This is a genomic window from Cyanothece sp. BG0011, from assembly GCF_003013815.1.
In the GTDB taxonomy this organism is placed as follows: Bacteria; Cyanobacteriota; Cyanobacteriia; order Cyanobacteriales; family Microcystaceae; genus Crocosphaera.
This window is the reverse complement of record NZ_PRLH01000002.1, coordinates 1-84,246: the sequence shown is the minus strand read 5'-3', so window position 1 is coordinate 84,246 and position 84,246 is coordinate 1. Positions and strand designations below refer to the sequence as shown.

The following is an 84,246-nucleotide window of genomic DNA, read 5'->3' as shown; positions in this document are numbered from 1 at the left end:
AATTATCTTGGGGAACCATTAAATTTGGTCAACCGATTAATAACCCAGAAAATGAGAACAATCCATAATTAATTATGTCATAATAGTCAAAAATAAAAGGAGTTAAACAATGGAAATAGAACTAAAAAATGGGGAAATAGTCTAGGGTTACGAATTCCCTATAAAGTTGCTGAAAGTTTCGGTATCGAAGAAAACTCAATCATTGAGTTAACCGAATCAGAAAACGCACTCATCATTACTAAAAAAAGAAAAGTGAATAATCTTGATGAATTATTGGCCAGTATTCCCCAAGATTTTGAATATCCTGATGACATTATTGATTTTGTAGAAAGTGAATCAACTGGACGCGAATTGATTTAAAAACCATGCTTAACATTTCCAGAGGAGAAATAATTAAAATTAATCTAAACCCAACTCAAGGAAGAGAACAATCAGGCAATGCACGACCTTGTTTAGTTCTGAGTCATACTAAATATAATTTAGCACGTCAAGGAATAGTCATAGTAACTCCTATTACAAGTACCATTAAACCACAAGTTAAAATGATGATTGAGATTCCGAATGGATTCAAAATAAAAGGTTCAGTTATTGCCGAACAAATTAGAACAGTTGATTTGAATAGTCGTTGGTGGAAAACCACAGGAGAAATTCTGCCCAAAGACTTTGTTGATTATGTTACCGAAACTTTTTTAGTTATTATTAACTAATATTTTTCTTTACAAGACTGTTAAACAAGGTTTTTCATAATGAAGACAGATGACTTGTTTATAATTTAAGGTAACTAAACCATAGGTTTGTCCATTTTTATCCGAAAATTCTACTTCATAAGCTTCTCCCTTATTATAAATTTCTACCACTGTACCCACTTGTCCTTTTGGTAATAAAATAGGATTATCTGTCATAAATTGATTAGTTTTAATATCTTCTAAAAGTGCAACAGTATCATGTAGTTTAATAGTATTCATTTTTGTTACTCTCCTTATTGGATAGGATATATAGAAATTAATCTGGGATAGTTTTCGTCGAAAGCAATAATCCATGCAGTTCTAATGTTTGATTTTCCTACCTCTGTTTCCATTATAAAGTCAATCACATATTTATCTCCATATTGACTGGTGGTATGGTAAGCGACTGATTGAGTCTTGACTGCATCGAAAATTGCTTTTATTAGCTTTTCTTTATTATTCAAAGTAATGCCTAATTTAGCATTAAAAAGACGTGCCTTATCTTTACCATCAGTATGATTAAAATTAAGCGCATAAGTCGTCAATTTCTCAAGAATTTGCTCTTGTTTAATTCTATCTTGATTAGGCAATTTCATTATGCTGTTCCTGTCGAGTCATTTTTTATTAATTTTATTAATACCTTACTAATGAAACTGTGCTATATTTAATAGTATCATAAAAACAAAAGATAACTTGATTGATTTATTTATGTTATTTACTGAGTTAGTATTACAGAATTTTGGTCCTTATGCGGGTAAAAATATTATTAATCTACGCACGGAAAAAGATAACGAAACTCGCCCCATTATCCTCATTGGTGGAATGAATGGAGGGGGAAAAACCACCCTTATGGATGCCATTCGTCTCGCGTTATATGGACAAAGGGCCCAATGTTCTACTCGTAATAATCTCAGTTATAGCGACTTTTTGATTCAAGCGATTAACAACCAAACCCCTTTAGGAGAAGAAACTAGGATAGAGTTAGCGTTTGAACATTTTATTGATGACCAATGGAAAGAAATACGCATTGTTAGACGCTGGAATAAACAACCCAAAGACGGTAAAGATACTTTAGGTATTCTTGAAGAAGATTGGCCAGCTAAAGCATTAGCTGAAACTTGGGATGAATATATCGAAACTTTATTACCTTTAGGGATTTCTAATTTATTCTTATTCGATGGGGAACAGGTTAAAGAATTAGCTGAACAAGAAACCCCACCCAGTAGTGTTATTCAAGCGATACAGTCTTTATTAGGATTAGAATTAGTGGAAAGACTAGCTGTAGATTTAGAGGTTTTAGTTAACCGTAAACAGAAAAAATTAGCCACCCAAAAACAACTGAAAACTATAGAAGAAATTGAAGATAAGTTAAACCATTACAAACAAGAATTAGAGAATGCTAACCAAGATTACGCATCCATAGACAATCAACTTAAACGCGCTGATAAAAAAGTAAAAGAAGCAACTGAAAAGTTTAGAATAGAAGGAGGAAAAATAGCCGCAGAAAGTAGTACACTCAAACAAAATATTGATCAGTTAAAAGAGAAACTACAACAACAACGTAATGAGATGGTAAACCTAGCAGCCACCAGTTTACCCTTAGCTTTAATTACTCCCTTACTTACCGAAGCAAAAAAACAAGGAGAAATTGAAATTAAACAACAACAAGCTACCTTAGCTAAAACTGTCTTACAACAACGAGATCAAAAATTACTCGACTATTTAGAAACCCTCCAACTGACTCAAGAAAAATTGCAGAAAATTGAAACATTTCTACAACAAGAATACGAAACTCTTAACCAAGATGCTAATACAAATCTTTCCCATCGGTTAGGGATAACAGAAGAGGAATTAAATCAACTTACTACCTTATTAGACTATAAATTACCATCCCAACTCGACATCGCTAAACAATATTTAGAAACATTACAAACTTTAGAAGTTGACTTAGATAATACCGAAAGAAAATTACAGGTTGCTGCTTCCCCAGAAGACTATCAAAAACTCAGTGATGCACTGACGAATGCACAAAAAGAAGCAGCTAAATATCAAACGGAATATAACCAAGCAGAAAAACGTATTAGAGAAGCACAAAAAGCAGTACAAATGACCATTAAAGACTTAAGAAGTTACACCGATGAAGTCTTAGAAAAACAAAATAATGAACATATTATTAAGTCGGCTGCTAAAGTTCAAACTACGCTACAATTATTTAAGGAACGATTAACCCTCAAAAAACTCAATAAATTAGAAGGGGAAGTAACCGAATGTTTCCGTTATTTACTCCATAAATCTGATCTCGTTCATCGGGTGGCTATTGATACCCATGACTTTAGTTTATCTCTTTATGATCCTCAAGGGGAAACCGTTCCGAAACATCGTTTATCCGCAGGAGAAAAACAACTGTTATCCATCGCATTTTTGTGGGGGTTAGCAAGGGTTTCCGGACGCAACTTACCCATTGCTATTGATACTCCTTTGGGTAGACTGGACTCTTCTCATCGCAATAATTTAGTTGAACGTTATTTTCCCACTGCTTCCCATCAAGTTATCTTACTGTCTACCGACACCGAAATACGACAAGAAGAGTTACAGCAACTCACCCAACAAGATGCGATCGCTCATACCTATCTGCTAGAATATGATGCTAATAACCGTCAAACTACCGTAAATAGCGATCGCTATTTTTGGTAATTCTTTTTTCATTCAATCTTGAAAAAAATTGAAAATTCTTGCTTCAAAGCTTGCCAAGGATTTCCGTTTATGATACACTGTGTCATAATGGTAGATAGTGCCAATTTTAAATTTTTAGTTTATATTTCCATTATGAAGCTTATAATTACTATTTTCACACAAATTTCTCCCAAAAGCAACCCCCTCTTACACCCCCCACACCCCCCTTTAAAAGGGGGGCAGGGGGGGTAGAGGGCAGGGGGGGGATCGCAATAATGTTTGTTTTTGACCGTAACTACTTGAGAATTAATTTTCTCTAGTTTTTTGTTTAGTTTTTATGTATTGGTGCAAGATGTCAGTATAATGTAGGTATGAATATCCGTCGTAACCCACCATTTTACTCAGGTGGGCAAAGTAAACAAAAAATAGAAGAGTCGAATAATTATCAAGTTTGCCCACCCTACATGGAATGATTATGGAGTCACCCATCAAACAAATACGGTTATCACAAACGGCAAAAGATCAGCTAATTAAACTGAAAAGATACACCAAAATCGAACAGTGGAATATTTTATGTCGATGGGGGTTTTGTCGTTCCTTAGCCGAACCGAGTATTCCCTCTCCGGTTCCCATTATCCTCGATAGTAATGTAGAAATGACCTGGAGAGTGTTTGGAGGAGACATGGCAGATTTATTATTAATTGCTTTAAAACAACGCTGTCATCAAGACGGGTTAGGAACCGATAAAGAGACATTAATGACACAATTTAGACTCCATTTACACCGAGGAATTGGTTATTTAGCTGGTGATATGAGTATCAAAAAAATTGAGAATTTAATAGAACTAACCGTTAAAGAAAAATGAGCAATAATCAAATTATTTCCCTAGGTTGTCCTTACAATAACCCTCGATAACGAATAAAAATTAAAATCACCGCCCACGATCCCAACGCAACTTTAATGGCCACTAAAATATTGAGTAACGGTATCATACCACCACTCAATAAAGTTCCCATTTCTCCGTAAGGCAATTGTATCCCGATCAAACTAATAACCGCTAAAATAATGAAAATTAGCACAGAAATTTTTTCCCAGGTGGCTGCCTGCCAACGTTGATAAAGTTTTTGCATCCATTCCGGGGGAGAAGTGATGGCCACCAGTCCGATAGCCGTTCCCCCGGCCACCCCGGCCGCAAACCCACCCCCTGGGCTAAGATGTCCCCGAATGGCTAATTCAATGCTGACTAAAGCAGCAATAGTAGCCCCCAAGCGTGCTAAAACAATGGAAGGCTGATCATTAAATTGATAAATGTGGGTTAACGGTTGTTCATTGGACATTAGAAACCTGACACCCATCACAGCGAGGGTAAACACAACCACTTCAAAAATAGTGTCATAGAGACGGTTGCGGAAAATGATCCCAGAAACCGCATTAGGAACCCCACTATCTTGTACGATGGTTTCAACCATAGAAAGATCCACCGTTTCAGCCATAGCATTAGGCATGAGTAACATTTTCAGGTACAGTGCCACTCCTGCAATAATATAAACCCATTTCATGACTGTTTCTCCTTGATATCTGAGGGATTAAGATAAGTAATTAAAGATGAGGATAATTCTGGTTTAATAATCTCATAAAGTCGTTGAATTCTTGTCACTGTATGATAAGGGTAATCACTATCTAAACTTTCTTGACAAGTGCCATGGATTTTCTCATTTTTTAAGGCCTGCTGTAACGTGGTTTCATCTTCATAACAAACCAGTTCTAACCGTAGATGATATTGATTCAAAATCGTTCTTAAATGATTAATTAATTGTTTAAACTTCTCTTGATTTTTTGTGTCTGTTTCTACGATTCCTAAACGCATCACCATCGAAGAACGAACAGCAACCCCATAAAGGGTAATAGCCAACATAGTTCCTACTAATGCCTCCGTTAAGGCCACATCCGCAGCCCCAAACATGGCATAGACTAAGGCAGCTACCGCCCCTAAAATACCCCGAATTACTAAGGCGTGATAAGGGTTAACTTGTAAGACCGTTAAACAAGCAGAAAGGGGTAATAAAGCGCTGATAACATAAAGATAAATGTCATTCATTTTAGAACTAAAAAAATAAACAAAGTGGATTATTGTTGATTGTCTTCACTACTCGAACAGTAAGCTAAAACATAACCTAATACTGTGTTCCAAATGGCCAGAGAAAGAATCGCTAAAATTAATAACGGCCATTCACTCGGTATTTTTAAAAGGAGTCCACAAATAATACTCATTGACCCCAATGTATCCGCTACCGATAGACTATGAAGTTTATATAAGACTGAGCGATCGCCCACTAAGGGAAAAGTTCCCCAAAACCAAAAGATGAGACCAACCCCGATACAAAAATAACTTAAATAGGTAATCATAGATTTAATGAGACTAAAGTGAATGATAAACTTATCAATTGTCGATTATTTTCATACGTTTTAAAATTTGTGCCAGTAACATTAAAGAAGCGTTACCTAAGCTAAGGATCAGAACTCCGACGACTCCTATCATCCAATCATCTCTTAAGATAGAGATCACTAAAATCATAACAGATGTTTTAGTGGCAATACTAGCAAAGGCTAACATTTTTTGCCAAATATCGCTATCTTTACAAGCTTCGTAAATAGGAATAACTAAGGCTAAAATCATAATAACTAGAATCACATTCATGATGATTTTCTCCGTTTAATACGATGGACTTCATACCATCCTTCTTCATGATATTTTAAAACAATTGTTTTCGGCGTGAAGGTGATTAAAAAGATATCTAAAAAAATTAATCCAGGGGTTCTTCTCGGTTTAACCCTTTCCATTGTTATATCTTCTTCCTTATGGGGAAATAACATAATTTCTATGGCTTCAATGTAGGCTTGAGGAATAGCGATTAAAACCTCTATTAAGGCACGCAACCAGTCTTTTAGTTTTCCTGGAGAGGTAAGTTTTTTGGGTAATAAGACACAGATGGTCACGCCAATAATAATGTTAGCCAGCGTAAAATCAGATGTCAGTAAAAACCAGATCGTCAGTTTTAATAATAAATCTAAATAAGAGATCATAGGAACCGTTACCCCTCATAAGTGGTTATCAATATGAAAGCTAATTTTAACCCGTTACCCCCCGAATTCCTGGAGATAAGACCAGCCAAAATAGAAAAATTAACATCAAGCTCATCACCCCAATTAAATGGTCAAAATTCTCAGCCGTACGGGATAATTTAATAGTCGCTTTTTGAAAGAAGAAATGATAAGCTAACCATCCTAAGAAAATGGTCACCAAAGGTTTGACAATATTGTTGAAACTATAGGCTTCATAGTAAATGCCATTGGCAAGAATTAACCCCCCTAGTAATAAAACAATAGCAGCCCAAAACCCGGCTTTCACCTTAATTTCCCCTGTTTTTGCATGGGGTAAAAAGATAAATTTAGCAAAAGAGATCGCCGTTCCCAAAGCAGCCAGATTCATGGCAATTACTTGCCAGGGTAAAAGGTTTTTCATGGTTAATACTTTTGCCCCAAACCCGGATAATAAAGGAAACCCCGAAATCGAAAAACTAGCCATGACTAAAGCGATCCAAATGGGTGTATCAATGGGTAACTTTTTTAACTCTTTAAAGTTACGACTGGGTAAAATCCCAGCAATTAAAAATAAAGAAGACTTAACTAAGCCATGGGTTAAAGCATAAAACCCTCCGACTTCTGGGGCCGCTAAAATAAAGCCTAACTGAGAAACCGTGTGAAAGGCTAACATCCGTTTACTGTCTTTCTCAAACACGGCGTAACCCACCCCTAATAAGGAGGTCCCTGCGCCAAAAATGCGGACAATGGGATCGACTTCACTCACCATCAAAGCGCAACGAATGAGGGGATAAACCCCAGCTTTTACCACCACTCCCGATAACATGGCAGAAACCGGGGTTTCTGACTCAGAATGGGTTAAGGGTAGCCATAACCCTGATACGAAAATCCCTCCTTTGGCCAAAAGTCCTAAAAAGATTAAGGCGATCGCTTCTGGGGGAGATCCCTTTAATCCGGCAAAACTAAAAGAATGATGGGACTGATACACCAAGACTGCCCCCACCAAGTAAAATAACATGGCGGTGTTGCTCACAAAAAGATAACGTAGGGCCACCCAAATCGAGCGATCGCTTCTGGGATAGGCGATGAGTAAAAAGGCGGCAATACTGATCACTTCTAGGGCCACATAGATACTAATAAAGTCAGCACAAATAAAAGTAGCATTGACGCTGCCGTGGAGGATAATAATTTGAGTATAGAAAAAGGCTGTTTTGTCGCTTTGCCAACAGTAAAAAAGGACAGCCAAGGTCACTAAAGCATTGGTAAGAATAAAAAAGCCACTTAAATTATCAATTAAGAGAATAACCCCAAAACTATCCAGTAATTTAAACTCTAAAAGGGATTCAATGTTAAAAATTTTTAAAGCATAACCCAAGGAAAAAATAGCTACCCCCAAAGCAAGGTAGCGAGCCATTTTAGGCAATAAATAAATACTAAATCCAATAAATAAAGGTAAGGCTATCCAAATAATTGTTAAGGCTTTCATCAGGGATTATTATTAAGGTAGTAAGAATTTTATCATTTATTTTCACAAAATACTCACTTTTTTTTGATTATTAATTCTTAATAGGAGTATTATTTTTCTCAATTTCTTTGGTTTCTAAGGTTGGATTATTTTGGGCTAATTTCATCACCCCAACTAACATTAACGCTTGAATAGAAAAGCCAATCACAATGGCTGTTAAAATCACCGCTTGCGGGACAGGATCAGCATAATTATCCTGGGTACTTTCATTCATAATCGGCGTAAATAGACCATTTCTTGACGAAATTAAGACATAATAAGCAATCACCCCTGTACTCATCACATCCATGCCAATAATTTTCATCATTAAATTATCTTTCAAAATGATGCCAAAGAAACCGAAGAAAATTGTCGCAAAAATAAAAGCTTCTAACATAATAGTATCGTAATCTTTGAACTCCCTTAGTTTTTAATTAGTTTTTTGATTGATAAAGCGAATTATAGCATAACTCGCAGCTAAAGCCAGACAAGCAAAGGCTAAAGCAATTAAATCATTTTTAGCATATTTCGTCGGGTCAAAAATGATAATTTTTCTCGCTACTGCGATCAAGGCAGTTACCACAACTAATTCAACTTGAACAATATGTTTTCTTAAGTAAGCCGTAACATTTTCTAATAGTTCTAAAGCAATTAATACATTCAGAAATAGTCCGAAAATTTCGATCAATGTTTTATTAAAAAAACCGACAGGTTCGGCAGAAAAAAGGTCTGTGACTAAGACTAAAGATAAATCAAATAAAGAAACCCCAATGACAAGAACTAAAGCAACGGATAGAACTTTAGAAACAATATTTTCGACAAGATGAATGCCTACCATAAAATTATCATCTTTTAATAATCTAATTGCTTTAATAATGAAATTTTTCAACCTGTTTTTTGACGGGTTTCTTTTTGTCATTTTTACTGCTGTTACCATATCGGCTTATTAGTTTACCATGAAAACTGTAAAAAAGGGACAATCATCAACTCGATATTGTCCCTTCTTTTTTGCTTCAGTTCGCTGCATCAGCCTTCGATAATTTTTCCCCGGTTTCTGAAGGTTCTTTAAAAGCAAATCTTAATAAAGGAGGCGCAATAAAGGTCGTCAGAATTACCATCACAATGATAGCAGCTTCTAGAGACTGACTTAATACCCCACTAGCTGAACCAATACCAGCAAAAACTAAGCCCACTTCTCCCCTAGGAATCATACCAAAACCGATGGCTAACCGATTAACTTTTTCTTTTCCTGTCACAGTCCATCCTGTAATCAGTTTGCCGATAATGGCAACAACAATTAAAAAGGTAGCAATAATTAAACCTTCTCTATTTTCAGGCACAAAGGGGTTAAGTACACCTAAATCAACTTTTGCTCCCACACTGACAAAGAAAATGGGAACTAAAATATCAGCAATGGGAACCACTTGTTGATCCAATTCTTTGCGCTTGTCAGTTTCATCTAAAACTAGCCCGGCGGCAAATGCCCCTAAGATCGCTTCTAGTTGAATAATATTCGCTAAAAATGCCATGAAGAAAGCAAAAATTAAAGCAGGAATCACTAACTTTCCACGGGTTTGTAATAAATCAGAAACCGCCATAAAGGAGTTATTAAAGAATTTTCCTAAGAAAATCGAGCCTAATAAAAAGACGGTAGCACTAATAATCAAATAGACGACATTGACAACATCAACCGTCCCTGTTTTAGCTAAACTAGCCACAACCGCTAAAACGATAATCCCTAATACATCATCAATCACAGCAGCGCCGACGATAATCTGTCCTTCTTTGGACTTTAAATAACCTAACTCTGACAAAACTTTCGACGTAATACCAATACTGGTAGCAGTTAAGGCCGCACCGGCAAAAATAGCAGGAATGACCGAAACATTAAAGAGTAACATCAAGCCCACCGTACCAGCCGCGAATGGTGCAACCACACCAACAACCGCCACAATGGCTGCTTGATAACCCACTTCTTTTAATTCCCGAATATCCGATTCTAAGCCGATTTCAAACAAGAGAATGATCACCCCTATTTCCGCTAAAACCGAGATGACCTCGCTTTGGGTGTTAAACACTTCTGGAACTGCTTCCGGGGTTAAACCAGCGACTAATTCTAGGAAACTCATCAACACTGAGTCTGAAGCTGTGGCACCGCTTTCGGGGAACACTAACAAATGTAAGGCAGAGGCACCAACTACCACACCCCCGACTAATTCTCCTAAGACGGGAGGTAAATTAAGGGCCCTTGAGATTTCCCCCCCTAATTTACTGGCTAAATAAATAATAATCAAACTGACTAACACACCAGCTAAAATCATCGGACCGAGATTGGCTGTGCTTTCTGTGGCTAAGAGTGGAATAGGTGGATAAATGAACATGGTTTTTTAACTAAGTGGACAATTGTTTAGGAGAGAGAGAGAAACTAGGGAAGTATGAAAACTTCTGTCTCTTCTATTTAGAATGGCGATCGCTCTTTGGCCATGCCATTACTTGAGTTGGTATCATCTTCAGGAAAATGAGAACCATTGATTCCCATTTCGTTTTGAATGTCATCGATGGTATCTCCGTTGAGACTGGCAACTGCTAACTGTAGGGCAGCCACACGGGTTTTCAGACGGTTGCGATGGGGAACCCGATCCAAGATATTGAATTTTTGCAGTCTTTCTTTGACTTTTCCTTCCCCACCCACAATGAACACTTCTAACCCTTTAGCGTAAGCGTCATCGATGGTTTTCTCTAAGGCTAAGGTGGCCGTAACCCCCAGTAGGGGAACATGGGTTAAGTCGATCACCAACGTCTTATAGTTATCTAAGATGGTTTGACGTTGGGTAATGGCTTTCGCTGCACCGAAACTCATTGGACCGGCTAAGTCTAGTAACATAATGCGGCCATTGGCTTCTTTCATCAACTGCTGAGCTTCGTAGGTTGCTAAGCGATCGTCTTCAGGGTGATCGATGGCTTTAACGCGATCGGCTTGAATATCGGTTAATTTTTCAATGGTTAAGATATTAGCAACAAATACCCCTAAACCCACGGCAGTAATTAAGTCATAGAAGACAGTCAGCAACATTACCCCATACATGATGGCGGCTGCTTTCCAAGACAGTTTATGAGCGCGTTTGAGGAACTTCCAGTCAATGATATCGATACCCACCTTAAAGGCAATACCGGCTAACACCGCTAGAGGAATATTTTGAGTCAAAGGGGCAGCCCAAAGTACCACCACTAATAAGATTAACGCACGGGATAAACCTGATAAAGCAGTACGTCCCCCTGCTTGAATATTCACAACGGTTCCCATGGTTGCACCAGCACCGGGTAACCCACCGCATAAACCAGAGATTAAGTTACCAATTCCTTGACCAATTAATTCTTTATTAGAGTTGTGTTGAGTTTGGGTTAAACTGTCAGCGATCACTGCCGTTAATAAAGCATCAATACAGCCTAACATTCCTAATACTAGCCCATTGACAATCATGCTCTGAGTTTGTGCTAGGGTAAAAGTCGGCACCACTAAAGAAGGCAGTCCGGTACTAAACTCAGGTATAGTCTTAATGTTTTGTCCTGAGAAGAAAAACATCGAAACTAAGGTACAGCCCACTAACGCCACTAACTGAGGCGGTACAAATTTCTTCAATCTTGAGGGCATTAAGAATAAAACGGCCACCGCTAATACCCCTAAAATAGCTTCACCGGTATGAGCGCTTAAACTGGCCATCACGTTAGGGGCGTTTTTCAAAGCAGCAATCACCCCTCCCTTGGGGTTTTCTGATCCTAATAATGGACCAAATTGCAACACAATCAAAATCAGTCCAATCCCCGACATAAAGCCAGAAATGACCGTATAAGGCATCAGGGTAATATATTTACCCAGTTTCAGAGAACCGAGAATAATTTGAAAAATCCCTGCTAACATGACAACGGTAAAGGCCATATATAAACCCTTTTCCGGGTCAGCGGCGGTCATTTTTGTGACCACAGCTGTCATAACCACTGTCATTGGCCCCGTGGGTTCAGAGATCAGGGTGGGGGTTCCCCCAAACAAAGCAGCGAAAAACCCGATTAATACAGCACCCCATAACCCCGCAGCCGGACCTGCCCCCGATGCTACCCCAAAGGCCAAAGCCATGGGAAGGGCGATCACGGCTGCAGTTACCCCGCCAAATATATCACCCCTAATATTTCTAAAATGAATTCGATTCGTTATTTGCATGACCAATTGTTAAATTTTACTTAAGGTCTTTTCCTGTTTTGATTGTATGTGACCAATGTCGTTTAGGGAGACATTTCCGTAAATTGACTGACAACCCCTAATGGATGAGGAACAGGGAAAAAGGCCAAGACCTTTTTGAATCCTGCGCTTTGGCCCCCGATGCCCCTAGAAGTCCGTTGCTGACCGCTTTATAGACTTGATTCTATTTTTTTTTGTTAAATCATAGCCTAATTACTATAGAAGATTACAGCAAATTTTAAGACTTCGTCAAGACCCATAGTTGTAAATTTTGTTAACGATTGAAAAAAGCTTGTCTTATGGTTGCCCATTGCCTGATAACGCTTGCTTTCAAGGCAAAAAGCTTGGTAGACCCTACTCCGATTATCATAGGCTATCAATAAGAATAGACACTCGGCAATACCCAACAGACAATAGTGATATGTATTGAACCCTATAAAAGCGAATTTGGTACTGACGTTTAGTCGAAACTTTGTAAACACTAAAAACATCTCGTGCTATACTTCTAAAAGTAATCTTGACTAATCAAATTATTATCCTAAATATTAACTAATAATTTTCTTATATTATGAATACCCCTTTAGCAATTTGCGCTCCAAATCTTGGGGCAGTTTCTGAAACTTTTATTCAACGACACATGAAAGACTTATTACCTAATAAAGTTGTTATTGTTGCTAATAGTAATAAAAAACCTTATTGTGGACATTGGACTGTAGATGCTCCTTCTTTAGTAATTAATAATATCGAAGTAACAGGTCTTAAATTAGGATTAAAAAATTATTTAGGCCGAAAATTATTTAAGCAGTCAAATCAAGAATCAATTAATTTAGCCATTGAAAACTTTTTAAAACATCATCAAGTTAAAGTTATTTTAGGAGAATACTTAAATTATGCTTTTTCTTACTTTGAAATAGCTCAAAAATTAAAGATTCCTTATTTTGCTCATGCTCATGGGGCAGATGTTTCTATTTATTTACGTCAAGAAAAATGGCGAAAAAAATATAAGCAATATCAACAAGCTACCGGAATTATTACCATGAATCAAATCAGTCGAAAACGACTAATTGATCTGGGTATTGAGGAACATAAAATTCATGTTATTCCTTATGGGGTTGACACCCCAAATGAACCGATAAAAAGACAAAAAAATGAACTAATTCGTTGCCTCGCTGTAGGAAGAATGGTCGGAAAAAAAGCACCTATTTTATTATTAGAGTCTTTTCGTAGAGCTACTAAAAATTATCCTAATTTACAACTTGATTATGTAGGGACAGGAGACTTACTACCGGCAGTTAAACAATTTATTCATGCTTTTCAACTAGAGGATAAAGTCATTCTTCATGGCAAACAACCGAATGAATTTGTCTTGCAATTGATGAAAAAAGCTGATATATTTTTGCAGCATAGTATTGTTGACCCTGATAGTGGCGATGAAGAAGGATTACCTGTTGCAATCTTAGAAGCTATGGGGTATTGTTTACCTGTTATTTCTACTAGACACGCAGGGATTCCTGAGTCAGTTTTAGAAGGAGAAACAGGCTTATTAGTCGATGAAGGAAATGTTGAAGAAATGGCACAAAATATCTTAGAATTAGCTCAAGATTTTGATTTAAGACAACAGATGGGATTAGCAGGATGGCAACGAGTCAAAGAATGTTTTAGTTGGGAAAAAGAGAGAAAACAATTACTAGAAGTAATGCAACTTGCTTAATTTACTTGAACTATTTTTTAGAGTGTAAAATTAATGACAATAAAAAAATCATGAAAACACAACAAATAAACTGCTACAATTGTTCCTCCTCTGAAATTCAACTATATGATACAGAAAATGGATTTAACTTAGTAAAATGTAAAAACTGTGGACTATTATACGTTAATCCCCAACCTGATAGAAGTGAAATTGAAAAAGCTCATGAAATCGGGCAACATCGTGGAGAAAAAACTATCGATGTAACGGGTAACTTTAGTTCTCAAAAAGTTGAAACCTATCTCAAAATTATCAAGGATTTTTATGGGGAAAAATGCCAAGAGTTTTCAGGTAAAAAATGGTTAGATATAGGATGCGGTCATGGTGAATTTATTAAAGCAATTGAAATTTTTAGTGAAGGTACTTGTAATATCCAAGGGATTGAACCCAATGTTTATAAACAAAAATCAGCCCAAAACCAAGGATTAAATGTAAGTTTTTTTGACTTAGATAAATGTGAAACAAAATATGATTTTATCTCTTTATTGAATGTATATTCCCATTTACCTAACCCGATAGAAAGTTTAACCAATTGGAGTAATCTTTTAACCGAAGAAGGAGAATTATTAATTCAAACGGGAGATAGTGCTGATCTGAACAGTCAAGATCATCATAAACCTTATTATCTTCCTGATCATCTCAGTTTTGTCTCTGAAAAGATTCTGACAGATATCTTAAAAAAAATAGGGTTCAACATTTTCCAAATCAAAAAGTATCGCTTTTCAGAATTTCCAGTTCCTTCACTGACAAGCGTAACTAAAGAAACTTTAAAATTGATAGTGCCACATAAGAAATCATCCCTATTTACTGAGCTATTTCCTAAACATCCTAACCGTGATATGTGGATCAGAGCAACAAAAAAAATTGAAGTATTGTAAATATCAATCAATGAATATCCAATCAGACCTCAACTCAAATCAAAAAAGCCTTGATTTTCTACTCCTAATGGAAAATTATCAAGGTTCTTATACAAAGGCTATCAAAAGAGATCCCCAAGTTTCTTGTCTTAACTATAAAGACTGTTCTCAAGCTTTATTTGCTAAGCAGATTTACTATGGAGATACCTATCTCAAAGCATTTTCAGACCAGGGATATAACGTACAGCAAATTGTTCCCACTTGCGTACCCCTTCAATATAAATGGGCTGCAGAAAATGGCGTTTGGGTTCCTCCACAATGGTCAGATAAACCATTTTTACAATGGTACTGGCGACGTTTTTTAAAAAGTAATCCCGAACCTTGGGCTATTGATAACATTTTAACGGAACAAATTAAACAATGGCAACCAAAATTTCTCTGGATTTTTTCTGGAGTTCCTATTACAAAAAAGCAACTTCAAGAATGGCGAAATTATGTTAAACATATTATCTTATGGTGGGCTTGTCCTTTAAATCTGGGAATACCTTATAGTCATTTTGATTTAATTTTATCGGGCATTCCTAACTTAGCTAAGTATTTCCAGATTCGTGGTTTTAACGCAGCCCATATGCCCCATGCTTTTGATCCACGTATCTTAGACAAAGTATCTCTTCCGACCGAAAAAATTCCGAAAGTTGGCTTTATTGGTAGTTTATCGGAAAGTCATCTAGAAAGAATTTTATTTTTAGATCAATTATCTCGTCAGGTTGACATTGATTTCTATGGTTCAGGGGTTGATTTACTCTCAAAAGATAATCCTTTGCGTCAAAATTATTATCATTCGGTTTGGGGGGAAGAACTCTATAAAACCTACGCTTCTTATTTAATTGTGATTCATAAAAATATTGGCATTGCGGGTCGTTCTTTTTCAGCGAAAAGACTGTTTGAAGCAACAGGAATGGGGACTTGTGTCGTAACAGAAGCCAGTGACGATACTCGTGAACTTTTTAAAGCAGATGAAGAAATTGTGACCTTTTCCTGTTTAGAGGAATGTGTAGAAAAAATTAAATATCTTCTAAATCATCCTCAAAAAGCCATCGAAATTGGTAAAAAAGCTCAACAAAGAACCCTCTCTGAACACACCTATGCTAATAGAGTTCAAGAGTTAACCAGTCATCTTAAAGAGTTTGAATTATGGGACTAATTTTTAACCCGTTTTAATTTAGCGCCCAATTCCCATTTAATACGATTCAAAATAGAGGTTTTATCTAAAGAGAGTAAAATCCGTTTAACCACCGTTTTCGGTCCTTCGGGACCCCAAGCGGCTCCATTGGCTAAATAACCTTTAGTCACCTGTCCAATGGCATAGCAAGACACCCCGGCCACACCCCCTTGAGTGATGGCAATGGAAAGATAAGGAAGTAAAGACAATCCTGCGGTTGTGGGAATGACTAACCCTAATATGCCTTTGAGAGAACTCAAACCCAAAGAAGTCAGAAACTCAGTAGCACTAATACCCCCCATACTCACCCCAATTTTTTGTAAGAGTGCGATCGCTCCTTGTTGAGTCATGGGGATACCATAAAGACGAGATAGGGCTAAAATCATGGCCACATCTACCACAGCCCCGGTAAATAAATCAACCACTGTCACAGGATTTAAGGCGATGGCCATGGCCTTGGTCATGGTAGCTTTATGAATTAATTGATTGGCTGCTTTGTCTCGAATTTCTAATTTACGGGCAACAATCTGCTCATTGACTTCATCGGCGTATAACATGGTATTGAGAGCCACGAGAGATTTACCTTCCCGATGCAAGATTTCTAAAATTTTTAACTGTAATGCCTCAATGTTGGGCTTTCCTCTTTTTCTTTGTTGCTTTAATTTTCCTTGACTATCTTGGATGATTTCTGTCACCAATGGAGCTGCCGCGATCATGACAATTTCATCAGGAGATAGTAACTCTTTAACGCGATCGTCTCGTATTTTTTGATAGATGGCTAAGCGATCGGTTTCTGGATATTGATCAATTTTATTAAAAACTAAAATAATCGGTTTTCCTGCTTCTCGTAACTGGGATAAAGCCTCAAATTCTACTTGGGTCATATCCCCTGAAATAACAAAGAGAATTAAATCGACTTGTTTGGCCATTTGATGGGCTAATTTTTCTCTTGTTTCCCCATCTACTTCGTCAATGCCAGGGGTATCAATTAACTCGATTTTAGACTGTCCCCATCCTGATAAAGCGACTGTTTGCAACCCTTCTATATTATCATCTAGTTTTAATGTCCATGAAGCGGTATCAATGGCTTGAGTTACCCCGTGAAGAGGCCCTGTTTTAAAAATATCTTCCCCTAATAATCCATTTAAAACAGAAGATTTTCCCCTTCCTACCATACCAAAAGCAGCAATTTGGACCACAGAATGCTCTAATTTTTCTAGCATTGCTGTTAAATGATTTAACTCTTTTTCTAACCCTATCTGTTCTTGGTCTGTTAAATCTAAATGGTTAACTAAATTTCTTAGACTTTCTTGGGCTTGTTGATAGTTTAATTGTTCTTGAATCTCATCAAAATTGACTAAGGCTTCGTCTAAGTCTTGAAAGTTTAAGGGGTGATCATCAGTCATTTCAGACATATCAGATTACTTTAATTAGTAACAGTGAGGTCTTTTTATCCCAAAAAGACCTTCTGTCTATCATAGCAAATCTATTAATCTAACACCCATTGGAGTTGAGTGCTGGATTGATGAACAAGAAACTTTTGTTCCTCGATAAAGATTTAAAAATTGAGTGGCTTCTCTACAGTTTAAGGGTTCACTTAATAAATAGCCCTGGGCTTCTTGACAATCTAAGTTTTCTAATAAATTGAGTTGTTGATGAGTTTCAACCCCTTCTGCAATAACCCGTAAATCTAAACTATTTCCTAAAGTAATAGCTGCTGAAATAATAGCAATGATCTCTGGTTTTTCGGTGAGTTCTTGAAGGCAAGATTGAGCAATTTTTAAGGTACTAAAGGGAAATTTGGGTAAATGATTAAGGCAAGAATAACCAATTCCAAAATCATCCATTGATAAATGAACCCCTAGTTTTCTTAAGTCTTGTAACACTTGATAAGCGAGTTCTGAATTAGCAAGAATGGCTTTTTCTGTTATTTCTAATTCAAGCCAATGGGGATCAAGTTTTGTTTCTTGTAATACTTGTTTAACAGTATTAACAAAATTAGGATCTTTTAATTGCAGTGGAGACAAGTTAACGGACATAATAAAATTAGGTAAGCCCATCTCTTGCCAGGCTTTATTCTGACGGCAAGCCTCCCTTAAAATCCACTCTCCCATGATTAAAATCGAATCAGTTTGTTCAGCAACAGGAATAAATTTTTGGGGATTAATTTGACCTAATTCTGGATGATTCCATCGCACTAATGCTTCAAATCCTGAAATTTCTCCTGTCTTTATTTTAACTTGTGGTTGATAATATAGTTCTAATTGTTCCTGGTTTAATGCCTGTTGTATTGCGGTTTTTGCTTTTAATAATTTAGAAGCTTTCGGATCAATGGTTAACTTTAGTTGTTTATCCCCTGAAACCATCTTTTGTTTATGATTTAATAAAGCTATTTCTGCTTTTTGTAAAAGAGGCTGACTCTCTTCTCCGTCTTGAGGATACATTGCATAACCAAAGCTATATTCTAAATATAAGGGAGTTTCAGGCAATTCTAGGCATTGACTAATATTATTTAAAATTCTCTGAGTGATTTTTTCAATATCATCCTCCTGGCTAATTTTCGGTAATAAAAGAATAAATTCATCATCTCCCCAACGGGCAACAATATCACTACTTCTTAAACTAGATTTAAGCCGTTGAGCTACTTCTACTAATATTTGATCACCCAGAGAATAACCCCAGTTTTTATTAATGGCTTTAAAATGATTAATATCGAATAAAATAATTGCCATTGATGTTTTATACTGTTTAGCATTTTTTAAAGAATTTAATAAGTATTCTTGCCATAAAACTTTGTTGGGTAATTGGGTTAAATTATCTTGATATTCTTGAGCTTGAAGGGTATCTTTAGGATCAAAATGTTGAGAATCACAATCAAAATCGATATAAGGTTCGGATAAGGTATATTGACCATTAACTTCGGAGGAATAATGGGCTAGTTTCTGAGGTTTGCTACTAGAAATATCCGTAACTGTATTTGACCATTCATGACTTGCATAATAGGTGGCATTCACTTCACAACCAAAGTTAATTAAGTCTCCATTTCTTAACTCTTTAATTAAGCATTTTTCTCCGTTGACATAAATTCCGTTACGACTTTTATTCCCATCTAAATCTCCATCAATAATCCAGTAAGAATAGGTATTACTATCACGATTTTTCCGTTTCATTAATGTACCATGACGACGGGAAGCTTGTTGAGAATGAATAACAATAGAATTATTAGTATGTCTGCCAATAGAATAGGTTTCTTCTTCTAAGGAAATAGTTTGTCGATATTTTTGATCTTCAATAACGATCAGATGGCGGTCTTCTTGACGATAATTTATCTGGGTGTTCATAATAATTAAGGGATAAATTGGGTATAAAAAAAGTAAATTTTTTAAAAAGTTAAGCTTCTAGAAACCCTAAAAGTTTCCGTTGACTAAAATTGTTGATTTGCTCTCTATTTTTAGTTTGTTTGAGTAGAGTATTCTGTTGTCTAGAAAATTCCTCAACATTAATAATAATAGAATTGTTAGGATATCATCCGATGAAATATGGAAGTTCCTCAAGATAAAAAACTTGTTGCTCCTGAGTCTAATTACAGACTAAGATATGTTGTCTATTTTTTTCTATCAGATAGACCATGCTAACAGTAAGAAAGATGAGAGAAATGGGTTAATGACTGAAATCACTACTCAAGTTATCATTAATTATGAATGATGAATCGGTATTTTCCACTGATCAAAATCCTACTGAGATGGTGATCTTAATCACCTCAGAGGTGTTATCTTAAGTCATCATTTCAGTAAATTTACTTGAATCTTTGCTGAGTTAACTCAATGGCTAAATTAATGGCCGCTTTAAGGCTGGTGTCTCTGGCAATGCCTTTTCCAGCAATATCAAAGGCGGTTCCATGATCAGGAGAAGTCCGAATAAAAGGTAAACCAATGGTAGTATTAATCGCTTGATCAAAGGCCATTAACTTAACCGGAATTAGCCCTTGATCATGATATAAAGCTAAATAAGCATCGGCTGGATTCTTCATCGTTAATGTGGGTTGATCCCTAGAAGGATCGCCGGTTTGTCCCACTTGTAAAGGGTTGCCATACCAAGCTTTTGCCGGTTTGACCCACATCGTATCGGGAGGAACTAAGCCCTGTAATTCTACATTGGGATATTGTGTTTTAGCTGTTTCTAACCAAGACAATAACCAGTCTTTTTCTTCGGTTCCTAATTGGCCATTTTCTCCACTATGGGGGTTTAATCCTGAGATAACAATTTTAGGATTTTCAAGGCCAAAATCTTGCCGTAAACAGTTAATTAATAGGTCTAATTTCAGGGACATTAATTGAGGAGTTAACGTCTGAGAAACTTGATTTAAGGGAATGTGGGTGGTGACTAATAAGGTTCTTAAGGTCCAACCCGTATAAGGCGATCGCCCGACAAATAACATTCCAAAGCGATCAACTTGGGCTTTTTGGGCTAACACCTCCGTTTGTCCAGGATAATGATAGCCGGCGGCCTTCCAACAAGACTTGGCAATGGGGGCCGTAACAATGCCATCAAACTTGCCCTCAAGGGTATGGTCGATCGCCTTCTCTAAATAGATAAAACTGGCTTTTCCACTGGCAGCATTACCACAACCGGGGATAATCTGGCTGAGGGTGTTAGAGTCAAAGGGAATGTCTATCATTGATAAACTATCGACATCCGCTAGGGGTTTTCCCGTTGAGTGTAATTGCTGATAGGTTTGATGCAGTAGCGATCGCGTTCCGATGACGGTAAGATCACAAGTTTCGGTGAGAGTAGGATCAGCCAACGCCTTGAGAATAATTTCAGGTCCAATGCTGGCGGGATCTCCCATGGTTAGGGCTAAATGAGGCCGTTGACGCTGTAGAGAGTCAGAAGAGGACATCTTGTGATTTTACCTTGGTGTTTTACAATACTTATAGGATGATGGGTTAAATTTAGCTAAACTTGATGAGCCTTTACTGTAAGGGTAATTTCAATGATAAGCTAAAACTGTCAGGCAATTATTAATATTTATCCATTCAATTAGGAGAACAAAAATGACTGCTGAAAGCATGATGTTTAACGGGGCTGTTATCTTAATCGTTTTAGTTCTTTTCGGCTTAGCTTGGGGCTTTCTCATGCTTAAAATTCAAGGAGGCGAAGCTGAGTAAGCGATAACGGTCAGGAGGAAATTGAGTCAGATGCTTCAATTTCTTCCTTAATTTTAACCCATTTTGTCGAGAAATTATCAAAAGTCTTTATCATGAGTGATGTTACCCCTTCTATTGAATTTTTTGTTGGTATTTCTGAAGAATTAAGTAATGTTAGGTTACGACGGAGTAAACAAACTGGAATTCGTAATGTCTTGATGATTTTTGAGAATTTAAAATCCTTAGAACGATTTAGAAGTTACACAACCCAAACCTACGGAGATTTGCGCTTAATTGATTCCGAAGGAGAAATTAGTGTCACTCCCTCTTCTTTAAAAATTATTTGGGGAGGGGATGAAGGGGACGAATTAAAAGAAGTTAGATGTGGATTTGATATTGAAAAAGACGAGCATTGGGATCGATTTATGCGTTTTATGGAACGTTACGCAGAAGCCAATGGCATGGCCTATCAAGATAGTTAATCATTAATAATTGAGCAAGTTTAAATGATGAATCTTTCTGAAACAAATAACAGTGAAAACCAGCCCAATCTTCCTCCTAGTAATCCCTCAGAAATTAAACAATCATGGAGTTTTTGGACGGTTTTTAGTTCAACTTTTTTGACAATATTTTTAGCAGAAATGGGGGATAAAACCCAGTTAGCCACTCTATTAATCAGTGCAGAATCTCAGTCTCCTTGGGTGGTATTTGCCGGAGCAGCATTGGCGTTAATTGCGACTAGCTTATTAGGGGTCTTAATTGGTTATTGGTTAGCCCGTCGTTTATCGCCGAAAACCTTAGATATAGCGGTAGCTTTGTTATTATTAATTATTACAGGGTTACTGGTAGGAGATATATTAAATAGTTAAGGTAATTTTAATGATGGATTGGCAATTACTTGGATTAAGTTTTATTACTGTTTTTTTAGCCGAAATTGGCGATAAAAGTCAACTAGCAGCGATCGCGTTAGGGGGAAGTTCTAAGTCACCTCGCGCTGTATTTTTCGGGTCAATTACCGCTCTAATTTTAGCTAGTTTTTTAGGGGTAATTGCGGGAGGAACCATTGCCCAATTTTTACCCACTAAAGTCTTAAAAGCAATGGCTGCTATTGGTTTTGCAATGATGGCGTTACGGTTATTGTGGCCAGACGTTGATGAAGAGTAAACTCATATCTTGCACCTTCGCTAACACCCCCCTTTACAAGGGGGGCAGGGGGGGTAGGCAAGAGGCAAGAGCGGTGAGACCCCGCGCCTTCGCATCTGCGCAAGGGAACGCTCACCAAGACAGGCAAAAGTGTTCAATTTTGATGCTAAATTATTCACAATTGACTACCTTGTCATAATTATTAAGTTTATTTGTTTTGGTGCAAGATGTGAGTAAACCCCCTTTCTAATACTCGTCAAGATTAGCAGTCAGTAAAATGAAGAATTTATACAATAAAAAATCACCTAATTGATATAATCAAATTAGGTGGAATAAACTTATAGATTTCTCGTTGAGAGGGGAGTCAACAAGAAGAGAAATCAAGGAAAAGTTTGTGATGGACAGAATTAAATTTATCTATTGGATTTTGGTTGGTTTGCTATTGAGTTTTTCAACTATGTCCCTTGTTTTGGGAGCTTCTGAAACTAATCATAGTTGGAGTTATGAAGGAGCCAATAATCCTGAGCGATGGGGAGAAATCAGCATTGAATATGAAACCTGTTCAAGGGGATTATTTCAATCACCCATTGCTTTAGCCTCATCTAATTTAATCAGAGACAACGGAAACATTGAAACCCATTATCAAGCCACTCCTTTGGTAATTAATAATAATGGTCACACCATACAAGTTAATTATCAACCCGGAAGTTATGCCATGATTAATGGTGAAAAATATGAATTAAAACAGTTTCATTTTCATACCCCTAGTGAACACACTTTAAATGGTCAAAAAAGTGAGATGGAACTACATTTAGTTCATCAAAACGAGCAAGGAAATATTGCCGTGATTGGCCTTTTTATCAAGGAAGGAAAACCAAACCCAACCCTAGCAACAATTTGGGAAAATCTCTCGCCAAGAGAAGGGATACAAGAAGCTAAAGAACAGAGGATTGATGCCAGTCATTTTATCGACAATCATGTGACTTATTTTCATTATCAAGGCTCATTAACCACACCGCCTTGTAGCGAGAATGTGAACTGGAATGTTATCCAAGAACCCCTAGAAGCATCAAGGCAACAAATTGAGCAATTTATGAACTTATATCCCATGAATGCTAGACCGATTCAAGAACACAATGATCGTGTAGTTGAATTGATCATGATCAATCACAGTCATAAATAGTAAGGTTAAAGGGTCGGTTTAACACCCAAATGCTCCAGCATCAGTTGAAAGACATCCACTGAGTTAATCGCCTCTTGTGGTAACAAGTTTGACTGATGGGTGATGAACACGGGACAATCTTGGGGAGATTGGGGGAGATGGCCATGAGAACCTTTAACCAAATTAGCATTTAAGGGAATCATATCCATCAGATAGCGAAATCCTAATTTTTTCTGCAATAGCTTTAAGGCAATTTTCCCTTGAGGAATCGCAATTTCGGGATCAATGAATAATTCTACGGGATCATAACCCGGTTTACGATGGATATCAACGGTTCTAGCAAAATCGGGAGCGCGTTGATCATCTAACCAGTAATAATAGGTAAACCAGGCCTCCGGTTTAGCCACTGCCACCAGTTCCCCTGCACGCTCGTGATCAAGATGGTATTTTTGCTTACCCGTCTCATCCAGCACCCAATCAATGCCCTCTATCTCTTCTAACAAACCCTTTACCTTGGGTAGCAGCGTCGGTTCATTAACATAGACATGAGCGAGTTGATGATCAGCCACCGCAAACGCTTGACTCGCACCAGCATCGAGGAGTTCTAACCCCAACTCCTCACGAACCTGCAACAGTCCGGCTTCCCTCAAGATGCGATTAATGTGAATGGGTTTATTAACCGGGGTTATACCATATTCAGAGAGAATAATCACCTGAGTCCCTCTTTCTTCGTAGAAATTGATCAATTCTGCGCATAAGCTATCGATTTCTTGGAGATCCCGACTCACTTGCCCCACATCACAACCAATTTTTTGCAAACAATAATCGAGATGGGGTAAATAAATCAACGTTAAGGTAGGACTAACGCGATTTTCTACCCATTTCGCTGATTCAGCAATCCACTGACTTGACTCAATGGACGTTGCCGGTCCCCAAAATTTAAACAGGGGAAACTGTCCGAGTTCAGCCTGAAGTTGGGGGCGTAAATCCGCCGGTTGAGTGTAAATATCAGGAATTTTGCGCCCATCGGCCGGATACATGGGGCGAGGGGTTACCCCATAGTCCACCGTAGAGTACATATTGTACCACCAGAACAAATTAGCGCAGGTAAAGGAGGGATCGATTTTTCGGGCTACGTCCCAAATTTTAGGAGCCTGTACCAGTTTATTGGACTGTCGCCAAAACTTGACTTCACATTCATCCCGAAAATACCAACCGTTGCCCACAATACCGGTTTGGTTGGGCCATTGTCCCGTTAAATAGGTACTTTGGGCGGTACAAGTGACGGCCGGGAGAACCGGTTTAATGGTAGCAACTTGTCCTTGACTCATCCAGCGTTTGAGGTTAGGGGTTTGCTCACCGATTAATCGTAAACTCAAACCAACGACATTGATAACGACTGTTCTTTTCATATTGTTTAAAGTCAAATATTATGAGGATAAAGCAGACAAAATCCATTCATATTCCCGTTTGATGGAGGTCAATAGGTCCAGTTTCATTTCTGGGGGCAACACTTCCCAAGTGTAGGTTTCAATTTCGAGGTGGTTGCACTGGGGTGCTTGAGACAGTTGTTGGAGAATGTCAATAATATGATCTTGGGTGGAATTAAAGGGGGGATAGCGATCGATGAAAATGGGAACATGGAAATGGGTTCGCCATTCTGTGGCAGCGGTGTTCATTAACTCAGGGAGCGCATTTTGGAGGTCTTGATAATGGTGCACGGTCCCGGATGAGTCTTTTTCAATCACCTGATGGAGATAAGTGGACTCAGCAAATGGCTCTAGGTGTTGCCTTAACACTTGTCGCTGGGCTTGCTCCGGGGGAATAGGAATACGAATGGCTGAACTAATTTGAAACTTACCAATGGCAATACCGGCCTTATGGAACTTAGCTAAGGCCATGGCCGGATCTTCGTATTCCACGGCAAAATGACAGGTATCATAACAGATACGAATATGTCGTCGTAGCCATGTCTGGGCCAGGGTGGGTGTTACCCCATAGGTTTGCTGGAGGTATCCTTGCCCGACCGGTAAAAGCCAGTTTTGAAAAAAGGCGATCGCTTCGTCGGTGTTTTCCAGGAGCGCGTCGGGTTCGGGTTCAAGATCCAAATGTAGAAGCTTTCCTGTTTCCTCTTCTAATGTAGCCATCTGTGCAGCCATCTCAGCTAACTGAAAACTACTCCCTTCAAAAATCGTCGAGAGTTGGCCGGGGTTGGACTGCCACCAAGGTTTATAAGATAAAGGGACGGTCGAAATGCCCCCATCGATGCCTTCGGGTAGCAGGGCGGCTAATATTTTCACCAAACCCTGAGTATAGCTCAGGCGATCGCCTTGAGACCAGTCAGGACGATAAACCTCATCTTTGACCACTTGACGATGAAAGCCACCGTAAGGAAATCCGTTTATGGTAAAGACATAACAGTCTTGGGTGGTTAACCACTGTTTCAGTTGGTTTAACTTATCTGCTTGTTGCAGTTCCTCACTGGCCCTCTGGGCCAAACGCAGTCCAATGCCAAACGGGTTATGGGGAGCGAGTTCTTTTTTAAGTTTTGGGATGTAAGTTTTTAGGTTATTAAAAACAGCCCCCCAATCTTCTCCTGGGTGAATGTTCGTACAGTAGGTTAGATGGTAAGGGCGATCGCCGTTTTTAGTTGGATGGATCAACATTTTCCCTGTGGTCAACTCTAAGGCTAAATAAGTCACCCCTAGGTACATTTATCCTATGGGTTTAGGTTGATTATGATGATAATCTCTTTTAAGTTAACTCATAATTCATGGCTGCTCAAGATTCATGAACCGCAGACTCACTCGATTGGGCGAGATAAATGCCTGTTAGAATAATCAAAAAACCCAGGCCTGTGATTGAGGTTAAACCTTCTGCAAAAATGAGCCAAGCTAACATGGCACTCACAATGGGTTCTAATAAGAGAAACATGGCAATAAAACTAGAAGAAAATTGATCCAAAGAATAGGCTAATAATCGTTGTCCTAACCCTTCGGAAATAATTCCTAATCCGATGACAGCTAACCAAGTTTGCCAGGTATGGGGAAATAATTTTCCTTCAGTCAATAGCACAAAAGGCAATAATAAAAAGCTCCCAATTCCACACCGCCACAGTAAAATTGTTGTAGCAGAAAAGCGACTTCTTAACTGTTCAACGATTAAAAAATACATCCCCAAAAAAACCGCCGATAATAAGGCATAAAAATCTCCAATTAAATGACCATTTGTCCCCTGTAAATCTTCTAATCCTAGAAAAATTGCACCCGATAACGCCAAAATCATTCCGAATATAAATTTAGTATCAAACTGTTTTTTAAATAACAACCAAGCCGTAAGACTGGTAAAAATAGGAGTCATATTATTTAATAGCATACAGTTAGCCACACTAGTATACTGTAAGGAAATTGCCCAAAGTCCTAAGGAGGCAATGGACATCAGACCGACTAATAATAAAAGGAGCCAATGGGTAGGAGTTAAAGCTGATTCAATTGAAATAGTTTCAGGAGAATAAAATCGTTGTCTAATGGTTTGAGCTAAACCAAAAACCATAAAAAAGATACACAATCGATTAAAAACAGTCCCATTAGCTCCTAACTCAACTTCACTTAAGCGAATAAAAATAGGAGCAAAAGAGATAGAAATTAAAGCAATTCCTAAAGTTACAAATGGCATCAGGTTAACTCTAGTGTTAGCTTGAGACGTAAGTTTGAGTTGCATCATTTTTCTCGAAGACTCCCATTGTTAAGTATCCATAAATAAGGGGTTGAGAAACAATTTCCCTAACCCCTAAACCATCACTCCTAAATCTTTACAATTAACTAGGTGGTAGGAAACAAACTGGTTGGCTGTTGTTGCGCTAAAAATCTTTGATTAACCACTTCTTGGAAAGCATTTAAATCCTTTTGCCAATCATCAATTCCTTGCTTTAATTTAGCAATCACTTCTTGAGGATTTTCAGCCGCTAAATTATAGTTAAAATTACCAGCAAATAATAAAGCAGGAATAGCAGATTTATCCGGCATTTGAATTTTAGCTTCATTAATACTGAGGCTAAATTGACAGCGATCGAGTTGATAGAGTAAATTTAAACCAGCTTGTAAGGGTGCATTGCCATAATTTTGCCACTCACCAGGGGATAAAAGGTTTTGAGTAATGAAGTTTCTAGCACCTTGATCATTTCCTGGAAAGGGAACTAAACTTTTAGGGGTAATGGATAAGCCTTGATACTCTGCACTGGAGAGTTTGTCTACATATTGACGAGCGACATTAGGAATATTCAGTTCATCGGGTTTTTTGGTTCCGAGAGATTCCATAAAGGTAATGGTGCGAGGTTGAGCAACGATACTGACACCATTTTGAAAGGTAACTTGTGAAAGATTTTGTCCTAAAACCGGTTGTTTGCCTAATTCCCACTCATTAGGGACAATTCCTGTTTGCTTGAGAAACTCTTGAGAGAGCATGGTGGGATTAAGATTTTTGGCCGAGATAGCGATCGCTAATTCTTGAATTTCTCGAATTTCTAGGGGTTTTTTTTGCGTTTGATCCGATGGAGTTGCCATAATATTTCCCTTAATGGTTTCTAAATACGCCACCATAGTCTGGCTATTCTCAGTTTACGGGTTAAGGGGCCTCTCCATCGTTCTTCATTAAAAAATGTTAAGTTATATTTCAGCGACGGCTCTTTCTATTAAGCGTCTGGCTAAGGTTTGGGTGCCGGTATGTTCATAATAATTGGTGGTCATGTCTAAAAAGGCTGCAAAATAATCTAACTTATCTTCTGAATATTCAATAAAGTTGCTCAAGCGATCAAACAGTCCCTCTCGACTAATCTCTTTTTTATTAACAAATCCTGACATCCAACCCTTAACTGAGTCAAAACTTTCTCCGATAAAATCCAGTTGATTACTGGTTTTATTGCCGGGTAGACCTTCTTTGATATCCTTATAAGTCCCATTATTCTCTAATTCTTTGGGAGAAAGATTATTAAGGGTCGACTCCACCTTCATAATAAAATCAGGGCCCAAGGGAATTAAACCATCTAAACAGACTAAAGCCGCCATTCTCATCAAAGATTCTCCGCTATAATCTCCTAAAGAGGCGACAAAATCCCCGATACTATCCCCTGGAATGCCATTAATTTGACAAAAGGCCACTACTTCGGTCACTAATTTTAAAGATAAATCAAGGGCTTGGACTTTATCGGAGTTGGGGGTAAGGCGGTTTAAAAAGCCTAAAAAAGAAACTTTTTCGCCGATTTTATTGGCTAAGGCCGCCGCACCTAAGGCACTGTCACTCCTATCGATGGTTTGATATAACCAGAGGGCCCTTTGATAGCCTTGGGATTTATCATTAAACAGATAAACCGCGCGATCGCCGATTTGTTGGATCATCTCCTCATCGGTTTCCCCTGTGACGGTACGGATGGTATTTTCAAACCCTACCAAGTTGTTCCATTCCCCAGGAACCACATAATCAAGGGTTTTTAAGACCCTGACGGTCATGTTATTGGTGGGTAATTCGTCTACAATTTCATAAATAGGTTTACTCATAATACCTCGTGGCAATCATTAACGTATGACACAACTGTATCTTATTCGTCATGGCATTGCAGTGGAGCGAAACCCTTCACTAAAAGACGAAGCGCGTCCTTTAACGGAACGGGGAACGGAAAAAACCCAGAAAGTCGCTCAACGGTTAAAAGAGATTCAGATTAAATTTGATATTATTTTGACCAGTCCCCTGCTCAGAGCGCGTCAAACTGCTACAATCTTACAAAACGCAGGCTTAACTGATAAGTTAGAGGAATTTAGCCCCCTTTCTCCTGGCGGAAGTCCTCAGCTTTGGGTTGATTGGTGGCTAAATTCTCAGTATCATCATCATAACAGCAGCCTCGCTGTTGTGGGTCATCAGCCCGACTTAGGCAACTGGGCAGAAATCTTCCTTTGGGGTCAGGTTCAAGGCACGTTAGTGGTTAAAAAAGCAGGAATCATCGGGTTGAATCTCCCCCTATCCAGTAACCCTGTGGGAGAAAGTGAGTTATTTCTATTAACCCCCCGAAGTTTTTCCTTTAAAAAGCGGGTGACGCGATTCGAACGCGCGACATTCACCTTGGCAAGGTGACGCTCTACCACTGAGCTACACCCGCATTTTTCAATGCTAAATCTTAGTATCCCATACCATTCAAAAAATGTCAAGCTTAAATTAGAGAAGCACGACGTTGATCTAACCACTGTTGTAAAATGATGGTGGCAGCTAGGCGATCGACTAAGCCTTTATTATGGCGAGAATACTTTTTTTGCGCCTTTAAGTGAGTTTCTGCTTCAACGGAGGTCAGTCGTTCGTCGATATACTCTACGGGTAATTCTAGGGCTTTAGAGAGACGTTTGGCGAATTTTTGGACTTTTTTGGCTTGAAACCCTATGGTTCCGTCCATGGAATAGGGAAGACCAATGACTAATATTTGCACCTCTCGTTCTTTGACCAATGCTTGTAACTGTTGAACATCTTGAGGAAATGATTGACGTTCGATAGTGGTTAACCCTGTCGCTATCAACCCGGTTCCGTCACATCCTGCTACCCCGATGCGTTTTTTACCCACATCTAACCCTAATGCAGAAATTCGCTCCATGATTTCTTTATAGTAAACTGTGTGTCAAATCAGTAATCCCCAGGTAACTTTATCCTATGGGTTGCAATTTTATCAGTTATATTTGATTTTACCTTGGCTTTGTCGTTGATTGTTGACTGGAACTTGTTTTACTATGATTAAAAATTATCAAAAAATTGCTCTTTTTTTCTTATCCTTAAGTTTAACTGGATTATTAGGAAAATCTTCTTCAACGGAATCTTTTGTTAATCAATCTTTTCAAGGATGGTTTCTTAACTTGATACAAGATACCCAAAGGCAACCTCCTCAGCAAGTAATTGAAAACCCGGCTATTTATAATTTTTTTACTCAAAATACGGCTCAATTTATAGACCCTTGTCAACCCAAAACTTCAGAACCTAATTTTTTAGTCATTGGAGGTGGTGCCAGTCCTGAATCTAACGAAATTGCTTTAGAAAAAAACATTCTTTATTTTCAACGAACCCTAAAAAATATGGGATTTCAGTCTCCAGCAACTACGGTATTTTTTGCTAATGGTAATAATGGAGAAGCAAGTATTCGTTACCTTAATCCTCAAGGTAAAGAACAGTTTAAAGTTCCTAATATTCCAGGGTTAAATGGTTCAGCAAGTCTCAAAAATATTAATGGGTGGATTGATAAAATCAATCAAAATCCAGTGACTAAAAAACCTATTTTTCTCTATTTTACGGGTCATGGAATTCTCAATGAAAGAAATAGTAACAATAATGCGTTAATGCTGTGGAATAATACCCCTGTTACCGTAGAAAAGCTATCCAATACTTTAGATAAATTACCGCAAGATAGCCATATTGTTACGATGATGGCTCAATGTTTTTCGGGGTCATTTGCCAATTATATTTATCAAAATGGTAATCGAAATCAAGGATTAAGTCAACAAACAAGATGTGGCTTTTTTGCTACGATTAAAACCTTACCCTCTGTGGGGTGTACCCCTGAAGTGAATGAAGCTGATTATAAAGATTATAGTTCGAGTTTTTTTGCTGGATTAAGTGGGGTTAATCGCATTGGTAAAACCGTTGCTTCTGCGGATTATAATCAGGATGGCAGAATTAGTTATTCTGAAGCTCATGCTTTTGCTAAGGTAGATGAGAAAACCTCTGATTTACCGGTATCTACTTCTGAAGTTTGGTTACAAGAAAAAGCGAGTGAAAAAGATATTGAACAGTTATTTGATACTCCAATGACTGAATTAGAAAAAAATGCTCGTCCTCAACAAAAATATGTTATTAATTCTTTAGTTAATTTATTTGAGTTTGACCTCAATAAGTCTTATGTAGAAAATTTAGAAACCCTACAATCTTATCAAGTAGCAACTACAGTACAAAAAGCTTATAAAATTAGGCTATTAATGGAACTTTTAAATGTAAAAATGGAGCAGAAAGTTCGCCAAGGTAACAATCAAACAGATATCACTATTTTAGACCGTTTAATTGACTGTGAATCAAGTTCATGGAAATAAATATAGCAGTTCCCATACTGGTGAGTTACAAAATTTTCTAGTTTTAGGAGTCTCCGAGTCAGACATTAAATATTAGGTGTACCTCATGAGTTTGAGAAAAGCTATAGATAATTATCAACCTATTTACTAAAGTTATGAATGCTTGTTAACATTATTACCTAAATTTTCAATTCTAAACCCTGGTGCTTGATAATCTTTGGGTAAATAGTTAGAAGGAATTGTATTTTGATTACCATCTCGAAGCGCAGAATAATGAGGAGATAAAATTTCAATGTCTGACTCGTTACATTTATCCTGAATATTTTGATGAATGTCGGAATAAATCTCAAATAATCGACGGGTTTTTTCTGTATAAACATTCAATTCATAACTCACATAAAAGTCGTCTAAACTGGTTTGTAAAACGAAGGGTTTAGGTTCTTTTAATAAGGAGTCTGTAACATCAGCTGCAGCTAATAAAACTTGATGAACTTTGCGCCAAGGAACATCATAACCTAAGGTAATTGTAGTAGAAATAATTAAGGGTATTCCTGTTTCTCTTGCTGAGGCACTAAAGTTAATCACATTACTATTTAATACTGTTGCATTAGGTAAAGTAACAATGACATTTTTTGGGGTACGAATGCGAGTTACTAGCAATGTTTTATCTTCTATATCACCAATAATATCACCAATTTGTACACGGTCTCCTAATTGAAATGCACGGGTATAAATTAAGATTACACCCCCTACAGTATTCGCTACAGCAGAAGTTGAACCCAAGGAGAAAAGAACCCCTAAAAATACAGAAATCCCTCGAAAAGCAGGAGAGTCAAACCCTGGTAAATACGGAACAGCAACCACCGCAGCTAAAGCGATAATGAGGAATTGTAAAATATTATAAGTTGGGGTTGCCCAATCTTGATAAAATCCAGGTATGGTAATATTCCCTCGTTCTAATTCCTTGAAAACAAACTTACAAAAACGGATAATATAATAGGTGGAAACAGCAATTAACCCAATCATAAAAATGTTGGGAATATAGTTAAGCACCGATTCAGAAATATATAAAACTGCTTTAAAAATATAATCAAAAATTTGTTGTGATATTTTCCGAGTTAAAGGGAAAAATCTCAGAATAAAAGGAATATATAAAAAGAGTATTAAAAGAACAAGAATAACTCGAATTGTTTTGATAACTGCGATTAAAGTATTTGTTACTTGTGTTGAACTAATTAAATTGACATTTTGGATTCTCAAACTAGGAATGACTGTGTCTTTCCACCTATTTAAAAGATTAAATATTTTTGGAAAAACGAGATCCATTAGTGTAAAAATCAATAAAAGGGATAAAGTAGCAAGTAAAGTCCAAACTAAGCTAAAAATTTTCGCAATTAAGGTTCTTTCTTCTCTAAATTGAGTGATAGAAGTTTTGATAATTTCTAAATATTCTTCTGATAATTCTTGACGAGTTTTTCTAGCAGCGTTAGCATCTTCTTCTGTTAAGGTAGCTAAAATTGTATCTTCTGCGATGATACTGGTAATATTATCTTGCGTTTCTAATTCAATCGACTCAACCGATAAAGAATTATCTTCGGCGAATGTTTCTAACCTATGAGTAATCGTACTAGCTCTTTCTTCAGAGGAAAATGAGCCAGTAGGTGCTTGTATTTTAAATAAAATGTCGTCGTTTAAAATTACAGGATAACCATCAATTTTATTTGCTGTTTCTTGATTATCTTGTGCATAAACGAAAGGAGATACAACAATAGATAAGGTGATCACTAAAACAAGTAAAAAATTTTTTAATTTCTTTCTCATAGTTGTTAGAAACAATTGATTTATATTTAAGATAATTATCGATTCAACCAACTTTTTAAATCTTCGATATTAGAAAAATCAAAAATAGCTTCTCCTAACGCTTCAATTTTTTCAATTTCTAATTCTTGAATTTGGGTTTTTATTTCAGGTTCAATGGTTCCTAGTTTCCGTTCAATTAAACGGATAACTAAGTTTTTTTCTCTCATGATTCCCTGTTCAATTCCCTGTTCAATTCCCTGTTGCATCCAACTGGTAACAAGTTCCATAACATCCTCCTGTTCTTGGGGTAAAAATGTGTTTAACTCTGATCTAAAAATGCTTTCTTCTACTGGATTTAACGTCAAATACGTATCAATAAATCCTGAAATTAATTGCATTCTAGCTGGATCTAATTTCAAGGTTACTAATAACCTTAAACATTGTGCTTTAACTTTCGCACGATCTTGATCAGCTATTTTCATTTTAGCCATTAATGCTGATGCAACTGGATTAGGTTGATCGATAAAATCTCTCCAATTTAATCGGTTAAGTTGCACCACGCGATAGTTAAAGTCTAACACTTTAAAATCAGGAAATTCAATCTCGTATTTATTTTCTGCTGCTTTTTGAGGATAATCATAGGAAAAGATAACAATGGGATAAATGGGTAACACAAACTTTTCATGAAGACGAGCAAAATAGGAAAACATTCGTCTATTAAAGTTTGTTTGAGAACTCGATTGTGCTTCAATATGAATTAAGAAAAAAGGTTGAAAGGAGTTCTTTAAATAAGCGATCGTGATCAACCATTTTTTTGTTAACTTCCTGCACGATCTTGTAATTCTTGACTCATATAAGAGCGATCGCCTAATTTTTTCAACAAAGGACCATGTAACCCAAATTCAATAACACTCACCGAGGCTGCTAACATATCAATACGGTCACGATATCGACCCAAATCAATGCCTAATAAATGACACAAAATAATTCTAATTGTCGTTTTATGAGCAACGACTAACACCTTTCCATCAGGATAGTTTGCTTCAATTTCTGATATAACTAACATGGCACGACTACCCACTTCTACGGCAGTTTCTCCATCGGGGGGAGGGTTCCAAGCAGGTTCGGTCATCCAATCAATATATGCCTCTAAATCATGCTCTTTAACCCAGTCACGGGTGCGATTTTCCCATTGACCAAAATCCATTTCTTTGAGTCCATCTTTAATCTGCATTTCCATTCCGGTTGCCTCACAAAGAGGTTTTGCAGTGGCAATAGTTCGCTTCATGGGACTAACATAAATAGCAGACCAATCAAAAGATTGATAAGCATCAGCAAATGCTTTTGCCATTTCTTTTCCTTGAGGGGTTAAATCAGGATCAAGAGTGCCACAAAAACTATCTTTAAGACTACTTTCTGTTTCACCGTGACGCAAAAAATATAACGTTAAACTCATGATAATTTTCCTCTCATTTAACTATGAGTGAATGACTTGTCGTTAGTTTAAAATATAATCGTCTCAACTCTATCCATTTCAAGTTAAGACTTCGATAAACCATGATACAAGAACACTCATTGAAAAATGGATAACTTGAGAACCATCGAAAACCAACAGAAGTTATAAACTAACCAAAATAGTCAGATTAACCGCTAACCTTTATTATTGTTGAGATAGGGTTATAACCAACGATTGTAATTAATGATGACATTTCGAGAAGAATTTGAACTGCTACTACGGGCCTGTTACCCTTTAATCTATATTTCCACCAGCGAAGAAGAAAGACTAGAAAATGCGATCGCTCAATCAGGCCAAACCATGCAAAACCGCACGGTTTATACTTGGGACTTCGTAGACGGTTATCAAGATAACCCCAATAACGAAGGAGTCGGCAGACGCAACCCCCTCCAAGCATTAGAATTTGTCGAAAATTTGCCCAATAATATCGGCGGAATCTTCATTTTAAGAGACTTTCAACGCTTTTTAGAAGATGTTTCCATCTCCCGAAAACTGCGAAACCTCGCCCGTAGTTTAAAATCTCAACCCAAAAATATCATTATTATTGCCCCACAAGTCCAAATTCCCGACGAATTAACCGAAGTCCTTACCATCCTTGACTTTCCCCTTCCCACCGGCACAGAAATCAAAGACGAAATAGAACGTCTTCTAGGAGCCACAGGACAACCTTTATCGGATACTTTAATAGATGAATTAGTCAGATCGGCACAAGGACTATCCTTAGAGAGAATACGCCGTGTTTTGACCCTTTGTATCGCCAGTCATGGACGTATTGAACCCGAAGACGTAGAACTTATTTTAGAAGAAAAACGGCAATCTATCCGTCAAACCCAAATTTTAGACTTTTACCCGGCTACCGAACAAATATCCGATATAGGCGGGTTAGACAACCTCAAAGACTGGTTATTGCGTCGAGGTGGGGCATTTAGCGAAAAAGCAAGGGCTTATGGTTTACCTCACCCTAGAGGACTGTTATTAGTGGGTATTCAAGGCACCGGAAAATCCCTCACCGCGAAAGCCATTTCTCACCATTGGCATTTACCCTTATTACGGTTAGATGTGGGGCGACTGTTTGGGGGGTTAGTGGGAGAGTCCGAGTCTCGCACCCGTCAAATGGTCAATTTAGCAGAAGCGTTGGCCCCTTGTGTGTTATGGATCGATGAAATTGATAAAGCCTTTGCTGGTGTGGAAGGAAAAGGAGACGGAGGCACCACTAGCCGTGTGTTTGGGACCTTTATCACCTGGTTAGCCGAAAAAAAATCCCCCGTGTTTGTCGTCGCCACCGCCAACAATATCAAAGCTTTACCCCCAGAAATGCTACGCAAGGGCCGCTTTGACGAAATTTTCTTTGTGGGTTTGCCTACCCAGAGGGAACGAGAAGCGATTTTTAACGTCCATCTATCTAGACTGCGACCCCATAATCTGAAAACTTACGACATCAAGCGACTCGCTTATGAAACCCCAGATTTTTCGGGGGCAGAAATTGAACAAACCTTAATCGAAGCTATGCACATCGGATTTAGTCAAAACCGTGACTTTACCACCGATGATATCTTACAAGCAGCAAGTCAAATTATCCCCTTAGCCCGAACTGCCCAAGAAGAAATTGAATTTTTGCAGCAGTGGGCTGCAGCCGGAAAAGCCCGGTTAGCCTCTCGTCAAAGTAGTTTAAATTCTTTGACTCCTTAAGAAATAAATTACGTTTGAATAGTGGCTAAATAAGGGGAATTAACGTTAAGATTCAACTTTAAAAGTTATATCCTATCCTGTTATCATTATGAATCGTTTATCTGGTGTTTTTCAATTTTTATTAGGATTTTTCCTCGGTATCTTTCTATTAGTGGGGGGAACGGCTTCTTTAGCTTATGTCGTCTTTGCGCGGATGAATGCTAACCCCGAAAAACCCACCTTTGCTGAAGAGAAACCCCCAGAAACCACCGCTAAAGCTGAAACGCAACCGGTTGTTAATAAAGAAACCAAAACCCAACCCGTTGAGGAAGTCGTGGCTAAAGAACCTGTCATTGAAGAAGAAACAGAGGAAGAAACAGAAGACTTACCCGACGGGGCCTATCGGGCAAAAGTGACTTGGTCAACCGGTTTAAGTGTGCGATCGCAACCTGACTTAAATGCCGAAAGAATTGGCGGTGTTGAATACGATTCTGAGGTGATCATACTACAAACCACTGCGGATGGAGATTGGCAGCAAGTTCGTCTCCCCAACTCTCAACAAGAAGGTTGGGTGAAGGCCGGCAATGTCGAAAAAGTAGAACAATAATTAAGTAGGGTGGGCAATGCCCACCTTTTTTTTGCTGATAACGTAGTTGGTAATTTAATATTATAAGCAAACTAACAAAGTAAATTTCTGTTTTACGGGTTGTAGTACATACATTAAGGAATTATAACTTAAAATTCGTTAGCAAAAAATGCTATAAAATTAATTCGTGAAGATGGTTTTTTGTGTTAATTCAAATTATTTTTAAAATAATCTATCATGACTGCTTCAACCACAGGCACACTCACAGAATTTCCTAATTGTTTATAGGTAGCTCTATCGTCAGGATGTAATTTAAAACTATCAGGAAAACCCTGTAATCTTGCACATTCTCTAGGGGTAAGTCTTCGGGGCTTATTATTAGTAACAATCCCTAATCTATGAGCATCGGCACTGGTTAAGGTAATAGATATACTATCAGGATCTAAAAATTTAAACACTTCAAAGGATAAATTACCACAAACTGGTCCATATTTTCCAGATTCCTCTTTAAGATAACCTTTAGCCAATAAGCTAGTAATAAGTGTTTCTAAATCGTCATTAAAGTAGAATGTTTTGATTTGTTCTAAAGTTAAACTTTTACCATCTTGATGAGTTCCAAAAACTTTTTTTCTACGATTCGCAATTAATAAATTCATCAAATTTCTTTCGGCATTAGTACATTCTCCTTTAATTCCTAAATCCCAAGAATGTAAAGAGTTTCCTCCTCTAAAATCAATTAGTCTTGTTCCATGTAATTTATTAAAGTTTTCTTTTACAGCACGATTTAATAAGTTAGTAAAATCTTGAGAACAAAAGTATTTTTCTTGTACCTTATCCTCTAAAATATCTTTCACGGTTAGGGGTTTAATCGGATGATGGATGGGAGAAAACAAATTACCTTGAATAGCATTTTTTTTAAACGAATGAGAATCAATTGCACCTTTATCTGATTGAATAGTTAATTTAGGTTTACTTCCTTTTTTTCCTAAAATATAGATTCTAACTCTATTTTGAGGAACATTAAAATTACTACTATTTAATAATAAATATTCAATACCGTAATCTAAATCATTCAATTTACTGATAATAGTTTTTAAGGTTCTTCCTTTATCATGAGTAACTAAGCCTCTAACATTTTCTAACAAAAATCCGTCAGGTTGATACTTTTTTAGTATTTTTTCAACTTCAAAAAAAAGAGTTCCTCTAGTATCTCCAAATCCTTGATGTTTTCCTGCATAAGAAAAAGGTTGACAAGGAAATCCTGCCAAGAGAAAATTAAAATATTCTATTTTATCTATATTTTTAATATCTCCCTTGGGGAATTCATTAAAGTTTAAATTATAAGTTTCACAAGCTTTATGGTCAATTTCAGAACTTAAAATACAATGGGTTTTTATTTTTAGTTGTTGACAAGCTAATTCTAACCCTAATCGCATTCCCCCAATACCAGCGAAAATATCAATAAAATTAATCATATTAAACTATCTCTAATAAAGTTTCCTAATACTTTAAATTCTGTTTTTCTATAAGCAATTGTACAATCACTGTATTGACAAATTTTGGTAATAGCTGAGCTTCTTTGAAAGTTGCCTGCTCCATCAATAATATAAGCAATTTTATAACCGTTTTCGTGCATCAACCTTTGACGGTTTTTTGCTTGTGCTGCTTTTCTCTCAATTGTACTATTTGTTGTTACTTGAAAACTTACTTCAATTCCTACCATTTTATCATTTTTCTCAACAACTATATCAAAGGGCATTCCTAGATTATTTTCATAACCTTCTAAGTTGATTTTAGCATTACTGGTAATTTTATAATTTTTCCCTAAATAACTTGTAAGAAATTTTATTACTGTTTTTTGTGCAACTTGTCCTAAAGTATTCGCTGTTGCTCCTCCAGTAATTCTACTAACTGTAATATACTTTTGTTTAATATATCTATCGAGTTCTTGTTTTCTTCCTAGTAAAGCCCCAATTTCACATTTTTCTAATCCTGCTTGTTCTGATACTTCTGTGCTACTACCATAAAGCAAAATCATAATAATATCTTTTTTAAAATCATCTAAAGGTTGATAATTCATTAAAGTAGATCCATCAATACCCAGTTTTTTATTATTAAGAGTTTTTATAGGTAATTTTTTAAACTGATAAACGTAATCTTTCTCTCTCCAAGAAAATTTCATAGTAGATTTATTATCTGGTTTCTTTACAGGAAAAATAGCCTGAAAATTTTTGTTTAATCTAGATAAGGGTTCTCCCCCATAATCAGCTAAAATAACAAGATGTTTTAAAAAAAGATTGGCAGAAAATTGAGCAGCATTGATAACTTCAAAAACTTGTTCAGGACTTTGAGTACAAAGTGTCAAAATAGAGATAAATTGCTCTTGTCTTTTTAAGAGTGTTGGAATAATACTAGCGGTTGCACTTTCTGTTAATAATTCTTCTGGCCACCAAATGGCCGCAACCTCTCTAAGTTCGTTAATATTTCTCCTATATTTTTTGAGTCTTGTATTTGCCATTAACTTGATGAGTAAAGTTAGTTTATTCATTATAAACATTTGCTACTCAACTGAAAAACGCTATCATTGGCCTATCGGCTAAAATTAGTCTATAGTTAGTGATGAACTTAAATAATATGGTTTTAGTAACTTACAAATGGTCTATAGATAAATGGCATGAATTGGTGAATTCTGGAGTTCTAGAAGACCAAAAAGTGGAGTTATTAGAAGGTGATATAGTCGAGATGAGTCCAGAGGGAGTTGAGCATAGTTTTACTAACGAAAGCATTGTTATTTATCTACGAAACAAGCTATCAGAATTAGCTCATGTGAGAGAATCTCATCCTATTACATTAGACAATTCTGAACCGGAACCCGATATTGCAATTGTTAGATTGCCTTTAACTCTTTATCGTACCCATCATCCCTATGCAGAAGATATTTATTGGTTAATAGAAGTGTCTCAGCGAACCCTTAAGAAAGACTTAGAACAGAAAGTTCTGACTTATGCTCGTAATAATATCTCTGAATATTGGGTAATCGATCTCAAAAATAAAAAGTTAATTGTTCATACTCAACCTAGCAACGATCAATATTTGCAAATCGTTGAATATCAATCAGGAATAGTAACCCCTCAAGCCTTTGCTAATATCGAGATCCCCATCGAAAATTTATTGTTATATTAATTCTAAAACGAGAATCATAAGAAGCCCATTTAGGGCGATCGCTTATTTTTGCAACCCTACCCTTCTCTTCCTCTAGTGGGATGTAAGAATTGAGTTATTTTCTTACTTTAAAAATAGATGGAAGTCAAGAGATTTTTACAAAATTTATGAATAGCTTAAAAGAAAAACTGACTGTATTTACCAGTCTTCTGGGCATGAGTACCCTATTAATTACTCCTGCGGCAATGGCCAATACCCATACCTCAGACTCAATGAGGGAAAATACATCTACACAGATGACTAATCAAGATTATCAAAGTCAGATGGAAAATAATCTTGTCGGTGTAGCCACCAACAGCAATCAATTTAATACTTTAGTTAAAGCTATAGAAGCTGCCGGATTAAAAGATACATTAGCCCAGGGAGGCCCCTACACAATTTTTGCCCCTACCGACGAAGCCTTTAATGAGTTACCCGATGGTGCGTTAAACTATCTGCTTCAACCAGAAAACCAAGATGTGTTGAAGGAAGTTCTTACCTATCATGTTGTTTCAACAGAAGTGACTGCCAGTGAACTCTCAACGGGTACGGTAAATACGCTTGGTGGTGGGGTTTCTGTCTTAACCCATTCTGAGCAAGTGATCGTTAATAATGCCAGTGTGGTCAATCCTAATATTGAGGCAGATAATGGAGTCATTCACGCTATTAATCGAGTGTTAATGCCCAGGGAATTGCGAGAACGTTTAGTCTCCAAACTTCAAGCACAGCAATAAAAAAACGAGATTGGCAAATTAGTTTCATAGTATAAAACTAGAGAGAAGCCAGCTTTTAGGGACAAGTTTCTTAAAAGTCGGTTTCTCTCTCAGGATTTTTCAGGGGGTGAGGTAGCAAATCTGTTGGCAGCTATATAATTTCACGATGAAACTCATATTTATTAAAACAATATTCAGAATGAATATCCCAATTTCTGCCATTATGAATTAATAAAGTTATTTCATTAATCATAAAATTGTAGTAAATTTCTTTGTCTTTGAATTCTGACCAAGCTTGATAAAAATTCTTTTTCGTTAAATCTCGAAAAGCAACGGTTAAATGAGGCGCAAAAGGACGACTTTTAGACACCTGATGAACAATATTTAAAGAGGATTCTAAATGAGTCATTAATGATTTTTGAAGGGATAAAAGTTCAGAGGTTTTTAAGACATCGATATAAATAACACGGGGTTTAAAGGCAGAAAAACCCTTTAAAGTCATAGAAAAAGGTTGTTGAGATTGTGAGAAATTATTTAATTCTTGAGTTAATTTTGATAAGTCTTCTATCTCCCATTCAAAAGGCGGTTGTAAGGTAACATGAGGGGGAGACTTTAACGCGGCTTTACTGTTATAAACATCTTTAAAATATTCTTTGATTTTGGTGGCTTCTTCTTGTACATTCTGAGGAGGAAGCAGGGCAATAAAAAATCTTTTTTTTGAAGGCTTTTTTTCATTAGTCATTTTATTTCTAGACGGAGAAATAGGGTTTCACACCACCCCAACGAAGTCAGAAGCGATGAGATTTAAAAGAAACTAGAGATAGTACAAAAGTTCGTTCCTGTTCTTGAGGTGATACAGTTGGCTTGGTGTTGACTCATCCTCGCTCTGATCGATCTTAATTCATCACTGTCATGACCTTATCTTGACCATAATCTTTTCTTAATTTGTGTCTTCAAATCTTAATTTGATCATATTTATTTTAGATTATATTTAATATATTTTCCTTATAAAGTCAATCAAAAAATAAGTTTATTGATAAATTTTAACAAGCTCCATCCTAGAGAAAAAACTGGTTAAAATAGAGGTAAGAATTAGGGTTAAACATTTATGGTAACAACGACCAGTGAAATAACGCCAACCAGCAATAGAGAAACAGCATTTATTTTATGGTTTGAAGAAGTTGGAAGTAAAGATGTGGGTTTAGTCGGGGGAAAAAACTCATCTCTAGGAGAAATGATTCAACAATTACAACCTCAAGGGGTCAATGTTCCCACAGGGTTTGCTACCACCGCTTATGCCTATCGTCACTTTATAGAATCAGCCGGGTTAGAGTCAAGATTAAGAGATTTATTTGATGATTTAGATGTTAATGATGTTGCTAATTTACAAGAAAGAGGGCAATTAGCTCGCTCTTTAATTTTAAATACACCTTTCCCCCAAGAGTTACAAGAAGCGATCAAAAAAGCCTATAAAACTTTATGCGATCGCTACAGTCATGAATGTGGTCAACTCAGTGAAAAATACCGCGAAGAATGCGAAATAGAAACCCAAAACCTTGATGTAGCGGTTCGTTCTAGTGCCACGGCGGAAGATTTACCCGATGCTAGTTTTGCCGGACAACAAGAAACTTACTTAAATATTCATAGTGTGAAAGGAGTTCTAGAAGCCTGTCATAAATGCTTTGCTTCTCTATTCACCGATCGCGCTATTTCCTATCGTGAAAACAATGGTTTTGATCACTTTGAAGTTGCCCTTTCTGTTGGGGTACAAAAGATGGTGCGATCTGACTTAGCCTCCGCCGGTGTGATGTTTTCTATTGATACCGAAACCGGGTTTAAAAATGCGGCCTTAATTACCGCAGCCTACGGGTTAGGAGAAAATGTAGTCCAAGGTTCCGTTAACCCCGATGAATATTACGTTTTTAAACCCACTTTAAAACAAGGGTATCGACCCATTTTAGATAAAAAAGTCGGCACTAAAGCTGTCAAAATGATCTACGATACTGGCGGCTCAAAACTCACTAAAAATGTGGAAGTCTTACCAGAGGATCAAGAAAAATTTTGTCTATCCGATGAAGAAATTTTAAAACTAGGGGAATGGGCTTCTATTATTGAAGATCACTATTCCCAAGTTCGGGACACTTATACCCCCATGGATATCGAATGGGCAAAAGATGGACGTACCGGGGAACTCTACATTGTCCAGGCACGCCCCGAAACCGTACAAGGCCGTAAATCAGGAAATGTCCTCAAAACCTATCATTTAAAAGACCATAGTAACGTTGTCGCCATTGGGCGCAGTGTGGGGGCGGCCATCGGTCAAGGAAAAGCCCGTGTGATCCTCGAAGCCAGCAGAATTGACCAATTTAAAGAAGGGGAAGTTCTCATTACCAACCGCACTGATCCCGACTGGGAACCCATCATGAAAAAAGCCAGTGCGATCGTCACGAATCAAGGGGGTAGAACCTGTCACGCTGCCATTATTGCCCGTGAAATGGGTATTCCTGCCATTGTCGGTTGTGGAGATGCCACGGACAAAATTAAAACCCGTCAAGAAGTCACTATCTGTTGTTCAGAAGGAGACGAAGGCAAGGTATATGAGGGGATATTACCCTTTGAAGTTGAAGAAAACCAACTGGATAATTTACCCACCACCAAAACACAAATTTTGATGAACGTGGGCAACCCGGAAAAAGCCTTTTCTTTAGCGAGTATTCCAGCCCAAGGTGTCGGTTTAGCCCGTTTAGAATTCATTATTGCTAACCATATTAAAGCCCATCCTTTAGCCTTGATGAAGTTTGATGAATTAGAGGATGAAGCGGTTAAAGAACAAATTGCAGAATTAACCAAACGCTATGATGATAAACCACAATTTTTCGTCGACAAATTAGCGCGAGGGGTGGCAACCATCGCAGCTTCATTTTATCCGAAACCCGTTATTGTGCGGATGTCTGACTTTAAAACCAATGAATATGCCAATTTATTAGGGGGTCAACAATTTGAACCCAAAGAAGATAATCCTATGATTGGTTGGCGTGGTGCTTCTCGTTATTATGATCCCATGTATCGTGACGCATTTGCCCTAGAATGTGAGGCATTAAAAATGGTACGGGATGAAATGGGTTTGGTTAATGTTATCCCCATGATTCCCTTTTGCCGTACCCCAGAAGAAGGCAAGAAAGTGATTGCAGAAATGGCAAAACATGGACTAAAACAAGGAGAGAATGACCTGAAAATTTATGTCATGTGTGAGTTACCCAGTAACGTCATTTTAGCCGATCAATTTGCGGAAGTATTTGACGGTTTTTCTATCGGTTCTAATGATTTAACTCAGCTTACTTTAGGGTTAGATCGTGACTCTGCTTTAGTGGCTCAATTGTTCGATGAAAGGAACGAAGGGGTGAAACGAATGGTTAAATTAGCCATAGAAACCGCCAAGAAAAAAGGCCGTAAAATTGGTATTTGTGGACAAGCGCCGAGTGATTATCCAGAGTTTGCTAAATTCTTAGTTGAATTAGGAATTGATTCGATGAGTTTAAACCCTGATTCTGTCTTGAAAACCTTGTTAATGGTTGCAGAAGTTGAGAAGGGTTAACTTAACTTTGTTGGGTGGGCCATGCCCACCTTACTCAATTTAAAATATGATATTAATTGATTATCAAGGTCATCAAATTAGGTTAACCCAGGAACGACTAACACATATTTTACAGCATCCTGAAATGTTGACAATGGAAGAAGAAATCAAAACAACCTTACAATACCCAGAGGAAGTGAGACGCTCAAAAACCGATACTTGTGTTATTCTTAGTTATCGATTTTATCAAAATACTCAGGTAGGGAATAAATGGTTATGTGTGGTTACTAAATATCTGAATGATGACGCTTTTGTCATTACAGCTTATCTAACTCATCGAATTAAATCAGGAGAATTAATATGGCAACAAAAGTAAGAATTTGGTATGATAAAGAAGCTGATTTTTTAGAAATCTTATTTTCTGATAAAGCAGGTTATATGAGAGAAACGGATAACGATGCTATTATGGAAAGAGTAGATGAAGAAGGTAAGTTATTAGGGTTTTCTATTTTAGGAGTTAGTCAATTAACCCATGATAAACCTTTGATAGCTGATTTATTAGCTAATGTTAATGAATGAAATTTATAAGCTTACATATCATATAGATGATAAAGTTTTTGTGTTTTTTAAAGCTAGGGTTTAGGTATAAAATACAAAATGAATAATAATATTTAATCCTGCAAATAGCATTGATATAGCTAACAATATAATAGCTTGTCTTAAAGCTCTTGATCTTATTTCTAATAATTTGAAACTTTCCTCGATACTATGCTTCCAAATATTAGTTAGTATAGCTTCTTTGTATTGTGTAATCGTTCCTTTTTTTGCTTGCTCAAGTAAGTCAAAGATAAAAGCCATTTTGAGAAAAATCAAAGCCAGAAACTATTCTGATTTAATCGATGCTATTACCTCAGCTATATTACAAGTAACTCAAAAAGATATTCGTAACTGGTTTACCCATTGCTGTTACTGTACCTCATGACTGTGGGAAATGCTATATATAATCTCAGACATACATGGATAACTAGAATGTTAAATACTCCTATGGATAATGTCACAGTAGAACAAAAAATAAAAGATATTGCTTATTTAGCTGGTACTTCACAAGAGATGATATTTAAACATTATCAAGGTATGAGTAAGTATTTATATATTCCTGAAATTGATATTTTATTGTTGTTAAATAAAATGTTACTTTATTATTTGTATTATTGATCAATCCCTAACAATTCTTTTAGATTGATATCTATCCCACTTTTTAATGCTTCCTGTTTAATTTTTTCAATCATATTTATAATCTCTTGTTTTTTAAGGTCAACCCAGGAATTGTCTATACATTTTTTCATGTCTGTTTTGTTTGATAAGTAAGGATAAATCTCGTATTGTAATTTCATGTGTAGCCATTCATCGTCAATAATTATATTATATTTTATGTCCTCTTCTCTTGGTGTATATTCTATAGTCCCCGTTTTTAACCCATAGACAAAATTTTTAGGAGCGCGTTTAAGAATATGAGCTTTTTTAATTATGTTTTTATTTAATGCTTCTTTCCAATGAATATCTTGAACGTTATTATTATTTTTTCGATAGTGATTTTTCATTTTTATTTCTGGTTTCAAAATTGTTTAAACAGGTTAAATGAATAGATAGGATAGGGTACAACTATATTATTGTTTTTATCATAAAAACTAAAACCCGTCAATTCAGAACTTACAAATATAGTAGAGTCTAATATAGGTTTAATATATGGTGAGGAGTCCTAACCACAAATATCACTGTTAACTATCATACACCCTAGTTTTGTCGCTAGGGTGTTTTAGTCTATGGGTATTTTAAACATTGAATAGCGGTTAACAACAATCATAAATGCTTTTGAAAAATGGTTAACATAAATCAATCTACAAAATCTAAACGACGAAATTATATTGATGGGTCGCTTTTTAATAGCAGTTTCTCTGTATCAAGTACAAATACTCAAAACACCCCCAAGTGAAACCACAATGAAACTAATATGGTACTCTAAACTGTAGATGCTTCTTAGGTTAATCGCTGTAATGTAGGTGTAGTCTGTAAGCCCGTGACGAGGATTGAACTCGTGACCTCACCCTTACCAAGGGTGTGCTCTACCACTGAGCCACACGGGCGTGAGTTAGTAGGTGGTGGGCCGAGCTGGATTTGAACCAGCGTAGGCATAGCCAGCGGATTTACAGTCCGCCCCCATTAACCACTCGGGCATCGACCCATTTATCTCACAATTATTAATATTAGCATAGGGATCTGACAATTTCAACCATTTAAAAAAAATTTATTTTTTAACGACTTTTCAGTTCTATCCCTAGGCTCTTGACGAGTTAAGATAATATGGTAGGGAAGAAAATGTATGTTACAAAATCTTAATGTAAGTTAGCCTTGTTTAACCTCCTAAGCAAAATCAAAGAGATTCTCAGACGGTGGTGGTCAGAGTTTACCCTGCAAACCAAGTTGATGGCAGCAGCAACCCTGGCCGTCTCCTTATTCATGAGTGGTTTAACCTTTTGGGCGGTTAATACCATCCAAAAAGATGCACAGTTCAATGATACGCGCTTTGGTCGGGATTTGGGGTTACTATTGGCTTCTAATGTTACCCCCCTCATTGCCGAAGACAACTTAACCGATGTTGCCCGTTTTTCTAGTCGGTTTTATCAGAGTACCTCTAGTGTTCGCTACATCATTTACACTGACGAAACGGGACATATTTTCTTTGGCATTCCCTATTCATCGGCCGAGGTGCAAAACTCCTTAACCATTGAACGGCGGTTACAGTTGCCCAACTTCCCTGATGATCATGATAGTTTACCCTTGGTACGACAACATAAAAGTCCCAATGGTGAAGTGACTGATGTTTTTGTTCCCCTCAAACACGAAGGACAACACTTAGGTTATTTAGCCATCGGCATCAATCCGAATGCTACGGTGGTTAACTCCTCTAATTTAACCCGTGATGTAACTATCGCTGTGTTTGTGGCAATTTGGGCAATGGTTATTTTAGGGGCAGTTTTTAATGCTTTGACCATCACTCGGCCGATAAAAGAATTGTTAGTGGGAGTAAAAAATATTGCAGCCGGAAACTTTAAACAACGGATTAATCTCCCCTTTGGTGGAGAGTTAGGAGAATTAATTTTTAGCTTCAACGAAATGGCGAAACGTCTTGAACGTTACGAAGAACAAAATATTGAGGAATTAACCGCAGAAAAGGCTAAATTAGATACTTTAGTGTCCACCATCGTTGATGGGGCAATTTTATTAGATACTGATCTCAATTTATTATTAGTTAATCCCACAGCAAGACGGATGTTTGTTTGGGAAGGAAAAGATGTCATTGGTAAAAACATTCTCCAACTCTTACCCGAAGAGTTAACCACTCAATTACAAACCCCTCTAGAACAAATGGTACAGCAAGATGACACCGACTCTGAGGAGTCAGAATCAGAGAAAACCACAGAAACAACATCCATACAACAAAAAATAAATCCAGGAGAATATCGGATTAGTCTCAGTCAACCTACATCTAGAATTGTCCGGGTTCTTTTAACACAGGTATTTGATCAACATAGAGGAACCTTAAAAGGGATCGCCATGACGGTACAGGATATTACCCGAGAAGTAGAATTAAATGAAGCGAAAAGTCAGTTTATTAGTAATGTATCTCACGAATTAAGAACCCCTCTCTTTAATATTAAATCGTTTATTGAAACCTTATCAGAATTTGGAGAAGACTTAACAGAAACAGAACGCAAAGAATTCCTAGAAACTGCTAATCATGAAACCGATCGCCTTACTCATTTAGTCAACGATGTGTTAGATTTATCCCGTTTAGAATCTTCTAAAACCTATCATCTCGATGGGGTAGATTTATCTCAGTTAATTGAACAAACCTTAAGAACTTGCCAACTCAATGCTAGGGATAAAGAATTAGTTTTAAATAAAGAAGTTGAAGAGAATTTACCGTTAGTATTAGGACACTATGATTTGTTGTTACAAGTCATGACTAATTTAGTGGGAAATGCCCTAAAATTTACGCCTCCTGGTGGGATTATTGTTATTCGCGCGTATCATTTTAAAACTAAATCAAAACGATTTAATGATAAATCCTGCGTGAGGGTGGAAATATCTGACACAGGAATTGGTATTGCCCCTGAAGATCAAGCCGCCATTTTTGATCGCTTTTTCCGTGTGGAAAATCGCGTTCATACCCTCGAAGGAACCGGGTTAGGATTATCCATTGTCAAAAATATTATTGATAAACATCACAGTCAAATTCACCTCATTAGTGAAGTGGGAATCGGTACAACCTTTTGGTTTGATTTAGCCCTTTATCAAGATAATTGTTCTCCCTCAGAAGGGTGTACTAATGACACCATACTACCGAGAACTGTGGATGTTCATCCTAATAGTTTACTCTTTTAATTAGATAAGGCGATCGCTAAACTAATGCCAATTAATCCCACAATAAATAAAATCCCTCGGTAACGATAACACCAACGTTTAATCACCGTTACAGGGTTTCCTGGGGTTAATTTAACGATGTCTTCTGTCACTAAAGGTTCAGTTTTATCGTGGTAGAGGGTGCAAGTTTTGGCAAACGGACGTTTATCATAAGTACAACTATCATCTTCGTGATATAAACAGCGATCGCATAAAAATTCTGTTTGTGTTGCTTGATACAAGGGAATTCCAGGATGTCCAAACGCTTTGAGAGGGGTTCGACAATGGGGACAGTCGATCGCTTGACTATTAACAAGTTGTTGACATCGGGGACAAGTGGTCATTAATCTGATGGTTGCTCAAATTTTCTCTTTTATTGTAAATAGTCAAACCTCAATCAAACCGTCATTTGTTACGAAATGTTAACAAGTCTAATTTATCTTTCTCATCAACAATTACAACAAATTCAGCGCCACGCTGAAATGACCTATCCTGAAGAATGTTGTGGTTTATTGTTAGGAACCCTTGAACAGAACCATAAACGGGTGATAGAAGTTCGAGAAACGGAAAATAGTTGGACAAGTGAGATCAGTGATAATTTACCCCATATCCCCAGTTCTAAGCAGCAACCTTTAAGTAAAAAAAATCGGTTTATGATCGATCCTTATACCTTGTTACAAGTACAAAAAGAAGTCCGCGATCGCAACTTAAAGATGATCGGCATTTATCATTCTCATCCGGACCATTTTCCCATTCCCTCAGCGTTTGATCGTGAAATTGCCTGGCCAAACTATTCTTATCTGATTGCATCTTTACAAAACGGTAAATTTACTGATCTAAAAAGCTGGAAACTGGGAGATAATCAATACTTTGAGGAAGAAATCATTAAAATTGTTGCATAATTAATGTTTATTATTTAAAATGACCCGTGATTATGCTTTGGGGTAATAAAATCATGCACAAACTTGTTGCATCCTTAACCATTCTCACAGGAACAAGCGTATCCTTATTAATGGGAACCACATCTGCTTTAGCTGCTTCTTTTAATTGGTCTTATGAAACAGGAGTAGGAAACATTTTTACAGGAATGTTAGACGGAGAAGTTCAAGAAGATGGTAATACCATTAATGTAACCTCTGTTTCTATGAATCAATTAAATGGAATTAATCTACCTTCTACCCCTATTATTCGTAATAGTGAAGGGTTATTAAATTCCACAGGAATTGTTAGTTTCGATGGGACAATAATGAATCTAGGGGCCTGTGAAACCACTGATTGTTTAACTGGAATATTTATTGGTAATTTAGGAATATTTAGTAATACTGTATTGAGTACGTCTCCTGAATTTGGTGATGGTTTTGATGATCCTTTTGAACCGAGTCGTTGGAATATAGCCGAAAAACCAAAAGTACCAGAACCTTCTCTTACCTTAGCATTAGTTAGTTTAGGGTTATCAGGTATTATTAAAACTTCCCTAAAGAAGCGTTAATTTTTTTCATACCAATCAGATTAAAATTATTAATCCCGTGGTCAAATTAACCCTTATTGCTTAGTTAACCATTGGGATTATTTTGTTGATAAATTTTAGACACTATATCTTGATGAATTTCTTGAGTAATGGGATATAAATAAGCGAAAATAAAACTAATTATTAATAGGGTAATAGGGAAAGGTCCAATGATCATTCTAATCGCCCATAAAGCTGTCTCAGGTTGTTGCCCTGTACTCCCAGGAATATAACCAGCACTATCTAATATTTTACCCACCACTAATAAGGCCACAGCAATACCAACTTTTTGTAATTGAACCACCAATGCAAAAAAGATTCCTTCTCGTCTTTGTCCTGTTTTTAATTGATCTAAATCCACAACATCCGGTAACATAGACCAAGGAACAATATAAGCCGTTGCAATCCCAATTCCTGCCATAATTGCGATGATATACATTAAAGTTACTTGTCCGGGTTGTAATAAGAATAATCCTAATTCTGCTACAATGGTAAAAGGAATTCCCATTAAATAAATAATCTTTTTTCCTAAACGATGACTGAGATGACTCCATACCATCATCATAATTAAAGCAGTCCCTTGAACCATAATGGCCATACGGGTAAAATGTTCTTCTGTTAACTCCATACAATTGATAACAAAATAGGGTAAAATGGCTGCTATTGTTTGGACACTCAACCAAGAACAAAGATAAATGATCATCACACAAATAAACGGAAAATTAGTAAAAATTAAACGTAATTTTTCTTGAAAAGATAAAGAAGATGAAGGATGAGAATTACGATAACCATCTTGAACTTGATGATACCGTTGATAGGTTCCCACAATACTCATAAAAATAGCTAAAATAGCGATTAAACCTGCTATTAATCCTAAAATTAAATATTGTTTTTGTTGATTATTAACCCAACTAAAAATAAGTTCAGCTAAAATAAGAGAGAAAATACTTCCCCCAATACTAAAAGCAGAACGAAAACTAATGAGATTCGTTCGATCATTATAATCTTGGGTTAACTCAGCCGATAAAGCACTATAGGGAAGCAAAACGGCAGTAAAAGCTGTGTAAAAAACTAAAGCAATTAAAGTATAATAAATAATCATAAAAGTTTGATGATTATTAGGGGGAATTGTCCACAACAAAACACAACTTAACCCCAAAGGAATTGACCCTAATATCATCCAAGGATAGCGACGGCCAAAACGGGAACGAGTGCGATCGCTTAACCAACCAATCAAGGGATCATTAATCGCGTCCCAAATTTTCCCAATCATGACAATAATACCAGCAAGTCCCGGTTTTAGGCCAGCAATATCTGTCAAGAAAAAGAGAAAAAAGAAAACTAAAATATTACTCGGTAACGATCCACTTAATTCTCCAATACCATAAGCTAACTTCGTCGAAAAATTCAGTTTTGTTTGCGGGTTAAATTCTTGAGAAGATGACATTTGGAATCTTAGACTAAATATTTCTCAATATTAGCAAAATTCAGATTGTCATCTTGGACTACAACTAATTATTCAACTCAGTCGTCTTAAAATTAAGTTAAACTTTCAAAATAATCTCGAATTTGATTCCGTCGTCGAGGTTGACGTAACTTTTGTAAGGCTTTGGCTTCGATTTGGCGAACCCGTTCCCGTGATAAATCTAACGTCCGTCCAATATCGGCCAAAGAATAAGACACCCCATCTTCAAACCCATAACGGAGTTTAATCACTTGTTGTTCTCTTTCCGTTAAGTCTTCTAATAAAATTTCAATATCTCGACGTAAAGATTCGATGGCTAAATGTTCTTCTGGGGAAACATCTTCTGATTCTAATAAATCCACTAACTCTGTATCTTTTTCCTTGCCAACTTTAATTTCTAAAGAAACAGAACGGGGAATTTTCATTAATACTTCTCGAACTTGTGCAGAGGACATATTGAGTTCTTTGCCAATTTCTTCTAAGGTTGCACTACGTCCTTTAACTTGGGAAATTTTTCGTTGAACTTGTTTAATTTTATTGAGTTTTTCTGTTACATGAACCGGAAGACGAATAATGCGACTTTGGGTAGCGATCGCCCTAGTAATCCCTTGACGAATCCACCAATAAGCATAAGTCGAAAAGCGATATCCTTTAATGGGATCAAATTTTTCAACGGCTTTTTCTAATCCAAGGGTTCCTTCTTGGATCAAATCTAATAACTCTAACCCTCGATGTTGATATTTTTTAGCCACAGAAACCACCAGACGTAAATTAGCTTTAATCATTTCGTCTTTGGCGCGGATTCCTGATTTTTGAATCTCCTCTAATTCCTTGACATCAATCTTCCCTAACGTAGCCCATTCTTGTTTGCCTTGGGCTAAAATTTCTTTTAATTCAAACACTGAAACGTCACTGGCTTTTGCCCATTTTTCCCAAGAGGGACGATGGCCCAAATAAGCCATTAATTGATCATGAATACGATGAACCTCAACAAATTGCTTCAGGATACCATCATCGACTTCTGCTGCTTGATTTCTGATGTCGAGTAACTCAATATAACGTTGAACCTCTTTAGATTTACTGACTTCTTCTTCTTTTTTTAATAAAGGAACCCGGCCAATGTCTTGAAGATATAAGCGGACTAAATCCGTAGTTACGCGATGAGTTGAGGGATCGGTTTCTGTAAAGTCTATGCTTTGTAATTCTAATTCAAGCAAATCATCCCCTAACTCAGCAGTGATCTCGTTACCCTCTTTGTCTGACGCTGTGACAGGCTGAACTTGGGGAGAATCATGATTATCAATATCGTGATAGGAAGATGTGGCTAACATAGGAATTTCTCAGTAATGATGACGAGATCAACGAGGATTTTTAACCTCCTCTGGTTAACTTTAGAATTCCCCAAATAAACCTAAAAAATACATAATCTTAATATTTGTTTAAAATAAATACCTCAAAATTACCTGTTTTCACTGTCTGCATGATAATTGTAATTTTTAAACCACAGTAAGTTCAAGTAGTGATCAGCAACCGATTACTGGTCACTGATCACTGATAATAATTAAAGGGTTTTGAGATATTCGACTAAGGCCTGTTTATCCTCAGAAGATAACTCTGTTCCATAGAGATGTCCCTGATTACTATTACCGTCGAGATGGGTATCGTATTTAAACCCTTCCGTTTCTGCTGTTGTTCCTTCAGAAACGAAACCGACTTTGTCTCGATTGTAAACATCATAACCCCGATAAAATGTTGTCGTTCTTTTTTCTGGGACTTCTAAAAGATCCGTTAAGTAAGGAACTGAACCATTATGTAAATAAGGGGCCCTCAACCAAATCCCATCTAAAGCGACGGCTACATAACCATTTTGTTTCTGTACTTGGGTGAAATCCCATTCTTGTCCATCCCCTACCGCCAAATACTTATCAACGGCTGCTTGAGTCCACATTTCAATGCGATGATCATCGGTTCCCACTTCTTGAATGGGAATGACGGTTCCTGTGCGATCGCCTCCAAAAGCATGACAAGAAGCACACTTATTGTCAAAAATGGGTTTTCCCTGGGCAGCTAAAACAGGATCAATGTCAAACGGATAATCGGGGGGAGGAATTAAACGAATGAAGTCTTCAACCCTTTGTAAGTTTTCTAGGGGTACGTTGTCGGGTTTCGTTCCTGCGGCTAAGGCCCCCATGATAATGGTTTCAGTGAGACTGCCTTCTAACCCATCCCAATGATAGTAAAATCCTTTGTGCTTTCTCAGGTTCCATACCGCAGGATCATCCACATTATCGATGGTGTCATCGAGGGGTAGCCTAAAGTTAATAAATTTGACGGGGTTAAACGAAGGAATTCGACCGGGTCCGGGATCGGGACGAGAGTTAGTCCAAGCAAAACCGAGTCCTAAACCCATTAAGGCTTTTTGGGTTTGGGGGATAATAACGTAACGATAGAGGAGTTTATCTGACCAAGATAAATTATGGTTGGCTTCAATGGCCGGTATGATATTGTCGGGGGTGAATTTGGGATCATTACCACAGGCAGCTAAAAACCGAATATTCGCGATGGAGTCAAATTTTTGGGTTGGGGCCCCTAACACTATAGTGGGTAAGTCTTGAGGACTTTTACGATAGGTTGTACTGTGACAGAGGGCGCAAGTTGATCCCTGACGAGGAAACCCGACAATCGTTTTAGAAACCCCCACTGGCATTTCTTTGCCTTCTTCCCAAATAAACCCTAATGATTGATAACCGTCAGGCCCGGGTAAATGTTCAGCAAAAAGATTCGGTAAAACTTCCCAAATAAAGAAAGGAATACCTCCAGAATTGATAGAACCATATTTAAAGTGATCTTCTGCTGATTTATAAACAATGGGAACTTCTCGCTTAAAATTGTACCAAGCAAAATAACCTACCCCTCCTGCCATGAGTAAAATAACGAGAATAAGGGTAGTAATAATCTTTCCAACTTTACTGCTAAGTAGGGTCATAAGAACTGCCATAAAATTTCATGGGTTAACCTGAAAAGGATTCAAACTCTGAGAAGAAATCACATAAGATAAGAGTTGTCTTTTTCTTACCATTAGTAACTTTGATTGATCGCAGTTCTCATGTTAGTGAAGGATTAGAGATTATTGACCAAGAAAAAGGGGATACAACAGGTTAACAACCTTGCTCAATCAACTCTAAGATTTCTTGATTTTAGGAAGTAGGGAACGTATTAACAGGGGAAAAATAAAATTCAAGTAGGTCTCATTATTGTGAGAACTTCTACCTCTTCTCTATTTGATCCTTGTTTCGATTTGGAACAAAACAGTGTTTTCTTGAGTAATTGATTTTAGCGATTTTGAAATAAAAATTAGCCAAAACTTCAAGATAATATCATGACTATAAATCATCCTGTCCCTATCCTTCAAGTGTTCTGTAAAAATTCGTCATATATTTTAATATTTAGATGAAATTTTGCTATGATAAAATAAAACTGCTAATACTTATCATGATGTCAAAAGGCTTAATCGTCATTTGTGGAGCAACCGCAACAGGAAAAACAGCCTTAGCTTTAGAAATTGCTCAATCTATTAATTCTATTATTATTAGTGCAGATTCTCGTCAAGTTTATCGAGAATTTAATATTGGAACAGCTAAACCTACCCCAGCAGAACAAGATTTAATTCATCATTATTTAATTGATATTTGTGAGCCAACAGAGACATTAACGTTAGCAGAATATCAAGAGAAAGCACAAAATTTGATCGATAAAAAATTAACAAGATTTCCTCTTTTAGTCGGAGGAACAGGACTTTATCTTAAATCCATTGTCAAAGGATTAAAAATACCGAGGGTTGCACCACAACCGAGGCTAAGATTACAGTTAGAAGCCTTAGGACAACAACAATGTTATCAAATTTTACAGCAAGTTGATCCCATCGCAAGTCAAAAAATTCATCCCAATGATCAGGTGAGAACCCTTCGTGCTTTAGAGGTGTTTTATGTGACTGGAATGCCCATTTCTCAACAACAAGGAGAAAATCCACCTGCTTATCCTATTATACAAATTGGTTTAGATTGTTCTGCTGAAGAATTAAAGAAAAGAATTGAAACAAGAACAAAAAAAATGATCGAAATGGGGTTGATTGAGGAAGTAAAAAATATTGTTAGGAAATATGGTTGGGAGTTACCTTTATTGAAGACATTAGGGTATGCAGAAATTATCAACTATCTACAAGGAAAATTATCATTATCCGCAGCAGAAAAAGAAATTATTGTACATACCCGTCAGTTTGCTAAACGTCAACGAACTTGGTTTCGTGCTTATCCAGAAATTGAGTGGTTTGATACCACATCATCTAAGTTAGTTGAGAACATTTTATCAAAACTCAATGATACTTTAGGGTTAGAGAATTAATAATCAGGAAAGTTATTTTTCCACCAGGAATACCAATCTAACCAAGCTTCTTCTAGCTTTTTCTCAACTTCGTTGAGTTCTTTCTTATTGGGATCGATATTGATAGTAAAATCTAATTCTGAGTCTGAAGAAGCGGGAAGGGACATAAGGGTCCATAGACAACGGGGTTCAAACAAGTCTTGTTGTCCAATTAACCACAAAACACTTCGCCCAATTCCCCAACCATTGAGATAACGATTCTGATTATACTGGCTATGAGTAACCGTTGTTTGACCTTTAGGATTAATACAAGAACCTAGATAGGTTGTATTGTCGTATTCAAAAAAAGCATAATGACCAATGTTCTGATTATAGTGAATTGTCGGTGTAATCGTTGCCGATGGCAGATCACGATAGATAGTCAGAAATTTAGTTAAAGCCCCTTTATACTTTTCATAACGAACTTCCACTTCTAAGCGTTGTTGATCTTGGCTGTACTCATATTTTCGGCCAGCAGTCATTCCAGGTCCCAATCTAGAAGTTTCAATTAAATCAACAGGTTGACTTTTAATAAATTGCCAATTAGATAAGGGGACTTGCTCCGGAACTGTTGGAGTTTGATTTGTCTTTGTCTTAGTGCTAACTGGATTAATAATTTGGTAAGTGAAAATTCCCAGGGTTCCTAGCAAAATTAATCCTAAGAGACTGACTCTCGTTTTTTGCCAATAAGGTTGAATTGAGTTCATGATTTTAAAATTTAATTTTTGATTATTTTAATCTTGGTTTTCTAAACTTAAAGGTCGGACATAGGAGAACCAACAAAATATACCAAATAAAATCACTGATATCATGGCAAAAGCTAAACTCCCGTCTTCTCCATGCCAATAATGAAAGGCTTCATCAGACGCTTGAGCAACAAAAAAGGTCAACAAACACACACGGATACTATTGACGACGAAACCGATCAGAGGTGCTAAAAATAAACACAGAATTTTTTGAGGATTGGTTAGCGGTACGATAAAAAACAATAAAATAGAGCAAATAACCATTAAGCTTAGGATATCTACCCCTGCACATCCATATAAAACTTCAACTTTTCCTGTTGGTAAGCTGATAAAAGTGCCGTCTCTAGAGGCTTCAAATCCTAGCACATTCAAGAGAAAGGTGGAAAACATAGATGTCCATATATCTAGATTACTCATGGCTAAAACTTTAAGTAATGCTGGATATAAGAGAAAAAGACTAAAAACAATAACTTCTTTTTTGTAAAACTGAAATCCTTTGAAACCCGATGTAATTAATACCAATCCAAAAGCAAAAAGAACAGGACAAAGAAAGAAATGATACCCCGATGTAGAGAGACTTCTTAATAAGGCAATTAAAATTAAAATAATTCCCAATACTGTCGAGGGTAAATTGCTTTCTAGATAAAATTCCTTCTCTTGGTATTTGTCCCATAATAAAGAAGCAGCTGTTAACCAAATCAAAAGGCTAACACTGATTAGATTTTGATTACCTTCTTGTTCTAAAAGAGTAAAGTGAAGAGCCGTAATGGCTGCTATAATCCCTAAGAGTAGATAGCTAGGTTTCCCTAGTTTTTGAAGAATTTCCATGGCCTTGGAGAACTTTCTAAAAAATCATTTTTATATAGTATCACTCAGTATAATCTATGATTCAATTTCCGTCACCTATCAACTTAACTTGAAATTAACCTGAACATTCCATAGGGTAACATCAATAATGTCTAGGTAATTTACCCAATCACGATTCAATTCAAAAGAGTTTCGACTGTAAATATGAGTAAAATATTAAACTGCGATCGCCTAAAGATCAATCAGAAAAAACCACTTTTCGGGTCACACAGAGAAACGGAAACGAATGATTGATGTTAGCTTTGAAAAACCACTTCATCAGATTGACTCTGGAAAATTTCTTTAAGATCAGATTCTATGTCTTGGGTTAGCTTTTCGGAACTACGTTTCATAGTGGTAATGTCATAAGTAGCCACATCAAGGGGAGAACCAATATTAACAGTGACATCGGTTCCCCAACTGGGAAAGGGCTGACTATATTCAATGGCGACGGGTAAAATTTTCATACCGCAACCGGGTTGTTGAGATTCTACTTCTAGGGCAATGCGGGCCACACCTCGTTTGAGGGGATGAACTTCCGTATCTCGAAAAATTCCTCCCTCTGGAAAAATGACTAACATTTCTCCTTGTTTAAGCACTTCGACACTATGCTCTAAACTGCTAGGTCCTGGCCGTTTGACATCCACCGGGAACCCTCCTAAACGTCGAATAAACCAACCTTGAATCCCTTCCATTTCACTAGAAGTTACCATAAACCGAACATCTCTACCACTAACCATTCTTCCTACTGCATAGGGTATGATTAAGGCATCCCAACGGGAACGATGGGTAGGGGCAATGATTACCGGGCCGGTTTCGGGAATGTGTTCTTGACCTTTAATGGTAATGCGGCCAAAATATAATGGTAGTACAATCCACGCTCCTAGGGGATAAACAAGACGAATTAACCAAGGAGAAATGCGAGATTTGACATGATCGCTCTTAATTGTAGAATTATTCATAAATTAGGCAAAACGCAACAAAATAATCTCAAAAAGAGATAAGTAATAAACAGGGTCATTGTAGTTACACTATAAAAGTTTTTAGGATTGATGTCTTTGCACCGACAGACAGTTATCTAGCTGTCAAGTCAGTTATAAATAAATACTATTGCCTATTCCCTATTCCCCCTACCCCCTACCCCCCAAACCCCCTACCCCCCCTGCCCCCCTTATAAAGGGGGGTGTGGGGGGTGTGGGGGGTAGGGGGTTTATCGAAGGTGCAAGATATGAGTAAACTGGCTATATCACTGACGAGTCTTTTTTATCCCCTGACTAATGGCTGAAAAATCTAGACTCAACTGTATATGATTGTTCTTATCTTGTCGATCTTGAGGTTGAGGTTTTGACACCAGATAAGGTTCAAACCAAGGTTCAGAAGTTCCTGGCGCGTTTTGATCTTTTAATAACCATTGTTGAAACACTTTTTGTCGGTTATCATTAGGGGTCACGACTTGATAAAGTCGAACTCTTTTTTTATTAATTGTTTTCGTTCCACAACAGGTTAAACCATAGCCTATTTTATCTAAAAGTCGCCTGATAATGGTGATAGGACTAGCATTTTTAGCAATACCAATTCCCATGATTGTTTTAATGTCTTGTCTATTGTTGATCGCTAAATTAGCCATTTTCTTGAGATCATCATCAATATTGATTAACTTCCGACCCATATTTTTTAAGAGAATATTAATTCCTAAAACTTCCATGGTTCCGATAATAGCACCCAATTGACGACCATTAAAATCGGGTAAAAAGATGCTGCCTTGTCCTTGTTCAATTAATTTTTTGGCGACGATGGTGTCTCGATCAGCTAAATAATTTCGTCCGATGGTTAAGAAGTAATGTATTCTTAGTTTTTGATACCAACCTTCATTATCTAAAGCCACTAACTGGGGAGTCACAGGAAGATAATAACGGCGTTTTAAATCATATTTTCTCAGTTGTCTACGTTCTTTAGTTGTTTTTACTAAAGATTTTTTAATCAGTTGATATTCTTCATCGCTTAAATCATGAGACTGGGCAATTTTTTCACAGTCTAATCGATAATTATTTTCTCTAACTTCTTCTATGGTTTCTGTCAGTTTATTTTTAGAACGAGCCAAAGACTTTTTTTTGTTAGTTTTCTCTTTTTTATATTTTTTGACTAAATTGATGTGATGGTTTGCTGCTTTAATAAAACTAATAATAGTTTCTCTATAATGAATCATTTGTGCATTAACTCGCACAGCTATTTTACCCCAACATAGTAAAGATTCAGCTTGAAATCCTGTATCTAGATCATCTAAAGATTCTAAGTCAGCTTGCTGTAAAAAGCGAATATTTAAGTTTGTTAAGCGATGTCCAGATGTTAATAAGTTGGGGATAGAAGTTGACCCATTACCCACTTTATTAAACCCATAAGAAGCTAACCAAAGATAACGGGGAATATTATCTCTTATTCGTCCTAAAGATTGAACAACGGATGTGGGGGTTTGTATCCCTTGAGCTAGACACCAAACTGAAGTAAAGTGATCTTTAATATCAATACTAACCCCAGTTTCAATGGCAGGACTACTTAAAACAATATCATAGTTGATTAATATCTCATTCAGTCGAGGAATACATTGATAAGCATCATGATTAGGATCAGTTAATGATTGAGAATCGATTCGTAAAATATTAGCATTAGGAAATTGCTTTTTGAGATAAAATTCTAAGGTTTGAGTTCCCCATTTACTGGTGATTTTTTGAGCGGATAAACAAATAAAGGGTTTACCCCCTTGGCGAATATGATCCACTAACCCTTCAAGAAAACGTTTGGGGTTTGTTTCTGGATAGTGATAAGCTTGCCATGTTTCAGTTAAGGTGGGTTTCCAGTTATTTTGGATAATAAATGGTTGTAAATCAATTCCTGATAAAGTGATTAAATAATCTAAAGAAACATCACTTAAGTCAGCATCAGCAACAAAAATTCTTCCTTTTCCTGCTACAATTGTTTGTATGAGTTGTTTAAAACATCTCAATATAGAAACACGGTTATTGGTACAAGTTTCCGAATTTAAACTATGCCAAATGACTTGTTCAACTTCATCAATAATAACTAAAGCATCTTGCCAGTCTTGAGGATTAAATTTAGCCTGAGATTTTTCATGGAGAGAGTCAATACATAACCCATAACCTATGAATGTTTGGTAAGAATATTCATTGATTTCTGTAATATAAGGGAGTCCAAATCGTTGACATAACTGTTCAACTAATTTAATCCGATGACCGATCACTAGAACTTTTTGATGATTGGCGATCGCCTGTTTAACCACTTTAACTAAAGCTTCGGTTTTCCCTGTGCCAATCCCCGATTTTATCCCGACTAATTTCGCCGTATCAGAAATCATTAAACTAGGAAGATAACGAGCATTAACTTCTAAACTTGTCTCATGGGTTAATTGGGTAAATTCTCTGGCTTTCCATATCTCTAGAGGTAAAGCTTTTTGATAACAATCATCAAACGCTTTTTTTCCATCATTAACTAAAAGATCATCAACCCCTTTTCCTTGTTCCGGGTTCCAATGAATCACCTTAACTTGAGATCCGGTTTGTGTTAACAAATAACCTAACTTTCTAATAGCATGATTAACCGCTTTGATGGTATTGGGTTGACTATCTTGATCAAAGGTAAAATAAATTTCTCGTCTCCCATGGGTTAACTTGTTTAACTGGGGAATTAAATAAGATTTACCGATGCGATTTCCTAGTTCATCTTTCGGGGTACGATAACCATTATTAATCCCAGGAAGGGCGATCGCAACATAGCCGGCACTTAATAAGGCTCCTGCTTTTTTGGCTCCTTCTGTGATACAAAGGGGAATCGAAGGATGATCCATTACCCATTGCCAAAACCCTCCATCTGGTTGGGTCTCATCGGCCATATCTGGGGTAAACTCTATTTGATACTGTTGCGCTATGGTTGCCCAAAGATGCAGGGGAACTCTTAAAGCAAAGATTCCTGTAGGGGTTTGGGGTGGATGTTCATACTTAATAAGCTTTTTTTGGTCGTAACTCAGTCGGGGTTGCTTGGGTTTAAAACATCCCCAGAGGTCCTCATCTCCTGTGATCACATCAACCCCTGAACACCACCAACCCCCTTGTTCTGTGTGTTCATAACGCTTTAAAATATGATGGGTGAGTCTGCCATCGTTTCGTCGGGGAAGCTCATCAGAATAGAGTAAATGTTCTGAAGGGGACATTCCTTCTAACTTGGTTACATTGAGTTTGATGAGTTGCTCATCAACGCAACTATTTAACCATTCTTGATGAGGGTTCATGATTTGTTCTCCCGACAATTGAATTCCCACAAACGCCATAACACAAGGCAATCTGTGACTATCAAAAGGGTTTGAGGTTAATCACCCCTTTCCTAGCCATGCTCTATATATAGCGTTTGGGTCTACAATATTAAGCACAAGACACCAAATGTGAAAGAGACAAGTGAACTATTTTGCTGAAATGATGATAAAAGCACCACTCATCTATCAGCCGAATAGAGAAAAAAGTTCTAGCAAAACCTCTATGATAATCTCCAATTTAACGGTAGAGTATGTCAAAATCATAAAGTGGCAAACAAGGGAACACAGAGTTAAGAATGCGAATTTTATTTGTAGGGCAGAAGTGGCTCCATTAGCCAAAGCGGGCGGAATGGGAGACGTTATCGGAGCATTACCGAAAGTTTTACATCAATTAGGCTATGATGTACGGATTCTCATGCCTTATTATGGATTTCTCGACGATAAAATAGAAATTCCCTCAGAACCGATCTGGCAATCTAATGCCATGTCTCAGGAGTTTTCGGTCTATCAAACCACCCTTCCTAAAAGCGATGTTCCCCTTTACTTATTAAAACATCATAGTTTTGCCCCTCGTCGAATTTACGGAGACGATGAATATTGGCGGTTTACCTTCTTTTCCAACGCAGCCGCAGAATTTGCTTGGAATTGTTGGAAACCCAACGTCATCCATTGTCACGACTGGCATACCGGCATGATTCCAGTGTGGATGCACGAAACCCCTGATATTACCACTGTTTTTACTATCCACAATTTAGCCTATCAAGGACCCGGTCGCGGCTTTATCGAACATCATACCTGGTGTCCCTGGTATATGGATGGAGATAATGCTATGGCCGCAGGGATCAAATTTGCGGGACGCATTACCACTGTTTCTCCTACCTATGCTCAACAGATTCAAACCCCGGCCTACGGAGAAAGACTCGATGGATTGTTATCTTATGTGAATCAAAACTTGGTGGGGATTCTCAATGGCATTGATATGGAAGTCTATAACCCTGCCAAGGATCAGTTAATCTATGAAACGTTTACCCCCTACACCCTCGAAAAACGGATTGCGAACAAAATTGGTCTCCAAGAAGAAACTGGGCTAGAAATTAATAAAGATGCCTTTTTAATGGGTATGGTCACCCGTTTAGTTGAACAAAAAGGGATTGATTTAATCCTTCAAGTCTTAGACCGGTTTATGGCCCATACGGATTCTCAATTGATTGTTTTGGGGAGTGGAGATCATTATTACGAAAATCAGTTATGGCAGTTATCGGCCCGTTATCCTGGCCGTGTATCCGTACAAATTCTCTACAATGATGTTTTATCCCGACGTATTTTTGCCGGCTCGGATGTGTTTTTGATGCCCTCTCGGTTTGAACCCTGTGGTATTAGTCAATTGTTTGCTATGCGTTACGGTTGTGTTCCTATTGTTCGACGCACAGGGGGATTAGGGGATACGGTTACTTTTTATGATCCGATTCACCAAGAAGGAACCGGTTATTGTTTTGAGCATTATGAACCCTTAGATTTATTGGTGTGCATGATTCGGGCCTGGGAAGGATTCCGCTTTAAAGCAGATTGGAAAAAACTTCAACAACGGTGTATGAACCAAGATTTTAGTTGGTATCAGTCAGCCGCCGAATATATTAAAATTTATAAAGAATTAACAGGAGAACCTGGAGAATTAACCGCCGAAGAACAAAATAAAATCAACGGTTTAATTAGAAAAAATCTTTTATGGGATGTTCCGGGAGAGGAGAGTGTCAATCCATTAGAAGATGAGACGAAACATGATAAGGAAATAGCTAACCAGGAATCCACGGAAAAACAAACCGATATCCAACCAGAAACGGTCAACCCAGAAGAAGTAAGCCCACAAAACGAGTCCCCTAATATCAGTTCTCTAAACAAGGAAAACTCAGAAGAAAAAGAGGGAAAAAGTAGCAATAATGAAGAGGTTAAACCAGAAAATGCCTCACTGAATATTAGTTCTTCAACCAAGGAAAAAAAAGAAGAAAAAGAAGAAAAAGAAGAAAAAAATAGTAATGGTGAAGGGGTGAAAGCAGAAGAAGTCTCATCTGATTTTAGTTCTTTAACAGAAGACAAAATAGAAGACAAACAGATAAAACCAGAACAGTTATTATCTCAAACTGATTCTTCAGAAACCACTCCATCAGATAATGGGGGAGAAACATTTCCCAAGCAAATAGACAATATACAATCAGAAATATCGGGATCTGAACCGAATATTACTGAGAATAGTCAGCCAGAAGAAACAATATCGAAAAAAGAAATCATCACCAGTCAAGATATGTCTATCAACCAGTCTATGTCTTCTCTCTCTAATTCTAGGATCGAGTTACCTAAAACTGAAATTATCACTTCGGATAACTATCAACTAGAATCCATCAATATTAAACAAGATATACAGCCTGAAAAAAGGTAAGGTAAGCTGAAAGCTAGTCCGATCAAATGCTAACATAATTAAATCGAGATGAAGTCAATTATGAAGTTGACACAAATTGATGATGCTCTCAATTTTTACCTGTTCCCCAATCAACTATCATTGTTTCATTTCTATTATCATTTAATTGTTTAACTAGAATCTTTGATAAACATTATGTTTGTTCTACGTTATTGTGTGTGTGTGAGTGTGGGTTTGTTGTCCACATTATCTTTGAATACAGAGTTAATGGCACAAACCGTATCTTCCGGGCCAGGGAAATCTGAAGCGGCTAAATTACTGTTACCCTCGGACAACTCCCTAAAATCCCAACCCCGTGTGAGTGATATCAAACAGATGAAAGAGTCCTCAGACTCATCGAAAACAAAGAAAAAGAGCGCGACTGTTGTCAAAAAAAGGCAAACCTCTGCTCCCAGAATCCTCTCCCAGACGACAACCCCTCCCAGTCTCGAATCCTCTGACGCTTATTCAGAAACAATCCTCGAACAATTACCCCCCAATAATCTTAACCCCAATGGAAATCCCCTGTTGTTTCCTACTAAACCAGAGAATGTAGAAACAACCATCAACCAACCTGTCACCTTAGAAGAAGTCATTGCTTTTGCCCTACAAAATAACCGAGAATTACAAGAAGCCCGTATTGCCGTCGAAGAATCTAAAGCTCTTTTAGTAGAGCAAAGGGCAGCCCTTTACCCTAGTTTACAAATAGACTCTTCACTAAACCGTGATTTTACCGAACGGCAGACCGGAGACTTTGCTCAAGGGATTATAGAATCAGTCGCTAGATCAAGACAAACAACAGGGATTTTTAATGCTGTTCTACAATACAATATCTATACTGGTGGGGAACGAGATGCTCAGATCAAAAGAGCCGAACGGGAAATTCGCTCTCGCCAATTAGAGTTAGAACGAGTTTCTGAACAGGTACGCTTTGAAGCGACAGATAACTATTATCTCTTGCAAAATGCCGATGCCCAAGTAGCGATCGCTCAAGCAGACGTAGAAAATGCCTCCCAAACCCTACGAGATGCCCAACTCTTAGAACAAGCAGGGTTAGGCACTCGATTTGATGTGCTACGGGCCGAAGGAGATTTGGCAGCAGCCAACGAAGAATTAACCCGAGCGATCGCTCAACAACGAATCGCCAGGCGCAGGTTAGCAGAAACCCTCAGTGTCGGCCAGCACGTTCAATTAGTGGCCGCTGATGAAATTACAGAATCAGGAAACTGGTCCCTCTCCCTCGAAGAAACCATTGTTAGAGCTTATAAAAATCGTGCGGAGTTAGAACAACAGTTAGTCCAAAGAGAAATTGCTCAACAGGATCGTCGTATTGCTATGGGGGGTCAAGACGGTATTATTCCTCGCTTAGATTTTCTGGCTCAATATGGGTTTGATGATGACTTAGATAATTCTTTGGGTGCATTGGTTAACTATCGGTTTGAAACCCGTTTAACCTGGCGATTATTCGATGGAGGACGGGCGTTTGCTGGTGCGAGGGCTGCAGAACGTCGTATGGATCAAGCGAATATTCAATTTGCTGATGCCCGTAATCAAATTCGTTTTGAGGTGGAAGATGCTTACTACCAACTGATTGCGAATCGCGAAAATATTAGCAGTACCCGACAAAATGTAGCCACTCGTGAGGAAGCCCTCAGACTGGCAAGATTGCGCTTCCAGGCAGGGGTCGGTACTCAAACAGACGTTATTAATGCTCAACGAGACTTATCCCAAGCACGGGGTAATTTTCTACAAGCTATCATTCAATACAATCAATCTCTTAATGCTTTGCAACGGGCGGTGAGTAACTACCCGGATGACCGTCTGTTTGAGACGAGGTAAACCCAACCGTTGATTATTTTTCTTTCTTATGGTCAAGATCAACTATTGAATCGGTTGGTTAAATTACTTATAATTTCTTAACATTATAAGTAATGGTTGTTCTATACTATCGGCATAATGCAAGGAGGGCAGATGACTATCAATTTTGTTAAGGAAAATAAAGAGGTTGTGTCAGCACAAGGGGCTAACCTACGGGAGAAAGCTTTACAAAATAAAGTTGATATTTATACCTTGAAAGGTAAATTGATGAATTGCGGTGGTTATGGGCAGTGTGGAACCTGTATTGTCGAAATTGCCGAAGGGATGGAGAATCTATCGCCCCGTACTGATTTTGAAAAACGAGTTCTCAAGAAAAAGCCAGATAATTACCGTCTTGCTTGTCAAACGATTGTCAATGGCCCTGTCAAGGTGGTTACTAAGCCGAAATAATAGATAGGACGCATTGCCGTCATTGACCGTTGTAATGATATTCTAAGAGTTGTTGTTTTCATTTGATAACATAGAGGCTTATTACCTATGGAAGTTAACGATCTTGGCTTTATTGCGACTATTCTTTTTGTTCTCGTTCCCACCGTATTCCTACTTATTTTATACATCCAAACCCGTGAGGAAACGGAATCTTAAGCTATTTTTCATTAATGCTTAATTCAAGAGAGTGGGGAAATTTTCATTATGGAAATTTCCCTCTTTTTTTAATTTTCTAGCCCTAATAACATCAATTCATCGGCCATTTCAAAGTTAGCCGTTACATTCTGTACGTCATCTAAGGATTCTAAGGCTTCGATTAATTTAATAATGGATTTGGCTTGCTCATCATCTTCAATGTAAATTAAATTATTAGGAATCCATCTTAATTCAACTTCTGTGACGTTAAAGTTTTGATCGTTCAATGTCTGACTTAAGGTATCTAAGTTAGTCATCTCTGTAAACACTTCTGCTGCTTGTTCGTTTCCTTCTTCATATAATTCATAACTGTCGGCTTCTCCTTCCATTGAAGCTTCTAACAAAGCATTTTCATCGATGTTACCTTCTATTCTCACCACACCTTTTTGTTCAAACATCCAACTCACACAGCCGGTTTCCCCTAAGTTACCGCCATTTTTATTAAAGGCAGATCGTAAGTCGGCAGCCGTACGATTTCTGTTATCGGTAAAGGCTTCTATGAGAATGGCAATCCCTCCAACGCCATAACCTTCGTAGCGAATTTCTTCATAGATGGTGTCATCGTTTTCGTAGGTTCCGGCACCTTTGGCGATCGCCCGTTCAATATTATCATTAGGGATGCCGGCGGCTTTTGCTTTTTCGATGGCGGTTCGTAGTTGAAAGTTCCCGGCCGGATCAGGAATACCATGTTTAGCGGCCACAATAATGGCACGGGATAATTGAGCAAAGGTTTTTCCTTTTTTCGCGTCTACTCTTTCTTTTTGGCGTTTAATATTTGCCCATTTACTATGTCCTGCCATAAGACTATTTTTAATAACTATCTTTATTTTATTTTACCTTATTTAGAGAGCATATTGTTCTTGAATTGATAAGAATTTTTCTTTCACTTCTTCTGCATTTTTAGCAATTTTGCCAAATTCTATAAATCGTTTTAACTCTTTTCTTAATAAGTTCCTTTCCACTTCCCAGGTTTCTCGGTCTAAATTAGGAGGCATCACTATCATATCATAAATTATGGCTTGTTTTTTATGGGGATAAGGTCGTAAGACTCTACCTCTTCTTTGAATAAATTGGTGAGGGTTTCCACTACTGGCTAAAATTACGGCCTGTTCAATTTCTGGAATATCAATTCCTTCATCTAAACAACGAATGGAAACGACACCTTGTAAGTCTCCTTTTTGTAATTGTTCTCGGATTTTTTTGCGTTCTTCTAAGGTATTTTCGGCGGTATAAGTATTCACTCGATAGCCTAATTCTCTGCCTAAAATACGAGTCACGGCTGCGATTTGTTTTTGATAATTTTTGGGTTCGTTTTCTAAATAGCCATCCCCACAGTAAAACAGGGTATATTTCGTTTCTAAACGAGTTTCCATCAATTCTCTTAAAGCGTTGAGCTTGTTTTCTGCCGTTCCAATTAAACGCGATCGCTGAATTAATAAGGAAGTCAAATTATCGTTGTTTTTAATATTATCATTTTTTCCTAATGCCCAACCAATACGCTGAGTTAATTTAGCATAGGTAAAGGCTTCTGATTCTGTTAAATTAACAAAAATCGGATAGTATAAATAAGGCACTAATGCCTGTTTTTTAATGGCATCAGCTAAGGTAAATTCTGGTTTGATGATATCTCCAAAATAGGTTAATAAAGCGTCAGTCCCTTCTTCATCAAAATAGCGTTCTGGGGTAGCTGACAACGCTAATCTTAAGCCAATATTTCGGGGTAAACGACTCTCTAAACGAGGGGACCCTAAATGATGTGCCTCATCACCAATAATTAAGGTTTTCTCAGGAAAAAATTTAACTTGTGATTGAAATCCTTGATTAATTAAAGTAGAATTAGTGGTAATAATGGTTAAAAAAGGCTTTTGTTGACATTGTATATTGTATAGTTCTGTCGATAGTTGACTTTGCCAATTATCAACCCTTTCAAACGCTAAAATAGGATTAAGATTAAATTTTCTACATTCTCTTTCCCACTGAATCACTAAATGACGATAGGGACAAACGACTATCAAAACTTGTAGTTTAATTTTTTCATATAATTCTGTAGCAATGGCTAAAGCAGTAATGGTTTTTCCGCTTCCTGTAGCCATTTTTAAGGTTCCTCTTCCTTTGTTTTTAAACCAGTTAATAACCGCTTCTTGTTGATAGTCTCGTAATTTTATAGATGCTGGAATTTGAGGGGTTCCTTGAGGAAATAATTGATAACTTTTTTTCTTTTCTGCAACTCTGTAATTAGAATATTTTTTTTGATAATCTATAATTAATTGATTCCAATCAATTGTTAAATTAATTTGATTATAGTCATCCATTAGCTTTTAATTATTTATCTTATAAGATTCACAGAGACGCTATTCATAGCGTCTCTGATTCAAACTTTTTTGAGAATTCTTATCCTACAAAATTTGATAAAATACCATTAATAAAACTCAGACAAATTGACCCAAAAAGCGCACTCCAGAAACCATAGCGTAAGCGAAAACCAGTTACTAAAGCAGCCGCTAAACCAAATACAATGGCATTAACAATTAACAAAAATAAACCTAATGTTAATATAGTTAAAGGAATGCTAAGAAAAATCAGAATCGGTTTAACTAAAGCATTGAGAATACCAAAAACAATGGCAGCCACTAAAGCTTTCCAAAAACTATCCACTTCTACCCCTATGGGGAGTTGTGCAATAATCAATAAACTGATAGCGGTAATGAGCAAAGAAATTAATATTTCCATAATCTTATCTTTTTCAATTTATTAGTATTTTCTCCTATATTATAAGACAAACCATCAAAGAAGAAGGTTATACCTCTTTATGAGTAAACCCTTTTGCATTCTCACCTGAATAGGTAGCTGCAATGTGACCCTTTCCTGTCACTTGATATTTATAGGTAACTAACCCTTCTAACCCTACAGGACCTCTAGGCGGCATTTTCTGGGTACTAATGCCAACTTCTGCCCCAAACCCATAACGAAACCCGTCTGCAAACCTGGTTGAACAATTATGATACACCCCAGCAGCATCGACTTGATTCATGAATGTTTCTGCCCTATTTTTATCTTCTGTAATAATAGCATCGGTGTGTTTTGAACCATAGGTATTAATATGATTAATGGCTGCTTCTAAAGAATCTACAATCTTAATGGATAAGATTAAATCACTGTATTCTGTTTTCCAGTCTTCTTCCGTTGCTGGTTCAATATTGAGATAATTTTGAGTTAATTTATCCCCTTTTAATTTAACTTGTTGTGAAGTTAAAGCCTCAGCTATTTTCGGTAAAAATTCAGCAGCAATAGCTTGATGAATTAATAACGTTTCGATAGCATTACAAGCAGCAGGATATTGCGTTTTTGAATCAACTGTTATAGAAATTGCTGTTTCTAAATCAGCTTTTTGATCAATATATAAGTGACAAATTCCATCCGCATGGCCTAAAACAGGAATATTAGTGTTTTGTTGAATAAATCTCACAAATTCATTGGAACCTCTAGGGATAATCAAATCAATATATTCATCTAAATCTAACAGATTTCTAATTTCTTCACGGGTGGTTAATAACTGTACTGCATCAGGACTTACTTGAGTTTTACTTAAAGCCTCTCGAATCACTTTAACTAAAATTTGACAAGAATTTAAGGCTTCTTTTCCCCCTTTTAAAATAACTCCATTACCCGATTTGATAGCTAAGCTGGTAATCTGAATTAAGGCTTCTGGACGGGCTTCAAAAATGATGCCTAACACCCCCAAAGGACAACTAACCCGTTTTAAGATTAAACCTTCATCTAATTCTCTATGAATGGAAATATGACCCACGGGATCAGGTAAATCAATGACATCTCTTACCCCTTTTATGGTAGCTTCAAGTTTAGTTTTTCCTAATTTTAGACGGTTATATAAAGGCTTAGAAATCCCTTCTTTTTCTGCTAATTCACAATCTAGTTGATTGGCTTTTATAATATCTTCTGACGCAGTTTCTAAAGCTTGTGCGATCGCTTCTATAGCTTGGTTGCGATCGCTGGTTGAAAGTCCCCCTAATTTTCTCGCTGCTTGAAAGGTTTTCTCGGCAATTTCTTTTAATAATAATGATGATGAATTAACTATCATGACTAATAATAATCTTAATTTTTCATAGTATTTCTATTATAGCAAGCTATAGAAAAAAAGCCTTATTTTATAAATCTTCTTAATAATCCATTTAATTTATTTAGGACATTTAAGTCATAGGTTGGATTGAGAAGAGGAAACCCAAGAAACACCTTATTTTGTTTTCTGATGATAGTTAGGATTGAATATTTTTTTATACTGTAAACTGATTGCTCCAAAATTAATTAATAATCCCACCGAAAAATCATAAGCAACCACATAATTTTTAGCTTGAGCAAGATGGACATTTTCTAAATTAATGACAGCTTTAAGTTCAACTATAATTTTATTTTCTACAACAAAATCAGCCCGTCTTGTTCCCACATGGATGCCTTCATAATAGATAGGCTGTTCTTTTTCTCTCTCAAATGTTAAGCCTGCTTTTTGTAGTTCAATCGCTAAACATCTCTGATAAATCACCTCTGGAAATCCATTGCCTAATGTGTTATGAACTTTCATCGAGCAACCGATTACTTTATAAGTTATATCTTCCAGTTTCATGTATTTATTATTGACGTGATGGTTTAGTGTAGATAGCTTACTAATGGTCAGTATCAGGATTGTACAGGATTGGGGGATTTTCAGGATTTTTTTCTTTTAAACTTTCTAGGAAAGATGAATGTAATTAATCTAATAAATTTTATCATCTCATCTCATCATCCTATCCTGCAAATCCTACCATCCTACAAAATCCTGATACTGGAGGCGGGAATATGATAAAAGAGAGAATATTTAATTTCATCCGAATAATCCTCCAAAAAATCCTTTATTTTCTAATTTTTTCGCTCGGTTAAGCGCATCTGAATAGTCATCCATTTTATTTTGTTGTAAGTAAAGTTGTGCTGCTTGATTGTAGTCAGATATCGCCCCTTGTTTGTCTCCTAACCTTTTCTTGGCTAAACCGCGATTATTGTAAGCAAGAGCATAGTCAGGGTTGAGTTTAATCGCTTGATTGTAGTCAGCGATCGCCCCTTGATAATCACCTGATTCGTCTTTGTTATAACCACTGTTCAACCATTCTTCTGCGCTTAAGGTGACGGTTTTGGTGTTTGAGGGCGGTTTAACCCCTGTAATACCCCACTCTAGGTTATAAAAAGCCCGACTATCATCTTCTTGTTCAAATTTAACCCAATGAAATTCTTTGAGAAAGCGTAAATTATCAGGAATCTGATTCACTCCCACCAACAAAACTGGAATTACTGAAGTATTCCGATTAACAAACTGACTAATGAGGGTTTTTAGTTCCAATTTTTGCCAATTTCCTAACCCTTGAGAACCGATAATAATCACTGCTGATTTAATCTGAGGGATGGCTTTTTGAATTTCATCCTGAAACGCTTTCCCTGGCGGAATTTGTTCCTCATCTAACCAAGGTTTTAAACCTCGTTCCCTCAGTTTTGCCGAAATTTTCCGCACTTGGGGCTTATCTAAACTATTATGAGCGAGAAACACATCAAACTCAAAACCCGAGCTCATCCGTCAATGTCTCCTTTTATCGATGTTTCAATACCAGCAATGTCGGCCAAAGCGAGGGCATATTGATAGAGATCCTGTCTCAGATGCTCTAATTCCTGACGTAATTGAGGTTCTTGATCCCATTGCTTTTCATATACTAACAGACTAACCTCAAGAGGGCGTTTTGCTTCCCAAACTTGTAAGAGAGGATGCCATTTGGTTAAAAAAGGGCGTAACCCACGATTTAAAACTGCGATCGCTTTTCATGAGTTTAGAGAAAAATTCTACAGTTAAATTATAGTAACTTTTTTTATTGATAACCCACCAAAGTTTTGAATTTTTCTGACCAGTTGGGAGAAAGTTTATTAATTTGTTTAGCTAGATTCAAATGCCTAGTCGTTTGAGCGATTTCTATCAACGATTCTTCAATCTGATAATCTTTATTTTCAACTAACCAAGTCAAAATATCTGCTAAATGCCAAATAGATTGAGATCCCATGAGAACCACCTTCAATTATTCGCCAGCCTTTTTGCTCTGCGTACTCTAAAGCAGCCCTTATATCTTTGTTAGGGTGTTTTTTTGCCATGTTGTATAAAATTATAATATTGATCTTAATTGGTTGTCAAATGACAACTTATTGTTTAACCTTACAGTATCTTTTTATACAGACATTATGTATAATTAAATTAATGGATATTAAAATTTCCCTTTATTTCCCTAATTTTCTACTTTATTAAGATAATTTTCTACTCATTAATTCAAAAAATTCTCTTTTTTCTGGGACTGAAGTATTAATATTAACCAGTTAAACTAAGATCAAAGGCAAAACGCAGTCACAAACAAACATCAACCTACTGCCTTTGTCCAACATCTATAATCTGTTTTTTGCAAAGCGTTTTTTTAAACAGATGACTAGGTGTGAGGGGTCATTGTTTTGAAGGAGGAGTTGGCGTTGGTGATATTAATATCATAGTCGAAGCGTAGTTAGGTAAAGTCACTTTTTGTTAAATCTAAACACAAAGCTAGTTTGACTTTTGACTTTTGACTTCTAATATCACCTCTCCTCTTTTTCTTTTTAAACAAGAGTGAATGATTGACCCAAATAGAAGTAAAAACATGAAAAAATTACCAGGACTTTGCACCTATCGTTCGATTACTTTTTATGAAGTTGCTGTATCTTTGATCTTGGTAGCTTTTTTATGAGTTGTTGTTATTATTCGAGAGTGAAAGGGATTCTTTTTGATCAGAAGAAGCGATGGTTTGTGTGAGGAGATAATTAAGAATTGTTCGTACGGCAATAATAAGAATTAATCTGGCCAGATCATCCCAACGACTAGAAATCATCGTCTTCAAAATACTTGCCCCCACCAAAAAGCTTAACCCCAAAGAAAAAGAATAACCCATTGCTAAACGACTGCGTTGAAACGCTTCTGTTGTTTGGGGTTTAAACAATAAATCTTTGAGGAAAATAATCAACGCCCTCATAATGCCAATAAAAATGACAAAGAGGGCTAACAATTGACATAAGCTGGTTAACAGTTCATTGCACATCCGAACTGTTAAGGCAAGGGTTTCACTCATTATTTAAGGGAACAGGGAATTAAACAGTTACAACTATCAACCCCCCTTATAAAAGGGGGGTTTGGGGGGATTAGATCATTTTCCTTTATTCTCTTTCATCATTGTCACAAACTTCTCAAATAAGTAGTCTGCATCATGGGGACCGGGACTGGCTTCGGGATGGTATTGTACGGAGAAGAAAGGTAAGGTTTTATGGGATAACCCGGCCACTGTGCGATCATTTAAATTCAGATGAGTAATTTCTACCTCAGCATCTAAGGATTTTTCCGTTACGGCAAACCCATGATTTTGACTGGTAATTTCTACCTTTTGTTGCAGTCCACAAGGTTGATTTAATCCCCGATGACCAAATTTTAACTTAAAGGTTTCAGCCCCTAGGGATAGCCCTAAAATTTGGTGGCCCATACAAATGCCAAAGGTGGGTTTTCCTTGTTCAATTAAGGCTTTAACCGTCGTCACACCCTCTGTAACGGCTGAAGGGTCACCTGGTCCATTAGATAAGAAAATACCATCAGGATTGTATTTTAAAATCTCTTCAGGAGGGGTATCAGCAGGAACTACGATAATTTTACAACCGTAACTAGCCAACCGTCGTAAAATGTTGCGTTTTACACCAAAATCAATGGCTACCACTGTTAATGACTCTGAGGAACCTTCTCCATTTTTAGCCTTAAATTCCCAGTGTCCCTCTGTCGGAGTGGACCACTCATAAATCTCTTTAGTAGTGACTTCCTTGACTAAATTTAACCCCGCCATCGAAGGAGCTGATTGAACTTGACGCAATAACTCGCTTTTATCCAAGATTTCTGTAGAGATAATTCCATTCATCGCCCCTACAGAACGAATTTTACGGGTTAGAGACCGAGTATCAATGCCGTAGATACCGACAATTTTATGACGAATGAGATAATCCGGTAAAGATTCAGTTGATCGCCAATTACTGGGACGATAAGTTATGTTACGGGCGATCACCCCTTTAACTTGAGGTTTTTCTGATTCTTCGTCATCAGGGTTAACCCCTGTATTGCCCAACTCAGGATAGGTAAATGTTACAATTTGTCCACAATAACTAGGATCGGTCAAAACTTCTTGATATCCTGTCATTCCTGTATTAAATACGACCTCTCCCACGGTGGTTCCTTTCGCCCCGAAGGATAACCCTTCAAAAGTTGTTCCGTCAGCTAACACTAATAGAGCGGGTTTCCCCTTTGCCATTGCCATAATCGTTAAGTTTTTGATACTAAGAAGGGATGAAACCTAGCGGTTAACGATACACTAGATCAGGCAATCCATTAAATCCTGATATCCTAGCCACCTGTTGAGAATCAGTTTAACCCTAGGTTACTGGGGATAATTTTAACAGATGCTTCTGAGGTGTTAAGGTAGAGTCGAACTGCCAAAAAGGTAGGTATAATCCCATGAGTCCCAAGAAATTAACCGACGACGACAAACAAGAAATTCTTAATCTTTATCGTCAAACCCCAGAAACTACATCTACCTTAGCTGACCGTTACGGGGTCAGTAGTTCTACCATTAGTCGTTTTTTGAAAAATACGCTCTCGGATGTGGAGTATGAAGATTTAATTCAACAAAAACGTCTAGCTAGAACCAATAAAACTCAAGGGACTGCCGAAGAAGAATCGACCCCCAAGCAAGCAAAACCGATTCTTAAAGTTAGTGAAGAAGTTCCTTCACAAGAACCGGCTTCGGTTTCAGAGGCTATCACCGAGCAAACAACAAAGTCTGATTCTCCTGCTCAAACTCCATCCCCAGAACCCTCCTCAAAACCGAAACCAGTGGTTAAAAAAGAAGCGCCGATCTTGGTTTCTCAAGAGGAAGATGAGGACACAGAGGATTTAGAAGACCTCAATGTGGTGACCGTCGGAGAAATGTTAGGAGAAGAGTTAGAAGACAGTGACGACGACTGGGACGATGAAGAGGATGAGGATGAGGGAGACGAAGAACAAGACTACAACGACTCTTTATCCACACCTGACGATGTCCAAGTTCTTCCTTTATCGGCCGCAACTTTCCCCAAAACTTGTTATCTGGTTATCGATCGCTCGGCCGAATTAATTGCTAAACCGTTGAAAGAATTCGCCCATCTCGGTCAAATTCCTGTGGATGAGGTACAACAAAAAACGTTACCGATTTTTGATAATCATCGGGTCGCCCGTCGTTTCTCTAATCGTTCCCAGCGAGTGATTAAGGTTCCTGATGGCCGTCTTCTTTACAAAACTTGTGACTATTTACAAGCGAAAGGAATTACTCGCATTCTTATGGATGGTCAAATTTATTCCCTGGTCCCTAGTTCAGATTAAATTATTTTCACCCAAGATGATCATTTAATGATGAGAGAGTCTCAGGGAAAATACCTCTGCCAACAGTGAGAACAGGGAAAAAATTTTAGTAATGTTTCAGTAATAAAATAGACATTATTTAAAACTTAGATATTAATACGGAGGATGAGATAAAATACTTTACAAAATAATGTGAGTAAAATTAAATAACAAATAAGTTTTTTAACAAATTGGAATTGATGGCACTAATCCCGTTTTCTTGGGAGTAAAATAAAATACATGAACACTTTTATTCTGTTATACCAGAATAATTGATAGCAGTAGATTAGTTAATCTCTGATTGAGATACGAGCTAGTTGATATGAACTAGAAAATAATTGAGTTTACTGCAACTTACTTTAGCTACCATCTTTGAGTGTGTCTAATCCTACTATGAATATTAGTCACCTACTGCGACAATATGAACAAGGTCATCGACAATTTCGAGAACTGGATCTCAGGGGAGTTGATTTATCAGGAGTTATGTTAATTTCTGTGGATTTAACTCGCTCAAATTTAATGGGGATTAACCTGAGTCGCGGATTTTTAACGAAATCGAATTTAAGTCAAGTCAGTTTAAACTGGGCAGATTTGTCCTATGCGAAAATGAGTCAATCTCAACTGATTGAAACGGATTTAACCAAAGCCAATTTAACAGGGGCTTTCATGGTCAAATCTATTTTAGTCAAAGCCAAGTTAAGTGGGGCGAATTTATCCCATAGTAATTTACGGGCAGCTGATTTATCTGACGCGAATTGTTGCGGGGCTAATCTTCAGAACATTAACCTCAGAGAAGCTAATTTAACAGGAGTCAATTTTAATTGGGCTAATCTTTCACAAGCCCGTTTAAGTTGTGCTAATTTACAAGAAACTTCCTTTTTTGGGGCTAATTTAAGTCATACCTTTATCAAGGATGTTGATTTAAGTTACGCCGATTTAGAAGAAATCAATTTTGAAAAATGCCGACTTACCCATAGTAATCTTCAAGGGGCTAAATTACAAGGGGCTAATTTTAAAGGAGCTAAGCTAAATTATACCAATTTACGAGGGGCTAATCTTCAAGGGGCTAATTTAAGAGGGGCTGATTTAGAAGGGGCTGATTTAACCAATGCTATTATTGAAGATGCTGATTTTACTAACGCCAAATTTAGCGAAACTAAGGTTATCGGAACTCACTTAACACCCCAAACCATTAAACCCACTTCACCACAATCACCCTTTAAAGACACCCCTAATTATGTCGGTTCTTTTGAACAGTTACAACCAGGTTTCGCTGTTTAATTAATAAAAGAGTTGAGTTATCAATGAATAGTAGTAACTGGTCACTATTCACTGATAACTGTCTTTTTATTTACTCTTTTGTTGATTTTTTGCTTGTTCGATGGCAATTTCTTTCATCGCTTCAAAGGAATTTCGATTTGAGGTTCCTTCAATGGCTTTAACCGCTAAATCTTGAACCTGTTTGAGGGATGCTTCTAACTGTTGAGAGAGTTTTTGCTGACGAATGTCTTGATTATTTATCGTTTCTTCTAAAGCAGCAATTCTTAGTTGATAATTATGCTTTTCTCCTTCAATTTCTTTACTACGTAAATCAGATTTAATTTTAGCTTGATAGGTTCCAATACCTTTTCCTTCTTCTTTAGCTTGTTTAATTTTCTGTTCTAATTCTTCTTGTAATTGTTCAAGTTTAGCTTTAGTTTCTTCTTGTTCTTTTTCTTGTTGACTAATACTTTTTTCCCTTTCTTGCCATTGTTTTTCTTGGGTTTCTCTAGCCTCTTTTAATTCTTGATATAAAGCTTGTTTTTCTGCTTGATATTGTTCTTCATCTAGTTGTCTTTCTAATTCTAAATTATAAATATATTCTTCCTCATCTCGTTTCTTATTAGTCAAATATTCTTGTTCTCTTTCTCGAACTTCTCGATTATGATTTTGTTTTTCTTTGTGCCAATTTTTTTGTAATTCCTCGAATTCTTTAGCTAAGTTTTCTTGTTGTTTATTGAGTTCTTCTTCATTGGTTTTGGCAGTGGTTTCGTACTCTTCAATTAAGTTAGATAAGGTTTCGTCTTCAATGGTTTCAATATTATGTAATTCTTCTAATTCTGCTAACTCTTCTGTGGCAATTTTATTAAGTTCTGCTAACAGAGAAGCTTCAGCGATTAATTGTTCTGATAAATGGCTTACTGCACTACCAAAATTATTTTGAACTTTTTCTAAACTTTGAATGGTCAAAGTAATATTATTATCCGAGACTGAGGTTACTGTTGTCATGACTTTTTTCTTGGGAGAATTAGACGATTGATGGTTGGGTAAAACTGTTGGAGTTGCTGGTGATGTTTTTGTTAGTTGTTTGACTTGACTTTCTAATGCTGATTTTTCTTGTATTAGTTCTTCGTAAGCTTCTAAAATTTGGGCTTTTGTGTTTTTAGAATTGATTTTTTGTGCCATGTTGAGACCTCTTTATTTAATGATTGTGCTGGTTTAGTTATTGCCTTGAAATGCTCTTAAAGCTAAGTTTTGCGCCTGATTAGTTGTATTTTGTAGTTGGGTATTTAATTCTGAAATTTGTTCGTTATTTTGGGTGATTTTTGTTTCTAAAGCTTGGATCTTAAATTCATAGCCCTGTTTATTTAATTCCCATTCTTTTTCAAGTAAATCAATTTTAACTTGGGCTTCTCTATCAGCAGCTTTAATAGCTTCTCCTTTTGCTTTATTATACTCTTCTTTGATTTTTGCCTCTAATTCCTCTATTTTTTGCTGATTGGCGGCAAATTCTTCTGCGTTTTGGGCTAATCTATTTTCTCTTTCTTGCCAATCTTTCTCTTCAGCTAAATTGAGTAATTGTAACTCCCTTTCTTGCTGACGTTTTTTCTCTTCATATTCATCCTGTTCTATTTTCCGAGATTTTTGGATTTCGTATTGATAATTGGCTGCTTCTTGTTGCCGTTGCTTATTAATTAATTCGGTTTCTTCTTCTATTCTTGCGGCAAATTCTTCGGCTTCTTTTTCCCAGGTATGTCTTGTTTTTTCTTGTTCTTTTTCTAAGCTTTCTTTCTGTTGATTACTCTGTTCTTGCAATCGTCTCGATTTCTCTTGATATTCCTGTCTTAAAATATAAAGGGCATCCGCAACTAACCTGACTTGACGAAGTTTTTCGAGTTGTTCTTGTTTAACGGTAATGGCTTTTTTGAGTTCATCTAATTTAGTGGATTCTGTTGTTAAATTTTGGGATAAATCTTGAATAATTTGTCCAAAATCTAATTGTAGAGAGGCCATACTGTTAACAATATTATTAACGGTATATTCGCCAGCTTTCTCTAATAATTGCTTGTTTTTTTCTTTTTCTAATTCTTCTTCTTTGGTGATAACACTGGATTCTTGTTGATGATATTTGCCTAAGAATTGCGTAAAATTAGACAAAATTTGTTCTTTAGTCCCTGTTAAGGTTTCTTGTGCCATAATTGTAATTTTCCTGGTGTTAAATACTCAAAAATTGGGTAACCTTTCTGATAAGGTTTCCTTTGACTTTCTAGAATTCTCCGATAAGTTGATTTTTTAGTCAACACTGTTATGGTAAACTAATATTGATTTTTTAGTCAAGTGTGATTGAGAAAAAAGTTACCCAGGAGAAACCGTGAGTCAAAGTTTTGGTCAAGTGATACGTCAAAGGCGCAAAAAGAAGGGATATAGTCAAAGAGAGTTAGCCCAGAAGCTAGAAATAGATTTTACTTACTTATCCAAGTTAGAGAATGATAGGGCTAAATATTCCCCAAAAGAGGACATTATTAGAGATTTAGCAGGTTATCTAGACTTAGACGCAGACGAGTTAATTTTTTTAGCAGGGAAACTTCCCGAAGACAATGAGGACTTTTTGCGGGAACACTATAAAAGTATGCCCACTTTGTTCAGAAGAATGAAAGAAAATCCCAAATTTGCAGAAAAAATATTTAATCAAGCGATACAAGAAGATGGGGAGGGGTAAACCATGCAGATATTTAAGCCATTTCGTTTCATTCCTAAAAAAAGAATTGAGACAGAAACCATCAAAATTTTACAGGAGATAGAAAAGACACCCACCTACAAGTTAAAATTTCCCCTAGATGCTAGTCGAGTGGCTGAATTTTTGGGGTTAGACGTGGTTTGGGATAGTATTCCTAATGATGAAAAAGGAGTCATTGCTGCCAGAATTTTACCCTTAGAAAAGTTAATTGAAATTAATGAATTAATTCCCGAATTAAGGGGAGGGTTTGGAGAATCTACCATCGCCCATGAAATCGGACATTGGGTATTACATATTGACAAAAATAGGGTTGAAAACTGTTTAAAACAAGACACAAAAATGATTAAAGTTGAGCCTTTATTATGTCGTAACGAAGTTAACTTAAGTGGCATTGAATGGCAGGCACAATATTTCGCCAGTTGCCTATTAATGCCTCGCTTTAAGTTACAAGAAATGGGTCAGAATCGTGATTTAAAACAATGGCGAGAACTGTATGGTATGGCTGAAGAATTAGGGGTAACGATTTCTAATTTAGTCCATCGCTTAAAAGACTTAGGATGGATTGAATTAAAAGAAAATTCTCGTCAAATTGAGGTTAGAAAATAGTTCCTTAAAATATTTAATTAACTGAAGCTAATTCTCCTTTATTGATTTGCCAACAACGATCAGCAATTGATAATAATTCATCAGGGTCATGGGAAACAATTAATAATGTCCAATGTTGTTTTAATTTAGATAAAAGTTTAGCTAATTGCAGTCGCATTGACCAATCTAAGCCGGCGGTAGGTTCATCTAATAATAATAAATTAGGTTGACGAATTAATTGAACCGCTAAAGCTAAACGTCTTTGTTGTCCACCACTCAGTCTATGGGGAGAAGTATTAAGGGGAATATCTTGTAACCCCACTTCCGCCAAGGCATTTCTAATATTTTCCGTTGTAATTTCTGGATGACCTAACCGCAATTCTTCTAGGATATTACTGCCACAAAAATGCCGTTCAGGGAACTGGAAAACTAAACCACAAAGTTGTTGCAATTCTAAAAAAGTTAATTCTTGGTCTCGCCAAAAAATGCGTCCTTTGGTTTGTTGAGCTAACCCGGCTAAAATTTCTAATAACGTTGTTTTTCCCGAACCACTTGGACCGACCACTAGACCTAATTCTTGAGACCCTAATTCTAAATTAGTCGCCTTCAAAATAGGGTCAACGGTGGCAGGGGGATGATACATAACATCTTTGAGATATAGCATTATTTAATCAATGATTCCTACAGTTTTGTCTTAAGGGTTAGATAGTTTACTTTTGTCATATTTTATTCTATAATAGAATTATTTGATAAACAAGATACTAAGTAGTTTCATCCTTTGAAAGGGAGTCAATTATTAATAGTTTAATTATCAAAAAGATCAGTTTAACTATTTAAAAATTGTCAAATTCTGCTAATTTATAGGATTGCTTTGAGGGAAAACAAGAGAAAAATAACCATAGGCTATGTTATAAGGTAAGTTATTATAGGATAGTAACGAAACCTGTTAACTCTAAATTCTATGTCTAAAGACGAATTATCTCCAGCTATTTCCCAAGAACCTCGGTACGAACCGGCTGCGGTCATTCCCGTTAAGCGAGATTCTTCTATTATTAATTGGTTAGAAGCCACCAATCGCTTAATTTATCGTGAACAAGAAGAAACGAAACCCTCTCTAGAAGAAGACGCAGAAATCTCTGAATTAATTGACGTAGATGACAACTATGACGATGATGACGATATCAGTATAGACGACGAAGATTAGGTCTTAAACAAGGACGAGAGGGGAACAAATATCATCATTCCCCTTTCATCCCATATAGTTGATGTTAAGCTTGTAATGGTACTTTAATGGCTGTGGTGGATGCAAAGGTTTCTCCTGAAATTTCCCTAAAAAAACCCTCAGGAAACAACTTGTTAGGGTTACTAACTGGGTTATTATTACTTCTTACTTTGGGTTTTGCTCAATTATTGGGTGAATTAGTCACTTTTAGTAAAATATTATTGCTTCCTTTAGGCGTTTCTGCTGTAATCAGTGGCTTGATAGGATTAGCAGTGGTTCCTTTTTTGCGACGGTTAAAAGCTGGTCAAATTATCCAAGAAGACGGACCCCAAAGCCATCTCAGCAAAGCAGGAACCCCAACCATGGGGGGAATTTTTTTTGTCCCTGTGGTGGTGATGATTGCTTTAATTGGGTCACAGTTTGCCCCGGCGGCGATCGCTGTTTCTGTGGTTACCTTAGCTTATATGATGATTGGCTGGGTAGATGACTGGCAAATTTTAAGGCAAAAATCCAATAAGGGACTCACTCCCCGGATGAAATTAATCTTACAAATTGCGATCGCGGTTGCCTTTTGTGTTTGGACGGCGTTGACTCAACCCACTAGCATTACCGATGTCGCCTTACCGGGGAATTTAATTCTACCGTTAGGGGTTTTATTTTGGGGGTTAGCCGGATTTGTTCTCGTGGCCGAAAGTAACGCCACCAACCTCACCGATGGGGTAGACGGGTTAGCCGGGGGAACCGCCGCTTTAGCCTTTCTGGGGTTAGGAATTTTAGTGGCTACCACCACCCCAGCATTAGGAATATTTTGTGCTTGTATGAGTGGGGGTTGTTTAGGATTTGTCTTTCATAATCGTAACCCGGCCAATGTCTTTATGGGGGACACCGGATCGTTAGCCTTGGGGGGTTCCTTAGCTGCGGTTGGGATTTTAAGCGGTAATCTGTGGGCCTTATTTGTGGTGAGTGGGATTTTCTTTGTGGAATCTCTCTCAGTGATTGCTCAAGTCGGTTACTATAAAGCCACAAAAGGTCCTGACGGCGTTGGCAAAAGACTGTTAAAAATGGCACCCTTGCATCATCATTTAGAATTAAGCGGTTGGTGTGAAACCCAAATTGTCGGAATTTTTTACTTAATTAATGCAGGGTTGGCGATATTAGCTGTTATTTCATCGTTGCCAATTGATTAGTAGAGAGGGGTTAGGGGAAATATCTACCCAGTACCTAACCCCTTCATAACAACAACCCCATCTTAAGCAAAGACAAAATTGTTACTGTTCAAATCCAAATTATTACTATCTTTAACGATCGCGACTAATTCGTCTTGCATACCAGCAACCTTGAGAAAGATGCCTTGATCATTACTACCCGAAGGAGATGCACCGATAACGTAATCATCTTGAGTTCCGTTTAATTGAATCCTATCAATTGAAGCATCAAACCCAGAGATTTCGAGATAATCTTGTTGTCCATAGGAATCGTAGAATGATTCGGTGGCATTGCCCACCACAAAGCTATCTTCCCCCGCCGTTCCCACTTGCTGTT

Annotated in this window: 82 protein-coding genes, 3 tRNA genes and 6 pseudogenes; 37 read left to right on the top strand and 54 right to left on the bottom strand. The window is 37.1% G+C overall.

Annotation, left to right across the window (positions count from 1 at the left end):
* Positions 1 to 135: 135 nt before the first annotated feature.
* Both C4E06_RS29410 and C4E06_RS00960 read left to right on the top strand, forming a co-directional pair.
* Positions 136 to 240, top strand: a pseudogene (locus C4E06_RS29410) (AbrB/MazE/SpoVT family DNA-binding domain-containing protein); the annotation flags it as partial.
* 125 nt (positions 241 to 365) lie between these two features.
* On the top strand, positions 366 to 707 hold the full coding sequence (locus tag C4E06_RS00960; protein ID WP_107666359.1) for a type II toxin-antitoxin system PemK/MazF family toxin: 342 nt from the start codon (positions 366 to 368) through the stop codon (positions 705 to 707).
* Positions 708 to 716: 9 nt separating this feature from the next.
* On the opposite strand, the gene C4E06_RS00955 is transcribed toward C4E06_RS00960, so the two are convergent.
* Both C4E06_RS00955 and C4E06_RS00950 read right to left on the bottom strand, forming a co-directional pair.
* Positions 717 to 965 (bottom strand): DUF4926 domain-containing protein, encoded by a 249-nt coding sequence (locus tag C4E06_RS00955; RefSeq protein WP_107666358.1) that lies wholly within the window; start codon positions 963 to 965, stop codon positions 717 to 719.
* A gap of 14 nt (positions 966 to 979) precedes the next feature.
* On the bottom strand, positions 980 to 1,321 hold the full coding sequence (locus C4E06_RS00950; RefSeq protein WP_107666357.1) for a DUF6883 domain-containing protein: 342 nt from the start codon (positions 1,319 to 1,321) through the stop codon (positions 980 to 982).
* Positions 1,322 to 1,433: 112 nt separating this feature from the next.
* On the opposite strand from C4E06_RS00950, the gene dndD reads away from it, so the two are divergent.
* Both dndD and dndE read left to right on the top strand, forming a co-directional pair.
* The gene (gene dndD / locus C4E06_RS00945) at positions 1,434 to 3,419 is read left to right on the top strand and encodes a DNA sulfur modification protein DndD (protein ID WP_107666356.1); all 1,986 of its coding nucleotides are present in this window, start codon (positions 1,434 to 1,436) and stop codon (positions 3,417 to 3,419) included.
* 454 nt (positions 3,420 to 3,873) lie between these two features.
* The gene (dndE, locus tag C4E06_RS00940) at positions 3,874 to 4,263 is read left to right on the top strand and encodes a DNA sulfur modification protein DndE (protein WP_107666369.1); all 390 of its coding nucleotides are present in this window, start codon (positions 3,874 to 3,876) and stop codon (positions 4,261 to 4,263) included.
* Between the two features lie 31 nt (positions 4,264 to 4,294).
* Here the strand turns inward: dndE and C4E06_RS00935 are convergent, their stop codons facing one another.
* From C4E06_RS00935 to C4E06_RS00890, 10 genes are all read right to left on the bottom strand, one after another.
* Complete coding sequence (locus tag C4E06_RS00935; protein ID WP_107666355.1) at positions 4,295 to 4,957, bottom strand: Na(+)/H(+) antiporter subunit B; 663 nt, start codon at positions 4,955 to 4,957, stop codon at positions 4,295 to 4,297.
* Positions 4,954 to 5,496, bottom strand: a complete 543-nt coding sequence (locus C4E06_RS00930) for a DUF4040 domain-containing protein (protein ID WP_107666354.1) — start codon at positions 5,494 to 5,496, stop codon at positions 4,954 to 4,956. Before C4E06_RS00930 ends, C4E06_RS00935 begins: the two co-directional genes overlap by 4 nt.
* Positions 5,497 to 5,525: 29 nt before the next feature.
* Complete coding sequence (locus C4E06_RS00925) at positions 5,526 to 5,804, bottom strand: monovalent cation/H(+) antiporter subunit G (protein WP_107666353.1); 279 nt, start codon at positions 5,802 to 5,804, stop codon at positions 5,526 to 5,528.
* Positions 5,805 to 5,838: 34 nt separating this feature from the next.
* Complete coding sequence (locus tag C4E06_RS00920; RefSeq protein ID WP_107666352.1) at positions 5,839 to 6,096, bottom strand: hypothetical protein; 258 nt, start codon at positions 6,094 to 6,096, stop codon at positions 5,839 to 5,841.
* Positions 6,093 to 6,482 carry a Na+/H+ antiporter subunit E gene (locus tag C4E06_RS00915; RefSeq protein ID WP_107666351.1) on the bottom strand — a complete coding sequence of 130 codons (390 nt, stop codon included), beginning with the start codon at positions 6,480 to 6,482 and terminating at the stop codon, positions 6,093 to 6,095. Before C4E06_RS00915 ends, C4E06_RS00920 begins: the two co-directional genes overlap by 4 nt.
* A gap of 46 nt (positions 6,483 to 6,528) precedes the next feature.
* Entirely contained in the window at positions 6,529 to 7,986 is a 1,458-nt protein-coding gene (locus C4E06_RS00910; RefSeq protein ID WP_107666350.1) for a cation:proton antiporter, read from the bottom strand.
* 70 nt (positions 7,987 to 8,056) lie between these two features.
* Positions 8,057 to 8,401, bottom strand: a complete 345-nt coding sequence (locus C4E06_RS00905) for an NADH-quinone oxidoreductase subunit K (RefSeq protein WP_107666349.1) — start codon at positions 8,399 to 8,401, stop codon at positions 8,057 to 8,059.
* Between the two features lie 33 nt (positions 8,402 to 8,434).
* On the bottom strand, positions 8,435 to 8,842 hold the full coding sequence (locus C4E06_RS00900) for a phosphate-starvation-inducible PsiE family protein (protein ID WP_232826113.1): 408 nt from the start codon (positions 8,840 to 8,842) through the stop codon (positions 8,435 to 8,437).
* A gap of 175 nt (positions 8,843 to 9,017) precedes the next feature.
* Positions 9,018 to 10,385 carry a cation:proton antiporter gene (locus C4E06_RS00895; protein ID WP_107666347.1) on the bottom strand — a complete coding sequence of 456 codons (1,368 nt, stop codon included), beginning with the start codon at positions 10,383 to 10,385 and terminating at the stop codon, positions 9,018 to 9,020.
* A gap of 77 nt (positions 10,386 to 10,462) precedes the next feature.
* Positions 10,463 to 12,220 carry a SulP family inorganic anion transporter gene (locus tag C4E06_RS00890; protein WP_107666346.1) on the bottom strand — a complete coding sequence of 586 codons (1,758 nt, stop codon included), beginning with the start codon at positions 12,218 to 12,220 and terminating at the stop codon, positions 10,463 to 10,465.
* 586 nt (positions 12,221 to 12,806) lie between these two features.
* Here C4E06_RS00890 and C4E06_RS00885 point away from each other — a divergent pair.
* From C4E06_RS00885 to C4E06_RS00875, 3 genes are read left to right on the top strand one after another with little or no spacing between them, the layout of a single operon-like run.
* Entirely contained in the window at positions 12,807 to 13,949 is a 1,143-nt protein-coding gene (locus tag C4E06_RS00885) for a glycosyltransferase family 4 protein (RefSeq protein ID WP_107666345.1), read from the top strand.
* Between the two features lie 50 nt (positions 13,950 to 13,999).
* On the top strand, positions 14,000 to 14,863 hold the full coding sequence (locus C4E06_RS00880) for a class I SAM-dependent methyltransferase (RefSeq protein WP_157951096.1): 864 nt from the start codon (positions 14,000 to 14,002) through the stop codon (positions 14,861 to 14,863).
* Between the two features lie 10 nt (positions 14,864 to 14,873).
* Positions 14,874 to 16,046, top strand: coding sequence for a glycosyltransferase (locus tag C4E06_RS00875; RefSeq protein WP_107666343.1), 1,173 nt, complete (start codon positions 14,874 to 14,876; stop codon positions 16,044 to 16,046).
* Here the strand turns inward: C4E06_RS00875 and C4E06_RS00870 are convergent.
* The 3 genes from C4E06_RS00870 to pdxA all read right to left on the bottom strand — a co-directional run bounded on the left by C4E06_RS00870 (position 16,043) and on the right by pdxA (position 20,964).
* On the bottom strand, positions 16,043 to 17,470 hold the full coding sequence (locus C4E06_RS00870) for a GTP-binding protein (RefSeq protein WP_370051172.1): 1,428 nt from the start codon (positions 17,468 to 17,470) through the stop codon (positions 16,043 to 16,045). The genes C4E06_RS00875 and C4E06_RS00870 overlap by 4 nt on opposite strands.
* 69 nt (positions 17,471 to 17,539) lie before the next feature.
* Positions 17,540 to 19,405 (bottom strand): EAL domain-containing protein, encoded by a 1,866-nt coding sequence (locus C4E06_RS00865; RefSeq protein WP_107666341.1) that lies wholly within the window; start codon positions 19,403 to 19,405, stop codon positions 17,540 to 17,542.
* Positions 19,406 to 19,860: 455 nt separating this feature from the next.
* Positions 19,861 to 20,964: a 4-hydroxythreonine-4-phosphate dehydrogenase PdxA gene (pdxA, locus tag C4E06_RS00860; RefSeq protein WP_107666340.1), complete on the bottom strand. Its 1,104-nt coding sequence runs from the start codon at positions 20,962 to 20,964 to the stop codon at positions 19,861 to 19,863.
* 154 nt (positions 20,965 to 21,118) lie between these two features.
* On the opposite strand from pdxA, the gene C4E06_RS00855 reads away from it, so the two are divergent.
* The 5 genes from C4E06_RS00855 to C4E06_RS00835 all read left to right on the top strand — a co-directional run bounded on the left by C4E06_RS00855 (position 21,119) and on the right by C4E06_RS00835 (position 23,537).
* Positions 21,119 to 21,232: a PetM family cytochrome b6-f complex subunit 7 gene (locus C4E06_RS00855; RefSeq protein WP_008276900.1), complete on the top strand. Its 114-nt coding sequence runs from the start codon at positions 21,119 to 21,121 to the stop codon at positions 21,230 to 21,232.
* A gap of 92 nt (positions 21,233 to 21,324) precedes the next feature.
* Complete coding sequence (psb28, locus tag C4E06_RS00850) at positions 21,325 to 21,693, top strand: photosystem II reaction center protein Psb28 (protein ID WP_107666339.1); 369 nt, start codon at positions 21,325 to 21,327, stop codon at positions 21,691 to 21,693.
* A gap of 27 nt (positions 21,694 to 21,720) precedes the next feature.
* The gene (locus C4E06_RS00845; protein WP_107666338.1) at positions 21,721 to 22,080 is read left to right on the top strand and encodes a TMEM165/GDT1 family protein; all 360 of its coding nucleotides are present in this window, start codon (positions 21,721 to 21,723) and stop codon (positions 22,078 to 22,080) included.
* A 13-nt stretch (positions 22,081 to 22,093) separates the two neighbouring features.
* Positions 22,094 to 22,375 carry a TMEM165/GDT1 family protein gene (locus tag C4E06_RS00840; RefSeq protein WP_107666337.1) on the top strand — a complete coding sequence of 94 codons (282 nt, stop codon included), beginning with the start codon at positions 22,094 to 22,096 and terminating at the stop codon, positions 22,373 to 22,375.
* 436 nt (positions 22,376 to 22,811) lie between these two features.
* Positions 22,812 to 23,537, top strand: coding sequence for a carbonic anhydrase (locus C4E06_RS00835; protein ID WP_198648190.1), 726 nt, complete (start codon positions 22,812 to 22,814; stop codon positions 23,535 to 23,537).
* Positions 23,538 to 23,542: 5 nt separating this feature from the next.
* On the opposite strand, the gene C4E06_RS00830 is transcribed toward C4E06_RS00835, so the two are convergent.
* The 5 genes from C4E06_RS00830 to C4E06_RS00810 form a co-directional block, all read right to left on the bottom strand.
* Positions 23,543 to 24,928, bottom strand: coding sequence for an alkaline phosphatase family protein (locus C4E06_RS00830; RefSeq protein WP_107666335.1), 1,386 nt, complete (start codon positions 24,926 to 24,928; stop codon positions 23,543 to 23,545).
* Positions 24,929 to 24,946: 18 nt separating this feature from the next.
* Positions 24,947 to 26,182 carry a metabolite traffic protein EboE gene (eboE, locus tag C4E06_RS00825; RefSeq protein WP_107666368.1) on the bottom strand — a complete coding sequence of 412 codons (1,236 nt, stop codon included), beginning with the start codon at positions 26,180 to 26,182 and terminating at the stop codon, positions 24,947 to 24,949.
* A gap of 115 nt (positions 26,183 to 26,297) precedes the next feature.
* The gene (locus C4E06_RS00820) at positions 26,298 to 27,239 is read right to left on the bottom strand and encodes a DMT family transporter (RefSeq protein WP_107666334.1); all 942 of its coding nucleotides are present in this window, start codon (positions 27,237 to 27,239) and stop codon (positions 26,298 to 26,300) included.
* A 98-nt stretch (positions 27,240 to 27,337) separates the two neighbouring features.
* Entirely contained in the window at positions 27,338 to 28,078 is a 741-nt protein-coding gene (locus C4E06_RS00815) for a hypothetical protein (protein ID WP_370051169.1), read from the bottom strand.
* A 102-nt stretch (positions 28,079 to 28,180) separates the two neighbouring features.
* Entirely contained in the window at positions 28,181 to 29,068 is an 888-nt protein-coding gene (locus tag C4E06_RS00810; protein ID WP_107666332.1) for a hypothetical protein, read from the bottom strand.
* Positions 29,069 to 29,093: 25 nt separating this feature from the next.
* Between C4E06_RS00810 and sixA the strand changes: the two genes are divergently transcribed.
* Positions 29,094 to 29,639, top strand: coding sequence for a phosphohistidine phosphatase SixA (sixA, locus tag C4E06_RS00805; RefSeq protein ID WP_107666367.1), 546 nt, complete (start codon positions 29,094 to 29,096; stop codon positions 29,637 to 29,639).
* Here the strand turns inward: sixA and C4E06_RS00800 are convergent.
* Together C4E06_RS00800 and ruvX are read right to left on the bottom strand one after the other, a co-directional pair.
* Positions 29,593 to 29,664 (bottom strand) — tRNA-Gly (locus C4E06_RS00800). The genes sixA and C4E06_RS00800 overlap by 47 nt on opposite strands.
* Positions 29,665 to 29,715: 51 nt before the next feature.
* Positions 29,716 to 30,147, bottom strand: a complete 432-nt coding sequence (ruvX, locus tag C4E06_RS00795) for a Holliday junction resolvase RuvX (RefSeq protein ID WP_107666331.1) — start codon at positions 30,145 to 30,147, stop codon at positions 29,716 to 29,718.
* A gap of 133 nt (positions 30,148 to 30,280) precedes the next feature.
* Between ruvX and C4E06_RS00790 the strand changes: the two genes are divergently transcribed.
* The gene (locus C4E06_RS00790) at positions 30,281 to 31,627 is read left to right on the top strand and encodes a Caspase domain-containing protein (RefSeq protein WP_198648188.1); all 1,347 of its coding nucleotides are present in this window, start codon (positions 30,281 to 30,283) and stop codon (positions 31,625 to 31,627) included.
* 132 nt (positions 31,628 to 31,759) lie between these two features.
* Here the strand turns inward: C4E06_RS00790 and C4E06_RS00785 are convergent, their stop codons facing one another.
* From C4E06_RS00785 to C4E06_RS00775, 3 genes and pseudogenes are all read right to left on the bottom strand, one after another.
* Complete coding sequence (locus C4E06_RS00785) at positions 31,760 to 33,427, bottom strand: mechanosensitive ion channel family protein (RefSeq protein ID WP_107666330.1); 1,668 nt, start codon at positions 33,425 to 33,427, stop codon at positions 31,760 to 31,762.
* Positions 33,428 to 33,462: 35 nt separating this feature from the next.
* Positions 33,463 to 34,179: pseudogene (locus C4E06_RS00780) on the bottom strand (Rpn family recombination-promoting nuclease/putative transposase); the annotation flags it as partial.
* 44 nt (positions 34,180 to 34,223) lie between these two features.
* Positions 34,224 to 34,862, bottom strand: coding sequence for a histidine phosphatase family protein (locus tag C4E06_RS00775; protein WP_107666329.1), 639 nt, complete (start codon positions 34,860 to 34,862; stop codon positions 34,224 to 34,226).
* A gap of 246 nt (positions 34,863 to 35,108) precedes the next feature.
* Between C4E06_RS00775 and C4E06_RS00770 the strand changes: the two genes are divergently transcribed.
* Entirely contained in the window at positions 35,109 to 36,611 is a 1,503-nt protein-coding gene (locus tag C4E06_RS00770) for an AAA family ATPase (protein ID WP_107666328.1), read from the top strand.
* 88 nt (positions 36,612 to 36,699) lie between these two features.
* Positions 36,700 to 37,197: an SH3 domain-containing protein gene (locus C4E06_RS00765; RefSeq protein WP_107666327.1), complete on the top strand. Its 498-nt coding sequence runs from the start codon at positions 36,700 to 36,702 to the stop codon at positions 37,195 to 37,197.
* A gap of 185 nt (positions 37,198 to 37,382) precedes the next feature.
* On the opposite strand, the gene dcm is transcribed toward C4E06_RS00765, so the two are convergent.
* Complete coding sequence (gene dcm, locus C4E06_RS00760) at positions 37,383 to 38,651, bottom strand: DNA (cytosine-5-)-methyltransferase (RefSeq protein WP_107666326.1); 1,269 nt, start codon at positions 38,649 to 38,651, stop codon at positions 37,383 to 37,385.
* The gene (locus C4E06_RS00755) at positions 38,648 to 39,724 is read right to left on the bottom strand and encodes a DpnII family type II restriction endonuclease (RefSeq protein ID WP_198648186.1); all 1,077 of its coding nucleotides are present in this window, start codon (positions 39,722 to 39,724) and stop codon (positions 38,648 to 38,650) included. The genes dcm and C4E06_RS00755 overlap by 4 nt, the downstream gene beginning before the upstream one ends.
* Positions 39,725 to 39,810: 86 nt before the next feature.
* Here C4E06_RS00755 and C4E06_RS00750 point away from each other — a divergent pair, with 86 nt between their 5' ends.
* The gene (locus C4E06_RS00750) at positions 39,811 to 40,359 is read left to right on the top strand and encodes a Uma2 family endonuclease (RefSeq protein ID WP_107666364.1); all 549 of its coding nucleotides are present in this window, start codon (positions 39,811 to 39,813) and stop codon (positions 40,357 to 40,359) included.
* 146 nt (positions 40,360 to 40,505) lie between these two features.
* Positions 40,506 to 41,111 carry a fasciclin domain-containing protein gene (locus C4E06_RS00745; protein WP_107666325.1) on the top strand — a complete coding sequence of 202 codons (606 nt, stop codon included), beginning with the start codon at positions 40,506 to 40,508 and terminating at the stop codon, positions 41,109 to 41,111.
* Between the two features lie 130 nt (positions 41,112 to 41,241).
* On the opposite strand, the gene C4E06_RS00740 is transcribed toward C4E06_RS00745, so the two are convergent.
* Positions 41,242 to 41,832: a 2'-5' RNA ligase family protein gene (locus tag C4E06_RS00740; protein WP_107666324.1), complete on the bottom strand. Its 591-nt coding sequence runs from the start codon at positions 41,830 to 41,832 to the stop codon at positions 41,242 to 41,244.
* Positions 41,833 to 42,198: 366 nt separating this feature from the next.
* Between C4E06_RS00740 and ppsA the strand changes: the two genes are divergently transcribed.
* The 3 genes from ppsA to C4E06_RS00725 are packed head-to-tail and all read left to right on the top strand — an operon-like array spanning position 42,199 to position 45,243.
* On the top strand, positions 42,199 to 44,685 hold the full coding sequence (gene ppsA, locus C4E06_RS00735; protein ID WP_107666323.1) for a phosphoenolpyruvate synthase: 2,487 nt from the start codon (positions 42,199 to 42,201) through the stop codon (positions 44,683 to 44,685).
* Between the two features lie 46 nt (positions 44,686 to 44,731).
* Entirely contained in the window at positions 44,732 to 45,040 is a 309-nt protein-coding gene (locus tag C4E06_RS00730) for a hypothetical protein (RefSeq protein ID WP_107666322.1), read from the top strand.
* Positions 45,025 to 45,243, top strand: coding sequence for a DUF2283 domain-containing protein (locus C4E06_RS00725; RefSeq protein ID WP_107666321.1), 219 nt, complete (start codon positions 45,025 to 45,027; stop codon positions 45,241 to 45,243). The genes C4E06_RS00730 and C4E06_RS00725 overlap by 16 nt, the downstream gene beginning before the upstream one ends.
* Positions 45,244 to 45,303: 60 nt before the next feature.
* Here C4E06_RS00725 and C4E06_RS27505 read toward each other — a convergent pair whose 3' ends face one another.
* The gene (locus C4E06_RS27505; RefSeq protein WP_198648196.1) at positions 45,304 to 45,522 is read right to left on the bottom strand and encodes a hypothetical protein; all 219 of its coding nucleotides are present in this window, start codon (positions 45,520 to 45,522) and stop codon (positions 45,304 to 45,306) included.
* On the opposite strand from C4E06_RS27505, the pseudogene C4E06_RS00720 reads away from it, so the two are divergent.
* Together C4E06_RS00720 and C4E06_RS00715 are read left to right on the top strand one after the other, a co-directional pair.
* A pseudogene (locus C4E06_RS00720) lies at positions 45,506 to 45,646 on the top strand (IS630 family transposase); the annotation flags it as partial. The gene C4E06_RS27505 and the pseudogene C4E06_RS00720 sit on opposite strands and share 17 nt — an antisense overlap.
* A gap of 47 nt (positions 45,647 to 45,693) precedes the next feature.
* Positions 45,694 to 45,879: a hypothetical protein gene (locus C4E06_RS00715; RefSeq protein ID WP_107666320.1), complete on the top strand. Its 186-nt coding sequence runs from the start codon at positions 45,694 to 45,696 to the stop codon at positions 45,877 to 45,879.
* On the opposite strand, the gene C4E06_RS00710 is transcribed toward C4E06_RS00715, so the two are convergent.
* The 3 genes from C4E06_RS00710 to C4E06_RS00700 form a co-directional block, all read right to left on the bottom strand.
* The gene (locus C4E06_RS00710; RefSeq protein WP_198648185.1) at positions 45,873 to 46,283 is read right to left on the bottom strand and encodes a hypothetical protein; all 411 of its coding nucleotides are present in this window, start codon (positions 46,281 to 46,283) and stop codon (positions 45,873 to 45,875) included. The two genes, C4E06_RS00715 and C4E06_RS00710, sit on opposite strands and share 7 nt — an antisense overlap.
* A 453-nt stretch (positions 46,284 to 46,736) precedes the next feature.
* A tRNA-Thr gene (locus C4E06_RS00705) sits at positions 46,737 to 46,808 on the bottom strand.
* Positions 46,809 to 46,821: 13 nt separating this feature from the next.
* Positions 46,822 to 46,906 (bottom strand) — tRNA-Tyr (locus tag C4E06_RS00700).
* Positions 46,907 to 47,073: 167 nt separating this feature from the next.
* Between C4E06_RS00700 and nblS the strand changes: the two genes are divergently transcribed.
* A complete protein-coding gene (gene nblS, locus C4E06_RS00695; RefSeq protein WP_107666318.1) occupies positions 47,074 to 49,110 on the top strand; it encodes a two-component system sensor histidine kinase NblS in 2,037 nt (678 codons plus the stop codon).
* Here nblS and C4E06_RS00690 read toward each other — a convergent pair.
* Positions 49,107 to 49,472, bottom strand: coding sequence for a zinc ribbon domain-containing protein (locus tag C4E06_RS00690; RefSeq protein WP_107666317.1), 366 nt, complete (start codon positions 49,470 to 49,472; stop codon positions 49,107 to 49,109). The genes nblS and C4E06_RS00690 overlap by 4 nt on opposite strands.
* A gap of 75 nt (positions 49,473 to 49,547) precedes the next feature.
* Between C4E06_RS00690 and C4E06_RS00685 the strand changes: the two genes are divergently transcribed.
* Both C4E06_RS00685 and C4E06_RS00680 read left to right on the top strand, forming a co-directional pair.
* A complete protein-coding gene (locus tag C4E06_RS00685; RefSeq protein ID WP_107666316.1) occupies positions 49,548 to 50,030 on the top strand; it encodes a M67 family metallopeptidase in 483 nt (160 codons plus the stop codon).
* A 53-nt stretch (positions 50,031 to 50,083) separates the two neighbouring features.
* Positions 50,084 to 50,617 carry a hypothetical protein gene (locus C4E06_RS00680; RefSeq protein WP_107666363.1) on the top strand — a complete coding sequence of 178 codons (534 nt, stop codon included), beginning with the start codon at positions 50,084 to 50,086 and terminating at the stop codon, positions 50,615 to 50,617.
* A gap of 64 nt (positions 50,618 to 50,681) precedes the next feature.
* Here C4E06_RS00680 and C4E06_RS00675 read toward each other — a convergent pair whose 3' ends face one another.
* From C4E06_RS00675 to C4E06_RS00665, 3 genes are all read right to left on the bottom strand, one after another.
* Positions 50,682 to 52,082, bottom strand: a complete 1,401-nt coding sequence (locus tag C4E06_RS00675; protein ID WP_107666315.1) for an MFS transporter — start codon at positions 52,080 to 52,082, stop codon at positions 50,682 to 50,684.
* Positions 52,083 to 52,174: 92 nt separating this feature from the next.
* Positions 52,175 to 53,431: an RNA polymerase sigma factor SigC gene (gene sigC, locus C4E06_RS00670; protein WP_107666314.1), complete on the bottom strand. Its 1,257-nt coding sequence runs from the start codon at positions 53,429 to 53,431 to the stop codon at positions 52,175 to 52,177.
* Positions 53,432 to 53,661: 230 nt separating this feature from the next.
* On the bottom strand, positions 53,662 to 55,098 hold the full coding sequence (locus tag C4E06_RS00665) for a c-type cytochrome (RefSeq protein WP_107666313.1): 1,437 nt from the start codon (positions 55,096 to 55,098) through the stop codon (positions 53,662 to 53,664).
* Positions 55,099 to 55,595: 497 nt separating this feature from the next.
* Between C4E06_RS00665 and miaA the strand changes: the two genes are divergently transcribed.
* Positions 55,596 to 56,501, top strand: coding sequence for a tRNA (adenosine(37)-N6)-dimethylallyltransferase MiaA (gene miaA, locus C4E06_RS00660; protein WP_107666312.1), 906 nt, complete (start codon positions 55,596 to 55,598; stop codon positions 56,499 to 56,501).
* Here the strand turns inward: miaA and C4E06_RS00655 are convergent.
* The 4 genes from C4E06_RS00655 to C4E06_RS00640 all read right to left on the bottom strand — a co-directional run bounded on the left by C4E06_RS00655 (position 56,498) and on the right by C4E06_RS00640 (position 62,411).
* A complete protein-coding gene (locus tag C4E06_RS00655) occupies positions 56,498 to 57,226 on the bottom strand; it encodes a cyanoexosortase A system-associated protein (protein ID WP_107666311.1) in 729 nt (242 codons plus the stop codon). The two genes, miaA and C4E06_RS00655, sit on opposite strands and share 4 nt — an antisense overlap.
* Before the next feature lie 27 nt (positions 57,227 to 57,253).
* Positions 57,254 to 58,093, bottom strand: a complete 840-nt coding sequence (gene crtA, locus C4E06_RS00650) for a cyanoexosortase A (RefSeq protein WP_107666310.1) — start codon at positions 58,091 to 58,093, stop codon at positions 57,254 to 57,256.
* A gap of 275 nt (positions 58,094 to 58,368) precedes the next feature.
* Positions 58,369 to 59,073 (bottom strand): 1-acyl-sn-glycerol-3-phosphate acyltransferase, encoded by a 705-nt coding sequence (locus C4E06_RS00645; RefSeq protein WP_107666309.1) that lies wholly within the window; start codon positions 59,071 to 59,073, stop codon positions 58,369 to 58,371.
* A gap of 284 nt (positions 59,074 to 59,357) precedes the next feature.
* Entirely contained in the window at positions 59,358 to 62,411 is a 3,054-nt protein-coding gene (locus tag C4E06_RS00640; protein WP_107666362.1) for a plasmid replication protein, CyRepA1 family, read from the bottom strand.
* Positions 62,412 to 62,728: 317 nt separating this feature from the next.
* Between C4E06_RS00640 and glgA the strand changes: the two are divergent.
* The 4 genes and pseudogenes from glgA to psbM form a co-directional block, all read left to right on the top strand.
* Positions 62,729 to 64,131 (top strand): annotated as a pseudogene (gene glgA, locus C4E06_RS28550) (glycogen synthase GlgA); the annotation flags it as partial.
* Between the two features lie 909 nt (positions 64,132 to 65,040).
* Positions 65,041 to 66,723, top strand: a complete 1,683-nt coding sequence (locus C4E06_RS00630; RefSeq protein WP_107666308.1) for a TolC family protein — start codon at positions 65,041 to 65,043, stop codon at positions 66,721 to 66,723.
* A gap of 132 nt (positions 66,724 to 66,855) precedes the next feature.
* Positions 66,856 to 67,152, top strand: a complete 297-nt coding sequence (locus C4E06_RS00625) for a 2Fe-2S iron-sulfur cluster-binding protein (protein WP_107666361.1) — start codon at positions 66,856 to 66,858, stop codon at positions 67,150 to 67,152.
* 87 nt (positions 67,153 to 67,239) lie between these two features.
* Positions 67,240 to 67,347 carry a photosystem II reaction center protein PsbM gene (gene psbM, locus C4E06_RS00620; protein ID WP_009546127.1) on the top strand — a complete coding sequence of 36 codons (108 nt, stop codon included), beginning with the start codon at positions 67,240 to 67,242 and terminating at the stop codon, positions 67,345 to 67,347.
* Positions 67,348 to 67,415: 68 nt separating this feature from the next.
* On the opposite strand, the gene C4E06_RS00615 is transcribed toward psbM, so the two are convergent.
* From C4E06_RS00615 to carA, 10 genes and pseudogenes are all read right to left on the bottom strand, one after another.
* Positions 67,416 to 68,186, bottom strand: a complete 771-nt coding sequence (locus tag C4E06_RS00615) for a YebC/PmpR family DNA-binding transcriptional regulator (RefSeq protein ID WP_107666307.1) — start codon at positions 68,184 to 68,186, stop codon at positions 67,416 to 67,418.
* A gap of 42 nt (positions 68,187 to 68,228) precedes the next feature.
* On the bottom strand, positions 68,229 to 69,698 hold the full coding sequence (locus C4E06_RS00610; protein WP_107666306.1) for a DNA phosphorothioation system restriction enzyme: 1,470 nt from the start codon (positions 69,696 to 69,698) through the stop codon (positions 68,229 to 68,231).
* A 79-nt stretch (positions 69,699 to 69,777) separates the two neighbouring features.
* On the bottom strand, positions 69,778 to 70,116 hold the full coding sequence (locus tag C4E06_RS00605) for a phage holin family protein (RefSeq protein WP_107666305.1): 339 nt from the start codon (positions 70,114 to 70,116) through the stop codon (positions 69,778 to 69,780).
* Positions 70,117 to 70,183: 67 nt separating this feature from the next.
* Positions 70,184 to 71,485, bottom strand: coding sequence for a glutamate-5-semialdehyde dehydrogenase (gene proA, locus C4E06_RS00600; RefSeq protein WP_107666304.1), 1,302 nt, complete (start codon positions 71,483 to 71,485; stop codon positions 70,184 to 70,186).
* Positions 71,486 to 71,638: 153 nt separating this feature from the next.
* Positions 71,639 to 72,025 (bottom strand): GxxExxY protein, encoded by a 387-nt coding sequence (locus C4E06_RS00595; RefSeq protein ID WP_107666303.1) that lies wholly within the window; start codon positions 72,023 to 72,025, stop codon positions 71,639 to 71,641.
* 237 nt (positions 72,026 to 72,262) lie between these two features.
* The gene (locus tag C4E06_RS28545; protein WP_107666302.1) at positions 72,263 to 73,000 is read right to left on the bottom strand and encodes a TIR domain-containing protein; all 738 of its coding nucleotides are present in this window, start codon (positions 72,998 to 73,000) and stop codon (positions 72,263 to 72,265) included.
* A pseudogene (locus tag C4E06_RS29405) lies at positions 72,997 to 73,239 on the bottom strand (hypothetical protein); the annotation flags it as partial. The pseudogene C4E06_RS29405 and the gene C4E06_RS28545, both read right to left, overlap by 4 nt.
* A 50-nt stretch (positions 73,240 to 73,289) precedes the next feature.
* On the bottom strand, positions 73,290 to 73,478 hold the full coding sequence (locus C4E06_RS00580) for a hypothetical protein (protein ID WP_198648181.1): 189 nt from the start codon (positions 73,476 to 73,478) through the stop codon (positions 73,290 to 73,292).
* A gap of 699 nt (positions 73,479 to 74,177) precedes the next feature.
* A complete protein-coding gene (locus C4E06_RS00575) occupies positions 74,178 to 74,561 on the bottom strand; it encodes a DUF1622 domain-containing protein (RefSeq protein WP_087592284.1) in 384 nt (127 codons plus the stop codon).
* Between the two features lie 75 nt (positions 74,562 to 74,636).
* Complete coding sequence (gene carA, locus C4E06_RS00570) at positions 74,637 to 75,782, bottom strand: glutamine-hydrolyzing carbamoyl-phosphate synthase small subunit (protein WP_107666301.1); 1,146 nt, start codon at positions 75,780 to 75,782, stop codon at positions 74,637 to 74,639.
* A gap of 197 nt (positions 75,783 to 75,979) precedes the next feature.
* Between carA and C4E06_RS00565 the strand changes: the two genes are divergently transcribed.
* Complete coding sequence (locus C4E06_RS00565) at positions 75,980 to 76,882, top strand: transposase (protein ID WP_107666300.1); 903 nt, start codon at positions 75,980 to 75,982, stop codon at positions 76,880 to 76,882.
* Positions 76,883 to 77,293: 411 nt separating this feature from the next.
* Positions 77,294 to 78,181, top strand: coding sequence for a pentapeptide repeat-containing protein (locus C4E06_RS00560; protein WP_107666299.1), 888 nt, complete (start codon positions 77,294 to 77,296; stop codon positions 78,179 to 78,181).
* A gap of 66 nt (positions 78,182 to 78,247) precedes the next feature.
* Here C4E06_RS00560 and C4E06_RS00555 read toward each other — a convergent pair whose 3' ends face one another.
* Together C4E06_RS00555 and C4E06_RS00550 are read right to left on the bottom strand one after the other, a co-directional pair.
* Entirely contained in the window at positions 78,248 to 79,345 is a 1,098-nt protein-coding gene (locus C4E06_RS00555) for a hypothetical protein (RefSeq protein WP_107666298.1), read from the bottom strand.
* Positions 79,346 to 79,378: 33 nt separating this feature from the next.
* Entirely contained in the window at positions 79,379 to 80,356 is a 978-nt protein-coding gene (locus C4E06_RS00550) for a hypothetical protein (RefSeq protein ID WP_107666297.1), read from the bottom strand.
* Positions 80,357 to 80,531: 175 nt separating this feature from the next.
* Between C4E06_RS00550 and C4E06_RS00545 the strand changes: the two genes are divergently transcribed.
* Both C4E06_RS00545 and C4E06_RS00540 read left to right on the top strand, forming a co-directional pair.
* Complete coding sequence (locus tag C4E06_RS00545) at positions 80,532 to 80,879, top strand: helix-turn-helix domain-containing protein (RefSeq protein ID WP_107666296.1); 348 nt, start codon at positions 80,532 to 80,534, stop codon at positions 80,877 to 80,879.
* Positions 80,880 to 80,882: 3 nt separating this feature from the next.
* Entirely contained in the window at positions 80,883 to 81,503 is a 621-nt protein-coding gene (locus tag C4E06_RS00540) for an ImmA/IrrE family metallo-endopeptidase (protein WP_107666295.1), read from the top strand.
* 13 nt (positions 81,504 to 81,516) lie between these two features.
* Here C4E06_RS00540 and C4E06_RS00535 read toward each other — a convergent pair whose 3' ends face one another.
* The gene (locus C4E06_RS00535; protein WP_107666294.1) at positions 81,517 to 82,146 is read right to left on the bottom strand and encodes an ABC transporter ATP-binding protein; all 630 of its coding nucleotides are present in this window, start codon (positions 82,144 to 82,146) and stop codon (positions 81,517 to 81,519) included.
* A gap of 297 nt (positions 82,147 to 82,443) precedes the next feature.
* Here C4E06_RS00535 and C4E06_RS00530 point away from each other — a divergent pair, with 297 nt between their 5' ends.
* Together C4E06_RS00530 and mraY are read left to right on the top strand one after the other, a co-directional pair.
* The gene (locus C4E06_RS00530; RefSeq protein ID WP_107666293.1) at positions 82,444 to 82,686 is read left to right on the top strand and encodes a DUF3134 domain-containing protein; all 243 of its coding nucleotides are present in this window, start codon (positions 82,444 to 82,446) and stop codon (positions 82,684 to 82,686) included.
* Between the two features lie 95 nt (positions 82,687 to 82,781).
* The gene (gene mraY / locus C4E06_RS00525; protein ID WP_370051166.1) at positions 82,782 to 83,891 is read left to right on the top strand and encodes a phospho-N-acetylmuramoyl-pentapeptide-transferase; all 1,110 of its coding nucleotides are present in this window, start codon (positions 82,782 to 82,784) and stop codon (positions 83,889 to 83,891) included.
* Positions 83,892 to 83,953: 62 nt separating this feature from the next.
* Here the strand turns inward: mraY and C4E06_RS00520 are convergent.
* Positions 83,954 to 84,246, bottom strand: a pseudogene (locus C4E06_RS00520) (hypothetical protein); the annotation flags it as partial.

Coding starts and splice junctions, on each gene's coding strand:
- C4E06_RS00550 (WP_107666297.1), bottom strand. CDS start 80,356: ATGGCACAAGAAACCTTAACAGGGACTAAAGAACAAATTTTGTCTAAT.
- C4E06_RS00820 (WP_107666334.1), bottom strand. CDS start 27,239: ATGATGCAACTCAAACTTACGTCTCAAGCTAACACTAGAGTTAACCTG.
- C4E06_RS00555 (WP_107666298.1), bottom strand. CDS start 79,345: ATGGCACAAAAAATCAATTCTAAAAACACAAAAGCCCAAATTTTAGAA.
- C4E06_RS00755 (WP_198648186.1), bottom strand. CDS start 39,724: ATGAATAAACTAACTTTACTCATCAAGTTAATGGCAAATACAAGACTC.
- C4E06_RS00610 (WP_107666306.1), bottom strand. CDS start 69,698: ATGGATGACTATAATCAAATTAATTTAACAATTGATTGGAATCAATTA.
- C4E06_RS00530 (WP_107666293.1), top strand. CDS start 82,444: ATGTCTAAAGACGAATTATCTCCAGCTATTTCCCAAGAACCTCGGTAC.
- C4E06_RS28545 (WP_107666302.1), bottom strand. CDS start 73,000: ATGAGCTCGGGTTTTGAGTTTGATGTGTTTCTCGCTCATAATAGTTTA.
- dndE (WP_107666369.1), top strand. CDS start 3,874: ATGGAGTCACCCATCAAACAAATACGGTTATCACAAACGGCAAAAGAT.
- C4E06_RS00865 (WP_107666341.1), bottom strand. CDS start 19,405: ATGAACACCCAGATAAATTATCGTCAAGAAGACCGCCATCTGATCGTT.
- C4E06_RS00875 (WP_107666343.1), top strand. CDS start 14,874: ATGAATATCCAATCAGACCTCAACTCAAATCAAAAAAGCCTTGATTTT.
- C4E06_RS00685 (WP_107666316.1), top strand. CDS start 49,548: ATGTTAACAAGTCTAATTTATCTTTCTCATCAACAATTACAACAAATT.
- C4E06_RS00565 (WP_107666300.1), top strand. CDS start 75,980: ATGAGTCCCAAGAAATTAACCGACGACGACAAACAAGAAATTCTTAAT.
- C4E06_RS00575 (WP_087592284.1), bottom strand. CDS start 74,561: ATGAGTGAAACCCTTGCCTTAACAGTTCGGATGTGCAATGAACTGTTA.
- C4E06_RS00615 (WP_107666307.1), bottom strand. CDS start 68,186: ATGGCAGGACATAGTAAATGGGCAAATATTAAACGCCAAAAAGAAAGA.
- C4E06_RS00920 (WP_107666352.1), bottom strand. CDS start 6,096: ATGAATGTGATTCTAGTTATTATGATTTTAGCCTTAGTTATTCCTATT.
- C4E06_RS00905 (WP_107666349.1), bottom strand. CDS start 8,401: ATGTTAGAAGCTTTTATTTTTGCGACAATTTTCTTCGGTTTCTTTGGC.
- psbM (WP_009546127.1), top strand. CDS start 67,240: ATGGAAGTTAACGATCTTGGCTTTATTGCGACTATTCTTTTTGTTCTC.
- C4E06_RS00540 (WP_107666295.1), top strand. CDS start 80,883: ATGCAGATATTTAAGCCATTTCGTTTCATTCCTAAAAAAAGAATTGAG.
- C4E06_RS00595 (WP_107666303.1), bottom strand. CDS start 72,025: ATGAAACTGGAAGATATAACTTATAAAGTAATCGGTTGCTCGATGAAA.
- C4E06_RS00665 (WP_107666313.1), bottom strand. CDS start 55,098: ATGGCAGTTCTTATGACCCTACTTAGCAGTAAAGTTGGAAAGATTATT.
- C4E06_RS00560 (WP_107666299.1), top strand. CDS start 77,294: ATGAATATTAGTCACCTACTGCGACAATATGAACAAGGTCATCGACAA.
- C4E06_RS00630 (WP_107666308.1), top strand. CDS start 65,041: ATGTTTGTTCTACGTTATTGTGTGTGTGTGAGTGTGGGTTTGTTGTCC.
- C4E06_RS00870 (WP_370051172.1), bottom strand. CDS start 17,470: ATGACTGATGATCACCCCTTAAACTTTCAAGACTTAGACGAAGCCTTA.
- C4E06_RS00715 (WP_107666320.1), top strand. CDS start 45,694: ATGTTAAATACTCCTATGGATAATGTCACAGTAGAACAAAAAATAAAA.
- eboE (WP_107666368.1), bottom strand. CDS start 26,182: ATGTTGATCCATCCAACTAAAAACGGCGATCGCCCTTACCATCTAACC.
- C4E06_RS00675 (WP_107666315.1), bottom strand. CDS start 52,082: ATGTCATCTTCTCAAGAATTTAACCCGCAAACAAAACTGAATTTTTCG.
- C4E06_RS00910 (WP_107666350.1), bottom strand. CDS start 7,986: ATGAAAGCCTTAACAATTATTTGGATAGCCTTACCTTTATTTATTGGA.
- dndD (WP_107666356.1), top strand. CDS start 1,434: ATGTTATTTACTGAGTTAGTATTACAGAATTTTGGTCCTTATGCGGGT.
- C4E06_RS00725 (WP_107666321.1), top strand. CDS start 45,025: ATGGCAACAAAAGTAAGAATTTGGTATGATAAAGAAGCTGATTTTTTA.
- C4E06_RS00835 (WP_198648190.1), top strand. CDS start 22,812: ATGTCCCTTGTTTTGGGAGCTTCTGAAACTAATCATAGTTGGAGTTAT.
- C4E06_RS00785 (WP_107666330.1), bottom strand. CDS start 33,427: ATGAGAAAGAAATTAAAAAATTTTTTACTTGTTTTAGTGATCACCTTA.
- C4E06_RS00765 (WP_107666327.1), top strand. CDS start 36,700: ATGAATCGTTTATCTGGTGTTTTTCAATTTTTATTAGGATTTTTCCTC.
- C4E06_RS00960 (WP_107666359.1), top strand. CDS start 366: ATGCTTAACATTTCCAGAGGAGAAATAATTAAAATTAATCTAAACCCA.
- sixA (WP_107666367.1), top strand. CDS start 29,094: ATGACACAACTGTATCTTATTCGTCATGGCATTGCAGTGGAGCGAAAC.
- C4E06_RS00900 (WP_232826113.1), bottom strand. CDS start 8,842: ATGGTAGGCATTCATCTTGTCGAAAATATTGTTTCTAAAGTTCTATCC.
- C4E06_RS00895 (WP_107666347.1), bottom strand. CDS start 10,385: ATGTTCATTTATCCACCTATTCCACTCTTAGCCACAGAAAGCACAGCC.
- C4E06_RS00950 (WP_107666357.1), bottom strand. CDS start 1,321: ATGAAATTGCCTAATCAAGATAGAATTAAACAAGAGCAAATTCTTGAG.
- carA (WP_107666301.1), bottom strand. CDS start 75,782: ATGGCAATGGCAAAGGGGAAACCCGCTCTATTAGTGTTAGCTGACGGA.
- C4E06_RS00680 (WP_107666363.1), top strand. CDS start 50,084: ATGCACAAACTTGTTGCATCCTTAACCATTCTCACAGGAACAAGCGTA.
- C4E06_RS00955 (WP_107666358.1), bottom strand. CDS start 965: ATGAATACTATTAAACTACATGATACTGTTGCACTTTTAGAAGATATT.
- C4E06_RS00890 (WP_107666346.1), bottom strand. CDS start 12,220: ATGCAAATAACGAATCGAATTCATTTTAGAAATATTAGGGGTGATATA.
- miaA (WP_107666312.1), top strand. CDS start 55,596: ATGTCAAAAGGCTTAATCGTCATTTGTGGAGCAACCGCAACAGGAAAA.
- proA (WP_107666304.1), bottom strand. CDS start 71,485: ATGATAGTTAATTCATCATCATTATTATTAAAAGAAATTGCCGAGAAA.
- C4E06_RS00830 (WP_107666335.1), bottom strand. CDS start 24,928: ATGAAAAGAACAGTCGTTATCAATGTCGTTGGTTTGAGTTTACGATTA.
- ruvX (WP_107666331.1), bottom strand. CDS start 30,147: ATGGAGCGAATTTCTGCATTAGGGTTAGATGTGGGTAAAAAACGCATC.
- C4E06_RS00625 (WP_107666361.1), top strand. CDS start 66,856: ATGACTATCAATTTTGTTAAGGAAAATAAAGAGGTTGTGTCAGCACAA.
- crtA (WP_107666310.1), bottom strand. CDS start 58,093: ATGGAAATTCTTCAAAAACTAGGGAAACCTAGCTATCTACTCTTAGGG.
- C4E06_RS00880 (WP_157951096.1), top strand. CDS start 14,000: ATGAAAACACAACAAATAAACTGCTACAATTGTTCCTCCTCTGAAATT.
- C4E06_RS00935 (WP_107666355.1), bottom strand. CDS start 4,957: ATGAAATGGGTTTATATTATTGCAGGAGTGGCACTGTACCTGAAAATG.
- C4E06_RS00690 (WP_107666317.1), bottom strand. CDS start 49,472: ATGACCACTTGTCCCCGATGTCAACAACTTGTTAATAGTCAAGCGATC.
- sigC (WP_107666314.1), bottom strand. CDS start 53,431: ATGTTAGCCACATCTTCCTATCACGATATTGATAATCATGATTCTCCC.
- C4E06_RS00925 (WP_107666353.1), bottom strand. CDS start 5,804: ATGATTACCTATTTAAGTTATTTTTGTATCGGGGTTGGTCTCATCTTT.
- C4E06_RS00915 (WP_107666351.1), bottom strand. CDS start 6,482: ATGATCTCTTATTTAGATTTATTATTAAAACTGACGATCTGGTTTTTA.
- C4E06_RS27505 (WP_198648196.1), bottom strand. CDS start 45,522: ATGGCTTTTATCTTTGACTTACTTGAGCAAGCAAAAAAAGGAACGATT.
- C4E06_RS00885 (WP_107666345.1), top strand. CDS start 12,807: ATGAATACCCCTTTAGCAATTTGCGCTCCAAATCTTGGGGCAGTTTCT.
- C4E06_RS00605 (WP_107666305.1), bottom strand. CDS start 70,116: ATGGAAATATTAATTTCTTTGCTCATTACCGCTATCAGTTTATTGATT.
- C4E06_RS00790 (WP_198648188.1), top strand. CDS start 30,281: ATGATTAAAAATTATCAAAAAATTGCTCTTTTTTTCTTATCCTTAAGT.
- C4E06_RS00810 (WP_107666332.1), bottom strand. CDS start 29,068: ATGAGTAAACCTATTTATGAAATTGTAGACGAATTACCCACCAATAAC.
- ppsA (WP_107666323.1), top strand. CDS start 42,199: ATGGTAACAACGACCAGTGAAATAACGCCAACCAGCAATAGAGAAACA.
- C4E06_RS00815 (WP_370051169.1), bottom strand. CDS start 28,078: ATGGCAACTCCATCGGATCAAACGCAAAAAAAACCCCTAGAAATTCGA.
- dcm (WP_107666326.1), bottom strand. CDS start 38,651: ATGATTAATTTTATTGATATTTTCGCTGGTATTGGGGGAATGCGATTA.
- C4E06_RS00930 (WP_107666354.1), bottom strand. CDS start 5,496: ATGAATGACATTTATCTTTATGTTATCAGCGCTTTATTACCCCTTTCT.
- C4E06_RS00730 (WP_107666322.1), top strand. CDS start 44,732: ATGATATTAATTGATTATCAAGGTCATCAAATTAGGTTAACCCAGGAA.
- C4E06_RS00855 (WP_008276900.1), top strand. CDS start 21,119: ATGACTGCTGAAAGCATGATGTTTAACGGGGCTGTTATCTTAATCGTT.
- C4E06_RS00640 (WP_107666362.1), bottom strand. CDS start 62,411: ATGAACCCTCATCAAGAATGGTTAAATAGTTGCGTTGATGAGCAACTC.
- C4E06_RS00580 (WP_198648181.1), bottom strand. CDS start 73,478: ATGGGATCTCAATCTATTTGGCATTTAGCAGATATTTTGACTTGGTTA.
- C4E06_RS00535 (WP_107666294.1), bottom strand. CDS start 82,146: ATGCTATATCTCAAAGATGTTATGTATCATCCCCCTGCCACCGTTGAC.
- C4E06_RS00745 (WP_107666325.1), top strand. CDS start 40,506: ATGAATAGCTTAAAAGAAAAACTGACTGTATTTACCAGTCTTCTGGGC.
- C4E06_RS00655 (WP_107666311.1), bottom strand. CDS start 57,226: ATGAACTCAATTCAACCTTATTGGCAAAAAACGAGAGTCAGTCTCTTA.
- C4E06_RS00645 (WP_107666309.1), bottom strand. CDS start 59,073: ATGAATAATTCTACAATTAAGAGCGATCATGTCAAATCTCGCATTTCT.
- C4E06_RS00750 (WP_107666364.1), top strand. CDS start 39,811: ATGGTTTTAGTAACTTACAAATGGTCTATAGATAAATGGCATGAATTG.
- C4E06_RS00770 (WP_107666328.1), top strand. CDS start 35,109: ATGACATTTCGAGAAGAATTTGAACTGCTACTACGGGCCTGTTACCCT.
- psb28 (WP_107666339.1), top strand. CDS start 21,325: ATGAGTGATGTTACCCCTTCTATTGAATTTTTTGTTGGTATTTCTGAA.
- C4E06_RS00845 (WP_107666338.1), top strand. CDS start 21,721: ATGAATCTTTCTGAAACAAATAACAGTGAAAACCAGCCCAATCTTCCT.
- C4E06_RS00775 (WP_107666329.1), bottom strand. CDS start 34,862: ATGAGTTTAACGTTATATTTTTTGCGTCACGGTGAAACAGAAAGTAGT.
- C4E06_RS00740 (WP_107666324.1), bottom strand. CDS start 41,832: ATGACTAATGAAAAAAAGCCTTCAAAAAAAAGATTTTTTATTGCCCTG.
- pdxA (WP_107666340.1), bottom strand. CDS start 20,964: ATGTCCTCTTCTGACTCTCTACAGCGTCAACGGCCTCATTTAGCCCTA.
- C4E06_RS00840 (WP_107666337.1), top strand. CDS start 22,094: ATGGATTGGCAATTACTTGGATTAAGTTTTATTACTGTTTTTTTAGCC.